Here is an 83,045-nt window from a genome sequence, read left to right as displayed (position 1 = left end):
ACGGTTGTCCGTGCGGGCCGTCGGTGCTGATCGTCCTGCTACTTGGTCGAAGTGGAACCCTCCGCCTGCAGCGCCTGCTGCAGGGCCTTGGTGAGGCGCGCGTCGGCCAGGCCGTACGCCGTCCAGTCGCCCGCCTTGAGGGCGGCCGCGCGGTCGGTCAGCGCAGCGCGCGCATCCAGGAGGGCCTGCTGCAGCGCAGCGTTGTTCGTCTCGGTCGATCCGGACCCGCCGCCGGAACCGGTGGACGGCGGAGTCGTCCCCCCGGTCGTCGGCACGTTCGTATCGCCGGCGGTCGCACCGGAGTCGCCCCCGAAGAGCACATCGAGCGCCTGATCGAGGGTGTCCTCGAACGCGATCTTGTCACCGAACGCGACCAGCACCTTCTGCAGCAGCGGGTAACTCGTCTCGCCCGTCGACTTGACGTAGACCGGCTGCACGTAGAGCAGTCCGCCTCCGACCGGCAGCGTGAGCAGGTTGCCGTTGATCACATCGGTCTTGCCCTGTCTCAGCAGGTTGAGCTGCTGAGAGACGCTCGGATCGGAGTTGAAGCTGTTCTGCACCTGGCCGGGCCCTGGCACCGTATCGCTCGATGGCAGGGTCAGGAGTCTCAGCTTGCCGTAGCTGTCCGCCCTCACCCCCTTCGTCGACCCCGCGTTCGAGTCGACGGAGAGGTAGCCCTTCAGCACCGAACGACTGGCCTCACTCGAGGCCTGCGGGATGAAGGTGGTGTACAACGAGAACTCCGGCGCCGTCTGACCCGGCATCTGCATCGTCAGGTAGTACGGCGGCTGCAATGTCGGGCTGCTCTGCGCGGAGACCGGGTCGTTCGGGGTGGTCCAGGCGTCTTCCCGCGAGTAGAACGAACCGGCGTCGGTCACGTGGTACTGGCCGAGGACCGAGCGCTGCACCTTGAACAGATCGGCCGGGTAGCGCACGTGACTCATGAGCTGGGCGCTCATGTCGCTGATCGGCTTCACCGTCGTCGGGAAGATCTTCTCCCACGTCTTCAGCACCGGGTCCTTGTCGTCCCACGCGTACAGCGTGACCGAACCGTCGTACGCGTCGACCGTCGCCTTCACCGAGTTTCGGATGTAGTTGATGTCGTCGAACGCGTACGCGGGCTTCGGCGTCTCGGTGTCCGCGATCGCGTCGCTCAGGCTGCCGACGTGCGAGTACGGGAACTGATCGCTCGTCGTGTAGCCGTCGATGACCCACTTCACGCGGCCGTCGACGACCGTGGGGTACGCCTGCGAGTCGAGCGTCAGGTACGGAGCGACCTTCTGCACACGCTTGATGGGGTCGCGGTCGTAGAGGATCTGCGAGTCGCTGTTCACCGCATCCGACAGCACGATCTGTTCGTCCTGGAACTTGAGGGCGTAGACGAGGCGCTTGAAGATGTTGTCGAGCTTCGGTCCGCCGTTGCCGTCGAAGGTCGTGTACGTCTGCTGCGCGTCGCCCTCCCCGCCCGGATAGTCGAGCTCGACGGCCTTGCCGTCCTTCGGCCCGCCCACGATGGAGTACGTCGGCGACTGCTGGCCGAAGTAGATGCGCGGCTCGTACGTACCGAGCGAGCCCTTGCTCGGGATGCCCGACTCGAGGAAGACCGGCTGCCCGTCAGTGGAGCGCTGGTTGCCGTAGGCGGCCACCAGCCCGTAGCCATGCGTGTACACGACGGTGTCGTTGTACCAGTTGCGGGCGCTGGTCAGACCGGACTGCTGCAGCTCGCGCACTGCGACCACGGCATCCTGATCGTTGCCGTCGATGTTGTAGCGGTCGACCGCCAGGTTGTTCGGGAACGCGTAGTACTGGCGGAACTGCTCCAGCTGGCGGAACGACGGGCTGACGACGGCAGGGTCGATGATGCGGATCTGCGCCGTGGTCTGGGCGTCCTTGCGCAGCGCGCCCTGCTCGGCCGTGGTCTTGGCGTTGTATGGGATCACGTCGATGCTGCTGAGCCCGTAGGCGTCGCGTGTCGCATCGATGCCGCGTTGCACATACGGCGTTTCGAGTGTCTTCTGGCTCGGCTCGACCTGGAAGCGCTGGACGATCCAGGGGTAGATCGCGCCGACCACGAGGGCGGCGACGATGAGCAGCGCGGTTCCGACGATCGGGAAGCGCCAGCGGCCGACGAAGGCCGTCACGATGAACAGCACGGCCACGAACACGGCGATGCCGGCGAGCACCGCCCGTCCGGGGATGGTGGCGTTGACGTCCGTGTACGCCGCGCCGTTGATCATGTCGTTGACGTTGGCGTCGGTGACCGTCGCGAACCGGTCGAGCCAGATGCTCACCGCCTGCAGCAGCAGGTAGAGCGCTGCCGTCACGGCGATCTGGATGCGGGCCGACTTCGAGATACGCACCTCGCGGCCGCTCACCCGGATCGAACCGTACAGATAACACGTTGCGAGGGTGGCGATGAGCGAGATGATGACGACCGCCGAGGCGAACCCGACGAGGCTGCGATAGAACGGCAGCGCGAACAGGTAGAACCCGATGTCGAGATGGAACTGCGCGTCGGTCTTGCCGTACGGCGTGCCGTTGAGCCACAGCAGCACGGTCTGCCAGCGCGAACCGGCCGAGACGCCGGCGAAGATGCCGAAGACGATCGGGATGCCGTACATCGCGAGACGCCGGAGCGGCTCGATGACCTGCTGATACCGGTCGAGCTGCGTGTTGAGCTTGGCGTAGACCGGGCGGAGCCGGTAGGCCAGCTGGATCGCGAGCCAGAGCGGCACGGCCATGCCGAGGAACCCGATGAAGAACATCACTCCGGCGGCCAGCCACTGCGTGGTGAGCACGTTGAGGAAGCCCAACTGCTGGTACCAGAGGATGTCGGCGTACAGTCCCGCGAACACGAAGAAGAGGATGACCAGAGCGACGATCACGCCCAAAGTGATCCAGATGGCCGCACGGCGGCGTCCTGGTGGTCTAACGGCTGCTGTTGAACTCACGAATGGGCCCTCATTGCTCTCGCGTGGAAAGGTCAGGAACCATCCTAGGCGCGGCACGCTGCGAGATTGCTGCGCTCGGGTTCGCTGTGAGCGAGCCTATGTAAGCGCTATGAACAGACGTGCGGCGCAGGCGGGCGTCAGGAGGCCGGGCAGGTCGCGAGCTTCGCGGTGCTTCCGCCCGAGCTGACCGCCTTGAGCGCGGCGAGCGAGTCGTCGAGCGTCTTCACGGCGAATACCTTCAACCCGCTCGGGATGTGCCCCGTGACCTCGTCGCAATTCGACTTCGGCGCGAGGAAGTAGGTCGCGCCGGCCGCCCTGGCCCCGTACATCTTCTGCCGGATGCCGCCGATCGGGCCGACGTTGCCTTCGTTGTCGATGGTGCCGGTGCCCGCGATGCGCTTTCCGCCGTTGAGCTTGCCGGGCGTGAGCTTGTCCATGATGCCGAGCGCGAACATCTGACCGGCGCTCGGCCCACCGACGTTATCGAGCTGGATCTTCACGTCGAACGGGAAGGTGTAGTCCATCCCCGCTCCGATGCCGAGCACGGTCTGACCGCCGGATTTCACCGGGGTGATCGAGACGGTGGAGGCGGCGCCGTTGCGCGTGATGCCCACCTCGGCCGGCTTGGTCGTGCCGTTGGCCGAGACCAGGGTGCGCAGCGACTGCACGCCCGGCACCGGCTTTCCGTTGACGCTCGTGATCTCATCGCCGACCTTGAACACCTTCTCGGCGGGCGTGCCCTTGATCACCTGCTTGACCGCGACGGCCTCGGGAAAGGTGTAGCCGAGCTCATTGAGGGCGGCGGCCACGGCATCCTGCTGCGAGTTCACCATCAGGGCGGCGTTCTCCGCGTTCGACTGCTCGGTGGTGGTGCCCGGAGGGAACACGACGTCGACGGGCAGTACGGCCTTGCTCGGCTGGAACCACGCGCTGACGATCTCGAACCAGCTCGGGCGGTGATCGGGATCGCCGACGAGCGACACCGTGAGGAGGTCGAGCGAGCCGGCCGTCGGATACGTCTTCTGGCTCGGGATGCTGATCAGCGGCTTCGCGTCCGGGTTGTCCGCCGCGCCGACCGGCTGGTCCTTCCCGAGCGTGTTGAACACGGGCCCGGGCTGCTCGATGACGTACGGCGCCGGAACCAGGGCGAGCACGAGGGTCAGCACGAAGGCGAGGCCGACCAGCGACCATCCGATGACCACGCGGCGCGGCGGCGCAACGCGCTGCCGTTCCTCCGCGGACTGCGGCTGGAGGTCGTCGTCGGTGAAGAGGCTCACTCGATCCCTTTCGTTTGTTCGCCACGGGCGCACGTCCCGGGGCTAGAGCCTAGGCCAATTCCCACCTTGCGCCGCTGAACACGGGCTAGCGTAGATTCCAAGCCTGAAAGCCGCACCACACGAAAGAGGCAGACGATGGCCGACGACCCCAACAAGGAACCGGACGACGAGTTCCGCGACATGCTGCGCGAATTCCTCTCGGGCAACTCCTCCATCGACCCGAGCCAGCTCGCGGGAGCGGCCGGCCTGCCGAACGATCCGGCGAGCATCCAGCAGCTGCTCGGTCAGCTCCAGAACGCCATCCGCAGCACCGATGGCGGCATCAACTGGGACCTCGCGCTGCAGCAGGCGCGCACGCTGGCCTCGGATGGCGCGCACGCCGTCACCCCGGCGGAGCGCGCGACCCTCGACCAGGCTTTCAACGTCGCCGCGCTCTGGCTGGACGACGTCACCACGGTCTCCGAGCTCACGAGTCCGCCCCAGCTGATCGGGCGCGCCGAATGGGCGCGGCAGACCATGCCGCTCTGGTCGCAGCTCGCCGAACCGGTCGCACTGAGCATCTCGGATGCCCTCACCCGCGTCCTCACGGAGCAGGCGCCGGAGGAGATGCAGGGCATGATCGCCAACGCCGGCCAGGTGATGCGGTCCATCGGAGGTGCCCTTTTCGCCATGCAGCTCGGCCAGGTGGTCGGTCAGCTCGCCAAGGAGGTCGTCTCCGGCGGCGACATCGGCATCCCGCTGATGGAGGACGGCACCGCGGCGCTCATCCCGCAGAACGTCGAGGAATTCGGCGACGGCCTCGACATCCCGGTCGACCAGGTGCAGCTGTACCTCGCAGTGCGCGAGCTCGCGCACGCCCGTCTGTTCCGTCACGCCAAGTGGCTTCGGCTGCAGCTGCTCACCCAGATCACGGCCTTCGCCAAGGGCATCACCATCGACACCGACCGACTCGAAGAGCTGGCCGAGAGCTTCGATCCGTCGAACCCGGAGGAGCTCCGCGAGGCCATGGTCAGCGGCGCGTTGATCCCCCCGAAGTCGGACACCCAGCTCGAGGCGCTCGCGCGCCTCGAGACGATGCTCGCCCTCGTCGAGGGCTGGGTCGACGTGGTCACCGCCAACGCCACCACACTGCTTCCGCGCACCGGCGCCATCGCCGAGACGGTGCGGCGCCGCCGCGCGTCCGGCGGACCGGCTGAGTCGGCCTTCGCCACGCTGGTGGGGCTGGAGTTGCGCCCGCGCCGGCTGCGCGAGGCGGCCGCGATGTGGCAGGCCGTCACCGACGCCGTCGGACCCGACGCTCGCGACAACCTCTGGTCGCACCCCGACCTGCTCCCCCAGTCCGCCGACCTCGACGACCCGTCCGGTCTGGTCGCGCGTCTCGTCGCCGCGGCGAACGGCGAGGAGCCGGAGTACGACGCGGTGGATCAGGCACTCGAAGACCTGCTCCGCGGCGATACGGAGCGTCCGAAAGAGGACTAGGGAGCGGGTCGCCGACCCGTCGCGCCGACGCCTGTGGATAACTTCTGCGGGACGCATGCAGTTCACGGCATGATTCCTGCATGACTTTCGCACTCGATCCGCACATCCACCGCGTCTGGCGCACACCGCACATCCTGCAGTTCGGGGTCGACCGGCCCCTGCTCACCCTCACGGGTCTCAGCAACGCTGAAGAACGGATGATCGTGGCCCTCGACGCGGGCGTCACACTCTCCGGGCTTCAGCTCGTCGCGCGCAAGGCGGGTGGCGACGCCGCCGACGTCGACCGCTTTCTCACCCGGGTGTCACCGCTGCTCGCGAAAGCACCCACGCCGGCCGCGCCGCCGTCGACGGTGGTGCTCGACGGCGCAGGACCCGCCGCCACGCGCATCGGCCAGGTGCTGCGAGAGAGCGACCTGGATGTGCGCGCCGGGCTGCGCTGGTCCGATCCGGCGGTGCGTGCGGCGCGGGCGGCCGTGATCGTCGCGTCGTTCGCCGTCGAGCCGGAGCGGCACGGGCGCTGGCTCCGTCGCGACATCCCGCATCTCCCCGTCGTATTCGGTGACGACGCGGTGGCGATCGGCCCGTTCGTCGAACCGGGTGAGGGAGCCTGTCTCGGCTGCATCGAGCGGCATCGCGCCGACGCCGAGCCGGAGTGGCCGGCGATGGCGAGCCAGCTGTATACGCGGGACTCCGGACGTGAGAGCAGCCTGGTGAGCACGGCCGTCGCCGCGATCGTCGGGCGCCTCGTGCTCGAGCGCCTGCACAGCGATTCGCGCCGTGCGGCGGAGGTCAGCCTCTCACTCGACTACGCGACGGGCATCACGACGGCGCGGGGGCACTCACCGCACGCGGACTGCGGGTGCCGAGCTCTGCCAGGAAACGGGACGGCTGACGTGCTGTGGCCCGGCCGCCCGGATTTCCCGTCGCCGACCAGGTGAGCTTCAGCCGGCGTCGCGCACGGGTGATGCCGACGTAGAGCAGCCGGCGCTCCTCGTCGATCTGCTCGAACGTCTTCGCGTAGCTGATCGGCACGAGGCCCTCGCTCAGCCCCACGAGGTGCACCGACTCCCACTCGAGTCCCTTGGCCGAGTGCAGGGTGGCCAGGGTGACCGCCGAGCGGGTCGGTTCGTGCTGGCCGGCCTGACGGGCGAGCAGCTCATCGGTGAAGCGGCGGAATGTGGTGCCGGTCGGCACCTGGTCGACGAGACCCATGATCGCGTTGAGCGATTCCCAGCGATCACGCACCGCGCCTCGCGCCTCGGGCGGGTCCTGGCTCCAGCCGAGCGAGCGCAGTACATCGCTGACCGACTTGAACAGCGGTTCGTCGCCGATGGAGACGCTCGCCGCTCGCAGCGACATGATCGCCTGCCGCACCTCGGGCAGGTCGAAGAAGCGCTTCGCTCCACGGATGTGGTAACTGATCCCCAGGTCGCCGAGCGCCTGCTCCAGCACCGCGGCCTGCACGTTCACGCGGTACAGCACGGCGATGTCCTCCGGCTTCGCTCCATCGGCGATCTCCGCGGCGATCCGCTGGGCGACGGCGCGCGCCTCCGCCCGGTCGTCCGCGAAGCCGGTCGGCGGCGGCACATCCGCCTCGGCCGCGGCATCCGGCTGATCGCGCTCGGTGGACGACCGCAGGGTCAGCGCCCCGGTCCTGCCGCGCATCAGTCGGTTGGCCGCGTCGACCACCTCCGGTGTCGACCGGTAGTTCTGCTCGAGTCGCACGACCGTGGCGCCCGCGTAGTGCCGCCCGAACTCCAGCAGGTAGGAGCTGCTGGCCCCGGCGAACGAATAGATCGTCTGGCTCGCATCGCCGACGACGCAGACGTCGCGCCGGCCACCGAGCCAGAGGTCGAGCAACTGCTGCTGCAGCGGCGACACGTCCTGGTACTCGTCGACGACGAAGAACCGGTACTGCTCGCGCACCTGCATCGCGACGGCCGGCTCGATCTCGATCATCCCCGCGCAGGCGAGCAGCACGTCTTCGAAGTCGAACTGCTTGCGCTCGTCCTTCAGGTCTTCGTAGGTCTGCTGCATCAGCACGATCTGCTCGGCCGACAGGTTGCCGGGCAGTGTGCGAGACGCCAGCGCTCCCCCGTACTGCTCGATGCTCAGGCCGGACACTTTGCGCCACTCGATCTCGGCCGCAACGTCGCGCAGCGTCGCCGTGTCCACCTTGAACCCGAGCCGTTCGGCGGCGTGGCCGAGGATGCGCCCCTTGGCGTCGAGCACGCTCGGGAGCTGGCCGCCGACGACCTGGGGCCAGAAGAAGTTGAGCTGCGAGAGAGCGGCGGCGTGGAAGGTGCGCGCCGCGACGCCGCCGGCGCCGAGCTGGCGCAGGCGCCCCCGCAGTTCGGCCGCTGCACGGTTCGTGAAGGTCAGCGCCATCACGCGGTTGGGGGCGTACGCGCCGCTCGCCACGCCGTAGGCGATCCGGTGCGTGATCGCCCTGGTCTTTCCCGTGCCGGCGCCGGCCAGGATGCACACCGGGCCCAGCAAGGCCTCGGCGGCCACGCGCTGCTGGGCGTCGAGGCCGTCGAGGAGGTTCTCCGGGGTCACGGTGCGACCGGAGGCTCGTCGAGCGATCCGCCGTACCAGTCCTCGATGAGCGCGCGCGCGATCGACGACCGGCCGGGCAGGATGACCTGCTCGCGCGCTTCCCACAACTCGTCGCGGGCGAACCAGCGCAGGTCGAGGATCTCCTCGCCGTCCGGATCGAGCGCCGCAGGGTCCTGGTCCTCCGCGAGGCGCGCGGTGAAACCGACCATGACGGAGGCCGGGAAGGGCCACGGCTGGGAGCCCTTGTACTCGGCGTCGACGACCCGGATGCCCGCCTCTTCGTAGATCTCGCGCTCGACGGCCGACTCGAACGACTCCCCCGGCTCGACGAACCCCGCCAGCAGCGAGTATCGGGACTGCTCCCACATCGCGTTCGAGCCGAGCAGCAGCCGGTCGTCGCGATCGAGCACCGTCACGATCACGGCCGGGTCGGTGCGCGGGAACACCTCGGAGCCGTCTTCGAAGCAGCGACGCACCCAGCCGGCCTGTTCGACGACGGTCGGGGTCCCGCAGCGCGGGCAGTGGGTGTGCGAGGCGTGCCAATTCGCGATGGCGAGCGCCTCGGTGAAGAGCCCGGCATCCCGGTCGCTCAAGGCGGTGGCGACGGTGCGGAGGTTGCCCCACCTCGCCTCGTCGGGCTCGAGCTCGGCGGCTGCGGCGTCGGTGAGCACCTCGAGCACCACGGCGCTGCCGGCCGGCTCCGTCGCGGTGGCGACGAGCGTACGACCGAGGTAGACGCGCACGAGGGCGGACGTCACGCGCTCCACCGGCAGCAACTCGAGCGCAGCGATGCCGGTGGCGGAGCCCCAGCCATCAGCGGCCGGCGTCGCGGCCTCGACGCTCTCGGCCGTGAGCAGAGCGCGTCCCTTCCACAGCGCGAGCACGCGTGTGGTGGGATCGTCCCAGAGTTCGTCGAACAGCGCCGGACGCGAGCGCGACACGTGATCGCGGTCGATCGCGTGCCGCGACAATGGCAGAGCGCTGAGGGGGAAGGGCGACATCGGGGTCCTTTCAAGGCGTGGCGAACAAGCCCACGCGGGGAAGTCCATTTAACCTAGGAAACATGGCCAGATCCCATCTCACTCTAGCCGCGCTGGCCACCTCGGCTGTCGCCGGCCTGGAGGTCTCCGGTACCCGCAGCTACAGTCTGGGCGGGGCGGCGGAGTTCGACTCCGCATTGCTCAGCGGCCGGGACGGGCAGACCTGCATCATCCGCGTGCCCACGTCGCAGGCCGCCGAGACCGAGCAGAGCGCCGACCTGGTCGCCCTGCGCGCCCTCACCACCGGCATCAGGAGCCGCCTCCCCTTCGATGTCCCCAGCTACCTGGGCCAGACGCCGATCGGGGGCACCCGCGCTGTGGTCTACGACTTCCTCGCCGGCCACCACATCGACATCGACGACATCCCGCCGGGCGACGGCCTCGCCGGATCCATCGGTCACGCGATCGCCGCCATCCACACGCTGCCGACCAACTTCGTGGGCGAGGCCGGCCTGCCCGTGCTCAGCGCCACGGAGTGCCACACCTCGACCACCTCACTGATCGAGTCCTCGGCGTCGACGGGGCTGCTGCCGAGCGCGCTGCGCGACCGGTGGCGCGACGCCGCGGCAGACCATTCGCTGTGGCAGTTCCAGCCGACCGTCATCAACGGCGCGCTCACCGTCGACTCCTTCCTCGTCGAAGACGAGAGCGTCACGGCCGTGCTCGGCTGGTCGGCGTTGCGCGTCGGCGACCCGGCGCGCGACCTGCACTGGCTGCTGGCGATGAGCCCGGATGCCACCAGCGGCGCCCTCGGCGCGTACGCCTCGACCCGTCAGGTCGCCACCGACCGGCAGTTCACGCAGCGCGCGATGCTCTATGCGGAGCTGGAGGTCGCTCGCTGGCTGCTGCACGGCCGTGAGGTGCGCAATCAGTCCATCGTCGATGACGCCGTCGAGATGCTCGACGGTCTTGTGGACCGCGTGCACACCAACTCCGCGACCCAGCTCTCCACCGCCACGGGGCCGATCCTCGCGATCGACGACGTCGAAGCGATGCTCGACCGCACCCCGGGCGACCGTCGCTCCGACGAGTACGGTCACGCCGGCGGGATGAAGCCCGTGGTCGAGGACCAGAGCGAGCGCAGCTCCTCCTCCGAGTAGAGACGTTCGGGCCGGATGACGAGGTCGTCGGCGACGAAGTAGAACACGGCGTCGATCCGTTCGGGCTCCATGCCGGCGTACCGGGCGTAGGCGAGCCGGTAGAGCGCGAGCTGAAGCTGCTTGCGCTCCAGGTCGTCGGCATCGCGCGGCGCCTTGCCGGTCTTCCAGTCGACGATCTGCACCGCGTGCTCGCCGTCGTCGGCCGGGTACACCGCGTCGAGCTTGCAGACGACGACATGGCCGGCGAGCGTGACATGGATCTCCAGCTCCACCTCCTGAGGACGTCGTGCCGCCCATTCGCTGGCCGCGAAGGTGCGCTGCAGCGCCTCGAGAGCGTCGGCCTCGAGAAGCTCCCCCGCGGGGTCGTCGAGTTCGGTGGCCGTCGCGTCGATCACGTCGGAGCCGCCGGCGATCGTGCCGTAGCGCTGCTCGACCCAGCCGTGGAACAGCGTGCCGAGCCGCGTCTGCCGGTAGGGGCGTTCCGGCATCGGTCGGCGCAGGGCCGCCGCGACGGAGGCGGGGTCGGTGACGTAGTCCTTGAATCGCGATGCGGGGATGCGCGCCGGAAGCTCGACGAGGCCGGCGTCCGCCGCCGCGGTCGCTCGCTCGGCGAGCAGCAGATCGATGTCGTGGGCGTACACACCCCCGGAGCCGGTGCCGCGCTCGGCGGCCGCCAGTACAGCCGCGGCGGCCGCCTGCACGCGCGAGCGACGCGATCCCAGCGGATCCAGCGGCCACACCACGGTTTCGGACGACAGGGTCAGCGGATTCTCCTCCGGCTCGTCGCAGTCGGGGAACGCGTCGGACGCGATGAGACCGGCGGCCTGCAGTTCGAGGAGGAAGAGGCCGGGGCCCCGTGGCTTCGTCTGCGTCGACCAGTACGAGCCGGAGAGCAGCAGGCTCTCCCGCGCACGCGTCACCGCCACGTAGACGAGCCGTCGCTGCTCGGCCGCGTGCCGCTCGACGATCTCGTCCTGGAAGGTCTTCACCGCCTCGTCGACGTCCTTCTGCGTCTCCGCGGTGCGCCAGGCGAGCATCGGCAGCTCCGATGCGTCACCTCGGAACTCGAACGGGAGCGCGCCGAACTCGAGCCAGCCGCGTTTGCTGAGCGGACCGCCCGGCAGCTCGCCGTCCACCATGCGGGGCACGGCCACGATGTCCCATTCGAGCCCCTTCGACCCGTGGATCGTGAGGATCTGCACCGTTCCCGGCTCGGGCTCCTCGCTGCGCGGCGCGAGGTTGTCGCGCTGCTCCGCCTCGGCGAGCCACGAGAGGAAGGAGCCGAGCGTCGCCTGGTCGTCGCTCGCGAGGTACGACGACACCTGCTCGGCGAAGGCGTCGAGGCTGGCCTGGCCGAGCTGTGCGGTCTCGTTGGCGGCGACCTCGATGTCGAGCAGCAGCTCCTGCTGAACGAGGGTGACGAGGTCGAGCAGGTCGAGGCCGACCCGCGAACGCAGGTAGTCGAGCTGACGCCCGGCGGCGCGCATCCGCTGGAGGCCCTCGGCACTGAAGCCCGTGAGCTGGGTGTGCCCCTCCGGTGCCTCGACCACGAAGTCGAGCGCGTCGACGAGCGATGCCGACTCATCGCCGGCGACCGACTGCCGCAGCCGTTCCCGCACGGCCGGGTCGAGCTCGCGGAAGCGGTGGTCGCGCGCGGCCAGCCAGGACGCCACGCCGCGCAGGGTCGCGATGTCCTTAGGGCCGACGCGCCAGCGTGCGCCCGCGAGCACCCGGATGAGCTCCGATCCGGCGGTGGGGTCGTGCATCACGCGCATCGCGCTCACCAGGTCGGCGATCACCGGCTGCTCCAGCAGGCCGCCCAGACCGAGCACGTGGTACGGGACGCCGTGCCGGGCGAGCGCGCCGGTGAACGCGTCGATCTTCTTGATGGAGCGGCACAGCATGGCCGCACTCGGTGGCAGGCCGTCGTCGTCGCGCCGGGACAGCCGCTGAGCGAGCCAGCCGGCGATCTCCTCCGCCTCATCGGCGACGGTCTGCTCGAAGCGCACATCCAATTCGCCCGGTGTCGCCCCCGGCCGGGCGCCGAGACGCTCGACCTGCACGGGCGACGAGGCCGACAGGGGCTCGACCAGGGTGTTGGCGGCGTCGAGCACGTGTGTGGGATTGCGCCACGAGGTGGAGAGGGCGTACTGCCGCGCACCACCGCGCGTGCCCGTGAAGTCCAGAGAGAAGCGCCCGAGGTTGGCGGCGCTCGCGCCGCGCCAGCCGTAGATCGACTGGTGGGGATCGCCGACGGCCATCACGGCCTGGCCGGAGAAGAGCCGGGCGAGGAGCCGGGTCTGAACGACCGAGGTGTCCTGGTACTCGTCGAGGAGGATCACGCGGTAGCGCTGCCGGTAGTCGTCGACGACGGCGGGGAGCCGCTCGCTCACGCGTAGCGCGAGCGCGACCTGGTCGGAGTATTCGACGAAGCCACGGCGCACCTTCTCGGCGGCGAACTGCTCGGCGAGCGCGAGGAGCGGGGGAAGCGAGCCGACGGCGGCGACCGCCATGCGCACCGATGCGTACACGTCTTTCACCCGGCCGCTGCCGGTCGGCAGCTCGGTGAGCGCGGCGAACCGCTCGGTCATCCGCTCGACATCGGACGCCTCGACGACGTTCTCGCTCAGCGCGCGGCTCAACGAGATGACCGCGCTCGTCACCTGGTCGACGCTCTTCTCGAGCTCGACCAGGCGGTCGTCCGTGCTGGTCACGACCAGCCGGCGCGCGAGCTGCCAGGCGGAGGCTTCGCTCAGCACCGCCGATTCGGGCTCCCGGCCGATCAGCAGCGCGTTCTCGCGGAAGATCGCGTTCGCAAACGAGTTGTAGGTCGCGACGGTCGGTGCGTCGAACGGGTCGAAGGCGACGTCGGTGAGGCCGGAGGCGACGAGCTGCTCGATGCGCTTGCGGATGCGCACCGCGAGTTCCCCGGCCGCCTTGCGGGTGAAGGTGAGGCCCAGAATCTCGGAGACCCCGACGTGACCGTTGGCGAGGAGCCACACGACGCGGTTGGCCATGGTCTCCGTCTTGCCGCTTCCGGCGCCGGCCACGACGATCGCCGGATCGAGGGGAGCCTCGATCACGGCCTGCTGCTGGAGCGTCGGTGTCGGCAGCCCGAGGGCCTCGGCGATCTCGACGGCGCTCACCCGGCGCGCCGGGCGCGCCGCCTCTTCTGCCAGGGCGAGTTCGACCAGGTCCAGGGTCGCGTCGTCGACCTCCCACTCGAGCAGGCCGTCCCTGTTCTCCTCGGTCATGCGCTCACCGCCGGGACCAGATGGATGCGGTACTCATACTTCGCATGCGGGTCGCGTTCGTCGAGGTCGAGCACGGCGACGAAACTGTTCGCGGCCATGCCTCCGGCTGCGGTCGCGACGCGCTCGCGGAGCCGGTCGAGGCCCTCGGCGTCGAGCCGTTCCTGGGCCGCCTCGCGGTAACGCCTGCCGCCGGTCCCGCTGCTGACGAAGAGCAGCTTGGCACCACCCGATTCCAGCCCGGACTCCCTGGCCTGCTCGACCGCGTCGTGTGCGAGGGCCAGTTGGTACGCCCCGAGCTGCGCGTGCTGCGCGACCTTCGCCGCGGTCGGCACAGTCTTGCCCGTCTTCAGGTCGACGATGACGATGGTCCCCTCCGGTGTGCGCTCGACCCGGTCGATGGTGCCGCTGACGGTCGCCTGCCCGAGCTCCAGCGTGAAGGCGCCCTCGGAGCCGAGCAGCACGCCGCCCGAGCGCTCGAAGTCGCGCAGGTACTCCGACACCCCCTCGGTGAGCCGCCGAGTGCGGCGCCGCTCCTTCTCTTCGAGCCACGGCGACTCGAAGCGCAGTTCCCCCCAGCGCTCCTCGACGCCACTCCACAGGTGCTCGACGCTCAGATCGGCGTCGGGCTCGGTGCTCACCTGCTCCATCACGGCGTGCACGACCGTTCCGATCCCGGCGGCCAGCCCGCTCGGCGACGAGGCCATCGCATCGACGAACCAGGCCAGCGGGGACTTCTCGAAGGTCTCGAGACGGGAGGGCGAGACGCGAACCCGGGCATCCGGATCATCGAGGTCGACGAGCGGCTCGTCGGTCGACGGCTCGATCAGGCCGTACCACTCGACCGGGTCTGCGCCCTGCACCTCGGCGACAGCGAGGCGAGCGAGCGCTTCGGCCGCGTCGGGCGATCCCGTCGTGACGAGACGGCGGCGAAGGCGCCCCACCATGCCGCGCAGCGAGAGCGGATGCGCGGAGTCGTCGGTGTCGTCGAAGGCCAGCTCCGCCGCGAGCCGCAGGAACGGCGACGGCTGCTCGTCGTCGTTCGCCGTCGCGGTGAGGATCACCTGGCCGCGCGCCCGGGAGACGGCGAGCGCGAACATCCGGAGTTCGTCGCCCATCACCTGGGCCTGCTCGTCGACGGTGCCGGATGCCGTGCCGCCTACGGCATCGCCCAGCTTCTGCGGATGCAGCAACGAGCCGCGCAGCCGGAGGTTCGGCCAGACGCTCTCCTGGAGGCCGGCCACGGCGACCACCTCGAACTCCATGCCGATCGTCGCGCTCGGGGTGCAGACCAGCACCGCCTCCGCGCCGGTCTGAGCCGCGAGCGTGTCTTCGGGGACCTCGGCTTTGAGCACCTCGTCCACGTAGTCGGAGGCCGGACGTTCGGGCGAGCGCTCGACGAACCGCCTGGCCGAGGTGAAGAGCGCGACCACGCCGTCGAGGTGGCGGTTCGCCTCGTCGGCGACGATCCCGCTGCGCTCGGACTGCTCGAGCCAACGTTTCGCCAGCCCGCTGCGTTCCCAGGCGTGCCAGAGCAGCTCCTCCACCGTCGCGCCCGCTGCGGCCTTCTCCCGGCCGGCATGCAGCGTCTCGGCGAGCCGGGCCGCACGGCGAGCGGGCGCCGAGTCGATCGTGGCCAGTCGCCCGGGCGCACCGAGTGCCTCGACCAGCAGTTCGTCGCCCGACCGGTTGCCGTCGCCGGCCAGTTCCTCCTGCCGCAGCGCCAGGCGGAGCCGACGCAGACTCACGCCGTCGAGGCCGCCGAACGGGCCGAGCAGGAGTTCGGTGGCGACCGAAGCGGTGAGTTCGACCGCGTCGAGCTCGACTCCGATCACCGTGATGAGCTGCCGGGCGGCGTAGTCGTCGCGCAGGGCACGCCCGGCGACCGACGTCTTGGTGGGCACCTCGGCGACCGCGAGTGCCCTTGCGAGCGCCGGCACGTGCGCTCCGGAGCGCACGACGACCGCCATCTCGTTCCACGGGACGCCGTCGAGCAGATGCCGCTCGCGCAGCCGGCGGGCGAGCCTGGCCGCCTCGGCCGGGGCCGAGGACGCCTCGATCCGCACGATGGGCTGTGCGGTGGGAGCGATCGTGCTCTCGGACGCGGCGGCCAGGCGCTGCATGCCGGCGGCGGCTGTGCCGATGCGCTCCGTCACGAGCGACGTCAGCCGCCGCAACGGAGCGCTCTGGCGATGCGCCGTTGCGAGCACGAACCGGCTGACCGGCACCCCGAGGCGCGCCTGCAACTGCCCGAGCGCTGCCGCCTCGGCTCCGCGGAACGTCGTCGATGCGACATCCGGATCGCCGAACGCCACGATCGCGACGCCGCGACCGGCGAGCGCCCGCAGCAGGCCGACCGTCGCGACCGTCGCCTCCTGGATGTCGTCGACCAGCACCAGTCGCAGACCGCTGAGACCACCCCCATTGCGCACGACGGCGACCGCCTCGGCCACGAGCTCCGCCGAATCGACGAAGGCGCCGCGATAGCTGTCGACGACCTCGTGATACTCCGCGATGAACCGCGCGGCGGCGCGCCACTCGTCGTGCCCCGTGATCGCGCCCAGCTCGGAGAGCCGGCTCGGGGTCACACCGTGCTCGACGCACCGCGCCATCAGCTCGCGCAGCTCGGTGCGGAAGCCGCGGAGCATCCTGACCTCGGAGCTCAGCGGATCGGGCCACGCGGGGCCCGTGCCGTCTTCGAGGTGGCCGGCGAGGAGCTCGGCGATGATCTGGTCCTGCTCGCCGCCCGTGAGCAGCCGGGGGGCGTCCCGCGCCTCCGACCGGGCGCGCTGACCGACGAGCTGGAACGCCAGGGAGGTGGCGGTGCGGGCCAGCGGGCCGTTGCTCGGGACCCCGATGCGGAGCGCGATGCGGTCGCGCAACCGCGTCGCGGCCGACCGGGACGCGCTCAGCGCCAACACCTCGTCGGGCGCGTACCCGCGCACCAGCACGCGCTCGGCGATCGCCTCGACGAGCGTGGTCGTCTTGCCCGTGCCGGGCGCGCCGAAGACGGCAGCGGACGCTCCCTCTTCGAGCGCGAGGACGGCGAGCTGCGAGTCGTCGAGCGAGAGGTCGATCCGGTCGCTGACCGCCTGTCGGCGGGGCCGGAAACCTCGGATCGTCATGATTCACACGGTACCGGCGTCCGCCGACAGAGAACGCGGCGCAGCGCCGATGGCTGCGTGTCGTAGTCTGAACTCACATCCGCCGGTCAGATTCGAAAGGCACCACACGTGGAGATCCGCATCGGAATCGTCAACGCTCCTCGCGAGCTCAGCTTCGAGTCGACGCAGTCGGTCGACGAGATCGCCGAGCAGGTTCAGTCCTCGCTCTCCGGCGGCACGGGCTTCCTGCGGCTGACCGACGACAAGGGCAAGGTCTACCTGATCCCGACGGCCGGTATCGCCTACGTCGAGATCGGCAGCGACGAGGCCCGCCGCATCGGCTTCGTCGGCTAGCGACACCGCGGTGGAACTCCTCTTCATCGCCCTCGGCGGCGCCATCCTCGGACTCGGCGCCCGTTACCTGCTGCCGCACCGCCACACCCACGGCGCCGTGCTGGTCCCCGCCATCGGCGTCATCGCCGCCAGCGTCCTCTGGGTCGCCCTCACCTGGGCCGGCCTGAAATGGAACGGCGGATGGATCTGGTGGATCACGCTCGTCGGCACGGCCGTCATCGTGACCGTCGCCGACCTGGTGATCGGGCGCGTGCGCACGAGCAGCGACGACCGCCTGCTCGCCCAGCTCACCAAGGGCGCGGTCGCCCGGTAGAGCGGTGGCGCGCCGCGTCAGGCGGTCAGACCCAACGCGTCCATCCGACGGGTGTGCGCCGCGATCAGTTCGGTGAAGATCGGCTCGATGCGCTCCTCATCCGTCCTGGTGTTGCCGGACAGGTGCAGAGCGGACCGGGCCACCAGCAGGGTGTCGCCGACGAGCCGCCGCCCCCACATCGCGAGGCGCGACGCCAGTTGCGGATCCGCGCCGATCTCCGTGCGCAGTACGTCCATCACGCCGTCCTGACCGCCGTCCGACCCGAGAAGGGCCGCGATCCTCGGGCCGACGTCGCCGGGCAGCCCCGCCGCGAGCCGGATGAAGAAGTCGTCGAGCAGCCCGCTCGTCACCTCGACGGCGAGCAGGGTCTCGCGCCAGTCCGAGCCGGTCGTGAGAACACTGAACCCGTCGATCGCGTCGGCGAACGGCTTCATCACGTCGGCCGGGTCGTCCCCCCGTCGCCGGATCTCCGCGATGATGCCCTGGTGCTTCGACAGCGACGCGCCGGCCGCCAGCGCGACCTTCTCCTTAGCGGAGAGGTCGTCGACCTGGCCGACGACGCGGGACAGCGCCTGGAACGACTCGAGCTGCAGGTACGCGGCCTGGCCGAGATACGGCAGCAGGTCGGGCATCACTTCGTGCAGGTCGACCCTGGTCGCATGCGATGGGGTGTCCCGCGGTTTGAGTCGGGGAAGCTCGACCGGGGGCCGGCGTCGGGATAACCAGGATGCCACGTACAGCAGTGTAACGGGGAGGTCCAGTAAGCTTGACCTGCCGTCGGCGTTGGATCGACGGCCCTACGCCTGCGATGAGAGACAGGGCGTAGACCTTTCACCTCTATTCGAACAGGCATAACTTCGTGACTTTCTCCGAACTCAATATCGATCAGGACATGGTCGACGCTCTGGCCGCCAAGGGCATCATCGAACCGTTCCCCATCCAGGCGCAGACCATTCCGCTCGCCCTCGACGGCCAGGACATCATCGGCCAGGCGAAGACCGGAACGGGCAAGACCTTCGGCTTCGGCCTTCCCATCATCCAGCGCCTCGGCCTCCACCCGGAGCCCGGCGTCCAGGCTCTCGTCGTCGTCCCCACCCGCGAACTCTGCGTGCAGGTCTTCGAAGACCTCTCGCAGGCGGCCGCGAACCGCGACACCGACGTCGTCGCCATCTACGGCGGCAAGGCGTACGAGGGCCAGATCGCCCAGCTCAAGTCCGGCGCTCAGATCGTCGTCGGCACGCCGGGTCGTCTGCTCGACCTCGCCGGCCAGCGGCTCCTCAACCTCGGCAATGTGCGCGAGATGGTGCTCGACGAGGCCGACAAGATGCTCGACCTCGGCTTCCTCGCCGACATCGAGAAGCTCTTCGCCCAGACTCCGGCGACGCGCCACACCATGCTCTTCTCGGCCACGATGCCCGGCCCGATCGTCGCGCTCGCCCGCCGCTTCATGACGCGCCCGATCCACATCCGCGCCACCGACCCCGACGAGGGTCAGATCCAGGCGAACATCAAGCACCTCATCTACCGGGCGCACTCGCTCGACAAAGACGAGGTCGTCGCACGCATCCTGCAGGCCGAGGGTCGCGGCAAGACCGTGGTCTTCACGCGCACCAAGCGCGCTGCGGCCAAGCTGGTCGAGGAGCTGAACGACCGCGGCTTCAACGCGGCCGCCGTGCACGGCGACCTCAACCAGGAGCAGCGCGAGCGCGCCATGGCCGCGTTCAAGGCCGGCAAGAAAGACATCCTGATCGCGACGGATGTGGCGGCGCGCGGCATCGACGTCGAGGACGTCACCCACGTGATCAACCACACGATCCCCGACGACGAGAAGACCTACCTGCACCGCGCCGGACGCACCGGCCGTGCCGGCAAGACCGGCATCGCCGTGACGTTCGTCGACTGGGAAGACCTGCACAAGTGGGCGCTCATCAACCGGGCGCTCGAGTTCGGGCAGCCGGAGCCGACCGAGACCTACTCGTCGTCGCCGCACCTGTTCAGCGATCTCGACATCCCGACCGGCTCCAAGGGCCGTCTGAAGCCGACGCCCGCCGTCAAGACCGAGTCCGCTCCGCGCGGCACGCGTTCCGAGGGCAGCGGCTCGCGCTCCGGGTCGTCCGAGGGCGACCGCAACCGCAACCGCAGCCGCACCCGCGGCGGCCGGCCGGCCGGCTCCCCCGCCGGCGAGACCGCGCCGTCCGGCGACGTCTCGCAGGCCGCGGGCACCCACGACGGCGGAGGCACCGAGCACCACGACGGCAACAGCGCCCCGCGCCGCCGCCGGCGTCGCTCGCGCGGTGGCGCCCCCACCACTCCCGCCAGCTGACGCACCAGCGACGCAGCGAGCTCCGTCCTCACCAGGACGGGGCTCGCTGCGTTTGGGACCGCTACGCCCATGCGGGTACGGCAGTACTGCGGCGCGGGTCAGTACCAGTTGTGGGAGACTTCGTGCGCCCAGGCGCCGCACGGGGAGCCGTAGGCGCGGCTGATGTAGTCGAGACCCCAGTTGATCTGGGTGTTCGCGTTGGTCATCCAGTCGGAACCGGCCGTCGCCATCTTGCTCGCCGGCAGCGACTGCGGGATGCCGTACGCGCCGCTCGACGTGTTGTAGGCGTCGGCACGCCATCCGGACTCCTGGTTCCACAGCCAGATGAGGCAGCTCATCTGGTCGCTCCCCCAGCCGTAGGCGCCGAGACGACTCGCCGCGTACGACTGCGCGGCGGCGGGGTCGGACGACACACCTCCCGGCGGCGCCCAGCCGTCGGCGCTGCCTCCGCTGTTGGCTGCGGCTGCGGCAGCCGCGGCAGCAGCAGCCGCCGCCGCGGCCGCGGCCGCCGCCTGGCCCTCCTGGTAGGCCTTCTCGACCGACGCCGCTTTGTGCTGCAGCGCTGCGAGTTGTGCGTACAGCGTCGTCGCGTGCTGCTTCTGCGTCGCGAGTTCCGCGTCGGCCGCCTCCTTCGCCGCCTTGGCCGCCTCCAGCGCCTTCTGCGCCGCCACCGCCAGCTGGTCCCGGATCTTCTTCGCAGCGGCGGCCTGAGTGCTGAGAGACTGCGAGAGGTTCTTCTGCGCGCTCGCCTCGGCGAACAGGGCGCTCGACTGGTCGGTCAGCTTCGACATCGTGCCGAGCTGGTACAGCAGCGCCGAGGATCCGCTCGCATTGTTACCGGTGAGGAAGAGCCGCAGAGAGAGCTCGGTCGCTCCCGAACGAGTCAGCTGCGAGGCGAGCGTCCCGCTCTGCGTCCGCAGCGACTCCGCCTTCGTGGTGGCCGCCTTCGCTCGCGCGGTCAGGTCGTCGGACTTCTGCGTGGCCGCGCTCAGCGCCGCCTGGGCCTGGCCGTACTCCCCCGCACGCTTCACGGCGAGGTCGCCCGCCGCGTTCGCGGCCGTCTGCAGACCGGCGAGCAGGGTGTTGATCCGATCGACCTGGGCTTGACTGGCGGAGGCGCTGGACTTCGCTGCCTGCACATCGTCCCAGGAGGGGTACGACGTGGCAGCGGTCGCCGGTGCGGCACCTCCCGCGGCGATCAGTGCGGTGACGAGCACCACGGACGCAGCGGCGGCGGACCAGTTCGATCGCCTCACGCAGTCACCTCCCGTTGCTTTCCCCGGTCCAGGCTAAGCGCGGATCGTCAGGACGCGTAGAAGGGCGCCGCGCCTGTCGCTTCTTCGATGATCCGGTCGAGGACCTCCGGCGAGGTGGTGTTCTCGCCCAGGCGGTTGGGCTTTCCCGAGCCGTGGTAGTCGCTTGATCCCGTGATCGCGAGTCCGTATTTCGCTGCAAGTTCGTGCAGCCGGAGCTTTCCGTCCTGCGTGTTCTCGCGGTGATCGATCTCGAGACCGAAAAGCCCGGCGTCGACCAGGCGGGCGAGCCTCTGCTCGGGGATGACGCGGCCGCGGCCGCCCGTTCCCGGGTGCGCGAGCACGGGAACGCCCCCGGCCTCGCGGATCAGCCGGACGCCGGTGAGCGGCTCGGGAGCGTAGTGCGGCTGGTAGTAGCCGCCGCGCCAGTGCAGGATGCCCGCGAAGGCGGCGCTGCGGTCGGGAGCGAATCCGCGGGCCACGAGCGCGTCCGCGATGTGAGGACGGCCGACGGTGGCTCCGGCGGTCGCCTGGGCCATCACGTCGTCCCAGGTGATGTCGTAGTCTTCGCCGATGCGCCGCACCATGTCGGCCGCGCGGCGGAGCCGGCCGCTGCGGATGCGCTCGGTCTCGGCGACGAGCGCTTCATTCGCCGGATCGAAGAGGTAGCCGAGCATGTGCACGCTGGCGAACTCGACGCGGGTGCTCAGCTCCATCCCCGGGATGAGCGTGACGCCGACCTCGGCCGCAGCGACGGCGGCGTCCGCCCAGCCGGCCGTCGAGTCGTGGTCGGTGAGTGCCACGGTCCCGAGTCCTGCGACCGCAGCGGCACGCACCAGTTCGGCGGGCGTCTCGGTGCCGTCGGACACGCTCGAATGGGTGTGCAGGTCGACGGGACCCCGGAAGCGTCGCGCATCAGCCATGCACTCCATCCTAGGAGTGGAAGAATGGGAGCCATGTCTTCGCAGTCGACCAGTGAGCAGACCACCTCAGCCCCGGAACCCCGCGCGACCTCCAATCGCTCGACGACGCCGGGCTCCGACGGGTTCAAGGAGTACATCGGCAGCGGCTGGGCCGACCGCGCCGAGCCGATTCCGGAGGCGCGTCGACAGGCTTCCTTCGCCGCGGCACGGCGCTCCCGCATCTCCGAGCTGTACCCGGGCAAGCGCCTGGTCATCCCCGCCGGCCGCCTGAAGCAGCGCTCGAACGACACCGACTACGCCTTCCGCGCGCACTCGGCCTTCGCGCACCTCACTGGCTGGGGTTCGGACTCGGAACCGGGCAGCGTGCTCGTGCTCGAGCCGACCGCCTCGGGACACGAGGCGACCCTCTACTTCCGTGAGCGCGCCGGGCGCGACTCCGACGAGTTCTACGCCAATCCCGAGATCGGCGAGTTCTGGATCGGTCCCCGTCCGTCACTCGCGCAGGTCGCGGGCGACCTCGCCCTCGCGACCCGCGGCATCGCCGACCTTGCCGCGGTGATCGACACCGCAGACGGCTCCACCGTCATCGTCCGCGAGGCCGACAGCGAGCTGACCGACCAGATCGACACGGGCCGTCTCGTGGCCGCCGGCGACGATGCGACGGCGGAGGACCACTCCGAGGACGACCAGCTCGCCCGCGATCTGTCCGAGCTGCGGCTCGTGAAAGACGAGTACGAGATCGGCGAACTGCGGGCCGCCGTCGCTGCGACCGGCAGCGGGTTCGACGACGTGATCGGCGACCTCGAGCGCATCACGGCGCACCCGCGGGGCGAGCGGCTGGTCGAGGGCGTCTTCAACGGACGTGCCCGCGCCGACGGAAACGCGGTCGGTTACGACACGATCGCCGCCAGCGGGCCGCACGCGTGCATCCTGCACTGGACGCGCAACGATGGTCCCGTCGTGCCGGGCGACCTCATCCTGCTCGACGCCGGCGTCGAGGTCGACAGCTACTACACGGCCGACATCACGCGCACGTTCCCGATCGACGGGACCTTCTCCCCGACTCAGCGCCTGGTCTACGAGACGGTGCGGGAGGCGGCCGATGCGGCGTTCGCGATCGTGCGCCCCGGCATCCGGTTCCGCGAGATCCACGCGACGGCCATGGAGGTCATCGCCCGCCGCACCGCCGAGTGGGGGCTGCTGCCCGTCAGCGCAGAGGAGGCCCTCCAGGCCGAGAATCAGCATCACCGTCGCTACATGGTGCACGGCACGAGCCACCACCTGGGACTGGACGTGCACGACTGCGCCCAGGCGCGTCGCGAGCTCTACCTCGACGGTGTGCTGCAGCCGGGCATGACGTTCACGATCGAGCCCGGGCTGTACTTCCAGCCGGACGACCTGACGGTGCCGGAGGAGTTCCGCGGCATCGGCGTGCGGATCGAGGACAACATCCTGGTCACGGCCGACGGCGCGGAGAACCTGTCGATCGCCATCCCGCGCACGGCCGACGACGTCGAGGCCTGGGTGCAGCGACTTAAGTAGGGGCCGCTCAGCGCTGGCCGTCGGCCGGCGGCTCGCCGACGACGGGCGGCGCCGGCTGCACCGGCGGCACGTCCTGCACGGGCGGGGCCGGCGGCGCCTCCTGCACCGGCGGGGCGGGCGGCGGATCCGACGGATGCGCTGCGACCGGCGGGTCGGACGGGTGCGCGTACGCGGCACCCTGCCCGCCGTTGCCTACGTGCATCAGGTTGCGTGCGCGGTTCGCCAGGTCGGGATCCACCAGCACCGAGTAGCTCGTCGCGATCACCTGCATGACCGAGGTGTAGTCGCGGCGGCGGCGGTTGATCGCGTACGAGACGATTCCGAAGAGCATGCCGAAGCCGGCGCCGATGAGCACGGCGGCGACCACGAAGCCCAGATTGGTCGCCGGCGAGAAGATCACCAGCAGCAGCCCGAAGAAGATACCGAGCCAGGCGCCGGAGGCCGCACCCGCCAGAGCGACCCGCCCCCAGGTCAGCTTGCCCGTGACGCGCTCGACGCTCTTGAGATCGCTGCCGATGATCGACACCTTGTCGACCGGGAAGTCGGCCCGGGCCAGCACGTCAACCGCCTGCTGGGCCTCCGGATAGCTCTCGAAGGTCTCGACGACCTCGCCGCGTGGCAGCGTGGGGAACAGGGCGCGGTTGCGTCCGCCAAGCGGACTCGGTGTGCTCATCGCCCTATTCTTCCACCCGGCGCGGTACGGCGGCTTGCAGGGCTTAAGTTATTACATGTGAGTGCCACGAGAGTGTTCGTCGCCCGCTTGGCCGGGTGCACCGTCTTCGACCCCCTCGGCGACCGCGTCGGCAAGGTGCGGGACGTCCTCGTGGTCTATCGCAAGAACGATCCGCCCCGCGTCGTCGGCCTGATCGTCGAGATCCCCGGCAAGCGCCGCGTCTTCGTCTCGATCGGCCGGGTCACCAGCATCGGCAGCGGCCAGATCATCACGACCGGCCTCATCAACGTCCGCCGCTTCGAACAGCGCGGCGGCGAGGTCCGTGTCATCGCCGAGATGCTCGGTCGCAAGGTCGAACTGACCGACGGCACGGGCGAGGCGACCATCGAAGACGTGGCGATCGAGGAGTCGAGCACCGGCGAGTGGGCCATCAGCCAGCTGTTCGTGCGCCGGCCGAAGACCGGACCGTCGCCGTTCGGCAAAGGACCGACCACCTTCGTCTCCTGGAGCGAGGTGCGGGAGAAGCAGGCACGGGGCGAGGCGCAGTCGGCGGAGCAGCTGATCGCGACGTACTCGGAGCTGAAGCCGGCCGACCTCGCCAACACCCTCCTCGACCTCCCGGCGCAACGGATGCTCGAGGTCGCCGAGGAGCTCCCCGACGACCGGCTCGCCGACGTGCTCGAGGAGATGCCCGAGAGCGAGCAGGTGCAGATCCTCGCCCAGCTCGACGACGACCGCGCGGCCGACGTGCTCGACCAGATGCAGCCCGACGACGCGGCCGACCTCATCGCCCAGCTCTCCGACGAGCGCGGAGAACACCTCCTCGAGCTGATGCAGCCGGAGGAGGCGGAGGACGTGCGCATGCTGCTCACGTACGCGCCCGACACCGCCGGCGGACTCATGACCACCGAGCCGATCATCGTGTCGGCCGACGCCACCGTCGCCGAGGGGCTCGCGCTCATCCGGCGTCACGAGCTCGCGCCCGCGCTCGGCGCGGCGGTCTGCGTCACCCTGCCGCCCTACGAGGCTCCGACCGGCCGCTTCCTCGGCCTCGTGCACTTCCAGCGGATGCTGCGCTATCCGCCGCACGTGCGGCTCGGCACGCTGCTCGACCCCAGTCTCGAGCCGGTGACCGCCGACACGAGCGCGGCCGAGGTGTCGCGCATCCTGGCGAGCTACAACCTCGTCTCCCTGCCCGTCGTGGACGACAACCACCGCCTGGTCGGGGTGGTGACCATTGACGACATCCTCGACTACCTGCTCCCCGACGACTGGCGAAGTCGCGACGACGAAGACGACGAGCCCGTGAAACGCGCGCCCGTCTCCGATCAAACCGGCAGTATCCGAGTCGCGAGCGGAAGGAGGAGCGGCAATGGCCCGAGGTAAGCAGGACACCAGGCTCGACGCCCCCAAGGGGCTGCGCACGACCGTGCTCCCCCGGCGCGGCAACGGCGTGGAGCAGAGCGACCGGTTCGGCCGCTTCACCGAGTGGATCGCGCGCGCCATGGGCACCCCGTGGTTCATCCTCGGCCTGACCATCTTCGTGATCTTCTGGATGGCGTGGAACACCTTGGCGCCCGTCGCCTGGCGGTTCGACTCGATCGCGCTCGGCTTCATCGCGCTGACCCTCGTGCTGTCGCTGCAGGCGTCGTATGCCGCGCCGCTCATCCTGCTCGCTCAGAACCGGCAGGACGACCGCGACCGCGTGCAGATCGAGCAGGACCGGCAGCGCGCCGAGCGCAACCTCGCCGACACCGAGTACCTCGCTCGCGAGGTGGTCGCGTTGCGGCTGGCGGTCAAGGACATGGCGACGAAGGACTTCATCCGCGCGGAGCTGCGTTCGCTGCTCGAAGACCTCGAGAGCCGCGACGACGAGGACGGCGAGACGGCGCGTGCCTGACCTCGCCGCCGCGATCGGGCGCGCCCTCGGCGGCGTTCTCGATCCGGAGATCCGCAAGCCCATCACCGAGCTCGACATGGTCGGCGACGTGGTCGTGGACGCGGCGGGGAACGCGACCGTCGGCGTCAAGTTGACGATCGTCGGATGCCCGGCCGCCGACACGATCGAACGGGATGTGCGGGCCGCCACGGCCGCGGTCCCTGGAGTCACCGGCGTCGAGGTCGAGGTATCGGTGATGTCGCGGGACGAGCGCAGAGCGCTCACCGAGAAGCTGCGCGGCGGCCGTGCGGCTCGGGCGCAGCAGTTCGGGCCGGACTCGCTCACCACGGTGTACGCGGTGACGAGCGGCAAGGGCGGCGTCGGCAAGTCGACGCTCACGGCCAACCTCGCCGTCGCACTGGCCGAGCGCGGCCTGCGGGTCGGGATCGTCGACGCCGACGTGCACGGCTTCTCGATCCCGGGCATCCTGGGGCTGGTCGACGAGAACGGCAACGCCCCGCGACCGACCAGGGTCGACGACATGATCCTGCCTCCCGTCGCCTACGGCGTGAAGGTCGTCTCGATCGGGATGTTCGTCGACTCGCCCTCGGCGGCCGTCGCGTGGCGCGGCCCGATGCTGCACCGCACCATCCAGCAGTTCCTCGGCGACGTGTTCTTCGGCGACCTCGACATCCTGCTCCTCGATCTGCCGCCGGGCACCGGCGATGTCGCGATCTCCGTGGGGCAGTTGCTGCCCAACGCCGAGGTGCTCGTCGTCACGACGCCCCAGCCGGCGGCCGCCGACGTGGCCGAGCGGAGCGGGGTCGTCGCTCGGCAGACCGGCCAGCGCGTCGCCGGCGTCATCGAGAACATGGCCGGGCTCCCCCAGCCGGATGGCAGCATGCTCGAGCTCTTCGGGTCGGGCGGCGGAGCCGAGGTCGCCCGCCGGCTGTCGGCCGGACAGGATTCGCCCGTGCCGCTGCTCGCCTCCGTCCCGCTCAGCATCGCGCTGCGGGCGGGCGGGGATGCCGGCGCCCCGATCGTGGTGACGGATCCCGCGGACCCGGCCGCGGCCGCCATCCGGTCGATCGCCGATCATCTGGCCACCCGTGGCCGCGGCCTGTCCGGTCGCAAGCTCGGTCTCAGCGTCTCGTAGAGGCGTTCGTCAGCGCGACGGCGGCTCCACGATGCGCGCGAGCAGTTCGACCAGCAGTCGCTCCGTGACTTCGTGCGGCAGCGCCTCGATCAACGCGAGGAACGGGGCCATGTCGTCGGGGAGCCGCGCCCCCGACGGGTCGTCGCTGTCGCCGGCCAGTCCGATCGCCTGCAGGATGCCCGCGGCGGTGTCCGAGTCGAGGGGGCCGTCCACCAGTCCGGCGGGCAGCGCGCCGAGCACGGCGGACGGATCCGCCGCCGGCTCACCGCGCACATCGTCGGCCGATGCACGCAGCGCCGCCTCGAGTTCGTCGAGCAGCTCCTCGGTCACCGGCGTGATCGTCAGGTGCGTCGTGTGCGGCAGGTGCGTCCCGTCGGCCTGGGCGAGCCCGGGCTGCAGCTGAAGGAGCCAGCCGCGACGGCGCGCCCGGTCGGCCCAGTGGTGCGGGTCGACGCGCCGGTGCTCGGGGACGCTCTCGTCCACCGCGACCGCGAGCAGCGGACCGACCGGGTCGCCGACCACGCGCAGCCCGTCGATGTCGCCGATGATGTCTGCCAGGGCTCTGGTGGCCCGCCCGCACGATTCCGCGAGCTCAGCGAACCCACGGGCACCGAGGGCCTGAACGATCGCCCACGAGGCGGCAAGGGCTCCCGCCGACTTGGAGCCGAGCATGGTGGGGTTCACCACCGGGTAGCCCGGCCATCCCGTCGTCGCGAAATACTGGGCGCGCTGACGGTCGCGGCCGCGCTGAAGCAGCACGCTCGCCCCCTTCGGCGCATAGCCGAACTTGTGCAGGTCGGCCGAGATGCTCGTCACGCCCGCGACGCGGAAGTCCCAGAGCGGCAGCGGTGAGCCGTCCGGCCGCCGCCAGAACGGCAGGATCCAGCCGCCGATGCAGGCGTCGACGTGGCAGGCGATCCCCGCCTCGTCGCAGGCGGCGGCCACCGCGGTCACCGGATCGAGCGTCGCGTACGGATACGACGGCGCCGAGACGACGACCAGTGCGACATCCGGGCCGAGGCGGTCGATGATCGCGGCCGGGTCGACCGCGCCCGTCTCCTGGTCGATGGGCACGAGGTCGAGCGCGAGGTCGAAGTAGTGCGCGGCCTTCTGGAAGGCCGCATGCACCGAGACCGGGGCCACCAGCCGCGCACGGCCCTCGCCCCCTGCGGAGCGCCAGACGTCGCGCGCGGTCTTGACCGCGAGCAGGCACGACTCGGTGCCTCCGGTCGTCACCGTTCCGACGACGTCGTCACCGCCGTTCAACAGCTCGCGTGCGAAGCCGAGCACCTCGCGCTCCATCACGGCGACCGAGGTGAACGTGGTCGGATCGAGGCCGTTGACCGGCTGCACCAGCCGGATCGCGTCCGCCGCGAGCTGGTCGATCGCGGCGACGCCCGAGTCGTAGACATAGCTCAGCACGTGACCGCCGTGCGTCGGGGCATCCGCCGCCCTCAGCGCCGTGAGCCGGGCGAGAATCGCCGTGGAATCAAAGCCGACCATCGATGTCCTCCTTGCGCAGGCGGTACCGGAACAACGGGATGAGGCTCGCGGCGACGATCGCAGCAGGCACGACGCTGAAGCTGAGCACGATACCGGCGACGGCACTGGCGGGCTGGGTCTCGCCGGCCGCCACGACGGCCGGTGTTGCCGTGCGGGCGACGTAGCCGGTGACGGCGAGCACGACGGTGAGCACCGTCGCGCCGAGGGCCATCCCCGTCGTCTCCCCCGCCGTCCACATGCCGCCGAACGTTCCGGCGCGGCCGGAGCCGTTCCGCGCGGCGTCGTGCGAGATCACGTCGGGCAGCATCGCCATCGGCAGCGACTGCATCCCGGCGTATCCGGCGCCCACCAGCGCGACCGGCAGATACACCCAGGCGCCCGGCGCCCAGAGCAGCGCCACCATCGACAGCGCCGCGAGCCCGAACAGGATGCTCGCCGCGGCGAACCCGCGCTCCTTGCCGATGCGGCGCGACACGACCTGCCACAGCGGCGTGACGACGAGCGCCGGCCCGATCAGCGCGACGAAGAGGAACGTGACGGCGTCCTCCGAGTGGAGCACCCACGTCGCGACGTAGTTGGCGCCGGCGAGCATCACGCCGGTCGCGAGGCCCTGGAGCAGGAAGGTCAGCAGCAGCGCCCGGAAGGGCTGGCTGTCACGCAAGGCCCGGATGCCGGCGGCGTAGTTCGTGCGCAGCGTCGTCGTGACGCTCTCCCGCGGCGGCGCCGGAGCGTCGATCACCGGGATGCGCGGAGCGACGAAGCTCGAGATGAGCATCCCGACCCCGATCACCACCCCCGCCACGACGGCCATCAGGAGGTAGCCGGCGAACTTGTCGTCGCCGCCGAGCGCGCGCAGCGCCGGACCGCCCGCCCCGAAGAGCAGGATGGCGAAGGTCAGCACGACCACCCGCCAGGTCAGCAGCCGCGTGCGCTGGTCGTAGCCAGAGGCGAGTTCGGCCGGCAGCGCGATGTACGGCACCTGGAAGAGGCTGAAGGCGGTGGCGGTGAGAAGGAAGGCGATGAGCACCCAGATCGCGGCGATCGGCTGGATGGTTCCCGGCGGGACGGCGAACGTGACGATGAAGAACACCGGCAGAGCGATCGCGCCGAGCATCATCATGCCCCGGCGGGTGCCCGTGCGCGCCAGCATCCGGTCGGAGCGCGCGCCGATCACGGGGTCGATCACAACGTCCCAGATCTTGGCCACGGTGACGACGACGCCGGCGACGATGGCGGCTACACCGAGCGTGTCTGTGAGGTAGTAGACCAGCACGAGGCCCGGCAACGTTGCGAAGCCGCCGGTCCCGAGGGATCCGATGGCATAACGGGCGATCGTCCTGCGGGAGAGCAGCTGCTCCGTTGCGATCATTCCCGCATGCTATTGGATAAAACGGGTCAGGTGGACTCGCTGTCGAACGGAGGCAGCGCGCCGGCCTGCAGTTTGCGCTGGCGCTGGGCGTAGGCGGACTCGGTGACCGGTTTGATCGCCGTCGCCGTGGCCGTCGCGGTCGCCGTGTCGTCGTCGAGCAGGGCCTCGCGGATGATGCGGCGCGGGTCGTACTGGCGCGGATCGAGCTTCTTCCAGTCGACCTCGTCGAACTCCGGGCCCATCTCGTCGCGCATCCGGTCTTTGGCCCCGTTGGCGAAATCGCGGAGGGACCGGGTGAACTGACCGAGCTTGGCCGCGTAGAGCGGCAGCCGCTCCGGGCCGAGCAGGAACGCCGCGATCACACCGATGATCAGCAGCTTCTCGAAGGTCAATCCGAACACCGGATAAGCGTAACGCGGAACGCCTGCACGAAAGCTGCGATGGCGGGCCGTATCCTGGTGCCCGAGATCACCGGGAGCGCTGTGTCAGACAAAGAATCGAATTGGAAGTTCGCCGACGAGGTCATCGTCGAGAGCGAGGTCGTCGCGCGGGCACGTCAGCAGTCGCTCGAACTCGGGATCGACCCGATCGCACCGAGCGTGGGTGCGCAGGCGGCCGTCGTCGTCGCGGCGACCGCTGCCGAGAACATCGTGGAGATCGGCACGGGCGTCGGTGTCTCCGGACTCTGGCTGCTGACCGGGGGGACGCGGGCGTCCCTGACCTCGATCGACTCGGAGCTCGACCACCAGCAGCACGCCCGCGGCTTCTTCACCGACGCCGGGATCGCCTCGAACCGCGTGCGGCTCATCACCGGGCGCGCACTCGACGTGCTCCCCCGCATGAACGAGAACTCGTACGACATCGTCTTCATCGACGCCGACCCGCAGTCGGTGATCGAGTACGTGGAGCACGGCCTGCGTCTCGCCCGCCCGGGCGGCACCGTGCTGGTCGCGCACGCCCTCTGGAAGGGTCGCGTCTCCGACCCGGCTCAGCGCGACGACGTGGCCACGGGCTTCCGCACGCTCGTCACCGAGACGGCGGCATCCGGTGCTGTCGTCAGCGCGCTCTCGCTCGCCGGCGACGGCCTGCTCCAGATCACCAAGCTGGTTCCGTAGCGGCTGCGCCGCGCAGGCATCGCACGACAGACGAAAGAACGGGCCCCCGCGGGGGCCCGTTCTTCGTCGTGATCAGGATGGGGCGACGACGCTCGCCAGTGCGTCGTGAAGCTCTTTCGCCTCCGCGTCGTTGACAGAGACGACGAGTCGCCCGCCACCTTCGAGCGGCACTCGCACGATGATGAGCCGACCCTCCTTCACAGCCTCCATTGGCCCGTCCCCGGTCCTCGGCTTCATGGCCGCCATGCAGCTCCCCTTTCGTGGATGTCTTCTCATTATCTGTCATCGGCGGTTGCCTGAGGAAATCGTGTGTCTACCCGCGTCGGCGCGTCGCGCCGATCACGGCGGCGACCAGTCCGCTCCGTCGACCCCCCAGCAGACCAGCAGCCACCCCACCTGGAGCGCGAGGAAGAGCACGACGAGAGCCGTGCGGTAGACCCTGCTCTTCGGAATCGCCAGGGCGCCGAGCAGCGGGAACAGCGGCATCAGGAGCCGGAAGGTGCTGGATTGCGGGAAGAACACTGCCAGCAGGTACACGGAGTAAGCGATGATCCAGAACCGCAGATCGGGTCCGAGTCGTCTCACCGGCGGCGTGAAGAGCGCGATTCCGAACAGCACCAGCACGATCAGCAGGGTCACGACGCCGAGCCAGCCGGGCAGCCCGAGCATGTAGCCGAACCACCAGTCCGCTCCTTGGAACCACGACGAGAACGGCACCAGATGCGTGTAGCCGATGTACGGCGCACGCCAGGCGAGCTCGGTGTCGGTGTACGCGGTCCAGGATCCCGTCGCGATGCCGGCGATGGCGGGCCAAGCGAGGCCGGCCAGCCCGCTGAACACCGTGAGCGAGACCCCGAGCACCCGCTCTCGCGGCGGGAACGGATCGCTGTCGCGCTTGACCCAGCGGTAGACCACGTGCATCGCGAGGGCGAGCGCGAAGGCAAGTCCACTCGGGCGGGTGAAGGCCATCACCAGCACCACGGGGAACAGTGCCACGTACCGGCGCTCGACGAGCAGGTCGAGCGCCACCACCAGCAACAGGATGTACAGCGACTCCGCGTAGGCCAGCTGGAACAGCGGAGAGACGGGCGAGACGCAGAACAGCACGACGGCGAACAGAGCGGTCGACGGCGAGAAGCCGAGCGTGCGCAGCAGGCGGTGGAAGACGAGCGCCGCGCCCGCGCCGCAGAGGAACGAGACCGTGACGGCGGCGACCGGCCACGGCATCCTGGTCAGGAACTCGACCACGTTCACGACGCCCGGGTACACCGGCATGAAGGCCCAGGCGTTCTCTGTGACGTGCACGCCGTCCACCGTCGGCAGCGCAGCGGGATATCCGCTGATCGACACGATGTTGTACCAGCGGCCGTCCCAGATCGCGGCGAAGTCGAAGTAGCCGGGATGCGCGGCCGTCCACTGGTTCATGCCCTGCGCGTTCGCCAGGATCAGCAGGAACGCGGTCGTGACCGCGCGGGCCGCCAGGTAGACCGCGAGCACACGCACCCACCAGCGCGTCCACCACGGCGCGGCCTCCCGCTGCGCCGGACGCTCGAGCAGCCGGTGCTGGGGCGCGGCCTCCTCAGGCGCGGCCGGCACCGGTGAGCCAGGCACGGAGACCCGTTTCGACGGCGGTGATCTGCTGCACGGCGACGCGCTCGTCGTCGGCGTGCGCCTTGAGCGGGTCGCCCGGGCCGTAGTTCACCGCCGGGATGCCGAGCGCGCTGAACCGGGCGACATCGGTCCAGCCGTACTTGGGCTTGGCCACGCCGCCGACCGCCGCCAGGAACTCCTGGGCGAGCGGGGCATCCAGACCGGGCCGTGCGCCGTCGGCGCGGTCGACCACGGTGATCTCGTAGTCGCCGAAGAGCTCGTGCATGTGCTCGATCGCCTCGTGCGAGCTGCGGCTCGGAGCGAACCGGTAGTTGATGTGCACCATGCACTCGTCGGGGATGATGTTGCCGGCGACGCCGCCGGTGATGCCGACGGCGTTGAGTCCCTCGCGATACACCAGGCCGTCGACCTCGACCTCGCGCGGCTCGTACGCAGCGAGGGTGTCGAGGATGGGCGCAACCTTGTGGATGGCGTTCTCGCCGATCCAGCCGCGGGCGGAATGCGCGCGGAGTCCGAAGGCACGCACCTCGACGCGGAGGTTGCCGTTGCAGCCGCCCTCGACCACGCCGTTGCTGGGCTCACCGAGGATGGCGAAGTCGCCGGTGAACAGGTCGGGCCGGTTGCGCGCGAGCCGGCCGAGGCCGTTGAGCTCGGCGGAGACCTCTTCGTGGTCGTACCACATCCACGTCACATCGATCGCGGGGTCGGTGAGCTCGGCGGCCAGCTTGAGCTGCACGGCCGTACCCGACTTCATGTCGACGGTGCCGCGGCCCCAGAGGTACTCGATGCCGTCGATCTTCTCGAAGCGCGTCGGAAGGTTGTTGTTGAGGGGCACAGTGTCGATGTGGCCGGCGATGACGGCCCGGCGTTCGCGCCCGAGGTTCGTGCGCGCGACGATGGTGTCGCCGTCGCGGATGATCTCGAGATGGCCGAAAGCGCCGAGCGCCTCCTCGATCTCGTCGGCCAGCCTCTTCTCGTTTCCCGACACCGACTCGATGTCGCAGATCTGGCGGGTGAGGTCGATGGACGAAGCGCTGAGGTCGAGAGGCACCCTACTAATCTAGAGGCATGCCCACCGACGTTTCCTCCGAATCCTCCGCGCCCCGCCACGCCTGGGGATACGGCCTCGCAACGATCGCCGGCGACGGCACTGTTCTCGACACCTGGTTCCCCGAGCCGAAGCTCGGCGGCCTTCCCGCCGGGCGCGACCGCTGGATCGCTCCGGCCGAGCTCGAGGAGCTCGCCGGCGACGACCCCCGCCGCAATGTGCGCGTCGACATCGTCACGGTCGAGATCGACCTGGATGCGGCACCCGCGTCGACCCCCGACGCCTACCTGCGCCTGCACGTGCTCTCGCACCTGCTCGCGCGCCCGAACACCGTGAACCTCGACGGGATCTTCGGCCACCTGCCGATCGTGGCCTGGACCAACGCCGGGCCGGTCAACCCGGCCGACCTCGATCGTCTGCGTCCGCGGCTGCAGCGGGCCGGCATCCACGTGACCGGCATCGACAAGTTCCCCCGCCTGCTCGACTACGTCACCCCCGCTCGCGTGCGCATCGCCGACGCGTCGCGGGTGCGCCTCGGCGCGCACCTGGCGCCGGGCACCACGGTCATGCACGAGGGCTTCGTCAACTTCAATGCCGGAACGCTCGGCACCTCGATGGTCGAGGGACGGATTTCGCAGGGTGTCGTCGTCGGCGACGGCTCCGACATCGGCGGCGGCGCCTCCATCATGGGCACGCTCTCGGGCGGCGGCACGCAGCGCGTCGCGATCGGCGAGCGGGCGCTGCTCGGCGCCAACTCGGGCATCGGCATCTCGATCGGAGACGACAGCGTCGTCGAGGCGGGCCTCTACGTCACGGCCGGCACCAAGGTCGTCGTGGTGGGCGGAGCGCCCACGGCCGACGGACGCCCGCAGACCGTCAAGGCCGTCGAGCTCTCCGGCGCCCCCGGGCTGCTCTTCCGTCGCAACTCCGTGAGCGGCGCCGTCGAGGTGCTGCAGCGCTCGGGCGGCGGCATCGAGCTCAACGCGGCGCTGCACGCGTAACGCAGCGCCGCGTCGGAGTCAGACCATCGCGAGCACGCTCGCCGGGTCCGCGAGCACCCGGCCGATATCGGCGATGAAGCGTGCTCCCTGCTCGCCGTCGACGACCCGGTGGTCGAACGACACGGCGAGCGTCACGACCTGACGCAGGGCGATCTCTCCGCGGTACTCCCACGGCTGTCGTCGCACCGCCCCGAGGGCCAGGATCGCGGACTCCCCCGGCGTCAGGATCGGCGTCCCGGCATCGACCCCGAAGACGCCGACGTTGGTGATCGAGATCGTGCCGCCGCTCAGCCGCTCCGGTGACGTGCGGCCCGCCCTGGCCGTCTCCGCCAGCTCCCGGATGCCCGTCGCCAGGCCCGCGAGATCGAGCGTGTCGGCATCCGGGATCGTCGGCACCACGAGCCCGCGCGGCGTCGCGGCCGCGATCCCGAGGTCCACGTAGCCGAACTCGACGATCTCCTGGGTGTCGTCCTCCCAGCGGGCGTTGACCGACGGGGTGCGCCGCACCGCGAGGCACAGGGCCTTCGCCGTCACCGCGAGCAGCCCGGGGCGGCTCTCGGCGAATTCGCGCTGCGCGCGCAGGCGCTCGAGCAGTTCCATGGTGGGCGTGACGTCGACGGTGAGGAACACCGTGGCGTGCGGTGCGGTGAACGCGCTGCGCACCATCGCGTCAGCGGTCCACTTGCGCACCCCCTTGATCGGGATCCGCGTCTCGCGCGGCCGGCGTTCGCCTGACTCGCTCGTTCGTGTCTCGACGACCGAGTCCCGCGCCTGCTCGACCGGCGGCGCGACCGGCGAGGCCTCCGCGAAGTTCTCGACGTCGTGGCGCGTGATGAGGCCGCGGTCCCCGGTGCCGGCGATGGCGGCGAGGTCGATGCCGCGCTCTCTGGCGAGCTTGCGCACCGGCGGGGTCGCCCGCGGGCGTTCGAGCACGGTGGTCGCGGTGGCGCCGGTCGACGCGGGTGCCGACGGGCCTGCCGAGCCCGACGAGAACGACGAGACCGACGAGACCGGCACCGCGGACGTCGCGAGGCCCGGCCGCTCCCGGCGGCGGGGGTGACTCGTCGAGTCCGCCTTCGCGCCGTAGCCCACGAGATTCGGCTCGGGCGCCGCGCTCTCGGCGGAGGGAGACGCGCCGTCGGCGGGAGCCGACGCATCCGGGATCTCGAACGCGACGATCGGGTCGCCGACCGAGACCGTCACTCCGGGTTCCACGAACAGGCGCGACACGATGCCCGAGTATGGCGCGGGAAGCTCGACCAGTGCCTTGGCGGTCTCCACCTCGGCGATGATCTGGTTCAGCTCGACGGTGTCGCCGACCGCGACGTGCCACGACACGAGTTCCGACTCCGTGAGCCCCTCCCCGAGATCGGGCAGAGCGAACTCCTTGATCGCGCCCATCAGTCCTCCACCCCGGTGAGCGAGTTGGGGCGGTCCATCGCGCGGTCGATGCCGTCGAGCATCCGGTCGAGGTCGGGCAGGTGGGAGCCCTCCAGCTTCGCGGCCGGGTACGGGATGTCGTGGCCGGTGATCCGCACCGGCGCGTGCTCGAGGTAGTAGAAGCAGCGTTCGGTGATCGACGCGGCGACCTCGGCCCCGATCCCACCGGAGAGCGGCGCCTCGTGCGACACGACCAGGCGTCCGGTCTTGCGCACCGAGGCGATGATCGTGTCCATGTCGAGCGGAGAGAGCGAGCGCAGGTCGATGACCTCGACCGAGACGCCCTCGTCGGCGGCGGCGATCGCCGCATCCCGGGCGACCTGCACGACGCCGCCATAGGTGACCACCGTGACGTCCGTGCCGGGCACGAGCACGCGTGCCGTGCCCATCGGGCGGGCATCGGCGAGCGGGGCGGTCTCGTCGACCTCGCCCTTCACGTGGTACCGCCGCTTGGGCTCGAAGTAGAGCACCGGGTCGTCGGACGCGATCGCCTGCTGGATGAGCGTGTAGGCATCCTGGGGATCGGACGGGCTCACCACCCGCAGCCCAGCCGCGTGCGCGAAGTAGGCCTCCGGGGAGTCGGAGTGGTGCTCGGCCGCACCGATTCCGCCGGCGAACGGCACGCGGATCGTGATCGGCATCCGCACCGCTCCGCCCGTGCGGTAGTGCATCCGGGCCACCTGGCTGACGATCTGGTCGAAGGCCGGATAGATGAAGCCGTCGAACTGGATCTCCACGACCGGGCGGTACCCGCGGTACGCCATCCCGACAGCGGTGCCCAGGATGCCGGACTCCGCCAGCGGCGAGTCCATCACCCGGCGCGGTCCGAACTCGGTCTGAAGTCCGTCGGTGACCCGGTAGACGCCGCCGAGCGTGCCGATGTCCTCGCCCATCAGCACGACGCGGTCGTCGCCGGCCAGGGCGGTGCGCAGCCCCGCGTTGATGGCCTTGGCCAGCGTGAGTGTCGTCATCGTCCGTCGCCTCCCACGAACGTGCGCAAGTACCGGCTGTAGTGGTCGCGCTGGCGGGTCAGCCCGGTGTGCGCTTCGGCGTACACGTTGTCGAACACGCTCATCGGGTCGGGATCGGGCAGGGCGACGCAGGCGGCACGCAGCTCGGCGGCGACACGGTCGGCGACCGCGGCCACGGCCTCCGCCCGCTCGGGCGTGAGGGCGCCGTGGGCGCTGAGCAGGGACTCCACGCGGGCGATCGGGTCCTTCGCCTTCCACGCGTCGAGCTCGGCGGGGTCGCGGTAGCGGGTGGGATCGTCCGCGGTGGTGTGCGGGCCCATCCGGTAGGTCACGGCCTCGATGAAGGTGGGGCCGCCTCCGCTGCGCGCGCGGTCGAGAGCGGCGCGAGTCACCGCCATCACCGCGAGCACATCGTTGCCGTCGACCCGCACGCTCGGGATGCCGAAGCCGGGAGCGCGCTCGGCGATCGGGCGCTGCGCCTGCAGGGCGACGGGCTCCGAGATCGCCCACTGGTTGTTCTGGCAGAAGAAGATGACCGGGGCGGCATAGGTGGCGGCGAAGATCATCGCCTCGTTCACGTCGCCCTCGCTGGTGGCGCCGTCGCCGAAGTACGCGACCGCCACGGCATCCGTGCCATCGGCCTGGATGCCGAGCGCATATCCCGTGGCGTGGAGCGTCTGGGCGCCGATGATGACCTGCGGGGTGGCCATGTTGATGTCGTACGGGTTCCAGCCGCTCTGGGCGACACCGCGCCACACCTTCACCAGGTCGCCCAAGGCAGCGCCGCGGCAGTAGGCGACGCCGTTCTCGCGGTAGCTGGAGAAGACGAAGTCGTCGCGGCGGAGGGCCCGGCCGGAGCCGATCTGCGCCCCCTCCTGCCCGAGCAGCGGGGGCCAGAGGCCGAGCTCGCCCTGGCGCTGCAGAGCGGTCGCCTCGGTGTCGATGCGGCGGATGACCACCATGTCCTCGTACAACGAAAGAAGCTGCTCGTCGCCGATGTCGGAGATCCAGGCGTCGTAGCGCACGTCGCTCAACCGATCCCCCGCCGGGGTCAGGAGCTGCACGGTGTCGAGTTCGCCGAGGTGGAGTTCACCGAGGTGCACCTCGTCCATCCGGCTTTCGCCGTCGGAGTCCCTCAGGGCTGGCTGATTGTCGATCGTCACGGTTCACGCAACCTTCACTCTCACGCCCGATCCGCGTGCTTGTGGCTCGCAGGATCGGCTTCCGGCCCCATCGCCGGAATTACTTGGAAGGCTACGCCGAGAGGTCAGCCAGCACAATCAACGGCGTGTCGGGTGGGCACGATGCACTATCTTGGCGTGTCGCCCGATGCTAGGTTTCGCACTATGCCCACCATCGACAGCACCGATCGGCGCATCCTCGTGGCGCTCACGGACGACCCGCGCGCGACCAATGTGACCATCGCCGACCGTCTCGGTCTCAGCCGCAACACCGTGCAGGCGCGCGTCGCCGCTCTCGAGCGCTCCGGCGTCTTCCTGTCGTTCGACCGCCGGATCAGCGCGCACGCCGCCGGCTACCCGCTGGCCGCGTTCGTGACGGTGCACGTGCAGCAGCAGAAGCTCGCCGCCATCGTCGAGCAGTTGGCGACCATCCCGGAGATCGTGCAGGCCCACGGCCTGAGCGGCCCCTCGGATCTGCTCGTGCGCGTGGTCTGCGTCGACGCCGAGGACCTGTTCCGCATCACGGGCGCCATCCAGGCCTGCGACGGCGTGGAGCGCGCCGAGACGGCGCTCGACATGGGCGAGCTCATCCCGTTCCGCCTGCACCCGCTGCTCGCCCGCGACGCCGCCCGCTGAGCCCCGGCACTGCGATCGAGTCCGAACTTGTTGCACCCCAGTACGGCGTGTCGCGAGCAACAACTTCGGACTCGATCGCAGTGGATGGGGCGGGCGCAGACGCACGGATGCCCGCGCAGCGAGGCTGCACGGGCATCCGGGTGGTGCGGGTGAGGACTAGCCTTCTGCGGGAGCCTCCGGGCCCTCGCTGGCGGCGTCGCGCCCGTGGGTGTCGGCGTCGTCGGCCTCTGCGAGCACCGGAGCGAGCGACAGCTTTCCACGGTCGTCGATCTTGGTGATCTCGACCAGGATCTTCTGGCCGACGTTGAGCACGTCTTCGACGTTCTCGACGCGCTTGCCACCGGCGAGCTTGCGCACCTCGGAGATGTGCAGCAGGCCGTCCTTGCCGGGCAGCAGCGAGACGAACGCACCGAACGCGGCGATCTTGACGACGGTTCCGAGGAACTGCTCGCCGACCTCCGGGTTGGTGGGGTTCGCGATCGCGTTCACCTGGGCACGGGCAGCCTCGGCCGACGGACCGTCGACGGCGCCGATGTACACGGTGCCGTCTTCCTCGATCGAGATGTCGGCGCCGGTCTCGTCCTGGATCGCGTTGATCGTCTTGCCCTTCGGGCCGATCAGCTCACCGATCTTGTCGACGGGGATCTGCACCGAGATCACGCGGGGCGCGGTCGGAGCCATCTCGTCGGGCTGGTCGATGGCGGCGTTGAGCACGCTCAGGATGGTCGTACGAGCATCCTTCGCCTGCTTGAGCGCACCCGCGAGCACAGCCGAGGGGATGCCGTCGAGCTTCGTGTCGAGCTGGATGGCCGTGACGAACTCGCTGGTACCGGCGACCTTGAAGTCCATGTCGCCCAGCGCGTCTTCTGCACCGAGGATGTCGGTGAGCGCCGCGTAGCGGGTCTCACCGTCGACGGTGTCGGAGATGAGGCCCATGGCGATGCCGGCGACCGGGGCGCGCAGCGGCACACCGGCGTTCAGCAGGGACAGCGTCGAGGCGCAGACCGAACCCATCGACGTCGAACCGTTGGAGCCGAGAGCCTCGGACACCTGGCGGATCGCGTACGGGAACTCCTCGCGGCTCGGCAGAACCGGAACGAGCGCGCGCTCGGCGAGGAAGCCGTGCCCGATCTCGCGACGCTTCGGCGAACCGACGCGGCCGGTCTCACCGGTCGAGTACGGCGGGAAGTTGTAGTGGTGCAGGTAGCGCTTCTTGGTGACGGGCGACAGCGAGTCGATCTGCTGCTCCATCTTGAGCATGTTCAGCGTGGTGACACCCAGGATCTGGGTCTCGCCGCGCTGGAAGATCGCCGAGCCGTGAACGCGCGGGATGACCTGCACCTCGGCGTCGAGCGGACGGATGTCGGTGAGGCCACGACCGTCGATACGGATGCCCTCACGCAGCACGCGGCCGCGCATGACGACCTTCGAGACCGACTTGTACGCCGCAGAGAACTGCGTGAGCACCTCGGCGTCGAGCACTCCGGCCTCCACCTTCTCGGTGAGAGCCGTCTTGACGCGCTCCTTGAGGGCGTCGTCGGCGTTCTGGCGCTCGATCTTGTCGGCGATCTGGTAGACGTTCACGAGCTCGTCGTAGGCGAGGCCGGCGACGTTGTCGTAGGTCTCCTGCGAGTAGGGCAGGAACACCGGGTACTCGGCGATGTCCTTGGCGGCCTGCTGCGCGAGCACGTTCTGAGCGGCGACGAGCTGCTTGAGGAACGGCTTCGAGGCCTCGAGGCCCTGGGCCACGACCTCTTCGTTCGGCTTGGTGGCGCCGCCCTGGATCAGGTTCCAGCTGCCCTCGGTCGCTTCCGCCTCGACCATCATGATCGCGACGTCTTCGTTGCCGTTGGCGTCGGTGATCACTCGACCGGCGACGACGATGTCGAAGACGGCCTCCTCCAGCTGCGACGCCTTCGGGAATGCGATCCACTGGTCTTCAGCAGCACCGTTGCCGGGGATGAGCGCGAGGCGCACCGCACCGATCGGGCCGCTGAACGGCAGGCCGGAGATCTGGGTCGACATGGACGCCGCGTTGATCGCGAGCGCGTCGTAGAACTCGTCCGGAGCGATGCTCAGGACGGTGATCACGATCTGCACCTCGTTGCGGAGGCCGTCGACGAACGACGGGCGCAGGGGGCGGTCGATGAGACGGCAGACGAGGATCGCCTCGGTCGAGGGGCGGCCCTCACGACGGAAGAACGAGCCGGGGATCTTGCCGGCGGCGTACGAACGCTCTTCGACGTCGACGGTCAGCGGGAAGAAGTCGAAGTTGTCCTTCGGGTGCTTGCTGGCGCTCGTCGCGCTCAGCAGCATGGTCTCCTCGTCGAGGTAGGCGGCGACTGCGCCCTGTGCCTGCTGTGCGAGGCGTCCGGCTTCGAACCGGACCGTGCGGGTGCCGAAGCGTCCGTTGTCGAGAACGGCTTCGGCGAATTTGATTTCGGGACCTTCCAAGAGGTCTTTCTCCTTTGTTTTACGTCGCCACCCCGTGTGGGCGGCGACTCATACATCGGAGCAGGGGAACAGGCAGATCGACGCGCTCGGTCGCGCGTACGTGCGGCATCCAGGCGTCGATGTCGACGCCGAGGTTGGTGCCCGTCTGGCCATCAGTAGAAATACACGGTTGCGTCACTGTGTCGATCGCACAGGGCATCCGGATACCACCACCGAGGACCAGCTCCTGCCAGCCTGCTCCGTTTGGTGCTCGTTGTTCAGTTGCACTTCACTGGTCGGCACACAGCCAACCCCGAGAATCCTAGCAGGTGAGCCTGTCAATCCGGCAGAGCGAGCGTCGCGCGCGCCGCATCGGCGAGCGCCCGGCCGTACGACGGCCCGTACGAGGCAGCGTGCACGACGAGCGGGTGCAGCTGGTGCAACGGGATGCGGTCGCGCCAGCCGGATCTCAGTGGCACCTCCCCGTCGTAACCGGAAACGATCGCGTCGAGGTACGGCGCACCGAAGAGCTGGAGCATCGCCAGGTCGGTCTCGCGGTGGCCGCCGTGCGCCGCCGGGTCGATCAGGATGCCGCCCCTGGCGTCCCAGAGCAGGTTGCCGTTCCAGAGATCGCCGTGGATGCGTGCCGGCGGCTCGTCGTCGTCGAGGGCTCCCGACGCGATCCGGTCGACGGCCTCCCGGATGACCGGAAGCTGTTCCGACGTCACTCCGCCGGCATCCACGGCGATGTCGAGGTACGGCAGGATGCGGTCGCGGGCATACAAGCGGCCCCACGACGTCTCGTGGGCGGCGGGCAGCGGACGCCTGCCGATGAACAGCGGGCCGTCCCAGCCGTCGGGCGGGGCACCGAAGGCTGCCGCGCCCGACGCGTGCGTGATCGCGAGCGCGGCGCCGAACGCGCGGGCCGCCTCCGGCGTCGGCCGGGTCTCCTCGATGCGTTCCAGCTCGATCCGGCCGGGCGCTACGTCGATCACCTCGACCACGCGGGCTCCGCCCCGGTCGATCGCTTCGGCGAGCCACTCGAGCCCGGCCGCCTCCGCCTCGAAGAACCTCGTCGGAGCATCCGCCCGCTCCTTCACCACGGTCTCACCCATCCCCCGAATCTACTGCGAACGAGTCCGGGAGAAGTCGCGCCTGATCGCATGATCCGGCCGATTTCTCCCGGACTCGATTCCGGGGGGTATGGGCGCGCGGGCTACTCGATGGAGAAGCCGCCGATCATCGCGCCGAAGTCGCCTTCGAGCGCGAACGGGTCCTTCACCATCGAGCTGCGGTCCGACGCGCTCACCAGCGCGGCGAACTCCCCCGCCGCCCGCTCGATGCGGTCGGGCAGCGCCTTGACCGTGTCAGCGCCGCTCCCCCAGTCGGCCGAGGCCGCGTACACGGAGGTCGGCACGACGACACCGTGCAGGTAGGTGAACATCGGGCGCATCGCGTAGTCGAGCGCGAGCGAGTGCCGCTCCGTTCCGCCGGTGGCGCCGATCAGCACCGGCATCCCGTCGAGCGCCGTGGGGTCGATCACGTCGAAGAACGACTTGAACATCCCGCTGTAACTCGTCGTGAAGATCGGGCTGACGGCGATGAGGCCGTCGGCGCCGGTCACGGTCTCGATCACGTCGGCGAGCGCCGGGCTCGGGAATCCGGCGAGCAGATTGTTCGTGACGTCCTTCGCGGTGTCGCGCAGTTCGATCGTCTGCACCTCGACCTCGACGCCCTGCTCGGTGAGGCGACGTACGGTCGCCTCCGCGAGCCGGTCGGCGAGCAGCCGGGTGGACGACGGCTGGCTGAGGCCGCCGGAGACGACGGCGATCTTCCTGGCGGTCATCACTTCACCTCCGAGGAGAGCTCGGCGTCGGCGGCGGCGTCGGCGTCGGCGGACGCGACCAGCTCAGCGGCGTCGCGCTCGGCGACCATCGCGGCGTGCGTCGGGCCGTCGGGCACGTGAGCGGGACGCAGGGTGTCGAACTCCTTGCGGAGCACCGGCACGACCTCCGAGCCCAGGATGTCGAGCTGCTCGAGCACGGTCTTCAGGGGCAGGCCGGCGTGATCCATCAGCCACAGCTGGCGCTGGTAGTCGCCGACGTAGTCGCGGAAGCCGAGCGTGCGGTCGATGACCTCCTGCGGGCTGCCCACGGTGAGCGGGGTCTGCGAGGTGAACTCCTCCAGCGACGGACCGTGTCCGTAGACGGGGGCGTTGTCGAAGTACGGCCGGAACTCGTTCACGGCGTCCTGCGAGTTCTTGCGCATGAACACCTGACCGCCGAGTCCGACGATCGCCTGGTCGGCGGTGCCGTGACCGTAGTGCTCGAACCGCTGACGGTAGAGCGCGATCATCTGCTGGGTGTGCGACGCCGGCCAGAAGATGTGGTTCGCGAAGAAGCCGTCGCCGTAGTAGGCGGCCTGCTCGGCGATCTCGGGGCTGCGGATGCTGCCGTGCCACACGAACGGCGGCACGTCGTCGAGGGGGCGGGGCGTCGACTGGAAACCCTGCAGCGGAGTGCGGAACTTGCCCTCCCAGTCGACGAAGTCCTCGCGCCACAGCCGGTGCAGCAGCGCGTACTTCTCGATGGCGAGCGGGATGCCCTGGCGGATGTCCTCGCCGAACCACGGATACACGGGGCCGGTGTTGCCGCGGCCGAGCGTGAGGTCCATGCGGCCGCCGGAGAGGTGCTGCAGCATCGAGTACTCCTCGGCGATGCGCACGGGGTCGTTGGTCGTGATGAGCGTGGTGGCCGTCGACAGGATGATCCGGTTGGTCTTGGCCGCGAGGTAGCTGTTGATGGCGACCGGGCTCGACGGGAAGAACGGCGGGTTGTGGTGCTCGCCCATCGCGAACACGTCCAGCCCGACCTCCTCGGCGTGCTGTGCGATCGTCAGGACGTCCTGCAACCGCGACGCGTCGGTCGGGGTCTGACCGGTGGTGGGGTCGGTCGTGATGTCGCCGACGCTGAAGATACCGAACTGCATTTTCGCTGCTCCATTTCAATGCGTTTGCATGTAATCGTCACAACGGCACGGGGGCCCCTGCTATTCCCGCACCGCGAGCGGGCGTCGCGCAGCCGTCGCGGCGGCCACGATCCCGATGCCGATCAGGGTGCCGAGCGAGTTCGCGACCAGGTCGCGCACGTCGCTGAACCGGCCGGGGATCACCAGCTGAGCTCCCTCGATGAGGCAGGTCGCCGCCACGCCGATCACGAGCGCGAGCCACCAGCGGTGCACCCCGAGCAGCAGCGTGAACAGCACCCCCATCGGAACGAACATCACGATGTTCGCCGTGAACTCCGCGCCGTCGTACGTCACCCAGGCGGTCGGCGGGAACCCCCGCAGCGCCGCGACGATCGCGCGGGCAACGGCGCTGCCGGTCGAGTCGGGCGACTGCGGCAGCAGCGTGATGAGGCCGACGGCGACGAGATACACGAGAGTCACGGCGGCGAGCACGGGATGACGGCGGATCACCCTCCTATCGTGGCCTACCGCGCTATCGTGGCCTACCGCGCCGCCGCGCCCGTCAGAATGAGCTATGACCAACGAGAGTCCCGCCCGGATCCCGATGCTCCGCACGCGCATGACGGCCCGCGACACCACCGAGTCCCATCGGGTCTCGAGCCCGCTGGAGCTCCTCTTCGACCTGACCTTCGTGGTGGCGATCGCCCAGGTCGCCGCGCAACTCGCCGCTGCCTCCGAAGAGGGCGAGATCATGGCCAGGCTCGGGCCGTACTGCATGGTGTTCTTCGCCATCTGGTGGGCCTGGATGAACTTCACGTGGTTCGCCTCGGCGTACGACACGGACGACGTGCTCTACCGGGTGACGACGCTCGTGCAGATGGCCGGTGTGCTCGTGCTGGCCGCCGGCGTGCCGACGGCGTTCGACCACGGCGATTTCACGGCGATCACGATCGGCTACCTGATCATGCGGATCGGCCTCGTGAGCCAGTGGGTGCGGGCCGCGATCGAGCATCCGGATGGCCGGGTGACGGCGCTGCGCTACGCGGCGGGCATCACGCTGGTGCAGGTCGGCTGGCTCTCCCGGCTGGCGCTTCCCGCCGAGTGGGGCTGGTGGACCTTCGTGATCCTCGCGGCGCTCGACCTGTCGGTGCCGCTCTGGGCCGAGCGCACCGGGAAGACGGCGTGGCATCCTCACCACATCGCGGAGCGCTACGGCCTGTTCACGATCATCGTGCTCGGCGAGTCGGTCTCGGCTTCGGCGATCGGCGTGCAGAAGGGCCTGGCGGACAGCGGCGTGACCGCGGCCCTCGTCACGATCGCGGCCGCCGGACTGGTGCTGCTGTTCGGCCTCTGGTGGCTCTACTTCCTCGAACCGGCTGCCGAGGGGCTCGCGAGCCGCCGCGGACGCTCGTTCTACTGGGGGTACGGCCACTACTTCGTCTTCGCGTCGCTCGCCGCCCTCGGCGCCGGGCTCGAGGTCGCGGTGCAGGCCGGCGCCGCACACGACGGCGCCGCACACGGAGAACTCCCCGACCTGGTCGTCTCGTACGCGATCGCCGTTCCCGTGGCCGTCTATCTGCTGATGCTCTGGGCGCTGCACGCCCCGCTGGTGCCGGAGGTGGTCATCCGCCCGCTGAAGACGAGCGGGGCCGTGATCGCGGTGCTGATCCTGCCGTTGGCCTCGGGGGTGATCGGCCTGGTCGGCGTCGTGATCGGTATCGCGGTCGTCGCCGCAGCCCTCGTCGCCCTCACCCTGCTCGACCAGGCGCTCGCGGCGCGGCGCTGACCTCGACGGGTTCGCCGGCTGCGCGTCGACCGGTGACCGTGCGAACGATCCCGGCGACCATGAGCCCCTGGCCGGCCAGGTAGGTCAGCATGATCAGGAAGTCGATCTGCCACGGATGGAAGCCGGGCAGGAACAACCGGAAGCCCAGCAGCGAGTCCGACACCAGGAACGCCGCCGAACCGATCGCGATCCAGCGGTTGCAGGCCGACCCCACGGCGGCGAGCGCCCCGAGCACCAGCCCGTAGAGGGCGAGAGGTGCAAGCATCGCCCCGGCGTGCGGCGCCAGGATGCCCACGAGCGCCACCCACCACACCAGGTAGACGCCGGCCCACCAGCGGGGCCGCGCTCGCACGCGCATCCGGCGCCAGAACAGGGTGAGGTAGGCGACGTGACCGAGCAGGAAGAAGCCGAGACCGATCAGGAAGCCGGGGCCTGCGTCCATCAGGGAGACGTCGCCGAGCCAGCCGAACAGGATGGCCAGCGAAGCCAGCAACGCGACCTCGCCTCGGCGCCGGGGCAGCGCCCAGAGCAGGGCGACCAGCAGCGCCGGCATGAGCAGGGGTTTGGTGATGGCCGTCAGTGCATCGATTCCGAACAGCTGGGAGACCAGATGGAGGATGCCGACGACGATGTACGGCAGGAACGGGAGCGCCACGCCACGAGCGTAGCGGTTCGCTCTCCCCCGGAATGACGAACGGGCCACCACCCGGAGGTGATGGCCCGTTCGCAAGAAGTTCGCGTCAGCAGCGAAGAGCTGCCGCTGTGACTCCGAAGGGTTCGACAGCGCCTTAGCGGCGCAGACCGAGGCGCTCGATGAGAGCGCGGTACCGGTTGATGTCGATGTCCGACAGGTAGCCGAGCAGGCGGCGACGCTGACCGACCAGGAGGAGCAGGCCACGACGCGAGTGGTGGTCGTGCTTGTGCTCCTTGAGGTGCTCGGTGAGGTCCTTGATCCGCTTGGTCAGGATTGCAACCTGGACCTCGGGGGATCCGGTGTCACCGGGGTGGGTCGCGTACTCTTCGATGATCGCCTTCTTGACATCTGCATCAAGTGCCATAGAGGGATCCCCTTTCTCTTCGTTGCGCGGTGCCCGGGGCAGAATGCCTGGGCTCTCTTTATCCGCGGCCGTCAGACGGCAACCTGGAAAGTCTACCAGAGGGATCCTGTGGCGGTCGCCGGACTCAGGCGGCCTCCGGCTCGGGTTCGAGCAGTGCGAACGCTCCGCCGAACGGGTCGACGACCGTGACCCAGCGCCCGACGCCGGGGGCGGAACCGCGTTCGTTGAGCAGCGTTCCGCCCAACTCGGTGAGCCGGACGACCGCGGCGTCGAGATCGGCGACGTTGAAGTACACGAGCCAATGGGGCGGGATGTCGGCGGCAGGCTCGATCGCTCCGGCGACCGAGGTCTCCCCCACGTCGAACAGCGAATAGACGCCGTCGCCCATCGCCATCTGACTCGTGCCGACGCCGAGCACGTTCTCGTAGAAGTCGAACGACGACTCGCAGCCGCCCTCGACCAGCTCGACCCAGTCGACGGCGCCCGGTTCCTCACGCAGCCAGGGCGAGTCCTTCTCCTTCTGCCACAGCCCGAACACCGCACCGGCGGGGTCGGCGACGATGGAGAGCTGAACGCCAGGGGCGAGCTCGCCGGGCGGCAGCAGGACCGCTCCTCCGGCCGCCGTCGCCGCGGCCGCGGACGCGTCGATGTCGTCCACTGTGAAGTACGTCGTCCACACCGAACGGCTGCCCGCCGGCATCGTCGGCGGCAGCGGGCCGATCGCCGTCACGGGCACTCCGCGCATCGTCGCCACGGAATAGCCGCCGGTCTCGGCGGACGCGGCCGGCAGCTCCCACTCGAACAGCTGACGGTAGAAGGCGGCGGCGCCGGCCTGGTCGGTGCTCTGCAGATCGACCCAGATCGGCGTGCCCTGCGGGAAGGAGTCGATGATCGGCATGGCCCACACCATACGCCGGTGGTCCGGCGCCGCGCGAGGGCGTCGGCCGCGCACGGACGAAGGCGGAGTACGGTGCGGACCATGAAGGCACTCCAATATCGCGAGATCGGTTCCCGCCCAGAAGTCGTCAGCATCCCGGACCCGCAGGTCGGTCCCGGCCAGGTGCTCCTGAAAGTCACCGCTGCCGGGGTCTGCCATTCCGACGAGTTCATCATGAGCCTGCCGGCCGAGGCGTACGTCTACGGTCTTCCCCTCACCCTCGGTCACGAGGGGGCGGGCATCGTCGAGGCGGTCGGCGAAGGGGTGAGCGGCGTGAAGCCCGGCGACTCCGTCGCGGTCTACGGACCGTGGGGCTGCGGCCGCTGCCACATGTGCGCCCAGGGCAAGGAGAACTACTGCCTCAACGCAGAGGCGGAGGGCATCCGGCCGCCCGGACTCGGGGCGCCCGGCTCGATGGCCGAGTACATGATCGTCGACAACGAGCGCCATCTCGTTCCGCTCGGCGATCTCGACCCGGTGAAGAACGTCTCGCTGACGGATGCCGGGCTCACGCCTTACCACGCGATCAAGACCTCACTGCCCAAGCTCGGCGCCGGGACCACCGCCGTCGTGATCGGCGCCGGCGGACTCGGACACGTGGGCATCCAGATCCTGCGGGCGATCAGCGGGGCGACGGTCGTCGCCCTCGACGTCAGCGACGAGAAGCTCGATCTGGCCACCCAGGTAGGCGCGCAGCACACCTTCCTGTCGAATCCGGATGCGGTGGGCGCCGTGCGCGACCTCACCGGCGGCCGCGGGGCGAACGCGGTGTTCGACTTCGTGGGCGTGCAGCCGACGGTCGAACTGGCCTCGGCGATGGCGGGAACGGAAGGGGACGTGACCATCGTCGGCATCGGCGGCGGCGCCCTCCCCGTCGGCTTCGGCCGCATCGCCTACGACGTGGCCGTGCGCACGCCGTACTGGGGCTCGCGGGCGGAGCTGATCGAGACCTTCGACCTGGCGCGCGCGGGCTCCGTCGAAGTGGAGATCGAGACCTACAGCCTCGACGAGGCCCCGAAGGCGTACGAGCGGCTGCACGAGGGCAAGATCCGCGGGCGCGCCGTCATCCTGCCGAACGGCTAGCCCGCGGGCTGCGGATGCGCGGAGCGGGCGATCGCGCGCGACAGCAGCCGCAGGCCGTCTGGCACATCCGCCTCGGCGATCGAGCCGAACCCGAGCAGCAGGCCGTCGGGAGCACCGTGGCCGAGGGTGAACCGGGAGAGCGCCTGCACCGCGACGCCGGAGGCGGCGGCGTCGGCGACGACCCGGGCGGCGTCGAAGGGGATCGACGCATCGGCGGGCACGACGCACAGGTGCAGGCCGGCGACCGAAGGGACCACGCGCATGCTCTCGCCGAGAAGACTCTCGACGTGGGCGGCGATGCTCCGCTGGCGGGCTCCGTACGCCTTGGTCGCCTGGCGCACGTGCCGCGCGAAGCCGCCCGAGTCGATGAAACGCGCCATCGCCGCCTGGGTCAGGTAGTCGTTGTGCCAGTCGGTCAAGCGCTTGGCGCTGCGCAGCGCGGGCATCAGCGATGCCGGGGCGATCAGGAAACCGAGCCGGAGCGCCGGCAGCATCGTCTTCGAGAAGGTGCCGACGTAGACCACTCTTCCTTCGCCGTCGAGACTCTGCAGCGGGTCGAGGGGCCGATCGCCGAAACGGTACTCGCTGTCGTAGTCGTCTTCGATGATCACTGCGTCGTTCGCCGAGGCCCAGGACAGCAGTGCCGTGCGGCGCTCCAGCGACAGCACGGCGCCGGTCGGGAACTGATGCGACGGGGTGGTGTACACGAGGCGTGCGCGGGGCGGCAGCGAGTCCACCCGGATGCCGTGCTCGTCGACCGGCACCGGCACGACCCGGGCGCCCAGGGTCTCGAACAGCTGTCGCACGGGCGGGTATCCGGGGTCTTCGACGGCCACCAGATCACCGGGATCGACCAGGATGCGGGCGATCAGGTCGAAGGCCTGCTGGGCGCCGCTCGTGATGAGCACGTCGTCGGCGGCGGCATCCACCGATCGTGCGACACCGAGATGCCGGGCGAGAGCCTCGCGCAACCGTTTCAGACCGGCGGGGTCGGCGTAGTGGGCGGAGCGCAGGATGCCGCCCCGCAACTCTCCGGCGACGAGCCGCCGCCACTGCTCGATCGGGAAGAGCGCCGGGTCGGGAGTGCCGACGCTGAAGTCGTACGCGATCGGCAGCGGCTCCGTCCACAGCGGGTCGTCGATGTGCCGCCAGTGCCGACGAGGAAGGGCGCCGGCGTGCCGGCCCGCGTGCGGGGAGTCGCCTCGCCCGGCCGCGCGGCGGGACGCGACGGTCGACGGCGCGCCGGTGGCGGCGACGTAGGTTCCCGAGCCCACCTTCGATGCCAGGTAGCCCTCGGCGGTGAGGCGTTCGTAGGCGACCGTCACCGTCGTGCGCGAGACGGCGAGCTGCGACGCCAGATCGCGCGAGGCCGGAAGCCGCTCGCCCCGCCGCAGCCGCCCGTCGCGGATGGCGTCGCGCAGCTGCCGGTAGATGCGGTCGGCGCGGTCGCCCCTGCTCTCGATCTGAACATGCACGTCCATCCGAGCCTCCCGATTGGCCTGATCGGAACCGTATGAATTGGATCTTACTGCGGGCCAATGGCGCTTCTACTCTCGAGGCATGACAGAACGAATCGACATCTCGTCCCTGGTCCCCGAGGGGTACCGCAAAGTGATCAACCTCGACGGCTACGTCGGCCAGCGCGTGGAGCAGCCGCTCGGCGACCTCGTGCGCCTGCGCGCCTCCCAGCTCAACGGCTGCACCTTCTGCGTCGACATGCACTCGGTCGACCTGCAGACCGCCGGGGTGCCGCTGCGCAAGATCTTCTCGGTCATCACCTGGCGCGAGTCCGAATGGTTCAGCGAGCGGGAGCGCATCGCCCTCGAACTCACCGAGGAGATCACGCTCATCCAGGGCGGCGTCTCCGACGAACTGTTCGCCCGGGCACGTGCCGAGTTCGGCGACGAGGGCCTCAGCGACCTCATCCTCGCCATCGGCACCATCAACATCTGGAACCGCATCGCCATCCCGACCCTGATGGCGCCCCCGGCGCTCTGACGCACGGAGCGCGAGAAGGCCCCCATCCGAAACCGGACGGGGGCCTTCACACTGTTCGCGACGGGATCAGCTGACGCCGAGCAGGTCGATCACGAAGATCAGGGTCTTGCCCGACAGCGGGTGACCGCCACCGGCCGGTCCGTAGGCCTGCGCCGGCGGAACGGTGAGCTTGCGACGGCCGCCGACCTTCATTCCGGGGATGCCGTCCTGCCAGCCCTTGATGAGGTTGTTGAGGGGGAAGTTGATGGACTGCCCGCGGCTCCACGACGAGTCGAACTCCTCGCCCGTCTCGTACTCGACGCCGAGGTAGTGCACGTCGACCTTCGAGCCGGGGGTCGCTTCGGGGCCGGTGCCCTCCACGATGTCGACGATCTCGAGCGTCTCGGGAGCCGGGCCCTCGGGGGCGTCGACCTCGGGCTTCTGGTTGGTGTTTTCTGCCATGCGTCCATCCAACCCGCTCACGAGCATCCGCGTCAAAGGCGTTCGCTCAGCGCACATGTCCGAAATCCGCTCTTGCGCTCGTCGCCGATGCGGAGCAGTCTAAAGACAGATCTCATAGATCAACTCGTCGTCCGGGAGAGTCGCAGGCATCGCCGCACCACCGGACGATGAGTCTGTTAACGCCCGTGTCGCATCCGGGCTGTGGCATCCTGACGGAATGAGCGATTCCGGGTCGGCCAGCCTCGTCAGCGGCGACGTCCGCACCCACAATCTGTCGCTGCTCATGCGACGGCTCGTGGATGCCGGCCCGAGCGCACGCAGCGACCTCGCCTCGGCCACGGGTCTCGCCCGCGGCTCGGTGACCGCGCTCGTCGGCGTGCTCATCGAGGCCGGCCTGGTGCGCGAGACAGAGGTGGTGCCCGGAGAGGGCGCGGGCCGCCCCAGGACGCTGCTCAGCATCGCGGCGGACTCCGTCGCGCTGCTCGCCCTGCAGCTCGACGCCGACCAGGCGATCGCCGTCGCGCACGACTTAGACGGCACGGAGCTGCTGCGCGTCGCCGAACATCATGGCCGGCCGATGGGAGACCCGGAGGCCGTGATCGATGTCGCCGCGCGGGTGCTGGGATCCGCCCTCGACGACCTCGAGGCCGGCGGACGACGCGTCGCCGGCCTGACTGTCGTGGTGTTCGCGCCGGTCGGCGAGGAGCCGCGGGTCGTCGTCGCCGACACCGACCTCGGATGGGGGCGCGTCGATGTTCTCGCCGGCCTGCGTGCGCTCGAGCCCCGGCTTCCGCGCTCGGCCACGCTCACCAGCGACGTGATCGCCGCGGCCCTCGCCGAGGCCAGCCTGATCGACGACGTGACCGATCTGCTCTACCTCAAGAGCAACAGCGGTATCGGGGGCGCGATCATCTCGGGAGGCGTCCTGGTCGAGGGGCGCCACCACCTCGCCGGTGCCCTCGGCCACATCGCGGTGGACTACGACGGCGCGCTCTGCGACTGCGGCCAACGCGGGTGCCTGGTCACCGTCGCCGGCCCGGATGTCGTGCTCGAGCGCGCAGGACTCGCCGACGTTCTGCAGCACGACGGCCTGACGCGCGCGCTCGAGCTCCTCGTCGAACGCGTGCACACCGGCGACGAGGAGGCCACCGCCGCGTTCGTCGCCGCTGCCGACTGGGTCGCCCGGGCGATCGCCATCGTGCGCATGACGCTCGACCCGCAGATCATCCTGCTCGGAGGGTACTGGGCCGAACTCAGCGATCTCATCGGCGCTCCCGCCGCGCAGCGGATGCGCTTGGCCGCGTACGGCAGCGAGCTCGCTCCCCCTCCGGTCGTCGCGGGCACCCTGGGCGCCGACGCCGCCATCCTCGGCGCGCTCTGGCGGCTCCGCGCCGACCTGCTCGCCGACCCGCTGGCCCTCTCCGCCTGACCGTCCGAGCGACGTCGGCCGATGGCTGATTCCGGCCTAATTGATTCGAGGGTTGAAGTATTTACACCGAGACCTCATACTCATAACCGAGCGACGCACGGTTTCTCCCGCGTCGCACGGCTCCCGAAGGGCCGCAACCCACTCAACGAAGAGGAGTGTTGTGTCTACGCATCCACCCGAGTTCGACGCCGTCGAACCCTTCGCCGCCACAGCGGCTGCAGCATCCCCCGCCCCCACCGACCTCGGCGATGCCGTCGTCGTCGACCGCGCGACCACCGAAGCCGGTCCCACACCGCATTCGCCCTCGAACCGGCGCCCCCTCCTCCCCTCCCTCGCGATCACCTCGCTGGTGCTGTTCGCCACGTATTCGGGCCTGATCGCGGTGCTCCTCCCCCTTCAGGTCACGGCCATCGATCCGGTGCACAAGATCAACAACCTGGCCATCGTGACGACGACCTCCTTCGTCTTCACGCTCTTCGCGCAGCCGATCGTCGGAGCCTTCAGCGACCGGACCCGCAGCCGGATGGGCCGCCGCGCCCCGTGGATGATCATCGGAGCCGCGGTCGGTGCCGTGTTCCTGGCCGGCCTCGGCAGCCTCAGCTCGATCCTCTGGATCACGATCTTCTGGGTCGTCATCCAGGTGTCGCTGAACGCGTTGCAGGGTCCCCTCACCGCGATCACCCCCGACCGGTTCCCGCGCAGCAAGCGCGGAGTCGCGTCGGCCATGGTCGGCATCGGAACGATGGCGGGCGGCACGATCGGAGTGCTGGTCGCCGGGCAGCTGGCCGCGAACATCGGGGTCGGGTACACGATCTTCGGCGTCGCAGTGCTCGTCGTCACGCTCGCCTTCGTGTTGATCAATCGGGACTACTCGAGCCGCAACGCCGTGCACCCTCCGTTCAGCTGGAAGACCTTCGCCGCCGGCTTCTGGATCAACCCGCGGAGGAACCCCGACTTCGCGTGGGCCTTCGCCGCCCGCTTCCTGTTCATCCTGGGGTACTTCGTCACCTTCGGGTACCAGCTGTTCATCCTCACCGACTACATCCGGATGACCACCGAGCAGGCGACCGGCGCGATCGGTCTGCTCAGCATCGCTTCGCTCGTGACCACCGTGGTGTCGGTGTCCCTCGCCGGATGGCTGAGCGACAAGCTCGGCCGCCGCAAGGTGTTCATCTACGCGGCGAGCGCACTGATGATCGTCGGTCTCGCCATCCCGCTGATCTCCCCCACCCTCACCGGGATGCTGGTGATGAGCGCGATCAACGGATTCGGCTTCGGCCTCTACATGGCGTGCGACACCGCCCTGATGACCGAGGTGCTGCCGGGCGGCGGCACGGCGGCGGCCAAGGATCTCGGCATTCTCAATGTCGCCACGAACATCCCGCAGGCCCTCAGCCCGACGGTCGCGGCGGTGCTGATCGGCGTGGTCGGCGGATTCCCGGCCCTGTTCGTCTTCGGGATGATCGCCGTCGCGCTCGCGGCTTTCGTCCTCATCCCCATCAAGAGCGTTCGTTAGGAGAATGACAGTATGAGCACCCCCACCACCCCGCCCGAGGTCGACACCACCGCCGGACGCGTCCGCGGCACCTGGCGCGACGGGTCGGCCGCCTTCCTCGGCATCCCGTTCGCCGAGCCGCCGGTCGGAGACCTCCGTTTCGCCGCCCCGGTGCCGCACCGATCCTGGCCCGGCGTGCGCGACGCCGTCGAGTACGGCGCCACACCGCAGCGCGCGGCACTCAGCGAGGTCACCCTCATCCCGGAGCCGTCGATCGCCGGGGACTCGACGCTGAACGTCAACGTGTTCACCCCCGCCCCGGCCGACACCGGAGCCGCGCTGCCCGTCCTCGTCTACATCCACGGCGGTGGTTTCGTCGCCGGGTCGCCCGCCAGCCCCTGGTACGACGGGGCCGCCTTCAACCGCGACGGCGTCGTGACCGTGTCGGTCTCGTACCGTCTGGGCTTCGACGGCTTCGGCTGGATCGAGGACGCGCCGCAGAACCGCGGCATCCTCGACTGGATCCTCGCCCTCGAGTGGGTACGGGACAACATCCGGTCGTTCGGCGGCGACCCGTCGCGCGTGACGATCGCCGGGCAGTCCGCCGGCGGCGGCGCGGTGCTCAGCCTGCTCGCCGTGCCATCGGCGGCGTCGCTCTTCCACGGCGTGATCAGCATCTCGGGGGCGACGAGCGATCTTCCGCTCGCCGAGGCGGAGACGCTGGGCAGACGACTCGCCGCGGAGGGAGGCGTCGAGCCGACCCGCGCCGGCCTCGGAACCCTCGATGAGAGCGTCGTCCTCGAGCTGCAGGCGAGGATCGCCTCTCCCGTGCCCGAGCCGGATGCGACGGGCGATGCCGACCCGCTGGCTCCTCTGGTGGCGCTCGCATCCGGCGGACTGAGCTGGGGGCCCGTCGTCGACGGCGAGCTGCTGCCCGAGCCGATCGCTGCAGCGCTCGCCCGCGGCGTCGGCGCCGACAAGGCGCTGGTGCTCGGCGCGACGGACAACGAGTTCAACATGGCGCTCGCGCCGCAGGCGGAGGCGCTCGCCGCCGTGCCGGCCGCGGCGATCCTGTCCCGATTCGGTCTCGCCGACGACACGGTCGCCGCGTACGCCGAGGAGCACGCTGCGTCGGGGACGGCCGGCGTCATCGGCCAGTACCTGACCGACCGGATGTTCCGCACCACCGCCCTCGCGCTGGCCAGGGAACGCGCCGCGACGGGAGCGCCGACCTGGCTCTACCGGTTCGCCTGGGCATCGCCCACGATCGGAGGAGCATGCCACTGCCTCGACATGCCGTTCTTCTTCGACTGCCTCGGCAGCGAACGTGTCGACTACATCGCCGGCCCGAACCCGCCCCAGGCGCTCGCGGACGACGTGCACGGCGCGGCCGTGGCGTTCATCACGACGGGCGACCCCGGCTGGACGCCGTTCGACACGACGGATGAGCCGGGCCGCGTGTTCGATGTACCGTCGCGCACCGAGGCGCGAGCATACGCCGACGTCGAGCTCCTGATGCCGGCCGCCACGGGCGTCGGCGTCGCGGCGAACGCGTAGTCCACTCCCGTCGACCACCCCGCGCGGCCGGACCTTTCACCGGCCGCGCGGGGTCTCGTCATCCAGCGCCGTTCAGCCGAACACCTTGCCCGGGTTCAGGATGCCCAGCGGGTCGAACACCGACTTGAGCTTGACCTGCAGATCGTAGGAGTCCGGCCCGAGCTCGTCGGCCAGCCAGCGGCGCTTGAGCACGCCGACCCCGTGCTCGCCCGTCAGCGTGCCACCGAGCTCGATGGCCGTGCGGAAGAGGTCGTTCGCGGCGTCCCAGACCGCCTCCGGCACGACGTCACCGCTGTAGACGAAGTTGGGGTGCAGGTTGCCGTCGCCGGCGTGCGCCACGGTCGGGATCGCGATGCCGTGCCGCGCGGAGATGCTCTCGATCGCCGCGAACATCTCGGCCATCCGGGAGCGCGGGACCGAGACGTCCTCGATCAGCACCTCGCCCGTGGCGGCGAGCGCCGGATGGAAGGCGCGGCGGATCGCCAGCAGCCGTTCGCCGGCCTCGGCGTCGACGGAGACCTCGACGGTGCCCCCGGCCTCCCGGATGACCTGTGCGGCCGCTTCGGCGTCGTCGGCCGCCGAGAGCCCGTCGAACTGGGTGAGCAGGTAACTGCCGCCGTGGGTGACGCCGAACGCCTCGGCGATGACCTGCTCGCCCAGGTAGGCCGAGATGCGTTCGAGCGAGGGGCCGTCGAGGATCTCCATGACCGCAGGGCGCAGCCGTGACGCGGTGACCCGCGCCGCGGCGCCGGCGGCGGTGCGCACATCCGGGAACAGGGCGCCGATCGTGGTCGGGACACCGGGCGGGATCGGGAGCACCCGCACCGTGGCCCCGACGATCACGCCGAGGGTCCCCTCCGAGCCGACGAACAGGGCGGTGATGTCGAAGCCGGTGACGCCTTTGACGGTGCGGTGGCCGGTGCTGATGAGCCGTCCATCCGGCAGCACGATATCGAGGGCGAGCACGGCTTCGCGCGTCACGCCGTACTTGGCGCAGAGCAGACCGCCCGCGTTGGTCGCGATGTTTCCGCCGACGGTCGAGATCGCCTTGCTCGCCGGGTCGGGCGCGAACCAGAGTCCGAAGGGCTCCAAGGCGGCGTTGAGGTCGGCGTTGATCACGCCGGGCTCCACCACGGCGAGTTCGTCGTCGGCCGAGATCTCGACGATGCGGTTCATCCCGGTGACGCTGAGCACGATCGAGCCGTCGGTGCCGTTCGCGCCGCCGGCGAGGCCGGTGCCGGCGCCGCGGGGCACGACGGGCACGCGGAACTCGCTCGCCGCCCGGAGGGTCGCCTGTACGTGCTCGACGGTGGTGGCGTGCACGACGGCCAGCGGCCGGCCGTCGGCGATCCATCCGGAGCGGTCGGTGCGAGCTGCCTCCAGCTCGGCGTCATCCGTGCTGAGCACTCCCGAGGCGACCGCCTCGTCGCCGAGTGCCGCCCTGAGCCAGTCGAGAACATCCATGCCACTCACTCTAGAAGCCGCTCGCCGCGCTTCCGCGCGCACTCCACCCCCACCGCCGGCAATCGAGTCCGAAGTTGTTGCACCGCAGCCTCGGCGTGTCGTCGCAACAAGTTCGGACTCGATTGAAGTGGGCTCGGGGGGCGGGGCGGGGCGGGCGGGCGGGGGCGCGCGGGTGATGTCCGAAATCCGCTATCGGATGTCGGCGGGCGGTGGCAGGCTGGGCGCATGAGCAGTGCACACGCAGCCCTGGAGCGGCCGGAGGAGTTCGACGATCCGGTGTTCGCCGAGCGCTACCGCGCCATGAGCGCCCGGGATGCGCGCTTCGACGGCCAGTTCATCACCGGCGTGCACTCCACCGGCATCTACTGCCGCCCCAGCTGTCCGGCGGTCTCGCCGAAGCCGTCGAACGTCACCTTCTACCTGACCGCAGCGGCCGCCCACGAAGCCGGGCTGCGTGCGTGCAAACGATGCCTGCCGGATGCCGTGCCGGGGTCGCCCGAGTGGAACATGCGCGACGACCTGGCCGCCCGCGCCATGCGGCTGATCGCCGACGGCACCGTCGAGCGCGAAGGCGTCCCCGGCCTCGCCCACCGCCTCGGCTACACACCGCGGCATCTCGGCCGGGTGCTCGTCGCCGAGCTCGGCGCCGGTCCCCTCGCCCTCGCCCGTGCGCACCGCGCACAGACCGCCCGCCTGCTGCTGGCCGGCACCGACCTGTCGATCACCGACGTCGCGTTCGCCGCGGGGTTCACGAGCGTTCGCCAGTTCAACGAGACGATGGCCGACATCTACAGAACGACGCCCGGCGACATCCGATCCGCCGCCGCGCGCCGGTCGGGCACGAAGCGTGCGCCGGGCGGCCACCACGACGCGACGGGCGACGCGACGGGCGACGCGACCCTGTCGCTGCGCCTGCCCGCGCGTGCGCCGTTCGACGGAGCCGCTCTCCTCGGCTTCCTCACGGCACGGTCGATCGCCGGCGCCGAGCTCGGCGGAGACGGCACCTACGCGCGGGCGATCGCGCTGCCGCACGGTCCCGCGACCGTCCGCCTCACGCTCGGCGGCACCGCGTCCGCGCCGCATGTGCTGTGCGACACGACACTGTCGGATGTCGCCGACCTCGCACCGCTCGTCGCCCGCATCCGGCGCCTGCTCGATCTCGACGCCGACGCGCAGGCCATCGACGACGCCCTGGCCGCCGATCCCGCTCTCGCGGCGAGCGTCGCGGCTGCTCCCGGCCGTCGCGTGCCGGGTGCGGTGGACGCCGACGAGATCCTGTTCCGTGCCCTGATCGGCCAGCAGGTGTCGGTGCCGGCCGCCCGCACGGCACTCACTCGGCTCACCGAGGCACTGGGCGAGCCGATCGCCCTCGGTGGCTTCACCCGTCTGTTCCCGACCGCGGCCGCCATCGCCGAGCACGGTCGTGAGGTGCTCAGGGGGCCGGCGAAGCGCGTCGACGCCATCGTCGCGACGGCGGAGGCGCTCGCGACGGGCGACCTGGTCATCGACGTCGGCGAGTCGCGCGAGGAGCTCGAGGCCCGTCTGGTCGCGCGGCCGGGCATCGGACCGTGGACGGCCGGCTACGTCGCGATGCGCGTGCTGGGAAGCCCGGACATCCTGCTGACGAGCGACCTGGCCATCCGGCAGGGGGCGGCCAAGCTCGGGCTGCCGTCCGAGGCACGCGCCCTCGCCGCGCACGGCGCGAGCTGGGCGCCGTGGCGCAGCTATGCAGGAATGCACCTGTGGCGCGCGGCTTCGGCGTAGGATTCCAGACGTAACTGCGCGATCCGGTGAGGAGGGAGCCGACGTTGCCCTCGATCACCGTGGTGATCCCGGCTCTCGACGACGCCGAGATGCTCTCGCGTTCTCTGGCAGACCTGGCCAGGCAGCTGCGTACGGCCGATGAGATCGTCGTGGTCGACAACGGCAGCACCGACGAGACCGCGGCCGTGGCGCGCGCCGCAGGAGCCCGGGTCATCGAAGAGCCGGTCCGCGGCATCTGGCCGGCCGCCTCGGCCGGGTACGACGCGGCGACGGGCGACATCATCGCGCGCCTCGACGCCGACTCGCGACCGCCCATCGACTGGCTGCTGCACATCGAGGCCGAGTTCGTCGACTCCCCCGAGATCGGCGTGCTCACCGGCCCCGGCATCTTCTACGACGGGAACACTGTCGTCGCGGGGCTCGGCCAGCTGCTCTACATCGGCGGCTATTTCTGGTCGATGGAGGTCTGGCTCGGGCATCCGCCGATCTTCGGCTCCAACTTCGCCATGCGCCGCGAGGTCTGGATGCGCGTGCGCGGGCGCGTGCACCGCTCCATGCGCGAGATCCACGACGACCTCGACCTGGCCATCCACCTCGATCCCGACCAGATCGTGCGGTACGACGAGCGCCTCACCGTCGGCATCTCGGCGCGCCCCTTCTCCACCTGGCGCGGCTTCGGTCGCCGGCTGGGCTGGGCGTACAACACCCTCAGGATGCACCTGCCGGAGGAGGCGCCGTGGCGCCGCCGTGCCGCGCGCCGCCGCTGGGAGGAAGAGCACGCCGACGATCTGCCGGGAGCCGTCGCCTGAGCGGACCGGGGCCGCGGCCGCGGGTCGTCAGGTGACGCGGCGGCGGGTCGTCAGGTGACCCGGCAGTAGGTCGTCAGGTAGCCGATGCCGCCGATCGACACGGTGACCGTCGAGTGGTCGCGCAGGAACACCGGGGGCGTGCGCGAGTATCCGGCGCCGCCCGGGCTGCCCGTCGAGATGAGCGTCCCGGGCGGGATGGTCGCCGACGTCGACAGGAACGCGATGATCTCGGCGACGGACCGCACCATGTCGGCCGTCGACGAGTCCTGCAGGATCGCGCCGTCGACGTTGGTGGTGAGCCAGAGGTCTTGCGGATCGGAGATCTCGTCGGCGGTCACCACCACCGGTCCGGTCGGTGTGAAGCCGTCGAACGACTTGCAGCGCGACCACTGCGCCTCCGAGAACTGCAGGTCGCGCGCCGTAATGTCGTTGACGACCGTGTAGCCCCAGACGTAGTCGAGGGCATCGCGCACGGCCACGTTGCGGGCGGGCTTGCCCATGATCACTCCGAGCTCCGCCTCGTAGTCCACCTGCGTGGTCAGGTCTTCGGGCCAGCTCGTCGTGCCCTCGTGACCGGAAAGGGAGTTGGGCCACAGATTGAAGACGGTGGCCGCCTTCTCGGTGCGCAGCTTCAGCTCCGAGGCGTGGGCCGCGTAGTTGGCGCCGATGGCGATGACGTGCGGAGGACGCAGGACCGCCGAGGCGTGGCGCAGCCCGCGCACCGGTGTGAGCGACGTGTGCTGGGCGATGGCGTTGTCGACGACGGCCCGCACGTGGGCCAGACCGTCGGGCCCCTGCTCGATGAGATCTTGGAGATCGCGCGGCGCCGGGTCCATCACCTCGTCGAGGAACAGGACGCCGTCTCCGATGACGGCTGCCAGACGCGGCTGTGGGTCTGTGGCGGAGCTGAGGTGCGAGAATCTCACCCGTCCAACCTACCGTCCGGCCCTCACCGCCGACGAAAGCGCCGCGCTACCGGCGAACGTCGCCGGCGTCGGCTAGCGTTGGAGCGTGTCCATCGGTGAGAGGCGTCCGGGTGTCGCCGGAGGCGACGACGACGCCGCACGACTCGACGCGGGGCTGCCCGACGTCGACTGGTCGATCGCGCCCGTCGGGGCGACGTTCTCGCGGTTCGCCGCGCCCAGCGGAGAGCTGGCCGTGGTGTCGCTCGGCGATCCGTCCGACCCGCGCGTCGTCCTCATCCCCGGAGTCACCGGCTCCAAAGAAGACTTCTACCTGCTCGCGCCCATCCTCGTCGCCGGCGGTTACTTCGTGCAGAGCTTCGATCTCGCCGGCCAGTACGAATCGGCGCAGGCCGGCCCGGTGCCGGGCGGCCGGTACACCTACGGCCTCCTGGTCAGCGACGTACTGGCGTTTCTGAGGTCGGGTGAGCCCGCGCACGTGCTCGGCTACTCCTTCGCGGGTGTGCTCGCCCAGCTCGCCCTCGTCGAGCAGCCCGGGCTGTTCAGAAGCCTCACCCTGCTCACCACTCCCCCGGAGCCCGGCCAGGCCTTCCGCGGCGTGCGGGTGATCGGCTGGCTCAGCTGGTTCCTGAACGGCCGCCAGGGCGCCGGGCTGATGATCTGGGGCATCGTCACCAACAAGAACAAGGTCCCGCCGAGCCGGCTCGCGTTCGTGCGTTCGCGGTTCGACCTCACCCGCCGTTCGAGCGTCGACGACATCGTCGGCTTGATGAAGCGGGTGCCGGATGTCCGTGGCCAGATCAACCGCAGCCGCGTGCCGGTGCTGGTCGCGACGGGCACCCATGACCTCTGGCCCACCCATCTGCACGCCGCCAACGCCCAGGTGCTGGGAGCGACCCTCGCGGTGTACACCACGGGCCACAGCCCGTGCGAGACCGCGCCCCACCAGCTCGCCCGCGACATGATCGCGCTCTTCCACCGCGCAGAACGGGCGGAGCAATCGCGCTGACGCGACGGGCACCCCGTCAGGCGCCTGTCGCGGGCGAGCCGGTGCGAATCAGCTCAGGTTGCTCGCCTTGACGATCGGCACGGCCGTCGTGATGGCCTCGAGGCCACTCAGCCGGGCGGGCGAGAGCAACTTGGTGACGTCTTCGCGGCTCATCAGCTTGGCATCGACGACCATGTCGGCGACGTTGCCGCCCGTGAGCAGGGCCGTCTTCGCCAGGGCGGCAGCGGCCGCGTAGCCGATGTGCGGCATGAGTGCCGTGATCACTCCGACGGACGAGCCGACCATCGCTCCGAGCCGCTCCTCGTTGGCCGTGATGCCGTCGACGCAGTTCACCCGCAGCGTGTGGAAGGCCTGGGTCATCCAGGTGATGCTCTGCAGCAGCGAGTGCGCGATCACCGGCTCGAACGCGTTCAGCTGCAGCTGACCGCCCTCTGCCGCCATGGTGACCGTGACATCGGCGCCGGCCACGGAGAAGGCGACCTGGTTGACGACCTCCGGGATGACCGGGTTGACCTTGCCGGGCATGATGCTCGAACCGGCCTGGCGCGGCGGCAGGTTGATCTCGCCGAGGCCCGCCTGCGGTCCGCTCGAGAGGAGGCGGAGGTCGTTGCAGATCTTGGACAGCTTGATGGCGCTGCGCTTGAGCGAGCCGGAGAACGACATGAACGCGCCGGCGTCGCTGGTCGACTCGATCAGGTCGGGCGCGGTCTCGAGGTTGAGGCCGGTGATCGCGTTGAGGTGCTTGACCGCGGCGGCCGCGTAGCCGGGATCGGCGGTGATCCCGGTTCCGATGGCGGTCGCGCCGAGGTTGATCTCCGCGAGCAGCCATTTCGTCTCGGTGAGACGCGCGTGGTCCTCGGTGAGGGTGGTGGCGAACCCGTGGAACTCCTGGCCGAGCGTCATCGGCACGGCGTCCTGCAGCTGGGTGCGTCCGACCTTGAGCACGTGACGGAACTCCTCGCCCTTGCGTGCGAACGAGTCGCGGAGGAGGGCGAGCTCGTCGAGCAGGTGAGCCAGGGCGAAGGTCAGCGCGATCTTGATGGCGGTCGGATACGTGTCGTTCGTGCTCTGGCTGCGGTTGACGTCGTCGATCGGGCTGATGAACTGGTACTCGCCCTTGCCGTGGCCGTCGAGCTCGAGTGCCACGTTGGCGATGACCTCGTTGGCGTTCATGTTGGTCGACGTGCCCGCGCCGCCCTGCATCACGCCGACGACGAACTGGTCGTGGTACTCGCCGTCGATGATGAGCTGGCAGGCGCGATCGATGAGATCGGCCTTGTGGGCATCCAGCACGCCGATCTCGAGGTTGGCGCGCGCAGCCGCCTGCTTCACGCTGGCGAGCGCGACCACGAGGTCGGGATAGACGGAGATCGGACGCTTGGCGATCTGGAAGTTCTCGAGAGCGCGCGAGGTGTGCACGCCCCAGTAGGCGTCGGCCGGGATGTCCCTGACGCCGAGCGAGTCGCTCTCGGTTCTGACCGGGCCCCCGTCGGCCGTCGGGGTGGGAACGTCGGAGACGTTCTGTCGGGCGTCCACGACCGGAATGGGTCTCGTCACAGGCTCGTCCATGGTGGCTGTGTGTGCGGTGTTCACGGTGGCTCCGTTGCCTCTCGTTGTGCGTTGGCGGTGAAGGATGTCGGCCGTTCGTGGCCGCCGACGCACCGAGCCTACCTCTGTTCCCTGACCGCGAGGAGGGGCGTGCCGGTCACCCCAGCTTGCGCAGCAGGGTGCGCACGAAGCGGTCCTTCGACGCCGTGTACGGCGGGTAGATCAGCTTCAGCGTGTCCGGCTTGAGCGACTTGCTCAGCACCGCTTTCTCGTGACTGAACGTGCGCAGCGAGTTCTCGCCGTGGTAGGCCCCGGAGCCGCTGTCGCCCACCCCGCCGAACGGCAGGCCGCCGACCGCGAGATGGGCCGCCGGAACCCCGAAACCGATCGCGCCGGAGCTCGTCTCGGTGGTGAAGCGCTTGCGGATCCTCGGGTTCTCGCTGAAGACGTACAGCGCCAGGGGCTTGTCGCCCTCGTTGATGATCCTGATCGCCTCATCCGGCCCGCTCACCGTCACGATCGGCAGGATGGGCCCGAAGATCTCCTCGCGCATCACCGGGGCGTCGCGCGGCACGTCGGCGAGCACGGTCGGCGCGACGTAGCGGGTCGCCGCGTCGGTCTGACCGCCGACGACCGTGCTGCCGGCGCCGAGCAGCGCCGCCAGGCGCTCGAACTGCCGCCCGTTCACGATGCGCCCGTAGTCGGGGCTCGTCGCGGGATCGTCGCCGTAGAGCTCGGTGACCGCAGCACGGAACGCCTCGGTCAGACGGGCGGCGACGGCCGGAGTCGCCAGCAGGTAGTCGGGCGCGACGCAGGTCTGCCCGGCGTTCATGAACTTGCCCCACGCGATGCGGAGGGCGGCAGCCGCCGGATCGACGGTGTCGTCGACGTACACGGGCGACTTGCCGCCGAGCTCCAGGGTCACCGGCGTGAGGTTCTCGACCGCGGCCGCGGCGACGATCCGGCCCACCCGGCCGTTGCCGGTGTAGAAGATGTGATCCCAGCGCTGCTCGAGCAGCTCGGTGGTCTCGTCGACCCCGCCCTCCACGACCGCGACGCCGCGCGGGTCGAGGTATTCGGGCACGAGCCGCGCCATGACCGCCGAGGTGGCGGGCGCCAGCTCGCTCGGCTTGAGCACGACGGCGTTGCCGGCGGCCAGCGCGCCCACCACGGGCGCCAGCAGCAGCTGCACCGGATAGTTCCACGGTGCGATGACCAGCACGACGCCGACGGGCTCCCGCACGATCGACGCGCGCGCCGGCATCAGGGCGCCGGGAACGGTGACGCGGCGCGGCCGCAGCCAGCGGCGCAGGTGCCTCAGCATGTGATCGATCTCGCCGACGACGAAGCCGATCTCGGCCACCTGCGACTCGGTCGGGTTCTTGGCCAGATCGGCCAGCAGGGCGTCCTCGAACTCCGCGGAGCGTTCGGTGAGCATCCGGCGCAGTGCGGTCAGCTGCGCGACCCGCCAGCCGCGCGGCTTCGTGATGCCGGAATCGAAGGAGTGACGGAGGTCGGCGACGGTCTGGGCCAGGGTCATAGGGCTCATCCTACGGATGCGAGGCGGGCCGGTACTCCAGGTCGAAGATCGCGTGTCCGAGCCCTTCGCCGCGGCGCTCGAACTTGGTGACCGGCCGGTCGTCGGGGCGCGGCACGAAGCGCTCGGCTCCGGCGGCGTTCACGAGTCCCGGTTCCGCGTCGAGCACGACGAGCATCTGCTCGGCGTACGGCTCCCAGTCGGTCGCGAGGCGGAGCACGCCCTGCGGGCCGAGCGCGCGCGCCACGTACTCGGCGACGTCGGACTGCACGATGCGGCGCCGGTGGTGCTTGTTCTTGGGCCAGGGATCGGGGAAGTAGATCAGCACCTCGTCGAGCGAACCGGGCGCGAACCCTGTGCGGAGCACCTCGACGGCGTCGCCCCGTACGAGGCGCACGTTCTCGAGGCCGCGGAGACTGCTCTCGCCCAGCACGCGCCCGATGCCGGCACCGTGCACCTCGATTCCGAGGAAGTCGCGGTCGGGATGCCGCTCCGCGAGGGTGAGCAGGTTCTCCCCGTCGCCGAAGCCGATCTCGACGACGCGGGGCGCGCTGCGGCCGAAGACCGCGTCGAGGTCGAGGCGGTCGCCGGTGAACTCCACGCCGTAGACGGGCAGGAGCTCATCGATGGCGCGCGCCTGCGCTTCGGTCTTGCGGCCGCGGGTGACGAAGCTGCGCGGACGGAGGATCGGGGGTGTCGGGTCTTCCACCCGTCCATTGTCCCCGAGATCGCGGCCGGGTCCGGACGCCCGCTGGGCCGCACACGACTCGACGCCCTCCCGGAAGCCGTCGGGAGGGCGTCGAAGTGCGGTCGCCGGTCGGCCTACAGGAAGGCGAACGGCAGGAAGGCGAAGCCGATCCCGACGCCGATCAGCGCGAGCAGGGCGACGATCACGGCGCCTGCCAGCATCACGGCGTTGAGCACGATGCCCCAGACGGCCATCGTCTTGCTCTCCGGTTCGCGGCGCAGCGCCATGACGCCCGTCACGAGACCGGCGATGGGGGCGAAGAACGTCCAGCTGAAGACGATCGATGCGAGCCCGAGCGCGAGGCTCGTGATGCTCAAGGTCCTGGTGGGCGCAGCCGTCGGTGCCGCGTATCCGTACGCGTACGGTGCGGCCTGCGGTGCCTGGTGGCCTGCGGCGTCGGTCATGATGTTCTCTCCTCGGTTGATGGTGACTCCAGTCAACCGTGGAGCCGCCGCGGCCACCATCCGGTTATCCCCCGGTTCTTCGTCAGGGGATCCCCCGATCTTCCAGGAGAGCAGCAGCTAGGACAGCAGCATCTCGATCGGACCACGCGCGAAGTAGACGAGGAAGCCCGCGGCCACGATCCAGAGCAGCGGGCTGATCTCGCGCGCCTTGCCCGCGAGCGACCGGATGAGCACCCAGCTCACGAAGCCGACGCCGATGCCGTTGGCGATCGAGTAGGTGAGCGGCATCACGATGATCGTGAGGAACACCGGGAGCACGCTGGAGAACTCGCTGAAGTCGATGTACCGGATCTGCACCACCATGAGGGCGCCGACGATCACCAGCGCGGCGGCGGCGACCTCGAGCGGCACGACCTGGGTCAGCGGTGTGAAGAACATCGCGAGCAGGAACAGCACGCCGGTGACGACGCTGGCGAAGCCGGTCTTGGCTCCCTCGCCGATGCCCGACGCGGACTCGACGAACACCGTGTTGGACGAGGCAGAGGTCGCGCCGCCGACCACCGCGCCGACGCCCTCGACGATCAGCGCGGACTGCAGCCGCGGGAACGTGCCGTCCTCGTTCGCGACGCCGGCGCTGCGGGCCAGGCCGGTCATCGAGCCCATCGCGTCGAAGAAGTTCGTGAAGACGAGGGTGAAGATGAGCATGACGGCGGCGAGCGCACCGATGCGGCCGAAGGCGCCGAACACGTCGACCTGTCCGACGAGGCTCAGGTCGGGCAGCGAGACCAGGGAAGACGGCAGCTGCGGAACGGTCAGGTTCCAGCCGGCCGGGTTCTTGCCCATCGAGGGGCCGACGTGCCAGATCGCCTCGGCGATGATCGCGACGACCGTGGCCGCGACGATGCCGATCAGCAGGGCGCCCTTGACCTTGCGGGCCATCAGCACGCCCATGATGACCAGCGCGACCAGGAAGGTCAGCGTCGGGATGGTCGCGATCGATCCGGCCTCGCCGAGCTGCACCGGCGGCGACGACATCGTGGTGGTGCGCACGAAGCCGCTGTCCACGAACCCGATGAACGCGATGAACAGGCCGATGCCGACCGTGATCGCAGTCTTCAGCTGGGCCGGGACGGCGTTGAAGATCAGCCGGCGCAGACCGGTCGCCGCCAGCAGCACGATGATCAGACCGTTGATGACCACGAGTCCCATCGCCTCCGGCCACGTGACGATCTTGACCACGTTCACGGCGAGGAAGGAGTTGATGCCGAGGCCGGCGGCGAACGCGAACGGCAGGCGCGCGATCAGACCGAACAGCACGGTCATCACACCGGCGCTCAGTGCCGTCACAGCGGCGACCTGCGCGCCCTGCAGCGAGTTCCCGGCGACATCGGGCGTGCCGCCCAGGATGAGCGGGTTGAGGATGACGATGTAGGCCATCGTCACGAACGTCAGCACGCCACCGCGCACCTCCGTCGCCCAGGTGGTGCCGCGTTTGGTGATCTCGAAGAAGTTGTCCAGGCGCCCCCGCGTGGTAGGTGCGGGCGTGGTCGGTGCGGAAATGATCGTCTCCCGTAGTATCTCGGTGGGCTCTCGCCGCGAATCGCGACCGGATAAGCCTAAAGCCCTCTCGACGCGAAGGATGCCCTATGGCCCTGCCCTGGAAACTGCACGGTGACGGAAAGAACGTCGGAGCGAGGGAGATCGTGCTCCCCGGGGAGCGGCTCACCTGGCCGCGCACGATCGGCCTCGGTCTCCAGCACGTCGTCGCCATGTTCGGCGCGACGTTCCTCGTCCCCGTGCTCACGCACTTCCCGCCGAGCACCACGCTGCTCTTCTCCGGTATCGGCACCATCCTCTTCCTGCTGATCACGGGCAACCGGCTGCCCAGTTACCTGGGGTCGTCGTTCGCCTTCATCGCTCCGATCACGGCGGCGACGGCCAGCAACGGGATGGGCAGCGCCCTGTTCGGGATCGTCGCGGTCGGCATCCTGCTCGCGATCGTCGGCGGCATCGTGATCCTCACCGGCACCGGATGGATCGATGCACTGATGCCGCCCGTCGTCGCCGGCGCGATCGTCGCCCTGATCGGGTTCAACCTCGCGCCCGCGGCCAAGAACAACTTCGTCCAGGCGCCGTGGACCGCGCTCGTGACCCTGCTGGCGGTCATCTTGTGCACCGTGCTGTTCAAGGGCCTGCTCGGCCGGCTGTCGATCTTCATCGGCGTCATCGTCGGCTACGTCTTCGCGGTGATCGCCGGCCAGGTCGACTTCTCGACGGTGGCGAAAGCGGACTGGATCGGCCTTCCGACCTTCGCCCTGCCGACCAATCCGTTCGCGGACCCCGGTGCGACGTTCGGCATCCTGCCGGCGTTCCTCCCCGTCGTGCTGGTGCTGGTGGCCGAGAACGTCGGGCACATTCGCGGCGTGGCCCAGATGACGGATGCGTCGGTCAACAAGCGCACCGGCCGCGCGTTGTTCGCCGACGGTCTCGCCACGACCATCGCCGGGTTCTTCGGCGGTTCCGGCACGACCACCTACGGTGAGAACATCGGCGTGATGGCCGCGACCCGCGTCTACTCCACGGCCGCGTACTGGGTGGCCGGCATCTTCGCGGTGCTGCTCGGGCTCTCCCCCAAGGTCGGCGCCGTGATCAACACGATCCCGGCGGGCGTGCTCGGCGGTGTGACCACCGCGCTGTACGGCCTCATCGGCATCATCGGTGTGAAGATCTGGCTCGACAACAAGGTCGACTTCTCCAAGCCGGTGAACCAGTTCACCGCGGCGACGGCGCTGATCGTCGGCATCGCCGACTTCACCCTGAACCTCGGCCAGCTCACGTTCAACGGCATCGCCCTCGGCACGATCGCCGCGATCGTCGTGTACCACCTGATGAGCGCCGTCGCACGACTGCGCGGCACCGACTGACACCGCACCGCCCAGGGACGAACCCCTGATGACGGCGAAGCCGCCGGACGCCATTGTCCGGCGGCTTCGTCGTCTCGGGAGGCGCTGCTCGCGCAGAGCCTAGTTGTGGAAGTACGGGATGATCAGGTACAGCCCGTAGAGGACCGCGCAGCCGCACAGCACGAAGCAGGGGTAGGCGCCCGCGAGCGCGGTGCGCTTCTGCCCGTCGGTGAGCGGGCTCTTGCGCTGCGCCTTGTTCGCCTTCTTGAGGGCGCGGGCGGCCTCCTCCGGCGAGATCACCGTGATGGCATCCGTGAACTCGGCCGGCTCGACGAAGAGGGCCCTGCCGGCCACGGCGAGCAGACGCGTGCCGAGCGCATAGAGGGCGACGACGACGCAGGCGCCGATCAGGGAGGCGGCGAAGACGATGAGGAAGGCGATCCAGTCGATCATGCTGACTCCTTCGCTTTGCCGCGCGGCTTCTTCAGCGGCTTGACCTTCTTGATCTTCACCGCGCGACCGGATGCCGCCACCTCGCTGACACCCTGCACGGGCACCGGCGCGACGGCGTTCTCGCTGTCGACACGGTTGCGGTTCGACAGCCAGAAGATGATCACGATCACGATCACGGCCGCCAGAGCGTCGATCGCGACACCCACCGGTCCGAGGTCCACCAGCCACGCGGAGACGCCGCCGACGATCGCCGCCGCCGGCAGGGTCAGCAGCCAGCCGAGCGCGATGCGTCCCGCCGTCCCCCAGCGCACGGACGCGCCGCGCCGGCCGAGACCGGAGCCGATCACGGAACCGGAGGCGACCTGCGTGGTCGAGAGGGCGAAGCCCAGGTGGCTCGACGCCAGGATGGTCGCGGCGGTGCTGGTCTCGGCGGCGAAGCCCTGAGCCGGCTTGACCTCGGTCAGGCCGCGGCCCAGCGTGCGGATGATGCGCCAGCCGCCCGAGTACGTCCCGATCGCGATCGCGAGGGCGCAGGAGATGATGACCCAGGTCTCCGGACCGGATCCGGCCTGCTGCAGCCCGGCCGAGATCAGCGTGAGCGTGATGATGCCCATCGTCTTCTGGGCGTCATTGGTTCCGTGGGCGAGGGCGACGAGCGACGACGAGAAGATCTGTCCGTAACGGAAACCTCCGCGACCATCCGGCCGCCCGTCGTAGCGTCTGGTGATCCAGTACGCGAGTTTCGTGGCGGAGTACGCGACGACGCCGGCTGTGACGGGCGCGATCACCGCAGGCAGGATGACCTTGTCGAGCAGCACCACGAAGTCGACGGCCCCGAACCCGACGCCGACGATCGCCGCGCCGATGAGGCCGCCGAACAGCGCGTGACTGGAGCTCGACGGCAGCCCGAACAGCCAGGTGATCATGTTCCAGAGCACGGCGCCGACGAGACCGGCGAAGATCAGCTCCGGGGTGATCTGGACACCGCCGTCGCCTTCTTTGATGATGCCGCCCGAGATGGTCTTGGCGACCTCCGTCGAGAGGAAAGCGCCGACCAGGTTGAGGATCGCGGCGAGGGCGACGGCCACTTTCGGCCGCATGGCGCCGGTGGCGATGGGGGTCGCCATCGCGTTCGCGGTGTCATGGAAACCGTTGGTGAAGTCGAAGAACAGGGCCAGTGCGATGACCAGCACGACGATGACGGTGAGATCCACCGGTGCCTTTCTCCTGGAGGGGCTCAGTCTCGTGTCGGAACACAGTGCATCCCGAACCAAGATTTCTTCAGGATTTCATGCAAATGACCTGGCGCAGTTTCGCGACCACGACGATACTCACACGGCTCATCGTGGAGGTCAACTCGGCGTCAGAGGCGGTTGACAGACGTGACACGCAGCACCGCGACGCCCTGCTCCGCCGACGCGCCGAGCAGGACATCGGCGCTGATCCCCCAGTCGTGGTCGCCCGCCGGGTCGGCGAGGATCTGACGCACCCGCCACACACCCTCCGCCGCCGCCGGGGACTCGTCGACGACGATCATCGCCGCGGACCGCGCCGCCGCATCCGTGCCGATCGCGTCGTGCTCGTCGTAGTACGCCTCGAGCGACTCGTCCCAGTCGAGGGCGGTGAATGCCGGCGTCGCCTCTCCGGCGAGCGCCGCCGCCTCGTTCTCGAGGGCGCCGAGCTGCTCCACCTGGTCGAGCGCAGCGAGCTGCACGCGGCGGAACAACTCGTTGCGCACCAGCACGAAGAACGCGCGGCGGTTCGTGGTGACATTGCGCGGTGCGGGAGGCGCGATCTCCTCCGACTCGGCGGCGTGCCGCGCGGCATCCGGATGGATGAGCTCCTCCCACTCGTCGAGCAGGCTGGAGTCGACCTGGCGCACCAGCTCCCCCAGCCACTCGATGAGGTCGTTCAGGTCGTCGGTGCGCAGGTCGGACGGCACCGTCTGACCGAGCGCGCGGTAGGCGTCGGAGAGGTAGCGCAACACCACTCCCTCGGAGCGGGCCAGCTTGTAGAACGCGATGTACTCGTCGAACGTCATCGCACGCTCGTACAGATCGCGCACGACTGACTTGGGGCTGAGCTCGAAGTCGGTCACCCACGGCTGGCTGGCCGCGTAGGTCACGAACGCCTCCTGCAGCAGCTCTGCATGCGGTTTCGGATGCTCGATCGTCTCGAGCGCCTCCATGCGCTCGTCGTACTCCACTCCGTCCGCCTTCATGGCAGCGACGGCCTCGCCCCGCGCGGCGTACTGCTGCGCGGAGAGCACCGGCCGGGGATCGTCGAGCGTCGCCTCGACCACCGAGACGATGTCGAGCGCGTACTCGGGCGATTCGATGTCGAACAGCTCGAAGGCGGCGAGCGCGAACGGCGACAGCGGCTGGTTCAGCGCGAAGTTCGGCTGGAGGTCGACCGTGAGGCGGATCCGCCCGTCGACGTTCTCGACGACGCCGGCCGTCACCAGCGTGCGGTAGAGGCCGAGGGCGCGGCGCGCCAGCGCGAGCTGCCGCTTCCACGGCTCGTGGTTGTCGAACACCAGCGAGCGCACGTGCTCGAACACGTCTCCCCCGCGCGCGACGACGTTGATCAGCATCGCGCTCGTGATCTGCATCGACGAGGTCAGGGTCTCCGGCTCCGCCTCGATGAGCTTGCGGAACGACGGCTCGCCCCACGACACGAAGCCGTCCGGAGCCTTCTTGCGCACGATCTTGCGGCGCTTCTTGGGGTCGTCACCCGCCTTCTCGATCGCCTTGAGGTTCTCGGTCTCGTGCTCGGGCGCCTGGGCGGCCACCGTTCCGGCCGTGTCGAAGCCGGCACGACCGGCGCGCCCCGCGATCTGGTGGAACTCGCGGGTGTTGAGCTGACGCATCCGGGTGCCGTCGAACTTCGTGAGCGCCGTGAAGAGCACCGTGCGGATCGGCACGTTGATGCCGACGCCGAGCGTGTCGGTGCCGCAGATGACGCGGAGCACGCCGCGTTGCGCGAGCTGCTCCACGAGACGCCGGTACTTCGGGAGCATTCCGGCGTGGTGGACGCCGATGCCTTGTCGCAGCAGTCGCGACAGGGTCTTGCCGAACGACGTCGTGAACCGGAAGCCGCCGATCAGCTCGGCGATCGCATCCCGTTGCTCCCGGCTGGCGATGCGGGCGCTCGACAGCGCCTGGGCCCGCTCGAGCGCGGCCAGCTGCGAGAAGTGCACGATGTAGACCGGCGCCTGCGCGGTGTTCAGCAGGTCCTCCACGGTCTCGTGCACCGGGGTGAGCTCGTAGAAGTAGTGCAGGGGCACGGGACGCTCGACCCCGGTCACGACCGCCGTCTCGCGGCCGGTGCGCCTGGTGAGGTCGGCGGCCAGCTCGGTCACATCGCCGAGCGTCGCCGACATCAGGATGAACTGCACGCGCGGCAGCGTGAGGAGCGGCACCTGCCACGCCCAGCCGCGGTCGGGGTCGGCGTAGAAGTGGAACTCATCCATCACGACCTGGCCGACCGGCGTATCCGCGCCGTGCCGGAGGGCGAGGTTGGCGAGGATCTCAGCGGTGCAGCAGATGATCGGGGCGTCGGCGTTGACCGCGGAGTCGCCGGTCATCATCCCGACGTTCTCGGCGCCGAAGATCTCGACGAGCGCGAAGAACTTCTCGGAGACCAGGGCCTTGATCGGCGCGGTGTAGAACGTGCGCTCGCCGCGGGCGAGGGCGGCGAAGTGGGCACCGACGGCGACGAGCGACTTACCGGTTCCTGTGGGTGTGCTCAGGATCAGGTTCGCCCCCGCGACGATCTCGATGGCGGCTTCGTCCTGCGCCGGGTAGAGCGTGATGCCGCGACCGGCGACCCAGTCGACGAACGTGTCGTAGACCTCGTCGTCTCCGGCGGTCCCCGGGCCGTCGTAGCCGGGGATGTCCTCGACACGCAGGCGGCGGGCGGGAGTCGACTCATCGGGTGCTGGCATGGTGGGTCAAGCCTCCCACGGCCGCACTCGCCTGGGTCACAGCTTTGCGACCTAACCTCGCGTCATGGTGTCGTTCTGGCGCCCGGCGGCGACCGGGGTCGCAAGCATTCTGGCCGGAGTCGGGGCCGGCGAACTGGTCAGCTCCCTCTTCGCGCAGAACGGCAGTCCGGTGCTCGTGGTGGGCGCGGCCGTGATCGACCTGGTGCCCGGCTGGCTCAAAGAGGCCGTGATCTCCGTCTTCGGCACGCAGGACAAGACCGTCCTCATCGTGAGCCTCGCTCTGGTGCTGCTGATCGCGGGAGCTCTGGCCGGCTGGCTGGAGAGCCTGCGGCCGCCGGTGGGCCGCATCCTGATCGCCCTCGGCGGCGCTCTCGGCGTTCTCGCCGCACTCACGAGGTCGGGCGCGAGCGTGCTCGACGCGGTCCCGTCCGCGGTCGCCGCGATCGTCGCCATCCTGGTGCTCGGCGCCCTGGCCCGGATGCTGCGCGGCACCGCTCCCACGCGGGTCGCGCCCTCCGGCGCCGTCAGCCGTCGGCGGTTCCTCGTCGCGACCGGCGCGACGGCGGCGGGCGGAGCGATCGCCGTGGCGATCGGCCAGGTGGTCTCGAGCGGATACCGGGCGGCGGCCGCGGCCCGTGCCGCCTTCCACCTGCCGAAGGCGGCGGTGGCCGCCCCGCCGATCCCGGCCGGCGCCTCGTTCGACATCGCCGGGCTGTCGCCGATCATCACCCCGAACGCGGACTTCTACCGCATCGACACCGCACTGCAGATCCCCGGGATCGATCCCTCGACCTGGCGGCTGCGCATCCACGGTCTCGTCGAGGACGAGATCGAACTGAGCTTCGCGGAGCTGCTGAAGCTGCCGCTGGAGGAGAGCATCACGACGCTCACCTGCGTGTCGAACGAGGTCGGCGGCAACCTGATCAGCAACGCGACCTGGCTGGGCTACCCCATCCGGCACCTGCTGGCGCGCGCGAAGCCGAAATCGAACGCCGACATGGTGCTCTCGAAGAGCCAGGACGGCTGGACGGCGAGCACGCCGATCGAGGCGCTCACCGACGAGCGCAACGCCATCCTCGCCGTCGGGATGAACGGGCAGCCGCTCCCCCTCGAGCACGGCTACCCGGTGCGGATGGTCGTCCCCGGTCTCTACGGCTATGTCTCCGCGACCAAGTGGGTGGTCGACCTGGAGGTCACCCGATTCGATCGGGCCACCTCGTATTGGACCGACAGAGGCTGGTCGCAGCGCGGCCCGGTGAAACTCGAGTCGCGGATCGACGTGCCCGCCGCCGGGCGCCAGGTGACGGCGGGGACCGTGGCGATCGCCGGGGTCGCCTGGTCGCAGCACGTCGGGGTGAGTGCGGTGCACGTGCAGATCGACGACGGCCCGTGGGAGCAGGCGGACATCGCCGACGCCATCTCCGTCGACACCTGGCGGCAGTGGAAGTACGCCTGGAACGCAGAGAAGGGCCGGCACACCATCCGGGTGCGCGCCACCGACGCGAAGGGCAGGGTGCAGACCTCCGCCGTCGCCGACGTCGTGCCCAACGGGGCGACGGGGCTGCACCAGATCTCGGTCACGGTCTCGTAGCGCTCCCCCGAGCCGGTCTAGCCTGGTCACCATGACGTTCGCGCCCCTCGTCGGCATCGGCCCGGAACTCCCGCCGGAGCGCGAGGCGCGCTACGCCCGCACCGCCCGGCTCCCCGGTTTCGGGATGGACGCCCAGCGCCGGGTGCGCAACGCGCGTGTGCTCGTGGTCGGCGCAGGCGGCCTGGGCAGCGCGGTGCTCCCCGGCCTCGCCGCGGTGGGCTTCGGCACGATCGGGATCGTCGACGGCGACCGCGTGGAATGGAGCAACCTGCCGCGGCAGACGGTGCACGGCCCGGCGGACGTGGGGCGATCGAAGGCCGACTCCGCCGCCGAGGCCGTCGCGCTGCTCGACGACGAGACCGCCGTCGTGGTGCACGACACCATGCTGACGTCCGCCAACGCCCGGGAGATCATCGCCGGCTACGACCTGGTGCTCGACGGCAGCGACAACTTCCCGACCCGCTACCTGGTCAACGATGCGGGCGTGCTCGCGGGCGTGCCGGTCGTCTGGGGCGCCGTGCACCGGTTCGGCGGCCAGGTCGGCGTGAGCTGGGCTGCGGAGGGTCCGCAGTACCGTGACCTCTTCCCCGTTCCGCCGGAGCCGGGCAGCGTTCCGAACTGCGCCGAGGCAGGCGTTCTGCCGTCGGTCTGCGCGGTCATCGGCGGCCTGATGGTGAGCGAGGCCGTCAAGCTCGTGACGGGCACCGGCGAGCCGCTCGTCGGCCGTGTCGTCGTGCACGACGCCCTCAGCGGCGGCTTCCGCGAGCTCGCCTACGAGCGCGACGCCGAGGCCGAGCCGGTCACCCGGCTGATCGATTACGACCTGTTCTGCGGAGTGAGTGCGACGATGACGCCGGGAGAGCTCAGCGCCCGTCTCGAGGCGGGCGAGCCGTTCACCCTCATCGACGTGCGCGAACCCTGGGAGGCCGACCTCGCCTCGATCCCCGGTTCGCTGCTGGTGCCTCTCGCGGTGGTGCAGCGCGACCCTGCCGGCGTGGCCGCCCGGCTCGGCGACGACCCCTTGGTCATCGTGTGCCATCACGGCCCGCGCGCCGAGGTGGCGCGGCGGGCGCTGGACACCGCCGGCGCACCCGGGCTCGTGCTCGCCGGAGGGATCGACGCCTGGGCCAGAGACATCGACGGGTCCCTGGCGCGATACTGAGGTCATGACCTCCTCCGTATCGGTCGACGAGCACGCCGCTCGCATCGGCCGGATGCTCGCTCCGCTGCTCATGGCCCGTGCGTCCGAGGTCGTCCCCCTCACCGACGCGCTCGGCCGCACGACCGCCGACGACGTGCGTTCCGCCGTCGACCTCCCCCTGTTCCGCAACTCGCAGATGGACGGCTACGCCGTGCGCGCGAGCGACATCGAGACCGTTCCGATCGCCCTGGAGGTGTCGGGCGACGTTCCCGCCGGTCACACGGTTCCCGTCGTGTTGACGCCGGGTACGGCCATCCGGATCATGACCGGAGCGCCGGTGCCGGCCGGGGCCGACGCGATCGTCCCGGTGGAAGACGCCGAGCTGGTGCTCGGCCGCGACGACGACCTGGCCGGGTCCATCGTCGAGGTCCGCCGCTCGCGGCGCGCGGGCGAGTACGTGCGCGAGCGCGGCAGCGACCTGCACCGCGGCGACGTGATCGTTCCGCTGGGCACGCGGCTCGCGCCACGGCATCTCGCCGCCCTCGCCGCTGCCGGCGTCGGCGAGGTGAGGGTGCTCGCGCCCCTGCGCGTCGGCATCATCACCACCGGCTCCGAACTGGTGCGCGGCGATCGCCCCGCGCAGTTCGGGCAGGTCTTCGACGCCAACGGCATCGCCCTGGCCGCACTCTCCGAGGACGCCGGTGCCGTCGTCGGCTATCGCGGCACGAGCGACGACGACCCCGCGTCGTTCGAGGGCGTTCTCGCCGACGCCATCGCTGCGAGCGACCTGATCCTGACGTCCGGCGGCATCTCCAAGGGCGCCTTCGAGGTCGTGCGCGAGGTGCTCGAACCGCGCGGCGCGGAGGTCTGCACCGTGGCGATGCAGCCGGGCGGGCCGCAGGCGACGGCCATCGTGGACGGCGTGCCGATCATCTGCTTCCCGGGCAATCCCGTCAGCACGCAGGTGTCGTTCACCGTCTTCCTCCGCGGGATCCTGCGCCGGGCGGCGGCGCTGCCCGACATCCCGGTGAGGCAGGTTCCTCTTGCCGACGCCCTGACGTCGGTGGCGGGCAAGCGGCAGTTCCTGCGCGGACGGCAGTTGCCGGACGGCCGGGTCGAACAGGCCTCCGGCCCGAGCTCGCACCTCGTCGCCGGTATGGCACGCTCCGACGTGCTGATCGATCTCCCCGCCGACGCCGAGCAGGTCGCGGCGGGCGCCGACGTGACAGTGTGGACACTATGAGCGAGCTGACGCATGTCGACAACGACGGACGGGCACGGATGGTCGACGTCGGCCACAAGGCCGCAACGCACCGGATCGCGATCGCCCGCGGCCGGCTGGTGACGACCTCGGAGGTCGTGCGACTGGTGCGGGCAGACGGGCTCCCCAAGGCCGATGTGCTCGCCACCGCCCGCATCGCCGGCATCGCCGGGGCGAAGCGCACCTCGGAGCTGATCCCCCTCTGCCACCCCCTGCCGCTCGACGCCGTGCACGTCGAGTTCTCGCTCGACGCGGAGGCCGGCACGATCGGCATCGAGGTGACCGCCACGACGACAGGCAAGACCGGCGTCGAGATGGAGGCCCTGACGGGATTGTCCGTCGCCGGCCTGACGCTGCACGACATGGTGAAGGCCATCGATCCGGGCGCGATGCTCACCGACCTGCGCCTGGCGTACAAGAGCGGCGGCAAGCGCGGCGAATGGCGCCGAGCGGGCGAGCCGGATGCGGTGCCCGCCGGCGCCGGAACGGGCGCGGATCAGCCCGCGGCCGAACCGGATGCGCCGGAAGCCGCCCACGCCTCCGCACCGCGCCCGACGGCGATCGTGGTCGTCGCGTCCACCCGCGCCGCCTCCGGCGAGCGGCCCGACGCGACCGGGCCGGTGATCGCGGCCTGGCTCGCCGAGCATGGGCACCCGAGCACCGAGCTGCGGGTGGTGGCCGACGCCGACATCGACCACGCGCTGCGCGCCGCCGTCGCCGCGCGTCCGGCCGTCATCATCACCACGGGCGGCACCGGCATCTCGCCGACCGACCGCACTCCCGAGGCCACGGCGGCGGTGCTCGACCGAGAGCTGCCCGGCGTCGCGGAGGCCATGCGTGTGCGCGGGCTCGCGCACACCCCGCTCGCGGCGCTCAGCCGCGGCCTGGCCGGGGTCGCGGGCGACACCGTGATCGTGAACCTGCCCGGTTCCCGCGGCGGCGTGGCCGATGGACTCGAGGTGCTCGGCGACCTGCTGACGCACCTGGTCGACCAGGTCCGCGGAGCGGCAGAGCACGGCGCATGAGCGACGTGTTCGCCCGGATCAGCGAGGACCCGCTCGACACGTCGGCGGTCGACGAGTTCGTCTGGCGCGCGGAATCCGGCGCGGTGGTGGCGTTCCAGGGGATCGTGCGCGACCACGACGGGGGACGCGGGGTCGTGTCGCTCGACTACCGCGCGCATCCGGAGGCCCAGCGGTTCCTGCAGGAATGCTGCGACGAGATCGCCGGTCGCACGGGCCTGCGCGTGGCGGCCGAGCACCGCGTCGGCTCCCTGACGATCGGCGACCTGGCGCTCGTGGCGGCGGTGGCGGCCCCGCATCGTGCAGAAGCCTTCGCGGCGTGCGCGGAACTGATCGAGCTGATCAAGGCGCGCGTGCCGATCTGGAAGCGGCAGCACTTCTCCGACGGCGTCTCCGAATGGGTCGGCCTGTAGAAGACGGTTCATTTCCGCGAATTCGGCTCTAGCATGTGATTCATGCCGCAGATTCGGATAAAACAGGCCGCGTTGTACCTCGGGGTGAGCGACGACACGGTTCGGCGCTGGATCGAGTCCGGCGTCATCGAGAGCGGAAGAGACGACGCCGGCCGCACGGTCATCGACGGCTTCGAGCTCGCTCAGCTCGCCAAGCAGAACGCGGTGCTCCCCGCCGACCCGTCGGACATCGGCCGGTCGGCACGCAACCGCTTCGTCGGCATCGTGACCGACATCGTCGCCGATCGCGTCATGGCGCAGGTGGAGCTGCAGTGCGGCCCACACCGTGTCGTCTCGCTGATGAGCAGCGAGGCGGTGCGCGAACTGGGCCTGGAACTCGGTTCGGTCGCCATCGCGGTCGTCAAGGCCACCACCGTGATCGTCGAGACCCCTACTGGGAAGGACTGACCGTGCGCCGCCGCATCACCGCCACCGTCACCGCCGCATTCCTCGCCGCGATCGCGCTGACAGCGACCGGATGCTCGTCCGCCGGTTCATCGCCGGGCGGCACCCCGTCGGCCTCCGCCGATGCGCTCTCGGGTTCCGCGACGGTGTTCGCCGCCGCCTCCCTGACCAAGACCTTCACCGCGCTCGGCACGGACTTCGAAGCGAAGCACCCCGGCACGACGATCACGTTCAGCTTCGCCGGCTCCTCGGACCTGGTGTCCCAGATCACCGAGGGCGCGCCGGCCGACGTGTTCGCCTCCGCCGACGAGAAGAACATGGCGAAGGCGACGGATGCCGCGCTCACCGCCGGCCAACCGGTCGACTTCGCGACCAACGTGCTCGCGATCGCCGTCCCCCCGGGCAATCCCGCTCACATCACCTCGTTCTCCGACCTGGCGAAGCCCGGGGTCAAGACGGTGATCTGCGCTCCGCAGGTGCCGTGCGGCGCTGCGACGGCGAAGGTCGAGGCCTCCACCGGTGTCACGCTCAAGCCCGTGAGCCAGGAGTCGGCGGTGACCGATGTGCTCGGCAAGGTCAGCTCCGGAGAGGCCGACGCCGGGATCGTCTACGTGACCGATGTCAAGGGCGCCGGTGACGCGGTGGACTCGGTGCCGTTCCCCGAGGCCTCGTCCGCGGTGAACACCTATCCGATCGTCGCGTTGACGGGCTCGAAGAACCCGAAGCTCGCGAGCGCCTTCGTCGACTACGTGACCGGGCCGGACGGCCAGAAGGTGCTGGCCGACGCCGGCTTCGGAGCGCCGTAGCCGATGCCCCGCCCATCCCGTCTCGGCCTGCCGCGCTGGATCATCGCCGTCGCCGTCGTCGGCGGCCTGTTCGTGGTGCTCCCGCTCGTCGCGCTCATCGCGCGGGTGGACTGGGCGCACTTCGTCCCGCTGATCACCTCCCCCTCCTCGGTCGACGCCCTCCTGCTGAGCCTGCGCACCTCGGTGGCCGCCACTCTGCTCTGCATCGTGCTCGGCGTGCCGATGGCGACGGTGCTGGCCCGCGGGTCCTTTCCCGGACAGCGTGTGATCCGGGCGCTCGTGCTGCTGCCGCTGGTGCTGCCGCCGGTCGTCGGCGGCCTCGCGCTCCTCTACCTGTTCGGACGACGCGGGATGCTGGGCGGCGTGTTCGACGTCGCCTTCTCGACCAGCGCGGTGATCCTGGCCCAGACCTTCGTCGCCCTGCCGTTCCTGGTGCTGAGCCTCGAGGGTGCCCTCCGCACCGCGGGAACGAGGTACGAAGCGGTCGCCGCCACACTCGGAGCGGGTCCGAGCACGGTGCTGTTCCGCGTGACGCTGCCGCTCGTGCTGCCCGCCCTGGTCTCGGGCGCCATCCTGTCGTTCGCGCGCGCTCTCGGCGAGTTCGGCGCCACGCTGACGTTCGCCGGCAGCCTGCAGGGCGTCACGCGCACGCTCCCGCTCGAGATCTACCTACAGCGGGAGACGGATCCTGCTGCGGCGGTCGCGCTGTCGCTGGTGCTGATCGCCGTGGCCGTGGTGGTCGTCGCGGTCGCGCACGGCGCCGGCGAGCCGGCGCGACGCCGGCGGAGGGCGCTCGCGTGAGCCTGACGCTGGAGGCCACGGTCGCCGAACGGGGCGTGGAGGTCGCGCTCGAGCTCGCCGAGGGAGAGACGGTCGCCATTCTCGGGCCCAACGGCGCCGGCAAGTCGACCGTGCTCGGAGTGCTCGCCGGGCTCGTGCGCGCAGACACGGGCCGCGCCGTGCTCGGCGGCGACACGCTCTTCGCGTCACCGGGTGGAGTCTGGACGCCGCCGCATCGCCGCGGCATCGCACTGCTCGCGCAGGAGCCGCTTCTCTTCCCGCACCTGTCGGTGCGGCGCAATGTCGAGTTCGGGCCGCGCACAGCGCGGGCGTCCAGGCCGGAGGCGCGCGCACGTGCCGAGCACTGGCTCGGCGAGGTGGGGGCGGGCGAATTCGCCGATCGCCATCCGGCCGAGCTCTCGGGCGGCCAGGCGCAACGCGTCGCCATCGCCAGGGCGCTCGCAGCGGAACCGCGGCTGCTGCTGCTCGACGAGCCGCTCTCCGCGCTCGACGTCGCCGTGACCTCGTCCGTGCGGCAGATGCTCGCGCGTGTGCTCGACGACCGCACGGCCGTGATCGTGAGCCACGATGCGCTCGACGCCTACCTGCTCGCCGACCGGGTCGTCGTGCTGCACGAGGGGACGATCGCCGAGCAGGGAGCCACGCGTTCCGTGCTGGAGCGGCCACGGCATCCGTTCACCGCAGAGCTGACCGGCGTCGCCCTGCTGACCGGGCGGCGCACGCCAGGCGGTCTCGTGACGGACGACGGCCTCGCGGTCGCGGCCCGCGCGGTCGAGACCGTCCGGCAGGATGCGCGGGTGGCGGCGGTCGTGCGGCCGGCCGAGGTGCGGGTGGAGAGCATCCACGCCCCCGGCGTCGCCCTGGCGGATGTGAACCGCGTGCCGGCGACGGTGCTCGACCTGGAGCCGCGCGGCGACCTCGTGCGTGTGCGCACGGACAGCCTGCCGGCGTTGGTCCCTCCGGCCGCGGTCGCCGAGCTCGGACTCGGGCCCGGCGTCGGGATCGCGCTCGTCTTCCCGGCCGCGGCGGTCACGATGTACAACGCCTGAGGCGGGCGCGCGGTGGTCGGCGCAGCGACCTCAGCCGCCGGCGAACGGTGGGAGCACGTCGACGGTCGCTCCGATGCGGCGGGCCGGATCGCGTGACACCACGCGGTCGACCAGGAACGAACCGGACCGCAGGACGCGTGCCATGTCCGCGCCGTACCGCGACTCCAGTTCGGTGCGGAGCGCCCCGAGGGTCGACTCGGCCAGCTCGATACGCTCCTCGGGTCGCCCGGCCGCGTCCTCGGCGGCGGCGAAGTACCGCACCAGCACGGTCTCAGCCACCGATCGCCCCCATGCTGCGCACCGGTGGAACGAAACCGGCCGCGTCGATCCCGTGACCGGCCTGCTTGCCCCACATCGCCGCACGCCACCAGCGGGCGATCTCGGCGTCGTCGGCTCCGGTGCGCAGCAGGTGGCGCAGGTCGGTCTCGTCGTCGCCGAAGAGGCACGAGCGCACCGTGCCCTCGGCCGTGATCCGGGTGCGATCGCACGCAGAGCAGAAGCTGCGCGTCACCGAGGCGATGATGCCGACCGTGGCCGGGCCGCCGTTCACCAGCCACTCCTCCGCCGGCGCCGACGGGTCGTCGCGCCCCGGGTCCGTCAGTTCGAAGCGGGTGCCGAGCACGCTCAGCAGCTCTGCGGCAGGCACCATATTGTCGCGGGCCCAAGCATGGTCGGCGTCGAGCGGCATCTGCTCGATGAAGCGCAGCCGGCAGTCGTTGTCGATCGCCCAGCCGAGCAGGTCGGCGGCGCCGGCCAGGGTGTCGCGCATCAGC

Annotated in this window: 73 protein-coding genes (1 of these 73 cut by a window edge); 32 read left to right on the top strand and 41 right to left on the bottom strand. The window is 70.2% G+C overall.

The features are described 5' to 3' along the window. Positions 1–38 precede the first annotated feature (38 nt). Both PKE84_RS15620 and PKE84_RS15615 read right to left on the bottom strand, forming a co-directional pair. Positions 39–2,951, bottom strand: a complete 2,913-nt coding sequence (locus tag PKE84_RS15620; RefSeq protein ID WP_271178191.1) for a UPF0182 family membrane protein — start codon at positions 2,949–2,951, stop codon at positions 39–41. Between the two features lie 137 nt (positions 2,952–3,088). Next, entirely contained in the window at positions 3,089–4,228 is a 1,140-nt protein-coding gene (locus tag PKE84_RS15615; protein WP_271178190.1) for a YlbL family protein, read from the bottom strand. A gap of 135 nt (positions 4,229–4,363) precedes the next feature. Here PKE84_RS15615 and PKE84_RS15610 point away from each other — a divergent pair, with 135 nt between their 5' ends. Both PKE84_RS15610 and PKE84_RS15605 read left to right on the top strand, forming a co-directional pair. Beyond that, positions 4,364–5,707 carry a zinc-dependent metalloprotease gene (locus PKE84_RS15610; RefSeq protein ID WP_271178189.1) on the top strand — a complete coding sequence of 448 codons (1,344 nt, stop codon included), beginning with the start codon at positions 4,364–4,366 and terminating at the stop codon, positions 5,705–5,707. Positions 5,708–5,787: 80 nt separating this feature from the next. Beyond that, the gene (locus tag PKE84_RS15605) at positions 5,788–6,645 is read left to right on the top strand and encodes a TOMM precursor leader peptide-binding protein (protein WP_271178188.1); all 858 of its coding nucleotides are present in this window, start codon (positions 5,788–5,790) and stop codon (positions 6,643–6,645) included. Here PKE84_RS15605 and PKE84_RS15600 read toward each other — a convergent pair. After that, positions 6,527–8,266, bottom strand: coding sequence for an ATP-dependent helicase (locus PKE84_RS15600; RefSeq protein ID WP_271178187.1), 1,740 nt, complete (start codon positions 8,264–8,266; stop codon positions 6,527–6,529). The two genes, PKE84_RS15605 and PKE84_RS15600, sit on opposite strands and share 119 nt — an antisense overlap. Continuing rightward, entirely contained in the window at positions 8,263–9,267 is a 1,005-nt protein-coding gene (gene nudC / locus PKE84_RS15595; protein WP_271178186.1) for an NAD(+) diphosphatase, read from the bottom strand. Before nudC ends, PKE84_RS15600 begins: the two co-directional genes overlap by 4 nt. Before the next feature lie 62 nt (positions 9,268–9,329). On the opposite strand from nudC, the gene PKE84_RS15590 reads away from it, so the two are divergent. Next, positions 9,330–10,406: a phosphotransferase gene (locus PKE84_RS15590; RefSeq protein ID WP_271178185.1), complete on the top strand. Its 1,077-nt coding sequence runs from the start codon at positions 9,330–9,332 to the stop codon at positions 10,404–10,406. Here the strand turns inward: PKE84_RS15590 and PKE84_RS15585 are convergent. Beyond that, positions 10,343–13,660, bottom strand: a complete 3,318-nt coding sequence (locus tag PKE84_RS15585; RefSeq protein WP_271178184.1) for an ATP-dependent helicase — start codon at positions 13,658–13,660, stop codon at positions 10,343–10,345. The two genes, PKE84_RS15590 and PKE84_RS15585, sit on opposite strands and share 64 nt — an antisense overlap. After that, positions 13,657–16,782, bottom strand: a complete 3,126-nt coding sequence (locus PKE84_RS15580; protein WP_271178183.1) for an ATP-dependent helicase — start codon at positions 16,780–16,782, stop codon at positions 13,657–13,659. The genes PKE84_RS15585 and PKE84_RS15580 overlap by 4 nt, the downstream gene beginning before the upstream one ends. Positions 16,783–16,890: 108 nt before the next feature. Here PKE84_RS15580 and PKE84_RS15575 point away from each other — a divergent pair, with 108 nt between their 5' ends. Then, complete coding sequence (locus tag PKE84_RS15575) at positions 16,891–17,115, top strand: DUF3107 domain-containing protein (RefSeq protein ID WP_271178182.1); 225 nt, start codon at positions 16,891–16,893, stop codon at positions 17,113–17,115. A 10-nt stretch (positions 17,116–17,125) separates the two neighbouring features. Continuing rightward, on the top strand, positions 17,126–17,428 hold the full coding sequence (locus PKE84_RS15570; protein WP_271178181.1) for a hypothetical protein: 303 nt from the start codon (positions 17,126–17,128) through the stop codon (positions 17,426–17,428). Positions 17,429–17,445: 17 nt separating this feature from the next. Here PKE84_RS15570 and PKE84_RS15565 read toward each other — a convergent pair whose 3' ends face one another. Then, a complete protein-coding gene (locus PKE84_RS15565; RefSeq protein WP_271178180.1) occupies positions 17,446–18,162 on the bottom strand; it encodes a ferritin-like fold-containing protein in 717 nt (238 codons plus the stop codon). A gap of 125 nt (positions 18,163–18,287) precedes the next feature. Between PKE84_RS15565 and PKE84_RS15560 the strand changes: the two genes are divergently transcribed. Beyond that, entirely contained in the window at positions 18,288–19,751 is a 1,464-nt protein-coding gene (locus tag PKE84_RS15560; protein ID WP_271178179.1) for a DEAD/DEAH box helicase, read from the top strand. Between the two features lie 98 nt (positions 19,752–19,849). Here the strand turns inward: PKE84_RS15560 and PKE84_RS15555 are convergent, their stop codons facing one another. Further along, the gene (locus tag PKE84_RS15555) at positions 19,850–21,007 is read right to left on the bottom strand and encodes an aggregation-promoting factor C-terminal-like domain-containing protein (protein WP_271178178.1); all 1,158 of its coding nucleotides are present in this window, start codon (positions 21,005–21,007) and stop codon (positions 19,850–19,852) included. Positions 21,008–21,054: 47 nt separating this feature from the next. Beyond that, positions 21,055–21,927, bottom strand: a complete 873-nt coding sequence (locus tag PKE84_RS15550; RefSeq protein ID WP_271178177.1) for a PHP domain-containing protein — start codon at positions 21,925–21,927, stop codon at positions 21,055–21,057. A gap of 24 nt (positions 21,928–21,951) precedes the next feature. Here PKE84_RS15550 and PKE84_RS15545 point away from each other — a divergent pair, with 24 nt between their 5' ends. Continuing rightward, positions 21,952–23,469 carry an aminopeptidase P family protein gene (locus PKE84_RS15545; RefSeq protein ID WP_271178176.1) on the top strand — a complete coding sequence of 506 codons (1,518 nt, stop codon included), beginning with the start codon at positions 21,952–21,954 and terminating at the stop codon, positions 23,467–23,469. A gap of 7 nt (positions 23,470–23,476) precedes the next feature. Here PKE84_RS15545 and PKE84_RS15540 read toward each other — a convergent pair whose 3' ends face one another. After that, a complete protein-coding gene (locus PKE84_RS15540) occupies positions 23,477–24,142 on the bottom strand; it encodes a YflT domain-containing protein (protein WP_271178175.1) in 666 nt (221 codons plus the stop codon). Between the two features lie 57 nt (positions 24,143–24,199). Here PKE84_RS15540 and PKE84_RS15535 point away from each other — a divergent pair, with 57 nt between their 5' ends. From PKE84_RS15535 to PKE84_RS15525, 3 genes are read left to right on the top strand one after another with little or no spacing between them, the layout of a single operon-like run. Beyond that, on the top strand, positions 24,200–25,528 hold the full coding sequence (locus PKE84_RS15535; protein ID WP_271178174.1) for a magnesium transporter MgtE N-terminal domain-containing protein: 1,329 nt from the start codon (positions 24,200–24,202) through the stop codon (positions 25,526–25,528). Further along, positions 25,515–26,042 carry a DUF1003 domain-containing protein gene (locus PKE84_RS15530; protein ID WP_271178173.1) on the top strand — a complete coding sequence of 176 codons (528 nt, stop codon included), beginning with the start codon at positions 25,515–25,517 and terminating at the stop codon, positions 26,040–26,042. Before PKE84_RS15535 ends, PKE84_RS15530 begins: the two co-directional genes overlap by 14 nt. Then, positions 26,035–27,177, top strand: a complete 1,143-nt coding sequence (locus tag PKE84_RS15525) for an Mrp/NBP35 family ATP-binding protein (RefSeq protein ID WP_271178172.1) — start codon at positions 26,035–26,037, stop codon at positions 27,175–27,177. Before PKE84_RS15530 ends, PKE84_RS15525 begins: the two co-directional genes overlap by 8 nt. Before the next feature lie 9 nt (positions 27,178–27,186). On the opposite strand, the gene PKE84_RS15520 is transcribed toward PKE84_RS15525, so the two are convergent. The 3 genes from PKE84_RS15520 to PKE84_RS15510 are packed head-to-tail and all read right to left on the bottom strand — an operon-like array spanning position 27,187 to position 30,450. Further along, positions 27,187–28,680 (bottom strand): pyridoxal phosphate-dependent decarboxylase family protein, encoded by a 1,494-nt coding sequence (locus PKE84_RS15520; protein WP_271178171.1) that lies wholly within the window; start codon positions 28,678–28,680, stop codon positions 27,187–27,189. Continuing rightward, on the bottom strand, positions 28,667–30,049 hold the full coding sequence (locus tag PKE84_RS15515; RefSeq protein WP_271178170.1) for an MFS transporter: 1,383 nt from the start codon (positions 30,047–30,049) through the stop codon (positions 28,667–28,669). The genes PKE84_RS15520 and PKE84_RS15515 overlap by 14 nt, the downstream gene beginning before the upstream one ends. Positions 30,050–30,075: 26 nt before the next feature. Next, complete coding sequence (locus tag PKE84_RS15510) at positions 30,076–30,450, bottom strand: twin-arginine translocase TatA/TatE family subunit (RefSeq protein ID WP_271178169.1); 375 nt, start codon at positions 30,448–30,450, stop codon at positions 30,076–30,078. Positions 30,451–30,531: 81 nt separating this feature from the next. Here PKE84_RS15510 and PKE84_RS15505 point away from each other — a divergent pair, with 81 nt between their 5' ends. Further along, a complete protein-coding gene (locus PKE84_RS15505; RefSeq protein WP_271178168.1) occupies positions 30,532–31,164 on the top strand; it encodes an O-methyltransferase in 633 nt (210 codons plus the stop codon). Positions 31,165–31,236: 72 nt separating this feature from the next. On the opposite strand, the gene PKE84_RS15500 is transcribed toward PKE84_RS15505, so the two are convergent. The 3 genes from PKE84_RS15500 to dapE form a co-directional block, all read right to left on the bottom strand. Beyond that, on the bottom strand, positions 31,237–31,410 hold the full coding sequence (locus tag PKE84_RS15500) for a DUF3117 domain-containing protein (protein ID WP_271178167.1): 174 nt from the start codon (positions 31,408–31,410) through the stop codon (positions 31,237–31,239). Between the two features lie 93 nt (positions 31,411–31,503). Beyond that, positions 31,504–32,775 (bottom strand): hypothetical protein, encoded by a 1,272-nt coding sequence (locus tag PKE84_RS15495; protein WP_271178166.1) that lies wholly within the window; start codon positions 32,773–32,775, stop codon positions 31,504–31,506. Beyond that, complete coding sequence (gene dapE, locus PKE84_RS15490) at positions 32,744–33,826, bottom strand: succinyl-diaminopimelate desuccinylase (RefSeq protein ID WP_271178165.1); 1,083 nt, start codon at positions 33,824–33,826, stop codon at positions 32,744–32,746. Before dapE ends, PKE84_RS15495 begins: the two co-directional genes overlap by 32 nt. Before the next feature lie 17 nt (positions 33,827–33,843). Here dapE and dapD point away from each other — a divergent pair, with 17 nt between their 5' ends. Beyond that, complete coding sequence (dapD, locus tag PKE84_RS15485) at positions 33,844–34,824, top strand: 2,3,4,5-tetrahydropyridine-2,6-dicarboxylate N-succinyltransferase (RefSeq protein WP_271178164.1); 981 nt, start codon at positions 33,844–33,846, stop codon at positions 34,822–34,824. A gap of 18 nt (positions 34,825–34,842) precedes the next feature. Here dapD and PKE84_RS15480 read toward each other — a convergent pair whose 3' ends face one another. Genes PKE84_RS15480 through pdhA form a run of 3 tightly spaced genes read right to left on the bottom strand, consistent with a single transcriptional unit; the run spans position 34,843 to position 38,347 of the window. Then, the gene (locus PKE84_RS15480) at positions 34,843–36,225 is read right to left on the bottom strand and encodes a dihydrolipoamide acetyltransferase family protein (protein ID WP_271178163.1); all 1,383 of its coding nucleotides are present in this window, start codon (positions 36,223–36,225) and stop codon (positions 34,843–34,845) included. Further along, complete coding sequence (locus PKE84_RS15475) at positions 36,225–37,235, bottom strand: alpha-ketoacid dehydrogenase subunit beta (RefSeq protein ID WP_271178162.1); 1,011 nt, start codon at positions 37,233–37,235, stop codon at positions 36,225–36,227. The genes PKE84_RS15480 and PKE84_RS15475 overlap by 1 nt, the downstream gene beginning before the upstream one ends. Continuing rightward, a complete protein-coding gene (gene pdhA, locus PKE84_RS15470; RefSeq protein ID WP_271178912.1) occupies positions 37,232–38,347 on the bottom strand; it encodes a pyruvate dehydrogenase (acetyl-transferring) E1 component subunit alpha in 1,116 nt (371 codons plus the stop codon). Before pdhA ends, PKE84_RS15475 begins: the two co-directional genes overlap by 4 nt. 234 nt (positions 38,348–38,581) lie before the next feature. Here pdhA and PKE84_RS15465 point away from each other — a divergent pair, with 234 nt between their 5' ends. Next, the gene (locus PKE84_RS15465; protein ID WP_271178161.1) at positions 38,582–39,052 is read left to right on the top strand and encodes an Lrp/AsnC family transcriptional regulator; all 471 of its coding nucleotides are present in this window, start codon (positions 38,582–38,584) and stop codon (positions 39,050–39,052) included. 156 nt (positions 39,053–39,208) lie between these two features. Here PKE84_RS15465 and PKE84_RS15460 read toward each other — a convergent pair whose 3' ends face one another. From PKE84_RS15460 to PKE84_RS15440, 5 genes are all read right to left on the bottom strand, one after another. Beyond that, a complete protein-coding gene (locus PKE84_RS15460) occupies positions 39,209–41,506 on the bottom strand; it encodes a polyribonucleotide nucleotidyltransferase (protein ID WP_271178160.1) in 2,298 nt (765 codons plus the stop codon). Between the two features lie 317 nt (positions 41,507–41,823). Next, entirely contained in the window at positions 41,824–42,600 is a 777-nt protein-coding gene (locus tag PKE84_RS15455; protein WP_271178159.1) for a fructosamine kinase family protein, read from the bottom strand. 101 nt (positions 42,601–42,701) lie between these two features. Then, the gene (locus PKE84_RS15450; protein WP_271178158.1) at positions 42,702–43,331 is read right to left on the bottom strand and encodes an FMN reductase; all 630 of its coding nucleotides are present in this window, start codon (positions 43,329–43,331) and stop codon (positions 42,702–42,704) included. Beyond that, positions 43,331–44,473: an LLM class flavin-dependent oxidoreductase gene (locus PKE84_RS15445; protein ID WP_271178157.1), complete on the bottom strand. Its 1,143-nt coding sequence runs from the start codon at positions 44,471–44,473 to the stop codon at positions 43,331–43,333. The genes PKE84_RS15450 and PKE84_RS15445 overlap by 1 nt, the downstream gene beginning before the upstream one ends. 60 nt (positions 44,474–44,533) lie before the next feature. Continuing rightward, a complete protein-coding gene (locus tag PKE84_RS15440; RefSeq protein WP_271178156.1) occupies positions 44,534–44,962 on the bottom strand; it encodes a VanZ family protein in 429 nt (142 codons plus the stop codon). A 64-nt stretch (positions 44,963–45,026) separates the two neighbouring features. On the opposite strand from PKE84_RS15440, the gene PKE84_RS15435 reads away from it, so the two are divergent. After that, positions 45,027–46,238, top strand: coding sequence for a low temperature requirement protein A (locus tag PKE84_RS15435; protein WP_271178155.1), 1,212 nt, complete (start codon positions 45,027–45,029; stop codon positions 46,236–46,238). Here the strand turns inward: PKE84_RS15435 and PKE84_RS15430 are convergent. The 3 genes from PKE84_RS15430 to PKE84_RS15420 all read right to left on the bottom strand — a co-directional run bounded on the left by PKE84_RS15430 (position 46,201) and on the right by PKE84_RS15420 (position 48,194). After that, positions 46,201–46,893, bottom strand: a complete 693-nt coding sequence (locus PKE84_RS15430) for a lysoplasmalogenase (protein ID WP_271178154.1) — start codon at positions 46,891–46,893, stop codon at positions 46,201–46,203. The two genes, PKE84_RS15435 and PKE84_RS15430, sit on opposite strands and share 38 nt — an antisense overlap. Positions 46,894–47,026: 133 nt before the next feature. Next, a complete protein-coding gene (gene rpsO / locus PKE84_RS15425) occupies positions 47,027–47,296 on the bottom strand; it encodes a 30S ribosomal protein S15 (protein WP_271178153.1) in 270 nt (89 codons plus the stop codon). Positions 47,297–47,420: 124 nt separating this feature from the next. Then, a complete protein-coding gene (locus tag PKE84_RS15420) occupies positions 47,421–48,194 on the bottom strand; it encodes a VOC family protein (RefSeq protein WP_271178152.1) in 774 nt (257 codons plus the stop codon). Between the two features lie 81 nt (positions 48,195–48,275). On the opposite strand from PKE84_RS15420, the gene PKE84_RS15415 reads away from it, so the two are divergent. Next, positions 48,276–49,316, top strand: a complete 1,041-nt coding sequence (locus tag PKE84_RS15415; RefSeq protein ID WP_271178151.1) for an NAD(P)-dependent alcohol dehydrogenase — start codon at positions 48,276–48,278, stop codon at positions 49,314–49,316. Here PKE84_RS15415 and pdxR read toward each other — a convergent pair. Next, complete coding sequence (pdxR, locus tag PKE84_RS15410; RefSeq protein ID WP_271178150.1) at positions 49,313–50,797, bottom strand: MocR-like pyridoxine biosynthesis transcription factor PdxR; 1,485 nt, start codon at positions 50,795–50,797, stop codon at positions 49,313–49,315. The two genes, PKE84_RS15415 and pdxR, sit on opposite strands and share 4 nt — an antisense overlap. Before the next feature lie 79 nt (positions 50,798–50,876). On the opposite strand from pdxR, the gene PKE84_RS15405 reads away from it, so the two are divergent. Beyond that, a complete protein-coding gene (locus PKE84_RS15405; RefSeq protein WP_271178149.1) occupies positions 50,877–51,314 on the top strand; it encodes a carboxymuconolactone decarboxylase family protein in 438 nt (145 codons plus the stop codon). Between the two features lie 66 nt (positions 51,315–51,380). On the opposite strand, the gene PKE84_RS15400 is transcribed toward PKE84_RS15405, so the two are convergent. Continuing rightward, a complete protein-coding gene (locus tag PKE84_RS15400) occupies positions 51,381–51,755 on the bottom strand; it encodes an FKBP-type peptidyl-prolyl cis-trans isomerase (protein ID WP_064111564.1) in 375 nt (124 codons plus the stop codon). A gap of 217 nt (positions 51,756–51,972) precedes the next feature. Between PKE84_RS15400 and PKE84_RS15395 the strand changes: the two genes are divergently transcribed. From PKE84_RS15395 to PKE84_RS15385, 3 genes are all read left to right on the top strand, one after another. Beyond that, positions 51,973–53,184 (top strand): ROK family protein, encoded by a 1,212-nt coding sequence (locus tag PKE84_RS15395; RefSeq protein ID WP_271178148.1) that lies wholly within the window; start codon positions 51,973–51,975, stop codon positions 53,182–53,184. Between the two features lie 160 nt (positions 53,185–53,344). Next, positions 53,345–54,700 (top strand): MFS transporter, encoded by a 1,356-nt coding sequence (locus tag PKE84_RS15390; protein ID WP_271178147.1) that lies wholly within the window; start codon positions 53,345–53,347, stop codon positions 54,698–54,700. Positions 54,701–54,712: 12 nt separating this feature from the next. After that, on the top strand, positions 54,713–56,236 hold the full coding sequence (locus PKE84_RS15385; protein ID WP_271178146.1) for a carboxylesterase/lipase family protein: 1,524 nt from the start codon (positions 54,713–54,715) through the stop codon (positions 56,234–56,236). A gap of 72 nt (positions 56,237–56,308) precedes the next feature. Here PKE84_RS15385 and PKE84_RS15380 read toward each other — a convergent pair whose 3' ends face one another. Next, positions 56,309–57,700, bottom strand: coding sequence for an FAD-binding oxidoreductase (locus tag PKE84_RS15380; RefSeq protein ID WP_271178145.1), 1,392 nt, complete (start codon positions 57,698–57,700; stop codon positions 56,309–56,311). A gap of 225 nt (positions 57,701–57,925) precedes the next feature. On the opposite strand from PKE84_RS15380, the gene PKE84_RS15375 reads away from it, so the two are divergent. Together PKE84_RS15375 and PKE84_RS15370 are read left to right on the top strand one after the other, a co-directional pair. Then, positions 57,926–59,464, top strand: coding sequence for an AlkA N-terminal domain-containing protein (locus tag PKE84_RS15375; protein WP_271178144.1), 1,539 nt, complete (start codon positions 57,926–57,928; stop codon positions 59,462–59,464). A gap of 44 nt (positions 59,465–59,508) precedes the next feature. Beyond that, on the top strand, positions 59,509–60,273 hold the full coding sequence (locus PKE84_RS15370; protein ID WP_271178143.1) for a glycosyltransferase family 2 protein: 765 nt from the start codon (positions 59,509–59,511) through the stop codon (positions 60,271–60,273). Between the two features lie 50 nt (positions 60,274–60,323). Here the strand turns inward: PKE84_RS15370 and PKE84_RS15365 are convergent, their stop codons facing one another. Next, on the bottom strand, positions 60,324–61,199 hold the full coding sequence (locus tag PKE84_RS15365; RefSeq protein WP_271178142.1) for a fumarylacetoacetate hydrolase family protein: 876 nt from the start codon (positions 61,197–61,199) through the stop codon (positions 60,324–60,326). A gap of 85 nt (positions 61,200–61,284) precedes the next feature. Here PKE84_RS15365 and PKE84_RS15360 point away from each other — a divergent pair, with 85 nt between their 5' ends. Beyond that, positions 61,285–62,205, top strand: coding sequence for an alpha/beta fold hydrolase (locus PKE84_RS15360; RefSeq protein WP_271178141.1), 921 nt, complete (start codon positions 61,285–61,287; stop codon positions 62,203–62,205). 48 nt (positions 62,206–62,253) lie between these two features. Here PKE84_RS15360 and PKE84_RS15355 read toward each other — a convergent pair whose 3' ends face one another. The 5 genes from PKE84_RS15355 to PKE84_RS15335 all read right to left on the bottom strand — a co-directional run bounded on the left by PKE84_RS15355 (position 62,254) and on the right by PKE84_RS15335 (position 68,005). Then, positions 62,254–63,774, bottom strand: a complete 1,521-nt coding sequence (locus PKE84_RS15355) for an aspartate ammonia-lyase (protein WP_271178140.1) — start codon at positions 63,772–63,774, stop codon at positions 62,254–62,256. Between the two features lie 136 nt (positions 63,775–63,910). Further along, complete coding sequence (locus PKE84_RS15350) at positions 63,911–65,293, bottom strand: aldehyde dehydrogenase family protein (RefSeq protein ID WP_271178139.1); 1,383 nt, start codon at positions 65,291–65,293, stop codon at positions 63,911–63,913. Between the two features lie 10 nt (positions 65,294–65,303). After that, on the bottom strand, positions 65,304–65,999 hold the full coding sequence (trmB, locus tag PKE84_RS15345) for a tRNA (guanosine(46)-N7)-methyltransferase TrmB (protein WP_271178138.1): 696 nt from the start codon (positions 65,997–65,999) through the stop codon (positions 65,304–65,306). Positions 66,000–66,112: 113 nt separating this feature from the next. Beyond that, positions 66,113–66,442 (bottom strand): DUF4190 domain-containing protein, encoded by a 330-nt coding sequence (locus PKE84_RS15340; protein WP_271178137.1) that lies wholly within the window; start codon positions 66,440–66,442, stop codon positions 66,113–66,115. A gap of 117 nt (positions 66,443–66,559) precedes the next feature. After that, entirely contained in the window at positions 66,560–68,005 is a 1,446-nt protein-coding gene (locus tag PKE84_RS15335; protein ID WP_271178911.1) for an NCS2 family permease, read from the bottom strand. 83 nt (positions 68,006–68,088) lie between these two features. Between PKE84_RS15335 and PKE84_RS15330 the strand changes: the two genes are divergently transcribed. Beyond that, entirely contained in the window at positions 68,089–69,366 is a 1,278-nt protein-coding gene (locus PKE84_RS15330; RefSeq protein WP_271178136.1) for a uracil-xanthine permease family protein, read from the top strand. A gap of 99 nt (positions 69,367–69,465) precedes the next feature. On the opposite strand, the gene PKE84_RS15325 is transcribed toward PKE84_RS15330, so the two are convergent. The 3 genes from PKE84_RS15325 to PKE84_RS15315 form a co-directional block, all read right to left on the bottom strand. Further along, positions 69,466–69,798 carry a peptidase gene (locus PKE84_RS15325; protein WP_271178135.1) on the bottom strand — a complete coding sequence of 111 codons (333 nt, stop codon included), beginning with the start codon at positions 69,796–69,798 and terminating at the stop codon, positions 69,466–69,468. After that, positions 69,795–71,012 carry an inorganic phosphate transporter gene (locus tag PKE84_RS15320; RefSeq protein ID WP_271178134.1) on the bottom strand — a complete coding sequence of 406 codons (1,218 nt, stop codon included), beginning with the start codon at positions 71,010–71,012 and terminating at the stop codon, positions 69,795–69,797. The genes PKE84_RS15325 and PKE84_RS15320 overlap by 4 nt, the downstream gene beginning before the upstream one ends. Positions 71,013–71,161: 149 nt before the next feature. Next, positions 71,162–73,744: a DEAD/DEAH box helicase gene (locus PKE84_RS15315; protein WP_271178133.1), complete on the bottom strand. Its 2,583-nt coding sequence runs from the start codon at positions 73,742–73,744 to the stop codon at positions 71,162–71,164. Between the two features lie 64 nt (positions 73,745–73,808). Here PKE84_RS15315 and PKE84_RS15310 point away from each other — a divergent pair, with 64 nt between their 5' ends. From PKE84_RS15310 to PKE84_RS15270, 9 genes are read left to right on the top strand one after another with little or no spacing between them, the layout of a single operon-like run. Then, complete coding sequence (locus PKE84_RS15310; protein ID WP_271178132.1) at positions 73,809–75,335, top strand: molybdopterin-dependent oxidoreductase; 1,527 nt, start codon at positions 73,809–73,811, stop codon at positions 75,333–75,335. Between the two features lie 31 nt (positions 75,336–75,366). Next, positions 75,367–76,497 carry a ThiF family adenylyltransferase gene (locus tag PKE84_RS15305; RefSeq protein WP_271178131.1) on the top strand — a complete coding sequence of 377 codons (1,131 nt, stop codon included), beginning with the start codon at positions 75,367–75,369 and terminating at the stop codon, positions 76,495–76,497. Between the two features lie 4 nt (positions 76,498–76,501). Then, a complete protein-coding gene (locus tag PKE84_RS15300; RefSeq protein ID WP_271178130.1) occupies positions 76,502–77,719 on the top strand; it encodes a molybdopterin molybdotransferase MoeA in 1,218 nt (405 codons plus the stop codon). Continuing rightward, positions 77,716–78,762 (top strand): bifunctional molybdenum cofactor biosynthesis protein MoaC/MoaB, encoded by a 1,047-nt coding sequence (gene moaCB, locus PKE84_RS15295; RefSeq protein WP_271178129.1) that lies wholly within the window; start codon positions 77,716–77,718, stop codon positions 78,760–78,762. Before PKE84_RS15300 ends, moaCB begins: the two co-directional genes overlap by 4 nt. Further along, positions 78,759–79,172, top strand: a complete 414-nt coding sequence (locus PKE84_RS15290; protein WP_271178128.1) for a molybdenum cofactor biosynthesis protein MoaE — start codon at positions 78,759–78,761, stop codon at positions 79,170–79,172. The genes moaCB and PKE84_RS15290 overlap by 4 nt, the downstream gene beginning before the upstream one ends. Positions 79,173–79,214: 42 nt before the next feature. Continuing rightward, positions 79,215–79,619 carry a TOBE domain-containing protein gene (locus tag PKE84_RS15285; RefSeq protein WP_271178127.1) on the top strand — a complete coding sequence of 135 codons (405 nt, stop codon included), beginning with the start codon at positions 79,215–79,217 and terminating at the stop codon, positions 79,617–79,619. Further along, on the top strand, positions 79,616–80,422 hold the full coding sequence (modA, locus tag PKE84_RS15280; RefSeq protein ID WP_271178910.1) for a molybdate ABC transporter substrate-binding protein: 807 nt from the start codon (positions 79,616–79,618) through the stop codon (positions 80,420–80,422). The genes PKE84_RS15285 and modA overlap by 4 nt, the downstream gene beginning before the upstream one ends. Positions 80,423–80,425: 3 nt before the next feature. Beyond that, positions 80,426–81,223: an ABC transporter permease gene (locus tag PKE84_RS15275; RefSeq protein WP_271178126.1), complete on the top strand. Its 798-nt coding sequence runs from the start codon at positions 80,426–80,428 to the stop codon at positions 81,221–81,223. Then, positions 81,220–82,272 carry a sulfate/molybdate ABC transporter ATP-binding protein gene (locus PKE84_RS15270; RefSeq protein ID WP_271178125.1) on the top strand — a complete coding sequence of 351 codons (1,053 nt, stop codon included), beginning with the start codon at positions 81,220–81,222 and terminating at the stop codon, positions 82,270–82,272. The genes PKE84_RS15275 and PKE84_RS15270 overlap by 4 nt, the downstream gene beginning before the upstream one ends. A 30-nt stretch (positions 82,273–82,302) precedes the next feature. On the opposite strand, the gene PKE84_RS15265 is transcribed toward PKE84_RS15270, so the two are convergent. Further along, on the bottom strand, positions 82,303–82,551 hold the full coding sequence (locus PKE84_RS15265; protein ID WP_271178124.1) for a MoaD/ThiS family protein: 249 nt from the start codon (positions 82,549–82,551) through the stop codon (positions 82,303–82,305). Further along, positions 82,544–83,045 carry the 3' end of a GTP 3',8-cyclase MoaA gene (moaA, locus tag PKE84_RS15260; protein WP_271178123.1) on the bottom strand. Its footprint extends 599 nt past the window's final position, so 502 of the gene's 1,101 nt are visible here — the last part of the coding sequence; its start codon lies beyond the right edge, outside the window — the gene reads right to left on this strand; the stop codon is at positions 82,544–82,546. Before moaA ends, PKE84_RS15265 begins: the two co-directional genes overlap by 8 nt.

Origin of the sequence: Leifsonia poae (genome assembly GCF_027921845.1) — a bacterium.
GTDB lineage: Bacteria > Actinomycetota > Actinomycetes > Actinomycetales > Microbacteriaceae > Leifsonia > Leifsonia poae.
This window is presented reverse-complemented; position numbering and strand designations above follow the sequence as displayed.

Bases quoted from the DNA above. Each gene is read 5' to 3' on its own strand.
- PKE84_RS15610 (WP_271178189.1), top strand. From the start codon at position 4,364: ATGGCCGACGACCCCAACAAGGAACCGGACGACGAGTTCCGCGACATG.
- PKE84_RS15605 (WP_271178188.1), top strand. From the start codon at position 5,788: ATGACTTTCGCACTCGATCCGCACATCCACCGCGTCTGGCGCACACCG.
- nudC (WP_271178186.1), bottom strand. From the start codon at position 9,267: ATGTCGCCCTTCCCCCTCAGCGCTCTGCCATTGTCGCGGCACGCGATC.
- PKE84_RS15590 (WP_271178185.1), top strand. From the start codon at position 9,330: ATGGCCAGATCCCATCTCACTCTAGCCGCGCTGGCCACCTCGGCTGTC.
- PKE84_RS15585 (WP_271178184.1), bottom strand. From the start codon at position 13,660: ATGACCGAGGAGAACAGGGACGGCCTGCTCGAGTGGGAGGTCGACGAC.
- PKE84_RS15580 (WP_271178183.1), bottom strand. From the start codon at position 16,782: ATGACGATCCGAGGTTTCCGGCCCCGCCGACAGGCGGTCAGCGACCGG.
- PKE84_RS15550 (WP_271178177.1), bottom strand. From the start codon at position 21,927: ATGGCTGATGCGCGACGCTTCCGGGGTCCCGTCGACCTGCACACCCAT.
- PKE84_RS15545 (WP_271178176.1), top strand. From the start codon at position 21,952: ATGGGAGCCATGTCTTCGCAGTCGACCAGTGAGCAGACCACCTCAGCC.
- PKE84_RS15540 (WP_271178175.1), bottom strand. From the start codon at position 24,142: ATGAGCACACCGAGTCCGCTTGGCGGACGCAACCGCGCCCTGTTCCCC.
- PKE84_RS15530 (WP_271178173.1), top strand. From the start codon at position 25,515: ATGGCCCGAGGTAAGCAGGACACCAGGCTCGACGCCCCCAAGGGGCTG.
- PKE84_RS15520 (WP_271178171.1), bottom strand. From the start codon at position 28,680: ATGGTCGGCTTTGATTCCACGGCGATTCTCGCCCGGCTCACGGCGCTG.
- PKE84_RS15515 (WP_271178170.1), bottom strand. From the start codon at position 30,049: ATGATCGCAACGGAGCAGCTGCTCTCCCGCAGGACGATCGCCCGTTAT.
- PKE84_RS15500 (WP_271178167.1), bottom strand. From the start codon at position 31,410: ATGGCGGCCATGAAGCCGAGGACCGGGGACGGGCCAATGGAGGCTGTG.
- dapD (WP_271178164.1), top strand. From the start codon at position 33,844: ATGCCCACCGACGTTTCCTCCGAATCCTCCGCGCCCCGCCACGCCTGG.
- PKE84_RS15480 (WP_271178163.1), bottom strand. From the start codon at position 36,225: ATGGGCGCGATCAAGGAGTTCGCTCTGCCCGATCTCGGGGAGGGGCTC.
- PKE84_RS15475 (WP_271178162.1), bottom strand. From the start codon at position 37,235: ATGACGACACTCACGCTGGCCAAGGCCATCAACGCGGGGCTGCGCACC.
- pdhA (WP_271178912.1), bottom strand. From the start codon at position 38,347: ATGGACGAGGTGCACCTCGGTGAACTCCACCTCGGCGAACTCGACACC.
- PKE84_RS15465 (WP_271178161.1), top strand. From the start codon at position 38,582: ATGCCCACCATCGACAGCACCGATCGGCGCATCCTCGTGGCGCTCACG.
- PKE84_RS15455 (WP_271178159.1), bottom strand. From the start codon at position 42,600: ATGGGTGAGACCGTGGTGAAGGAGCGGGCGGATGCTCCGACGAGGTTC.
- PKE84_RS15450 (WP_271178158.1), bottom strand. From the start codon at position 43,331: ATGACCGCCAGGAAGATCGCCGTCGTCTCCGGCGGCCTCAGCCAGCCG.
- PKE84_RS15445 (WP_271178157.1), bottom strand. From the start codon at position 44,473: ATGCAGTTCGGTATCTTCAGCGTCGGCGACATCACGACCGACCCCACC.
- PKE84_RS15435 (WP_271178155.1), top strand. From the start codon at position 45,027: ATGACCAACGAGAGTCCCGCCCGGATCCCGATGCTCCGCACGCGCATG.
- rpsO (WP_271178153.1), bottom strand. From the start codon at position 47,296: ATGGCACTTGATGCAGATGTCAAGAAGGCGATCATCGAAGAGTACGCG.
- PKE84_RS15420 (WP_271178152.1), bottom strand. From the start codon at position 48,194: ATGCCGATCATCGACTCCTTCCCGCAGGGCACGCCGATCTGGGTCGAT.
- PKE84_RS15415 (WP_271178151.1), top strand. From the start codon at position 48,276: ATGAAGGCACTCCAATATCGCGAGATCGGTTCCCGCCCAGAAGTCGTC.
- pdxR (WP_271178150.1), bottom strand. From the start codon at position 50,797: ATGGACGTGCATGTTCAGATCGAGAGCAGGGGCGACCGCGCCGACCGC.
- PKE84_RS15405 (WP_271178149.1), top strand. From the start codon at position 50,877: ATGACAGAACGAATCGACATCTCGTCCCTGGTCCCCGAGGGGTACCGC.
- PKE84_RS15400 (WP_064111564.1), bottom strand. From the start codon at position 51,755: ATGGCAGAAAACACCAACCAGAAGCCCGAGGTCGACGCCCCCGAGGGC.
- PKE84_RS15395 (WP_271178148.1), top strand. From the start codon at position 51,973: ATGAGCGATTCCGGGTCGGCCAGCCTCGTCAGCGGCGACGTCCGCACC.
- PKE84_RS15385 (WP_271178146.1), top strand. From the start codon at position 54,713: ATGAGCACCCCCACCACCCCGCCCGAGGTCGACACCACCGCCGGACGC.
- PKE84_RS15380 (WP_271178145.1), bottom strand. From the start codon at position 57,700: ATGGATGTTCTCGACTGGCTCAGGGCGGCACTCGGCGACGAGGCGGTC.
- PKE84_RS15375 (WP_271178144.1), top strand. From the start codon at position 57,926: ATGAGCAGTGCACACGCAGCCCTGGAGCGGCCGGAGGAGTTCGACGAT.
- PKE84_RS15355 (WP_271178140.1), bottom strand. From the start codon at position 63,774: ATGGACGAGCCTGTGACGAGACCCATTCCGGTCGTGGACGCCCGACAG.
- PKE84_RS15350 (WP_271178139.1), bottom strand. From the start codon at position 65,293: ATGACCCTGGCCCAGACCGTCGCCGACCTCCGTCACTCCTTCGATTCC.
- PKE84_RS15340 (WP_271178137.1), bottom strand. From the start codon at position 66,442: ATGACCGACGCCGCAGGCCACCAGGCACCGCAGGCCGCACCGTACGCG.
- PKE84_RS15330 (WP_271178136.1), top strand. From the start codon at position 68,089: ATGGCCCTGCCCTGGAAACTGCACGGTGACGGAAAGAACGTCGGAGCG.
- PKE84_RS15325 (WP_271178135.1), bottom strand. From the start codon at position 69,798: ATGATCGACTGGATCGCCTTCCTCATCGTCTTCGCCGCCTCCCTGATC.
- PKE84_RS15315 (WP_271178133.1), bottom strand. From the start codon at position 73,744: ATGCCAGCACCCGATGAGTCGACTCCCGCCCGCCGCCTGCGTGTCGAG.
- PKE84_RS15310 (WP_271178132.1), top strand. From the start codon at position 73,809: ATGGTGTCGTTCTGGCGCCCGGCGGCGACCGGGGTCGCAAGCATTCTG.
- PKE84_RS15305 (WP_271178131.1), top strand. From the start codon at position 75,367: ATGACGTTCGCGCCCCTCGTCGGCATCGGCCCGGAACTCCCGCCGGAG.
- PKE84_RS15300 (WP_271178130.1), top strand. From the start codon at position 76,502: ATGACCTCCTCCGTATCGGTCGACGAGCACGCCGCTCGCATCGGCCGG.
- moaCB (WP_271178129.1), top strand. From the start codon at position 77,716: ATGAGCGAGCTGACGCATGTCGACAACGACGGACGGGCACGGATGGTC.
- PKE84_RS15290 (WP_271178128.1), top strand. From the start codon at position 78,759: ATGAGCGACGTGTTCGCCCGGATCAGCGAGGACCCGCTCGACACGTCG.
- PKE84_RS15285 (WP_271178127.1), top strand. From the start codon at position 79,215: ATGCCGCAGATTCGGATAAAACAGGCCGCGTTGTACCTCGGGGTGAGC.
- PKE84_RS15275 (WP_271178126.1), top strand. From the start codon at position 80,426: ATGCCCCGCCCATCCCGTCTCGGCCTGCCGCGCTGGATCATCGCCGTC.